This is a genomic window from Halorubrum rutilum (assembly GCF_024494565.1).
In genome coordinates this window covers 218398-330148 of the sequence record NZ_JANHDN010000005.1, presented here as the reverse complement: position 1 = coordinate 330148, position 111751 = coordinate 218398, and the positions used below count along the sequence as shown (strand labels likewise).

Here is a 111751-nt window from a genome sequence, read left to right as displayed (position 1 = left end):
TCCGAGCGCCTCGTCTCCCCCGGAAGCGAGCGGCTCGCCGTGGCCGACGCAGGCGATCTCGAACGGCGGGGCGCGGGCGGCGAGGTCGCGGACGCTGTCCAGTACCGCGTCCGTGTCGTAGCTGACGAACCACTCCGAGGGTTCGAGCGCGCCGTCGGACGCGGCGACGAGGTCGCCGAGGAGCGCGACGCCGAGGTCCTCGCTCACGTACGCGACGTGGCCCGGCGTGTGGCCGGGGGTGTGGTAGGCGGTGAACGAGCCGAGCCGCTCGCCGTCGGCGACCGCCTCGATGTCCAGGTCGGGCGGGGTGTCGAAGAGCCCGGCGAGCCGCTGGAACGCGCCCTTGTGGTTCCGCAGCGGCGGCGACCGCTCCCCCCGGAGGATCGCCGCGTCGAACGCGCCGGCGTAGACGGTCGCGTCGAGCTCCGGCGCCAGCGCCGCGAGCGTCCCGACGTGGTCGAGGTCGTAGTGCGTCAGGAGCACGCGCCCGACGTCTCCGACGCCGACGCCGGCCTCTTCGAGCCCCTCCCGGACCCGCTCCTCGTCCCACGGCGTCCCCGCGTCGACGAGCACGGGGACGTCGTCGTCGACGAGGTAGGCGCTGACGCCGCGCAGCTCGAACCGCCACACGCCGTCCGCGAGCTCGGTGGCCATGGGTGCCGGTAGCGACCGACGGGATTTGACGCTGGCGGCCGACCGGGGCCGCGGTCGCTCCGCGCCCGGCGCCCGTCCCGCCGCCGACGAAAACGCCAAGACGCCGCGCCCTCACGTCGGCGTATGCGACTCGAGGACTACTGGGGGATCGGCCCGAAGACGAGCGAGCGGCTCGTCTCGGCGCTGGGGACCTCGCGGGCGATCGAGGCGATCGAGTCGGCCGACGTCCGGGCGCTCGTCGACGCCGGACTTCACCGCGGACGCGCGACCCGGATCCTCCGTCGGGCCAACGGCGAGGCCGGGATGGACGTCCTCGCGACGGGCGACACCCGATCGGTGTACGACGACCTGCTCTCGCTGGCCGCGGGCCACGCGCTGACGGCCCACGCCGCCGACCGGATCCGGGTGTTGACGCCGCTGGCCGACCGCGAGGCCGTCGAGGAGCGACTGGACGACGTCGTCGCCGCGCGGGAGGCGTGGGAGGGGCTCGGCGAGGCCGACCGCGAGCGCGTCGTCGAGGCGTTCGACGCGTACGACGACGCGGAGGGCTCCGACCTCGCGGCCGTCGAGACGGCCCTCGCCCTGCGGGAGGCGGGACTCGACCACGGTCCGTTCGCGGCGGTCGGCGAGCTGGAGTCCGAGCGCCTCCGGGACGCCGCCGACGCCCTCGCCGACGTGCGCGGCTCGATCGACCCGACGGCGATCGACGACGGCGGCGAGATCGAGATCGCCCGCGGCGCCGACGCGGAGCTCGACCGCCTCCGCGACCGGCGCGACGCGGCCGAGGAGCTGGCGAACTCCGCGTTCGACGTGCTCGACGCGGTCCGAGACGGATCGCTCCGCGACTTCGAGGCGCTGGAGGCCGCGACCGTCGACCGCGTCGCGAGCGAGACCGGCGTCGACCCGGCGACGGTGCGGTCGGTCGCGCCGGACGACGCGCTCGACGCCGCCGACTTCGTCTCGGCGACCCTCCGCGACCTCGCGGCGGAGCTGGAGGCCGAGGTCGCGGAGCGCGAGGCGGCGGTCGCCGCCGACATCCGGGAGCGGATCGGAGGAATGCAGGCGAAGACGGACGAGGCCGGCGAGGCCGACGGGAATAACGGACGCGGAAGCGCCGTTACCCGCGCGGTCAACGCGGTCTCCGACGCCGCGTTCCTGCTCTCGCTCGCGCGGTTCGCGGCCGACCACGACCTCGTCCGCCCGACGCTCGTCGACGACGGGATCGCGGTGCGGAACGCCCGAAACCTCTTCCTCGCCGGCGAGGTCCAGCCGGTGTCGTACGCGGTCGGGACCCACTCGCTCGCGGGCGACGCGGGCGTCGCGAGCGCCGACGCGCCGCCGACCGGCGACCGCGTGAGCGTGCTCACGGGCGCGAACTCGGGCGGGAAGACGACCCTGTTGGAGACGATATGCGCGGTGGCGCTGCTCGCGTCGATGGGGCTCCCGGTGCCCGCCGAGGCGGCCGAGGTCGGCGCGTTCGACCGGATCGTCTTCCACCGCCGGCACGCCTCGTTCAACGCCGGCGTGCTGGAGTCGACCCTGAAGTCGGTGGTCCCGCCGCTCGTCGAGGACGGTCGGACGCTGATGCTCGTCGACGAGTTCGAGGCGATCACGGAGCCGGGCCGCGCCGCCGACCTGTTGAACGGGCTCGTGACGCTCACCGTCGAGCGGGGCGCGCTCGGCGTGTACGTCACCCACCTCGCGGAGGACCTGAGCCCGCTCCCCGACGCCGCCCGGATCGACGGGATCTTCGCGGAGGGACTCACGAGCGACTTGGCGCTGCGCGTCGACTACCAGCCGCGCTTCGGGACGATCGGCAAGTCGACGCCGGAGTTCATCGTGTCGCGGCTCGTCGCGAACGCGAGCGACCGCGGCGTCCGCGCCGGCTTCGAGCACCTCGCCGGCGCCGTCGGCGAGGAGGCGGTCCAGCGCACCCTCTCGGACGCGGAGTGGACGGGCGACGATGAGTGAGCGCGGCGAGGGCGGTCCCGACCGGATCCGGTCGATCGCGGTCCACCGCGAGGACGTCGCGAGCGCGCTCGAAGCCACGCTCCGGAGCGACCGCGAGGTCGTCCTCCGGGTGACGCCGCCCTTCTCGGGGCGGATGCGCGCCCGGCTCCACGCGGTCGACGCGGGCGCGTCCGACCCGCCCGGCGAGGATGCGGCCGCGAGCGGCGAGCGCGACGGCGACCCCCCGACCCCGATCCACGTCGATCCCCGCGAGCTCGTCGCCGAGGTCCCGCCGTACCCCGAGGTCGACGAGACGGCGGCGGCCCACCCGGACGCGGACCTCGAAACCCGCCGACGGCTCCACGAAGAGGCCGTCGAGTCGTGGCGCGAGCGCGTCCGCGACTCGGTCGTCGAATCCGTCGCGATCGAGGTCGACGAGGCGTCTCGCGATGTCGACGTGACCGCGCTCGGCTGACGCCGGCCGATCGTTAAAAGAACCCGCGGAGCCGCTACAGCCGGAGTCGCTCGACCGACGTGCCGGCGCCGGCGAAGTCGGCGAGGGAGTCGTCGCCGTCCGGCGAACCGTCACCGTCGGCGGTCGCCGCCGCGACGACCACCGTGTCGGCGTCGAGGTCGGCGTCCAGCCGGACCTCGTACGCGCCGTCGTCGGGGGTCGCCAGCGCGGAGCCGTCCGCGGCGTACACCGCGACCGCGTCGCCGTCGGTCTCGCCGGCGACGACGAGGTCCTCGCCCGCGTACTCGACGGCGGCGGTGAGGTCGGGGCCCGCGGGCCGGTCGCGCTCGACGTAGCGGTCTCGGACGACGGTCGGGGTCTCGACCGGCTCGCCGGCGTCGACGCCGTGCGCGAGCCGGATGTAGCCGGCCATCGACCACGCGAGGGGCGTCGCCCCCCCGGTGCCCTCGCCGAACTCCCAGCCGTAGTCGGTCGGGTGCTCGCGGTCCCACACCTGCTCCGGGAGCATCCGGCCGGAGTTGCCGAAGCCGGCCATCGTCTCCAGGAGGGCGTCCGGTTCGAGCGCGTCCTCGTCGGTGCCGCCGAAGGCGTCTGGGCCGTCGGCGCGGGCGCGCAACTCGTACTCGCCGCGCTCGCCGGTGAAGATCGGCCACAGGCGCCCGCGGCCGTCGCCGGTGCCGGCCCACGGCGCGCCCGGGTCGCCGGCGGCGATCTCGCCGTAGGCGTCGCCGACGTACCGGTACCACGCGGGGCCGTGCGGGGTGTCGACCCGGATCGAGTCGTCGACGACGGAGACGGAGTTCAGAACCGTCTCGTCGTCCGCCGGCTTCACGCCGAGCCGGACGAGCTCCAGGAAGCCGCCGTCGACGATCTCGCGCTCGTCGTAGGTCGGGCCGTCGTTGGCGATCGTCCGCGGGCGCCCGGACTCGGGGTCGCCGTCGGCGGTGACCCGGAGGTAGTACGGCGTCTGGGCGTGGCGCTCGGTCCCCGTCGCCGTCGCGCACCACTCCTCGACGCGCGCGGCCCAGTCGTCGGCGAGGCCGAGCCACGCGAGGGCGTCGGCGTGGAGCGCGTCGGGGGACTCCTCGGCGGTCGCGTCGCCGTCGCCCGACTCGATCCGGTCGGCCTCGGCGAGCGCGAGCGCGGCGCCGCAGACGAGCCCGGCGATCTCGGCCGCGATGCTCGACGGCGAGAAGCCGGCCTCCTCCTCCCAGCGCTCCTGGGCCGTCTCGGGGCCGTTCTCGGCGATGTAGCCGAGCGAGCGCCGGACCTGATCGTAGGTGTAGTCGGCGTCCGCCGGCGCCAGGCCGTGCTCGTACAGCTGCCACGCCATCACCGACGGGAACGCGATGTTGTCCATCTGCTCGCCGCCCCACCGGGTGCGGCCGTCGATGTAGGTGTTCTGCGGGAGGAAGCCGTCGTCGTCCTGCTGGGTGTTGTAGAGGTACGCGAGCGCGTTCGCGCCGCGCTCGACCTCGCCGACCTCGATCAGCGCGGTGAACACCTGGTAGAGGTCGCGCGACCAGACGAAGTTGTAGCCGTAGCCGCGGTCCTCGGCGGCGTACTCCGTCTCGCCCCACGGCACCGACGGGCTGGCGATCCCCGCGCCGTCGTGGCGCTTGTCCTCCACGGCGGCGAGCGTCATCAGCGCGAAGCGGTACTGGGTCGCGAGCTCCGGATCGCCGGTCACCGAGTCGGGGAACTCGCGGCCGGCGAGCCAGTCGCGCCACGACCCGACGTAGGCGTCGGCGACGTCGGCGAAGCCGCGCGAGATGGCGCCGCGGGCCTCGCCGAGCGCGGCCGCGGTGTCGGCGTTCTCCGCGAACCCGAGCGCGACCGTGTCCGAGACGTCGGTCCCGCTCCCGACGAGCCCGGCGAGCACGACGTTCCCGGTCGCCTCGGCGGCCCCCTCGCCGCGCTCGCCCTCGCCGAAGAGGGCGTCCGCCTCCTCGCCGCCGGCCGAGAGGACGCTGGCCCACTCGAACCGGTCGTCGGCGGCGAGCGCCAGGGCGACCTCGAAGGAGTCGCCGTCGTCGTCGACGAGCTTGCCCGCGCCCCGGTCGGCCGCGTCGTCGTTGCGCGCGAGCAGGTGGTAGCCGTCGCCGTCGCCGACCCGGTCGCCGCGGTCGTTCGTGCCGACGTTCGTGATCGTCGTGTCGACGAGGGCGTACACGTCGTACTCGCGGCCCCCCTCGAAGTCGACGTCGGCGAGGACCGCGTCGCCGTCGGTGTCGACCGCGTACTCGACGGTGAGCGTCCACTCGTGACCGTGGCCGTCGCCGGTCTCGCGGACCGTCTGCGTGTACGCGAGCGCGTCGTCGACCGTCGGTTCCGTCCGGCGCTCGACGGTCTCGGTGGCCGTCACGTGGCTCGTCTCGTCGAAGGTGCGGATCGTGTATCCCGTCTCCGGGTCGGCGACGAGGAAGTCGAACGTCCGGACGTTCATCACGTCGATCCGCGGGAACCGGGCCTCGGTGAGCGCCCCCTCCGTCAGCGTGAACCAGACCGGGACCGGGTCGTCCGCCTCGTGGTCGGCGGGCGTGCCGACGCCGAACTTCCGGCCCGTCGTCCAGTGCGGGGCCTCGTCCGGGCCGGTCGGCCGGTCGTGCGGGACCGGGAGCGCGCCGTGCCGGGCGAGCGTCACCGTGGCCTCGATCCGGAGCGCGTGGGACCAGCCGATCGGCGTCGCGCTGTCGAGGTCGCCGTCGTCGAACGCCTGCTCGGCGAACAGCCCGGCGTCGTTGACGAAGTGGCCGTCGGGCCCGCAGAGGGCGTACAGGTCGCGGGCCGCCCCGAACAGGTCGGCGCCGGCGTCGCGGTCGGCGCCGGCGTCGCGGTCGGCGCCGCCGCCGTCGCCGTCGCGCTCGCGGACGAGCCCGCCGAGCGAGGCGGCCGCCGTCGCGCCCCACAGGGTCGCGATCGACCACACCTTCGCGGCGCCCTGCTCGGCCGTGCGCCAGTCGTCGCCGGTGAACCTGACGAGCCCCTCGACGTCGGCCGTCTCGCGGCGCAGGGCCTCGATCGAGTTCCGGACGTGGCGCGCCACCCGGTCGAGGAACGCGTCGAAGTCGGCCGTCGCGACCGCCGCGCCCGAGCCGTCGGTGACCGCGCCGTCGACGCGGGCGCGCTCCTCGCGCAGGGCCGCGTACTCGACGGCGGCGCCGGCGAGCGCGAACGTGCTGGCGTCGGCGCGGTCGTCGCGGCTCTCCGCGCTCGCGCGCTGCGGGAACCGCCCGGTGTCCGGGTTCCAGCGCTCGTCGAGCCCGGCGAGCGCGTCGTCGGCCGCCGCGGCCGCCGCGACGCGCGTCTCGTCGTCGACCGGCGCGCGGGCGACCGCGGCGAACGCGCGGAGGTACGCCGCGCCGGTGTGGGTGAACCGCCCGAGGGCGTTCTCCCAGCAGTTCTGACAGCGACGGGGGAGCCCGTCGTCCTCGGTCGTCTCGCGGAGGAAGGCGACCGCGTCCGCGATCGTCGCGTCGATCCGCTCGCGCCACTCCGCGGGGAGGTCGGTCGTCCGGCGGAGCCGGGCGAGGAACGCGACCACCGAGGCGGGCTGGTCGAGCTGGTCGTTCGGGCCGGCGGTCCCGTTCGCGCCCTCGATCCGGGCGTTCGCCCAGCCGGGCGCGACCTTGCCGGAGTCGGCCCAGACGCGGTGGGGCCACGAGCCGTCCGCGTCCTGCGTGCGGCAGAAGAAGGAGGCGGTCGCGAGCAGCTCCTCGTCGGCGTCGAGGCCGAGCTCCTCGCTCGCGCTCAAAAGCGCCGACGCGGTCTCCGCCTCGTCGCGGAACCAGGTGTAGCCGTAGCCGCCGGACGTCGAGTAGAAGGGGTCGAACTCGGGGGCGGCGATCCGGGCGCCGGACTCGGCCGTCAGCAGGTCGAGTGCGCGGAGATCGCTCGCGATCACGCCCCGCCGCGGGACGTCCTCGGGGACCGTCGGCCCCCGGCCCGCGGCCGCCTCGCGGAGGTCGTCGGCGTCGGGGTAGGCGGTCGCGATCCGCGAGAGCTCCTCGATCCGGCGCTGGCGGTCGGGGCCGTCGGAGAGCGCGTCCATCGCGTCGTCGCCCGTCTCGCGCGTCTCCCGGCGGTCGACGACCGCCCGGCTCGCCAGGGTGACGCGCTCGGTCCGGCCGTCGCGCTCGAAGGGGGCGCGGACGACGACGTCGGGGGTGAGCCGCGAGTCCTCGCGCTGATCGATCTCGCCGCGGTGCGGGAAGCCGTTCTCGTCCTCGCCGAGCAGCTCCGTGATCGTGCGGAGCCGCTGGCCGTGCGCCGCCGAGAGCCCGGTCGACGCCGTGAGGAAGTCGTGCTCGGAGCGGTGGTACACCTCGACGACGCTCCCGTCGTCCGGCCCGGCCTCCTGGTGGACCAGGTTGCCGACGCGGCCCTCGACCATGTCCGGCGAGAAGGCGCAGGCGGCGACGAGCTCGGCGCCGGCCGGCGGCGCGCCGCGCAGCTCGACGTGCGTCAGGTGCGTGTCGCTCACCACGAGGTCGAACTGGTGGATCGTGTACCGCCCCGCGTCGTACTCGGTCTCGACGAGGGGGGTGTCGCCGTCGTAGTGCTGGCGCGTCGTCGCGAGGTCGTCGAACCAGCGGACGCCGCGGCCGGCCGTGATCCCCATTCGGAGCCGGTCGGCCCCGCCGACTCCCGACAGGGCGTACGAACAGTCGTGGACGGCGCCGTCGGGCCCGACGTGGACCAGACGGCCGTCGTCGCCCGTGAACGCGCCGGCGGTCGTGGGACGCTCCGCCGGATAGCGCTCGCCGCGCCGACGTTCGTGCTCCGTGAGAGCGGTTCGCAGTCGCATAGTCGCCCTGCGATTTCCGGGGTAAAAGCCTTGACGAACGAGGCGACCCCTCGGTCCGAGGGGACCGACCGAAGAGCAACACCGAAGACCCCAGGCGTCAATGGGTGCCACATGCACCACCCTGGACCCCCCCGATTCCTCTCGACCGGGGAGACGACGCAGCTCGCGCCGCGGGACCCGGACCCGTCGGCGAGCTACGAGTGGCGCGTCGCCGACGCGCCGCCGGACAGCGACGCGACCGTGGGCGAGCGGTCCGTGACCGACTTCACGCCGGACGTCCCCGGACGGTACCGGCTCGGGCTCGACGCGCCCGACGGCGACCACCTCCTGACGGTGCGCGCGTTCCCGGCGAGCTACGAGGGCGTCGACGTCGCCGGCGGCAGCGGGACCGCGATCCGCGACCGCGACGCCGACCGGGCCGCGATCGACTACGGCGCCGAGCGCGCCCGCGAGGGCGTCGGGCGGCCGCGCGTCCGGCTGGACGCGACCGTCGAGGAGGCGGCGGGCGAAGGCGGGGGCGCGGCGGGGCGAGACGAGGGCACGGCGGGCCGAGACGAGAGCGCGGCGGGCCGAGACGAGGTCGTCGTCCGGGCGACGCCGACGCCGAACCCCGAGTCGGCCCTCGACGCGTCCGAGCTGGCCGTCACCTTCGTCGTGGACGACCGCGACGTCGAGGCGGCGGTCGGGGAGGGGCGGCGGAACCCGCGAGACGCGCTCCGGACGACCGACGACGGCCGGACGCTCCGGATCCCGACCGAGGCCGTGCCGGACCGGCTGCGCGTCCACGGCGTCGCCGTCGCCCGCGAGCCGGGGCGCGAACGGCGGGTGAGCGTCGCCGACGCGGTCGCGGTCGAGCGCACCGACCGGAGCGAGCTCGCCGGGGACGACGGTCCCGAACCCGCCGAGCCGGAGCTGACGGCGCCGACGGGCCCCGACGGTCACGCCTTCGAGACCGTCCGGCTCAACCAGCCGCCGGAGTGGACGACTGACGCGACCGTCTACGAGGTGTACGTCCGGACGTTCGCCGACGCCGACGAGGGGGAGGCGTTCGCGGCGATCGAAGGGCGGATCCCGGAGATCGCCGACCTCGGCGTCGACACGCTGTGGCTCACGCCCGTGCTCGAACACGACGGGAAGCCGCACGGCTACAACATCGTCGACTTCTTCGACGTCGCCGAGGACCTCGGCGACCGCGACGACTACGAGGCGCTGGTGGAGACCGCCCACGACCACGGGATGCGGGTGCTGTTCGACTTCGTCGCCAACCACACCGCGCGCGACCACGAGTGGTTCCGAGACGCCTATCGGAATCCCGAGTCGCCGTACCGCGACCGCTACGAGTGGCAGGAGTCCGGCGAGCCGGGGACGTACTTCGACTGGGAGCTGATCGCGAACCTGAACCACGCGAACCTCGACGTGCGCCGCTTCCTCCTCGACGTGGTCGACGAGTGGGCGCCGCTCGTGGACGGGTTCCGCTGCGACATGGCGTGGGCCGTGCCCGACTCGTTCTGGCGCGAGCTCCGCGACCGGGTGAAGGCGAAGGACCGCGAGTTCCTGCTGATGGACGAGACGATCCCGTACATCCCCGGCTTCCACGAGGGGATGTTCGACGTCCACTTCGACGCGACGCTGTACTTCCAGCTCCGGCAGGTCGGGCGCGGCGCCGAGCCGGCCGCGTCGCTGCTCGACGCGATCGACCGGCGCCCGGAGATCGGCTTCCCCGACCACGCCGGCTTCCTCCAGTACATCGAGAACCACGACGAGACGCGCTACCGCGTCGAGTGCGGAGACGCCGCCGCGGCCGCCGCGGGGGCGGCGACGGTGACGCTGCCCGGCGTGCCGATGGTGTACGCCGGCCAGGAGATCGGCCAGCGCGGCCGCCGAGACGCGATCGCGTGGGACCACGCCCGCGACGAGGTCCGCGAGCGCTACGAGCGCCTGCTCGCGACCCGCGCCGACCACAGGGCGCTCGGTCCCGACGGCGACCTCGAACGGGTGGAGTACCACGTCGCCAGCGGCGACCTCGACGAGCGGCCGATCGCCGCCAGCGGGAACGTGCACCCCGACGACGTGGTGGCGTTCCGCCGGAGCGACGGCGAGGAGTCGCTGATCGTCGTCCTCAACTTCGCGCCCGAGACGGCGAGCGTCGCCGTCGACGCCGCCCACGCCGACCGCGACCTGGTCACCGGCGACCCCTGCGTCGTCGTCGACGGCGACGGGACCGAGCGGATCCGCGCCGACGAGGTCGCGGTCGTCCGGGAGACCGGCCGGTGACCCGTCCCCGCGGACGCAACGCTTGAGTCGGTGGGGGTCACAGGGGGACGCATGCGATTCGACCGCTCCGCCGGCGTGTTCTGTCACGTCACCTCGCTGCCGGGACGACACGGGATCGGCGACCTCGGCGACGGCGCCGAAGCGTTCCTCTCCTTCCTCGGCGACGCCGACGTCGACCTCTGGCAGATCTGCCCGGTCGGCCCGACGACGAGCGCCGCCGGGGAGTCGCCGTACCAGTCGCCGTCGGCGTTCGCCGGCAACCCCCTCCTGATCGACCTCGACGGGCTCGTCGCCGACGGCTGGCTCGACGAGTCCGACCTCGAACCGGTCCCCGACTTCCCGGACGACCGCGTCGACTACCCGGCGGTCAGGGAGTACAAGCTCCCGCTGTTGCGGACCGCCTTCGAGCGGTTCGACGAGACCGTAGAGGACGGCGGGGACGCCGGGGCGGAGGCGGCGGCCGAGCTCGACGCCTTCCGCGAGCGCGAGCCGTGGCTCGCCGACTACGCCCTGTTCCGGGCGCTCTCGGAGGCCCGGCCGGAGGGGACGTGGGTCGAGTGGCCCGACCCGCTCCGGACGCGCGACCCCGAGGCGCTCGCGGAGGCGCGCGACGAACGCGCGACCGAGGTCCGCTTCCGGGAGTTCGTCCAGTGGACGTTCGACCGGCAGTGGCGCGAGCTCCGGGCGGTCGCGGCCGACGAGGGGGTCTCGATCGTCGGCGACGTGCCGATCTACGTCGCGCTCGACTCGGCCGACGTGTGGGCGAACCCCGGAGCGTTCCGGCTGGACGAGGCGAACCGCCCCACCGCGGTGGCGGGCGTCCCGCCGAATCCGGGCGACGACGGCCAGCGCTGGGGGAACCCCGTCTACGACTGGGAGCGGCTCGCCGAGCGCGGCTACGACTGGTGGCTCGCCCGGTTCCGGCGCCTGTTCGACCTCGCCGACGTGGCGCGGCTCGACCACTTCCTCGGCTTCGTGAAGTACTGGGCGATCCCGGCCGACCGCGACGACCCGGCCGCCGGCGAGTGGCGCGAGGGGCCGGGGCGCGACCTGTTCGAGGCGGTGGAGCGCGAGCTGGGGCGGGCCCCGTTCATCGCCGAGGACCTCGGCTTCGAGGAGCCGAGGATGAACGAGCTGATGGCCGAGTTCGGCTTCCCGGGCATGCGCGTCCCGCAGTACGCCGACTGGTGCGAGGAGGGGAACCCCTACCAGCCGATGCACTACCCGGAGGGCGTCGTCGGCTACACGTCGACCCACGACACGGACACGTGGGTCGGCTACTACGAGGACCTCCCCGAGCGCCAGCGCGACTGCTTCCGGTACAACGTCGGCGCCGACGGCGACCGCGCGGTCGAGTGGGAGATCGTCGACGAGGTGTGGGCCTCCGAGGCGGTGATCGCGATGACGACGATGCAGGACCTGCTCGGGCTCGGCAGCGAGGCGCGGTTCAACGAGCCGGGGACCGTCGACGGCAACTGGGAGTGGCGCGTGACCCGGGACGACCTCGACGACGAGATCGCCGACCGGCTGTGGGAGCTCGCCGGGCGGCACATTCGCTAACGGGGCCGAGCGTCGACGAAGGAGAGGGCGGGCGGTTATCGCCGGCCGACGATGAAGTACAGCACGAGCCCGAGCAGCGGTGCGAGGAACGCGACGACGGCCCACAGGAACGCGGGCTGGTCGCTGCGCTGCTTCGCGTCCGAGTAGATCCAGACGATGATACCCAGCTGTACGAGCAGTACCAGTAGACCGAACAGGAGGGCGATCCCGCCGGCCAGCGCCTCCTGAAGCAGTATCGGGGACATCGGTCGAACTCACTCGCGGGCGTAATAAGTGTCTTTGGTATCGCGGTATCCCCACCTTTGGTATCGCGGTGTCCCCACCCACTCGCTCCCGCGTCGCGGCGCCGGTGCGGCGGGGAGTCTATCACGAAATATCTATATAGTAGCGATCGACGGATCGACGCGACTCGATCGGCGACGGCGATAGACGAGAAACCGGCAGCTACTATCGCCGTGACGCCGTGTGCGATGCGCTCTGCCGTCGGTTTTCGTTCTCGATATCGAAGCGAGGATTTAAATACGTTCGGTCCTTACCCGTTAGTGAGGAAACCAACCGAGAAGCGTCTCTCGGTCCCCTCGTTCCCTCCATTTGAACCAACCAATGAGCGAAAACGTTCGAACGTACACGGCGGAGCACGTCGGCGACGAGGAGGAGACCGAGTCGTCGGACGAGGAACTGCGATGTCCCGAGTGCGGCGGCCAGCTCGCGACCGACACCGAGCACGGCGAGACTGTGTGTGTCGACTGCGGGCTCGTCGTCGAGGAGGACGAGATCGACCGCGGGCCGGAGTGGCGCGCGTTCGACTCCAAGGAGAAGGACAACAAGTCGCGCGTCGGCGCCCCGACGACGAACATGATGCACGACAAGGGGCTCTCGACCAACATCGGCTGGCAGGACAAGGACGCCTACGGGAAGTCCCTGTCGAGCCGCCAGCGCGAGAAGATGCAGCGGCTGCGCACCTGGAACGAGCGGTTCCGCACCCGCGACTCCAAGGAGCGGAACCTGAAACAGGCGCTCGGCGAGATCGACCGGATGGCCTCGGCGCTCGGCCTCCCGGACAACGTCCGCGAGACCGCCTCGGTCATCTACCGCCGCGCGCTCGACGAGGACCTCCTGCCCGGCCGCTCGATCGAGGGCGTCTCGACGGCCTCGCTGTACGCGGCCGCCCGACAGGCGGGCACGCCGCGGAGCCTCGACGAGATCGCGGCCGTCTCCCGCGTCGAGAAGGACGAGATCGCCCGGACGTACCGCTACGTCGTCCGCGAGCTCAAGCTGGAGATCCAGCCCGCGGACCCCGAGAGCTACGTCCCCCGGTTCGCCTCGGACCTCGGCCTCTCCGACGAGGCCGAGCGCCGCGCCCGGTCGCTGCTCGACACCGCGAAGTCGCAGGGAATCCACTCCGGCAAGTCGCCGGTCGGCCTCGCCGCCGCGGCGGTGTACGCCGCCTCCCTGCTGGTCAACGAGAAGGTGACCCAGAGCGAGGTCAGCGACGTGGCGAACATCAGCGAGGTCACTATCCGGAACCGCTACCACGAGCTGTTGGAGGCCGAGGACGGCGTCGCGCTGAGCTGATCGGCGGCACCGCGCCGACCGCCGCGCGCCGACCGACGGACCGACGTCGTCGACGCTCCGCCGGTTCCTCGACCGACCGCGTTTCGGCTCCGGACTTTCCTGACGCACGCCGACTTTCCGAACGCACAAGCACCCGCGGGCCGAGCGACGCGTATGGAGACCACCCGTCACTTCACCGCGACGACGTACGTCGTCAACGACGGCGCGACCGCGCTCCACGCGCACGACCGGCTCGGGATCCGCCTCCCGCCCGGCGGCCACGTCGACCGCGACGAGCTCCCGCACGAGGCGGCGCTCCGCGAGGTCCGCGAGGAGACCGGCCTGGAGGCGGAGCTGGTCGCGACGCGGTCGTCGATCGAGGGGCCCAACACCCGCGGCCTCCCGGAGCCGGCCCACCTGATGCTCCACGACATCAACGTCCACGAGGACGGGTCGGTGGGTCACCAGCACGTCGATCACCTCTACTACGCCCGCGTCGGCTCCCGCGAGATCGCGCCGGGCGCCGACGACGAGGTCGACCCGGAGGCGTGGCGCTGGTACACCCCGGCCGAGCTGGCCGCGAGCGACCTGCAGCCGGACGTGATCGAGCTCGGCCGCGAGGCGATCGCGGCCGTCGAGGACGCGTAGTCGGTCGACGGCGCGACGGGCCCCTCGCCCGAAAGCGCCGGCCGGCGCGTCGACCGGTGACGGCGATCCCCGCCCGATCGGCGTCAGACGGCCGTCTCACGGTCCGGAAGGTATTTGGGTCGTTGCAGGCGACATAAAGCAAGATGGACGCAGAGCGACGATCGGAGATCGCCGAGTGGGACGCCCGCGAGTTCTCTGGCGGGTTCGCCGAGCTCGGTCGCCTCGTCGACGGCGGGTTCTCCGGCGCGGTGACCGACGGGGCGGCGTGGCTGTTCGTGTTCGAGGGCCGCGTCGTCGGGGCGGTCGACGGCGACCTCGACGACTTCGCGGAGGCCTCGGGGACGCTGTACGAGGCCCCGGAACCGGTCCTCCCGGTCCTGTTCGCGATGCAGGAGCGGGGCGGCGAGCCGCGGGCGCAGTACTACACGAACGACACCCCGCTCTCGGAGGCGGACCGGAAGCTCTCGCAGGGCGGGTTCACCGGCTACGTCGAGCTCTCCGAGAACGTGCTCTCGGGCGACTACTACGTCACGTACACGGCCGGCGAGTCGATGGCCGCCGCGTACGTCGGCAACTCCCGACGGCTCGAGACCGGCGAGAAGGCGTTCTCACTGGCCGACGACGAGGTCGGTATCTACACCGTCTACGAGGTCGACCTGAGCGTCCGGGAGATCCCGTCCGGCGGTCCGGAGGCCGACGACGACGGGGAGGCCGACGACGACGGGGAGGCCGACGACGACGGGGAGGCCGACGACGACGCGGACGCCGGCCCGCCGGCGAGCGCCGGATCGGTGAGCGCCGGATCGACAGGAGACGTGGCTGGCGACGAAGACCCCGACGGCGAGGCGATCGACGCGGACCCGGCCGCCGACCGCGGCGACGGCGGCCCGACGGGCGACGAGTCGAACGGCGGGGGAACGACCCGGGACCCGGAGGCCGTCGGACGCGGGACGGCCGAGGGCGACCGGGACCCCGACGCTCGGAGCGCCGACGAGCCGGCCGACGACGACCGCCCGTCGCCCGTCGAGATCGACGCGGCGGGCGACCGCGACGAGGGGCGCGGACCCCGGAGTTCGGACGAGGGACCGACCGAGGGCGGCGTCGGCGCGGACGCGTCGACGGCGAGCGCCGCCGACGGCGCCGCGAACGTCGCCGACGCGCGGTCGGTCGACGCTCCCGACGGACGGGACCGCGACGCGCGGACCGCCGACGCCGCCGGTCGGGACCGCGACGGCGACGGGGGAGACGGGGCCCGCCCCGACGACGACGTGTTCTCCGAGGAGGAGCAGTGGCGCGAGCAGAAGTCCATCCCCGCGCTGGACCCGTCGGAAGCGAGCGACCCGCCGGAGAACCGCGACGGCGACGCGATGACGTCCGGAGGCTCGCGGCGGTCCGGCAGCTCGGACGGGACGGCGAACCGCGGCGGCGGGCCGGCCGCGAACACCGCGAACGAGTCGTCTCCCGAGCCGCGTTCGACCGGCGAGGGCGGCGCGAACCGGTCGGCCGTGTCGCAGCGCTCGCGCGATTCCGGCGGGTCGCGCGGCGAGGGGTCGCCGCGGGAGCGGCTCCGACAGCTGGAGGGCGCGCTGGAGGAGTCCGAGCGGGAGCGCGAAGAGCTGGCCGCCGAGCTGGAGGAGTCCGAGCGGGAGCGCGAAGAGCTGGCCGCCGAGCGCGACGAGCTGGCGTCCGAGGTCGACCGCCTGGAGTCCGAGCTCTCGACGCTCCGCGAGGAGCGCGACCGGCTGCGCGACGAGCTCGCCGCGGCCCGCGACCGGCTCCCCGAGAGCGACCGCTCGATCTCGCCCGCAGAGGCGCGGAGCGGGACGAACCTCTTCGTCAGGTACGACTCCAAGGGCGGCGCGACGCTGGAGGACGCCCACGACGGGGCGGTGGACCGCGACGCCCTCCGCGAGAACCTCCGGATCGAACACCACACGAGCTTCGAGACCGAGGGGCTCGCGGTCGACGGGCGACCGTACGAGGAGTTCCTCCGCGACACGATCGAGTACGGGTTCACCCGCTGGCTCGTCGAGGACCTCCCGTTCGAGGTGAGCGGGACGGGGAACCAGGGCGTCCTCCGCGACCTCTACGACGCGATCCCCGAGGTCGACCGCGCGGAGATCGGGGGGTCGGTGTCGATCGCGATCCGCGAGAACGGCGGGGAGACGCGCGAGCAGCGCACGTTCGACCTCGTCCTGCGCGACCGGATGGGGAACCCCCTGTTCGTCGCCGACCTCAACGACAGCCGGGACCCGACCGCGGAGGGGACCCTGGAGTCGCTCGTGGGCAACGGCCGCGACATCGCCGAGTCGAACGACTCGTTCGCGGCGGCGTTCGCCGTGACGGAGAGCTTCTTCGAGCCGGGCGCGTTAGAGACCGCGAGCGACGCCGTCGGCGGCGGGCTGTTCAGTCGGTCGAAGCGCGCGAGCTTCGTGAAGCTCTCGCGCAAGCGGGGGTACCACCTCTGTCTGGTCGAGGCGCGCGACGGCGGCTTCCACATGACCGTTCCCGACCTGTAGCCCGGGGCGTTCGCGCCGGGGCACGGGCGACCGAGACGGCACGAGTGACGGAGACGAGAGACGGGGAGCGAGCGGCGCCGGGGCTACCGTCCGTAACGCGCGACGCGACTGGGGGCGGTGACTCGAGATCAAAACGCGGACTCGCGGCCGGCGGTGCGGACGAACGTGGGCGTTCAGTTCTCGAGTTCTGCGGCGTCGTCGATCCGCATGGAGCCGAGCTTGTCGACCGTCTCGTCGAGCTTCTCGTCGAGTTCGTCGACGAACTCGTGGGTCCGCTCGGTGGTGATCGCGCCCTGGCTGGACGGTTCGATGAGGTTCTCCTCTTCGAGCACGCGCAGCGAGTAGCGGACCTTGTGGTGGGGGTAGCCGGTCTCGTTCGACATCTTCACGATGCCGATCGGCTCGTTCTCGATGACCATCCGCAGGACTTGGAGGTGGCGTTCCAGCATGTCTACCTCCTTCTCTAGTCGATCTATCATGGCACATGTTAACTCGTCATGCCCCCGTTTAAAAGTTGCTGTCGGCGGGCGGGACCGGGTGGGACGATCACACGCTTCGACGTGCCAGTAGTTAACGCGTTCGATCGGTTCGGCCGGTGAGGCCCCCGGTATGGTCCGACCGAAAGCGAACCGAAGCGCCGCCGCGGGCGAGCGCGTGCGGAGGGTCGACGGTGCGGACGAACGGATTTCGACCGCACGAACGGGCATATTTCGGACTGACGCGATGCGGTGTGATACACGTCCGTGGGGTGATCGCGTCCGCGGACCGTAATCGGTTTTACCCCCCGGCCGGAACCTCCGGGCCGTATGACACTCACCATCGTCGGCTCCCAGCTGGGCGACGAAGGCAAGGGCGCGCTCGTCGACCGGTGGGGAGGGGACGCGGACGTCGTAGTCCGATATCAGGGCGGCGACAACGCCGGCCACACCGTCGTCGAGGGGGGCGCGGAGTACAAGCTCTCGCTGGTACCGAGCGGCGCCGTCCGGGGGACGGTCGGCGTCCTCGGCAACGGCTGCGTCGTCAACCCGCGCACGCTGTTCACCGAGATCGACGACCTCCGCGAGCGCGGGCTCGACCCCGACGTGCGGGTCGCCCGCCGCGCGCACGTCATCATGCCGTACCACCGCGTGCTGGACGGGATCGAGGAGGAGATCAAGGCGGACGACGACGCCGGCGACGAGGTCGGCACGACCGGCCGCGGCATCGGCCCGACGTACGAGGACAAGGCCGGGCGACGGGGGATCCGGGTCGCCGACCTGCTCGACCCCGACGTGCTCCGCGAGAAGCTGGCGTACGCCGTCCCGCAGAAGCGCGCGCTCGTCGAGGACGTGTACGGGCTTGACCTCGCCGACGACGACCGCGCCGCGGCGTTCGACGTCGACGCGCTCCACGAGGAGTTCGCCGGGATCGGCGAGCGGCTCGCCGACGAGGAGATGACCGTCAACTGCTCCGACTACCTCCACCGACGCCACGAGGCGGGCGACGAGATCCTCTTCGAGGGCGCGCAGGGCACCCACATCGACGTCGACCACGGGAACTACCCGTTCGTCACCTCCTCGAACCCGACCGCCGGCGGCGCCGCGGTCGGGTCCGGCCTCGGCGTCACGAACGTCGGCGCGGGCGAGGTCGTCGGCATCGTGAAGGCGTACCTCTCGCGGGTCGGCGAGGGGCCGATGCCGACCGAGCTCGACGGCGACGCCGACGAGGAGTCGCTCGCCGACGACATCCGCCAGAAGGGCGGCGAGTTCGGCACGGTGACGGGTCGCCCGCGCCGGATCGGCTGGCTCGACCTCCCGATGCTGCGCCACGCCGCGCGGGTCTCCGGCTTCACGGGGCTCGCGGTCAACCACGTCGACGTGCTCGCCGGGCTCGACGAGCTGAAGGTGTGCACCGCCTACGAGCTGGACGGCGAGGAGCGGGATACCGTCCCGACCACGCCGGACCGGTGGGAGCGCTGCGAGCCGGTGTACGAGACGCTCGACACCTGGGCGGAGTTCGACTCCGCCGCGGTCGCCAAGGCCGGCTACGACGCCCTCCCGGAGGCGGCCCGCGAGTACCTGGAGTTCCTCGCCGACGAGACCGACACGCCCGTCTACGCGGTCGGCGTCGGCCCCGACCGCGAGGAGACGGTCGAGCTGACGAACCCGTTCGACGAGTAGCGCGGCGGAGCGGTTCTCCCTCCGGCTCGGCCGTCGCTACGCCTGCGGGTCGATCCCGTCCAGCGCGCGCACGTCCTCGCCCGTCAGCGACAGCTCCGCGGCCGCGACGTTCGTTTCGAGGTGCTCGACGCTCGACGTGCCCGGAATGGGAAGCGTCGCGTCGGAGTGCTCCAGCAGCCAGGCGAGCGCGACCTGCCGCGGCGTCGCGCCGCGGCGCTCGGCGACCTCATCGAGCACCTCCGCGACGCCCTCGTCGTCGACGGCGTACGTCGGCCCCCACGGGATGAAGCCGATGTCGTCGCGCTCGCAGGCGCGGAGCACGTCCTCGTCGTCGCGGTTGCCGACGTCGTACCGGTTCTGGACGGTGGCGACGTCGACGATCTCCATGGCTGTCTCCAGCTGCTCGACGGTGACGTTCGAGAGACCGACGTGGGCGACCTGGCCGGCGTCTCTCATCTCCGCGAACGCGTGGACCGACGCCTCGAAGTCGGTGTCGGGGTCCGGGCGGTGGAACTGATAGAGGTCGATCGTGTCGGTGTCGAGCCGGTCGAGGCTACACAGCACCTGATTCTTCAGGAAGTCCGGGTCGCCGTGGGGGAGCCAGTCGCCCTCGCGGTTGCGGAGCAGTCCGGCCTTCGAGGCGACGACGACCTCGTCGGGGTCGCCGAGCGCCTCGCCGATCAGCCGCTCCGAGACGCCCGGCCCGTAGGAGTCGGCGGTGTCGACGAAGTCGACGCCGAGGTCGACCGCTCGCCTGATGACCCGTTTGGCCGCCTCCTCGTCGGCCGGGCGTCCAATGATGTCCTCGCCCGTTACCCGCATCGCGCCGAAGCCGAGCCGGTTGACGGTTAGGTCGCCGCCGATGTCGAACGTGTCGCTCCGCCCAGTGGTGTCTGAAGCCATGGGCGACCGATCTCGCGCCACCCGGAAACTCGTGGGGATGGCGGAAGGAGACGATCGCGGGGAGGATGATCGAAGGGAATCCTCTCAGGGAGGAAGATGTCGATCGTATATGTTCCGACGGTGGCCAACGGCCTCGACACGGATGATCCCGGCACTTCGATCCCACGCGACGACGGCCCGATAGTCGCCGGCTCGCAGCTTGTAGTACGGATACCCGGAGAGCGGTTCCAACCGGTGTTCGGTCCATTCGGTCGCCTCGTCGATCTTGTTCATCATCCGATCGGCGGACTGTGGATCGAGAGATTCGAGATGGGAGAGCGCCTGTTCCGTGTACTCGACCTCAGTCATCTAGTCCCAGTCGCTCTCGGGCCTCGTCGGCCGACACCGTCTCGTCGCGCTCCGCCTGCTCGCGGCTCTCTGCCAGGTCAGATAACGTTTCCTCGGAGAGCGTCACCGACGGGTCCACCCAGTCACGTAACGCGTCGCGAATCGCCTCAGACTTACTCGCGTATCCCCGTCGCTCCCACTCCTCGTCGATCCGGTCCAGCAGGGACTTCGGAACGCGAACGTTGATCTTCTCCATCCGGTCGTCGCCGGTGTTCGCGTCGGTGCTCATACTGTGTGGTACAATGGTATCACTCATAAGGATTCGGGAGATTCAGGGCGTAACCCCGTTGCGTCGCGATCCAACCGCTCGCCGTTCGCCCGTCTTGCGCGCGTCGCTACTCATAAACCGCCCCCGTGCGATCGTTCGGTATGGACGCCGAGCGCGAGGTACTCGACGTGTTGGCGCGGAACGCCCGCGAGGACATCGACGACATCGCGGCCCAGACGGGCCTCGACGCGGCAGCGGTAGCGGACGCGATCGACGGGCTGGAGGCGGACAACGTGGTCCACGGCTACCAGGCGGTCGTCGACTGGGACCGCGTCGATGAGGGGAAGATCCGGGCGGTCGTCGAGATCAACGTCGAGCTCGACCGCGAGACCGGCTACGAGGAGGTCGCCGACCGGATCGCGAAGTTCCCGGCCGTCGACGCCCTCCACCTCGTCTCCGGCGACTACGACTTCGCCGTCGAGGTGCTCGGCGAGACGATGCAGGACGTCTCGCGGTTCATCTCCGAGCAGGTCGCGCCCATGCCGGAGGTCACCCAGACGGTGACCCACTACATCATGGAGACGTACAAGGACGGCGGGGTCCGGTTCGAGGACGGCGACGACGACGACCGCCTCTCCGTCTCGCCATGAGGCTCTCCGACCGCGCGCGCGACCTCCCCGAGTCGGGGATCCGGAAGTTCTTCGAGCTCGCGGAGGCGCGCGACGACGTGATCTCGCTCGGCGTCGGCGAGCCCGACTACTCCGCGCCGTGGGCGGCCCGCACGGCCGCGATCGACTCGCTCGAACGCGGCAAGACCTCCTACACGGCGAACCGCGGGATGGCGGCGCTCCGCGAGCGGGTCGCGGCCCACCACGAGCGCTACGACCAGTCGTACGACCCGGCCGAGGAGGTGCTCGTCACCACGGGCGCGAGCGAGGCCGTCGACCTCGCGTTCCGCGCGCTGGTCGACCCCGGCGACACGGTCGCCGTCCACGAGCCGACGTACATCTCCTACGGGCCGGGGATCGAGCTGGCCGGCGGCGAGCGGCTCACGGTCCCCACGCGGGCCGCGGACGACTTCGCGCTCACCCGGGAGGCGCTGGAGGCGTCCGGCGCGGCCGACGCCGACCTCCTCGTCCTCTGTTACCCGAACAACCCGACGGGCGCGACGATGAGCGGCGAGCAACTCGCCGAGGTCGCCGCCTTCTGCCGCGACAACGAGATCCGGGTGGTCGCCGACGAGATATACGCCGCGCTCACCTACGGCGCCGACCACGCCTCGATCGCGACGCAGCCGGGGATGCGCGAGCGCACCGTCGTCGTCAACGGCTTCTCGAAGGCGTACGCGATGACCGGCCTTCGGCTCGGCTACGCGCTCGGCCCGACCGAGGCGATCGACGCGATGAACCGGATCCACCAGTACACGATGCTGTCGGCGCCGACGACGCCGCAGTACGCCGCGTGCGAGGCGCTCGACCGCTGCGACGACGAGGTGGCGGAGATGGTCGACGAGTACAACCGCCGCCGGCGGCTGGTCGTCTCGCGGTTCAACGAGATGGGGCTCGACACGTTCGAGCCGGGCGGCGCGTTCTACGCGTTCCCCGACTGCGGCGGCGACGACGAGGCGTTCGCCGAGGCGCTGCTGGAGGCGCAGGGCGTCGCGGTCGTCCCCGGGTCGGTCTTCGGCGCGGGCGGCGAGGGCCACCTCCGGGTGTCGTACGCGACCTCCATGCGCGAGCTGAAGGAGGCGACCGACCGCATCGCGACGTTCGTCGAGAACCGCTGAGGCGGCCGCCACGGTTACGTGGCCGGTCGCCGATAGACCGTCCGACGCGAAACGATGATCGACAGGATCTGGCACGGGTGGACGACGCCGGCGAACGCGGACGAGTACGAGCGACGCCTCCGGGAGGAGATCCTCCCGTCGTTCGCCGACGAGGGGATCGACGGCTACCGCGGCGCCCGGGTGCTCCGCCGCTCCGACGGCGAGGAGGTCGAGTTCGTCACGATCATCCGGTTCGACTCCGTGGCGTCGGTGAAGGAGTTCGCGGGCGAGGAGTACCGGAACGCGCACGTTCCCCCCGCGGCTCGCGAGGTCCTCAAGCGGTTCGACGACCGCGCGAAACACTACGAGGTGCGCGAGGAACGGGAGTTCTGAACCGCCGGTCCGCGGTCGTTGGCGCGTCGAGCGTCGCCCTCGCGAGTCCGGCCCCGGTCTCGCCCTCGCGAGCCTCCCCTTCCCGAACGCCTCCACCGCAGCGGCTACCGGACCGTCAAACTGTAAACGGGGTTCGAATTCCCGACCGTTTGACAACCTCTATCACGGACTCCGGCGAAGCGCCGGCATGGAGTTCCAGCTGACCGATGAACAAGAGCAGCTGCGCGAGGAGGTCCGGAAGTTCGCCGACGAGGAGATCCGACCGGTCGCGACCGAGCACGACGTCGAGGAGGCGTACCCTCACGAGGTCATGGAGGAGGCCGCGGAGATGGGGTTGCTCGCGCCGCACGTTCCCGTGGAGTACGGCGGCGTCGGCTACTCCTCGCTGGAGAACGCGATCCTCACGGAGGAGCTGTTCGCCGCCGACCCGGGGATCGGTCTCTGTATCTCCAGCGCCGGGTTCGGCGCCGAGGCGCTGATGGAGTTCGGCACGGAGGCGCAGAAGGAGCGCGTCCTCCCCGAGGTGACCGCCGGCGACGCGGTGATGGGCTCGGCCATCTCGGAGCCGCAGGCGGGTTCGGACGTGACCTCGGTCGCGACCCGCGCGGAGAAGCGCGAGGCGCGGAGCGCCTCGGAACGGAGCGGCAGCGCCGCGGAGAAGGACGGCGACGAGTGGGTTATCAACGGCTCGAAGATGTGGATCACGAACGGCACCGTCGCCGACTACTTCGTCGTCGTCTGCGAGACGGACCCGGAGGTCGACGACCGCTACTCCGGCTACTCGCAGATCCTCGTCGAGGGCGACCGGGACGGGCTCACCCGCGACAAGATCACCGGGAAGCTCGGCATCCGCGCGAGCGACACCGCCGAGCTCAGGTTCGACGACGTGCGGGTGCCCGAGGAGAACCTGATCGGTCAGCGCGGGATGGGCTTCCTCCAGCTGATGCAGTTCTTCGACGAGACCCGCACCGCGGTCGCCGCGCAGGGGGTCGGGATCGCCCGCGGCGCGGCCGAGCGCGCCCTGGCGTACGCCGAGGAGCGCGAGCAGTTCGGGCGCCCGATCGGCGACTTCCAGGCGATCAAACACAAGCTCGCGGAGATGCACACGAACACCGAGGCGGCCCGCTGGCTCACCTACCGGTCCGCGTGGGCGGTCGACAACGAGTCGGGAGACCTCACGGCGCTGGCGTCGATGGCCAAGGAGTTCGCGTCGCGGGTCGCCGTCGACGTCGCCGACGAGGCGGTCCAGGTCCACGGCGGTGCCGGCTTCGTCAACGACCACGACGTCGAGCGGCTCTATCGCGACGCGAAGATCACCCAGATCTACGAGGGCACCACCGAGATCCAGAAGAACATCGTCGCCCGCGAACTCCTCGACGAGGGGATCTGAGGCGGTGGCGGTCGGCGCACCCGTCTCCCGCGACCGGCATCTAAAAACGCCGGGCGGGCGTACGCTCCCGGTATGAGCGAGGCCGACGTCGACCCGGAGGAGCGGCTCAAGCGACAGCGGGACGACCTCCGACTGCTGAACCAGGTGATGCGCCACGACATCCGCAACGACCTCCAGCTCGTCGGGGCGTACGCCGAGCTGCTCGACGACCACGTCGACGAGGAGGGCAAGGAGTACCTCGACGTCATCAAGCGGAACACGAAGAGCGCGGTCTCGCTCACCACCACGGTCCGGGACCTCGCGGAGGTGATGCTCCGGGAGGACGCCGAGCCGAGCCGCGTCTCGCTCGCTCGGACCCTCTCACAACAGGTCGAGGAGGTCCGGTCGGGGTACCCGGAGGCCGTCTTCACGGTCGAGGGGTCGTTCCCCGAGGCCGAGGTCGTCGGCGACGAGATGCTGAGCTCCGTGTTCCGGAACCTCCTCCGGAACGCGGTCCAGCACAACGACGAGACGCCGCCGAAGGTCACGGTGTCCGCGACGGTCGACGAGGCCGAGGGCGTCGCCGAGGTCCGCGTCGCCGACAACGGGCCGGGGATCCCCGAGGACCAGCGCGACGAGATATTCGGGAAGGGAGAGAAGGGGCTCGACAGCCCGGGCGCCGGGATCGGGCTCTATCTGGTTCGCTCGCTCGTCGAGATCTACGACGGCGACGTGTGGGTCGAGGACAACGAGCCGAAGGGCGCCGTGTTCGTCGTCAGGCTGCAGTTGGCCGAGTAACGGGTATGTGGATCGGGTCGACCGCCCCGCCCGCGTCCGACTCACGCCTCGTCGTACTCCATCGCGACCGAGTTGATGCAGAACCGCTTGCCGGTCGGCTCGGGGCCGTCGTCGAACACGTGGCCGAGGTGGGAGTCGCAGGTCGCGCACCGGACCTCGGTGCGGCGCATCCCGTGGCTCGTGTCGAGCGTCGTCGTCACGTTCTCCTCCTCGGCGGCGTAGAAGGCGGGCCAGCCGCAGCCGGACTCGTACTTCGTCTCGGCGTCGAAGAGGACGGTCCCGCAGGCCCGACAGCGGTAGTTCCCGTCGTCGGGGTGGTGGTCGACGTACTCGCCGGAGAACTTCGCCTCCGTGCCGCTCTCGCGGAGTATCCGATACTCCTCGTCGGAGAGGCGCTCGCGCCACTCCTCGTCGGTCAGCTCGCGCGGGTCGGTCGCGTCGGCCTCGCCGGTCTCGCTCATACCCGACGTAGGCGCCCCACGGGCAAGGGGGTTGCGGCGGTCGGGGTCACGCGTCGCCACCGGCGCAACCGGTTTCACCCTCGCGCCGGATCGGATCCCATGGCGCGCGAAGTCACTCACGAGGAGCGGGGCCCGGCGGTACTCGACGAGTCCGACATGGGCGACGACGATCTGATCTACGTCTGCCGGTGCGGGCTCTCGGACACGAAGCCGCTCTGTGACGGCTCGCACAACGCGACCGCAGACGAGGATGAGGGCGTCGTGTACAAGTACGAGAACGACGATTCCGAGGGGGAACGGCGCGAGGTCGACGAGATCGTCTACGCGGACGAGTAGGGGGCGGCGTCGGTTCGCCGTCTTCGTCCCCTCAGATCACGCCCATCTCCCCGAGCCGCTCGGGGAGGTAGGTGTCGGTGACGAAGTCGAGCCCGCGGCTCGCGAGCGACTGCTGTTCGGACTTCTTCCCGATGTCGAGCTGGAGCTCGATCTGCTCCTCCCAGTAGTCCGTCTGGAAGCGCGGGTCGTCAAGCTCGGATTCGAGGGCGTTCACGTCCGAGTCCGAGAGCGGGTCGGCCGGGAGGTCGTACTCGACGATGTCCTCGGGCTGGATCCCGACGAACTGCGCCTCCGGGGTCGCGAGGTACTTCGACAGGTGCGCGGACTTGATCGAGCCGTACGCCACGGAGCCGTAGATCCGGTAGGACCACGGGTCGCCGTCGGCGAAGACGGCGATCGGAACGCCGAGCTCGTCGTGGACGCGCTTCGTGATCCGGCGGGTCGCCCGCGCGGGCTGGCCCTTCAGGTGGATGACGAGGCAGTCGTACGCCTCGTCGAACCCGTTCTCGACGAGCCGGTCGCGCATCCCGCCGGTCTCGACCGCGAGGGCGAAGTCGATGTCGTCGTCGAGGAACTCGATCATGTCGGGGTTGTTCGGGATCTGGTAGCCGCCCTCGCCGACGTCCTCCTGGCAGTGGATCTCGCGCTCGCCCCGGCGGGTCTGCTCGCGGATCTCCAGCGGGCCCATCAGGGTCGCGCCCGACTCCTCCGGGCGCATGTGGAAGTCCTCGCGGGTGACGCCGGTCACGATTTCGAGGTCCTCCACGAGGTCGTTCGACTCGTCCTGCGACTTGAACTGCGCCTCGTCGTTGTCCCACGACTCGGAGAGGTAGTACAGCTCCCGGAGGGTCGACGACCGGTCCTCGTCGAGCTGGTTCGCGAGGAACTCGATCGTGTACGCCGCCTTCAGCAGCTTGCGCGCGCCCCGCACCGAGTTGGCGCTGCGCGTCGACGTGCGGTCGCCGTACGTCCACACGCCGCTCTCCGTGTCGTACTCGATGTTGCTCTTCGTCCGCGTGGGAAGCGTCATCTCCGGGATGTCCCCCGCGGCGAACTGGTCGTAGAAGTCCGCGGCCAGGTCGATCAGCTCGTCTCGTGCGTCGCTTTCGGTCGTCATTTAGGCGTTCACCGTGAGTTTCTCCGTCTCCACGCCGCCGACGCTGACCTCGAACTCGGCGTCCTCGTCGACCGCGTACGTCAGTTCCCGCTCGTCGCCCGAGGGCACCTCGGGCTTCCACTGCACGAACCACTCGCCGTCCATGTCGACCACCGTCCCGTCCGAGGGATCGGTCGGCTCGGCCGAGACGATGTCCGTTATCTCCAGCTGTTCGTTCACGTCGGAGTGGTTCTCGACGACCAGCGTCACGGTGCCGTCCGACACCTCGCGCTCGACGCTGACGTTGTTCATGATCCGCGCCAGGGCCCCGTCGATGTCGGGCCGCGGCCGGCCCGTCACCTCCGAGACCTTGTCGGCCATCTCCGGGAGGATCCGCCCGAGCACGTCCTGCTTCTCGCGTCGCTGCTGCATCGAGCGCCGCTTGTTGAGGAACGACTTCAGCTCCCGCGCGGCCTCCCGCACCGCGAGCTCGATCTCGTCTTCGATCGCCGGGACGTTCGCGAGCGCGTCCTTCGACTCGCTCGTGAACGGGACGTTCGTGGAGGCGACGTGGATCGATATCACGGCCGGCCCGTTCGGGAGCCCGGAGCCGCCGGGCTGGTCGAGGCCGTAGTTGCGCCAGCCGATCCCCTTTATCACGTCCGTCGTCGCGCAGGCGCCGCGCTGGTACACCAGGGGGACCCGGTTCGCGAACCGGAGCAGCTCCACCGACCCCTCGGACGGGATCGACCCGCCGTAGGCGATGCCGGCCTCGACGATGAACGGGTCGCCGCCGTGGACCTCGGCGTCGCGGGTCGCGGCCGCGTAGAAGTCGGCGTCGTACTCCTTGCGGAGCCCGGCCTCGACGAGCTCGGCCGTGATCGGCGCGAGGCAGTCGGTCGGCGGCGCGAGGATGTCGGTGGTCCGCATCGCGTCGAGCAGGTCGGCCGACGCGTCGCGGTCGCCGGCGATCGACCGCACCTTCGGCGGGTCGTCGGGCACGGTTCGCGCCCGCGACCAGAACGCCTCGACGACGTTCTCGCGGGCGGTCTCGCCGAACGTCGCGTCGTGCTGCTCGGCCACGAAGTCCGCCGCGTCGGCGACGAGCCGCTCCAGGTCGTCGCGGGCGATCCGGAAGGCGTCGCCGTCGAGGTTCAGGAACCGACGCGTCAGCGCGTCGGCCATCGCCCGCACGGCGGCGTCGTCCTTCCGCGTCGAGGTCGCCTCGTCGACGAGCGCGTACGCGTCGGCGACGAGGGGCGACGCTGCGGTCTCGTCGTCCTCGGCGTCGGCACCGTCCGCGTCTCCGGCGCCCCCGACCGCGTCGCCGTCGGCGTCAACCCCGGTGACCGCCCGCCACGCGGCGTCGACCGCGTTCTCGCGGACGGTCCCGCCGAACGTCTTGCCGGTGTCGCCCTCGACGCGGTCGGCGACGTTCCCGACGATAGTCGCGAGCTCGGACCGGCTGAGGCGGTCGTTGCCCGCGACGGTCTCGGCGACGCCCTCGGCGAAGTCGGCGGTCGCCGCCTTCCCCTTGTTGGCGACCGCCTCGCGCACCGCGGCGGCGACGTCGCCGTCGTCGTGGGCGCGCGGCGGCGTCCACGAGAGCTCGCGGCCGTAGTACACGTCCCGGAAGTTGTCGATGACCGAGTCCGCCGTCTTCTTGCCGACCCGGGTGAACTCCTCCTGGAGGAAACCGGAGACGGAGTACGACTCGGTCGCCTCCAGCATCTTGATCAACGCGCCGAGCTCGACCCCGTGGGGGTGCGGGCGGATCTCCGTCGTCTCCGCCGGCAGCTCGTCGGTCGCGCGCTCGAACTTCATCGGCTCGTCGAGCCCCGGCTCGCGTAGCTCGATGCGGGCGTGGGGGTTGACGACCGCGGTGTGTTTCACGTAGTCGTGGAGCTGCTGACGAGCGCGCATGTTGGCCTCCATCTCCAGCTCGATGCGGGTGCCGTGCGGGCGGTCCCACGTCGCCTCCTCGTCCGCCTTGATCTCCGGCTCGTTCGTGTCGGTGTCGATGATGAGCTCGAAGTACTGCGCCCGCGACTGCCCCTTCGGGCGCGAGGTGATCTTCGCCGGCTGGCCGGACGTCAGCTGCGAGTATAGCACGGCCGCTGAAATCCCGATCCCCTGTTGACCGCGGTTTTGTTCACGAGTGTGAAATCTTGAACCATACAAGAGCTTCCCGAAAACTTTTGGAAGTTGTTCTTTCGTGATACCGGGCCCGTTGTCCTCGATGACGAGCCGGTAGTAGTCGCCCACCTCCTCGATCTCGACGTAGATGTCGGGGAGGACGCCGGCCTCCTCGGTCGCGTCGAGGGCGTTGTCGACCGCCTCCTTGACGGCGGTGACGAGGCCGCGGGCGCCCGAGTCGAACCCGAGCATGTGCTTGTTCTTCTCGAAGAACTCGGCGATGGAGATCTCGCGCTGGCCCTCGGCCAGCTCCTCCGCGATCCCCTCCTCGTCGCCGATCGTCGACTGGAAGGACGTCATTCGGTGTCCCTCCCTTCCACCGAGGCAGTTAAAAACGCACCGCCAGCGCGGTGAACGTAGATACCGGCGTTAGACGCTGTCTCGTGTCGGTGTAACGTCCGGCCGCTCGCTCCGCTCCGGTCGGTATCCACCGGTTCGCCGGCCGACAGCTTTCTCACCGCGTGGCCCCTCCGAACGGTCATGTCAGGCTGGACGGCGGACGAGATGCCGCGGCTCGACGGGAAGACCGTCGTCGTCACCGGGGCGAACAGCGGGCTCGGTTACGAGGGGACGCGCGCCTTCGCCGAGCGGGGCGCGACCGTCGTGATGGCGTGTCGGAGCGTCGAGCGCGGCGAGCGCGCCGCCGACGAGATCCGACGGGAGAGCGCCGCCGACCGGGCCGACCTCGACCTCGACGTCCGCGAGTGCGACCTCGCCTCCCTCGACTCGGTGCGGGCGTTCGCCGAGGGGGTCGAGGACGGCTACGACGCGGTCGACGTCCTCTGTAACAACGCCGGCGTGATGGCGATCCCGCGGAGCGAGACCGAGGACGGCTTCGAGACCCAGTTCGGCGTGAACCACCTCGGCCACTTCGCGCTCACCGGGCGCCTGTTCCCGCTGCTCGACGACGCCGACGGCGTCGGCGGCGACGCGCGCGTCGTCACGCAGTCGTCGGGCGCCCACGAGCAGGGCGAGGTGGACTTCTCGGACCTCAACTGGGAGCGCTCGTACGGGAAGTGGAAGGCGTACGGCCGGAGCAAGCTCGCGAACCTGCTGTTCGCCTACGAGCTCCAGCGCCGGATCGACGACGCCGACGCGGGCGACGGGGAGGGCGCGACCGGCGACCTCGCAGTCCGCAGCGTCGCCTGCCATCCGGGCTACGCGGCCACGAACCTCCAGCACCGCACCGCGGAGGAGAGCGGCAACCCTCTCATGAAAGTCGCGATGACGGCCGCGAACGCGGTCCTCGGGCAGGACCCCGCGACGGGCGCGCTCCCCATGCTGTACGCCGCGACCGCCGACGTCGACGGCGGCGCCTACGTCGAGCCGAGCGGCGTCATGAACATGCGCGGGACCCCGACCGTGGGCCGGTCGAACGACGCCTCCTACGACCGCGCGGACGCCCGGAGGCTCTGGGAGTACTCCGAGGAGGCGACCGGCGTGGAGTTCCCGCTGTAGCCGCGGCCGACGCGGCCGGACCGCCGCCGGACGAGTCAGTGCAGCGTCCCGTCCCGGACGTGCGCGTCGTGCGCGAACAGCGCGTACCCCACGTCGACCGCCCGGCGGCCGGTCTCGTCGGCGATCTCGCGGATCGGCCCGATCATCGTCACGTAGTCGGCGGCGTCGAACGACTCCTTCCGCCCGTCGAGGTACCCCAGCCGCTCCAGCGACGCCCACACGCGGGTGTCGACGACCGCGTGGCGGTCGCCGTCGAGCGCGGCGACGACGCACGACGCGGTCGGCGCTTTGAACCCCGAGAGCCCCGTGATCAGGCGGAGCGTCGAGAAGTCGCCGTCGACTGCGCGGGCGTTGCGGGTCACCTCCCGGCAGCGCTCGGGCGGGTTCGCCTCGACGTGGTACGCGCTCCGCGTCGACGACTCGTAGGCGATCTCGTACAGCCCCTCGCGCGTCAGGTGTCCCTGCGACCGGTACCGCTCGCCGAACTCGTCGAGCCGCTCGGGGAGGACCCCCTGCGTCTCGGCGTAGCGGTCGAGGTTCTCGGCGACGAACGCGTCGAGATCGGTGACTTCCGGATCGCCGTCGCCGGTGCCGTCGGTCTCCATGTCGGCCCTCGCGGCGCGGCGACCAAAATTCCGGCGCCGCCGCTCGCCGAGTCATATACGCGGAACGCGTTTCGAGAGCTGTCCGCCGTCGCCGGTCGCGGGTACGGCCGAGCGAGCTACAGCCGAGTGAGGTTGGTCGCGCGCGGACCCTTCTCCGCCTCCTCGATCTCGAACTCTACCTCCTGGCCTTCCTCGAGGTCGGGGCCGCCGACGTCTTCCATGTGGAAGAACACGTCCTCGTCAGCCTCGTCGGTCTCGATGAATCCGTAGCCGCCGGTGTCGTTGAAGAAGTCGACCTTGCCTGTCGCCATCGCACCCGGAACCACTCCCGACTGGGCCATAAGTGTTGCGTGCGCGCCCAGCGCGTCCGGTTCGGACGCGTTTGGCCGGTAAAAACTTTGAAACGGTTTTTCCGGGTCTACGAGAGGAGGAACCCGACGCGTCGACACCGTCCCGAAGCGTTAGGTCGCGAGCGATCTCCCCCGAACGGGACTCGCCGTGGGAAACGACGACGCCCGGGTCGACATGACGGCGGGGGCGATCGCCCCGAAGCTGTTCGACCTCGCGTAGCCGCTGGTGCTCGGCAACCTCCTCTAGGCCCTGTACAGCCTCGCGGGCAGGTTCTGGGTCGGGCGGGTGAGCACCGAGGCCGTCGCCGCCGTCTTCGTGGCGGCGCTCGTCGCGCGGTTCGGCCCGGCCGCGACCGCGGCCTACGGGATCGGCGTCAGGCTGATGTCCGTCTCGTGGTCGGTAACGGGCGCGGTCGGGCAGGCGACCGCGACCGGAGTCGGACAGAACCTCGGGGCCGAGACGCCCGACCGCGCCGTCGCCGTCACCCGCGTCGCCACGCTCGGAACGATGGCGCTGCTGGGCGTCGCCGGCGGCGCGGTCTGGCTCTTCCCGGCGGCCGCGATGCGCGTCTTCATCGACGACCCGGCGACGGTCGGCGAAGAGGTCGTCTTCCTCCGCGTCATCGCGCTGTCGTGGGCCTTCTTCGGCGGGCTCATGGTGATACAGGGCGCGTTCCGCGGCGCGGGCCACACCAAGGCGGCGCTGGCGCTCTCCCTGCTCTCGCGCTGGGCGGTCCGGATCCCCCTCGCCGCCCTGCTCGCGTTCGGCGCGGTCGGGGTCACGCTCGGCGGTGTCGCGGTCGGTCCCGTCGACGTCCCCTCGATCGGGGTCGGCTACGTCGGCCTCGACTGGGGGGTCGTCGGGCTGTGGTGGGCGTACGCGACGGCCGCCGTGGCCTCCTTCGCCGTCGGCGCGGCGTGGTTCCTGCGCGGGACGTGGACGGAGGGCGTCGTCGGGAAATCCGACGGCGCCGCGGTCGCACCGGACGCGGACGCCGTCGACGATGACGGCGGAGCGGACCCGGACGACTCGGTCGAGGCGCTCGACGACTGAGGGGAGGCGAGGGCGCCGCGGCTACCGCTGCCGCTTCGCCATCTCCAGCGACAGGAAGAAGCCGAAGTACGCCGGGATCCCGGCGAGCATGAACATGTACAGTACCCACTGCGGGGTGTTCGCGAACGCGAAGTCGTACAGGAGCGACACGACGGTCACCCAAGCGATCGCGAACACGAGGTCCTGGAGCATACCGCCCCGGTTCTCGCTGACGTGCGATCGGACGCGGTCGACGGGGCCCTCCTCGTCCGGGTCGTCGATCGGATCTGTCTCGGTCATGGGCGAGCGTGTCGGTCGGAGTACGTGGGTGTACCGATAGCGGATCGGTCGGGGACCGGGCGAACGCGAGGCGGGGACGGGCGGCGGGCCCCGAGTCGGTCCCCGTCGAGGTTCAGTCCTCGTCGAGGTAGTCGACGACGAGGACGGGGACGTGCGTCGAACGCAGCGTCCGCTCGGTGACGCTCCCGAGCAGCGCGCGCCGGACGCCCGCGCGGCCGTGGCTCCCCATCACGATGAGGTCGATCCCGTTGTCCTCGGCGTAGTCGCCGATCACCTTGTGAGGCCGCCCGCCCGAGACGTGTTCGACGACGTCGATGTCGCGTTCGGCCCCGCGGCCGGCGACGACGCCGGTCGCCTCGTCGGCCTGCTCTTTCAGCTCGCCCATCTCGTCGAACCGGCCCTGCTTGAGCCGATCGACCTGTTCGGTCCCGAGGCTGAAGTTCACGGAGTCGATGTCGACCACGTACAGCGCGTGGACCTCGGCGCCGTACTTCTCGGCGAGGTCGAGCGCGTGGTCGACGGCGGCCTCCGCGACGTCGCTTCCGTCCGTGGGAACGAGGATGCGTTCGTACATGGATTACTCCTCCGCGCCCGCGTCGTCCGCTGCGCGGCCGCCATCCGTCGCCACGTCCTCACCGCCGTCCGCGGCGACGACGTCCTCGGCCGTCTGCTGTTGCCCCATCGGTTCGGGGCTGTGACACTGCCGGACGATACGCTTCGTTTCGAGCGACGGCTCGTCGGTCGCCATCGAGACGACGACCGTGACCACGATCACGATGGGCAGCGTGACGAGCGCCGAGCCGATGGCGGGCATCCACTGCGCCAGCCCCGCGGACAGCGGCGCTTCGAGCGAGCCGATGTACGTCGGGACGATCTGGTTGATCATCGGGATCGACCAGAGCGTCAGCCCGGTCGTCATGCCGGCGAGCGCGCCCTGCCGGTTGGCGTTCTCCCACCACATGCCGAGGAAGAACATCGGGAACAGCACGGAGCCGGCGAGCGAGAACGCGTAGCCCACGAGCGCCGCGATCGAGGAGGCGGGGTTCAGCGCGGCCAGCGTCGTCAGCGCGCCCAGCGCGACGATCGAGAGGCGGCCGACGAGGATCTGCTGGCGCTGCGTCGCGTCCTCGTTGATGATGTTGGTGTAGATGTCGTGGCTGATCGCCGAGGAGCCGGCGATGAACAGCCCGGCGACGGTCGCGATGGCCGCGGCGATACCGCCCGCCGCGACGATGCCGACGAACCAGTCCGGGAGCCCGGACAGCTGCGCCGCCAGCACGACGATGACCTCGCTGGCCGCGCTCGTCATGCCGGGGTCGCCGTAGGTGGCGCCGACGTTCTGCGAGTAGAGGTCGGTGCCGAACGCCGCGAACGCCGGGGCGCTCCAGTAGAGGATACAGATGAAGAACAGCCCCCAGACCGTCGACCAGCGGGCCGTCCGCTCGCTCTCGACCGTGTAGAACCGGACGAGGACGTGCGGGAGCCCGCAGGTGCCGACGATGAGCGAGAACGTCGTGGCGACCCAGAGGTAGTAGCTCGACGTGGCGAACGGCTCCGAGAACTCGCTGCCGAGCTGACTGATCAGCGCGCCGTACTCGAGCTGCGGCAGCACCGTCGAGTAACCGTTGGTGTAGCCGACGACGAACAGCCCGACGACGAACGCGAGGATGAGGATGACGTACTGGACCGCCTGGTTCTTCGTGGCGCCCAGCATGCCGGACAGCGTCAGGTAGCCGACGGTGACGACCATCATGGCGACGACCATCACCTGGTACCCGTCGAGGCCGGGGATGAGGCCGCCGTAGTTACCGAAGATGTACAGGCCGACCAGGGCCATCCCCTTCGCCTGCCCGATGGCGTAGACGAAGCCGATGAGGAACGTCGTCACGGCCGCGATGGCGCGCGCGGTGTCGGAGTTGAAGCGGTCGCCGACGAAGTCCGGCGCCGTGTACTTCCCGAACCGGCGGAGCTGCGCGGCGAGGAAGATGAGCAGGATGAAGTAGCCGGTCGTCCAGCCGACGACGAACACGAGGCCGTAGAACCCCGCGAGTGCGATCGACGCCGCCATCCCGAGGTACGACGCCGCCGACATCCAGTTCGCCCCGATCGCCATCCCGTTCTCGACGTTCCCGATGGACCGACCGGCGACCCACATGTCGTCGGTGTCGGCGACGCGGAAGACGAACCCGATCGTGAGGAACAGCCCCAGCATCCCGATCACGAGGAGCGCCGGCCCGATCTTGAACGAGATGTCGAGGGCCTCGGGGAGGAGGTCGCTCTGTAGGAGGAGCGAACTCGCCGTCATTCGTCGGTCCCTCCGTCGGTCGCCGCGACGTCAGCGCCGCTGCCCGTCTCCGTGACGGTCGCGTGTTCGATACCGTACTTCTCGTCGAGCGCGTCCCGCTTTCGCGAGTACCAGAACGCCAGGATCAGCGCGCTGGTCGGCGCCCCGAACGCGACGAGGAAGTAGTGGAGCGGGAACTGGAGGATCGGCATCTGACTCGTCATCGGGCCCGGCGCGAGCCGCGTCAGGGTCACCGGCCCCCATACCGCGAGGACCCAGGCGGCGAACCCCGTCCAGACGATGCGGAGGTGATCGCGCATGTACGGCGTGCTCGGGTTCAGGATGTTCACTTCCGCACCCAGGTAGTCGGTGTCGCTGTGCTCCTGTGCCGCAGTCGCGGCGACGCCGCCGTCGGTGGCCGCGTCGTCAGCTGCGCGACCCCCATCGGTGGCCGCGTCGTCAGCTGCGCGACCCCCATCGGTGGCCGCGTCGTCCGCCGCGCGGCCACCGTCGGTGACTGCGCCGTCCGAACTTCGTGAGCTATCGTCTGTCATGTGTTGTGGTGTGTATTGTCGTGGTCCGTCTGTGCGATTTTATCGTGATATTTACGTCCGGTGTCGTGCGCTCCGTCTCTCGTTCGTCACTCGGAAAACGGGACGTCCTGGGCTACTCGCCCGTCGCCTTCTGCTGGATCTCCTCGACGATCTCCGGGTTCCGGAGCGTGCTCGTGTTCCCGAGCTCCTTGCCGTCGGCGATGTTCTCCAGCAGGCGGCGCATGATCTTCCCCGAGCGCGTCTTCGGCAGGTCGGGAGTGAACACGACCTGCTCCGGCCGGGCGATCGGGCCGATGGCGTCCTCGACGCCCGCGACGATCGCGTCGCGGAGCTCGTCGGTGCCCTCGTAGCCGTCCTCGGTCGTCACGTACGCGTAGACGGCCTCGCCCTTGATGTCGTGGTCGCCGCCGACGACGGCCGCCTCCGCGACGCCCTCGACGCCGACGATGGCGGACTCGATCTCCATCGTCCCCAGCCGGTGGCCGGAGACGTTGAGCACGTCGTCCACGCGACCGAGGACGGTGATGTAGCCGTCCTCGTCGATCTTCGCGCCGTCCTCCGGGAAGTACACCCAGTCCTCGGGGTCGTCGCTGTCGGTGTCGGAGTACTCCGCCCAGTACTCCTCGATGTAGCGCTCGTCGTTGTTGTACAGCGTCCGGAGCATGCCGGGCCACGGCTTCTGTACCGTGAGGTAGCCGGCCTTCCCGGGCTCTACCTCGTCGCCGAGGGTGTCGAGGATCTGGACGTCGAGGCCGGGCAGCGGCGGTCCCGCCGCCCCCGGCTTCATGTCCTTGATCCCGGGCAGCGTCGTCACCATCATCCCGCCGGTCTCGGTCTGCCACCACGTGTCGACGATGGGGCACTCCTCGTTCCCGATGTGCTGGTAGTACCACTTCCACGCCCGCGGGTTGATCGGCTCGCCGACCGTGCCGAGCAGCCGCAGCGAGGAGAGGTCGTGGCGGTCGGGGTACTCCTCGCCCCACTTCATGAACGCGCGGATGGCCGTGGGCGCCGTGTACAGCTGGGTCGCCTCGTGCTCCTCGACGATCTCCCACAGGCGGTCCTGTTCGGGGTGATCGGGCGTCCCCTCGTACATCATCGTCGTCGTCCCGAGCGCGAGCGGCCCGTAGACGATGTAGGAGTGCCCCGTGATCCAGCCGATGTCGGCCGAACAGAAGTACGTGTCGTCCGGCTTGATGTCGAGGACCGACTGCGAGGTCCACGACACCCACGAGAGGTAGCCGCCGGTCGTGTGTTTCACGCCCTTCGGCTCCCCCGTCGTCCCCGAGGTGTACATGAGGAACAGCATGTCCTCGGCGTCGCGGGTGACCGGCTCGACCGCCGCGCCCTCGTGGTCCGCGACGAGGTCGCCGTAGTCGAGCTGGTCGTCGCCGAGCTCGTGGCCGAAGTCGTCGCCGTTCGGGCCGAGCCGGTCGACGACGACGGTCGTGGTGTCGTGGTCGACGCCGGAGAGCCCCTCGTTCGCCTTGTCGAGGTGGTCGAGGGGGTCGCCGCGCCGGTAGTAGCCGTCGCAGGTGACGAGGTACTCCGAGTCCGCGGAGTTCATCCGCGTCGCGAGCGCGTCCGCCGAGAAGCCGGCGAAGACGACGCTGTGGGGCGCACCGATGCGGGCGCACGCCAGCATCGCGATCGGCAGCTCCGGGATCATCGGCATGTACATCGTCACGACGTCGTCCTCCTCGACGCCCTGCTCGCGGAGCGCGGCCGCGAACTCGTTCACCTCGCGGTGGAGCTCCGCGTACGTGTACGTGCGATCGTCTTCGTCGACCGGCTCGCCGACCCATTCGATCGCGGCCTCGTCGCCGCGCTCGTCGAGGTGGCGATCGAGGCAGTTGGCCGACGCGTTCAGTTCGCCGCCGGTGAACCACTCGTAGAAGGGCGGGTCGCTGTCGTCCAGCACCTGGTCGTAGTCGGACTCCCAGTCGAGGAGGTCGGCCGCGGCCTCCCAGCACTCCGGCCAGTTCTCGTCGAACTCCTCGTAGATCTCGGGGTCGGAGACGTTGGCCTGCGCCGAGAACGACTCGGACGGCTCGAACACCTCCTGCTCCTCCAGTCTCGCTTCCAGTTGACCGTCACCCTCTGTCATGGTACGGTCGTATCCAACCGATCTCGCCATATAAACGCTGGCGCTAAATACGAAAAATCGTGACGGATTCGCGGCGCCGCTCGCGGCCGTCTCGGGTCCGGATCGGGCGCCGCGGCACCCGCGCCGGGAGGCCCGGATCCGGCTTCAGGGCCGCTCCCGGTCGTCCCGCTCGAAGAGGCCGTCGAGGAGCGCGCGCTGGGCCTTCCGGAGGTGGTTGTGGAACGTCGGGGAGGAGACGTCCATCGCGTCGGCGACCTCCTCGGCCGTGCTCTCCCGGGGCCAGTCGAAGTAGCCGCCGTGGTACGCGGCCGACAGCGCGGCCCACTGGCGGTCGGTGAACCGCTCCGCGACCCCCTCGCGGAACGAGGACTCGGAGCGCGACGACCGGGCGACGGACTCCTTGCTCGCGAGCCGGGCGTCGTCGAAGGCCGCCCGGAGCCCGTCGGCCACCGGCCTGACGTCGGCGCCCTCGGGCAGATCGGCGACGACTCGCACGCGGCCGTCCTCCGCGGTCGCGTCGCGGACGGTCGCGCCGTGCTCCGTGAGCGTTCGCACCGCCGACCCGCCCTCGACGCGCACGGACACCGCGCAGCCGTCCTCTCTGGTCTCGATCACCCGCAGGTCGGAGACGCCGTCGGCGTCGTCGACGACGTCGGCGACGCCCTGCGGCCTCGCCCCGGCGGCGGAGAGGTACAGCCGAGAGGCCTCGTCGGTGACGCCGACGGTGGAGTCGAGCTCGATCCGACAGCCGAGGGCGTCGCTCGCGAGGGCGAGGAAGGCCCCGTCGTCTGCGGTGTGGAACTCGACCTCGGTGACGGCGTCGGAGTGGAGGAGGTCCCGCCACCGGCCGGCCGTCACCGCCCAACCGAGACACCGGCCGAGCGCGACCAGCTCCCGCCGCTCGGCCGTCGAGACGGGCGTTCCGTCGGCGGCGACGACGCAGAGCGCGCCGTGCGTCACGTCCCGGTAGCTCGCCGGGACGGCGATCCCCGGTCGCCCGTCGGCGGTCGGCTCGCCGTCCGTCAGGACCGGGTCGCCCGCCTCGATCGCGTCGAGCCACGGGCCCTCCCGCGTGACGCCGCGGTCGACGAGGACCTCCCGCTCGACGCCCGCGGCGCCGACGACCTCCGTCCGGCCGCCGTCGGTCGACCCGCGGACCACCCACGCCTCGGCCCACCGATCCGACTCGGCCAGCCGCTCCGGGACGGTCGCGAGCGGCGAACTCCGGTCCTCGCCGTCGGCGAGGGCCTCGAACCCGCCGAGCGCGGTCGGCTCTCCCCCGTCCGGGTCGCCGGTCGCCTCGGCGCTCTCGGCGGTCCCCGCCCCTCCGGCGGTCCCCGCCCCTCCGGCGGCCCCGCCGGTCCCGACGGCCCCGGCGGCGGCGAACGCCTCGGCGATCTCCCGCCCGTCGAGCGGGCCGAGGAACTCGTCCAGCGTCCCCATCGTCTCCCACCCCCCGGCCTCGCGCACGGCGTGGGGATCGACGCCGCGGTCGACGAGCAGCCGGCGCGCGAAGGCGCGGCGGAGGTCGCGGGGCGTGACGTCGGCCGGGACCGCGCCGCCGCTCCGCGCCGCCGCCCGCTCGGCGGTCCCGCTCACGATCATCTGGACGCGGCGGGGCGAGACGCCGACGAACGGCTCTCCCGCGCCGAGCCCCTCGCTCTCGGCGTACCGTCGGAGCTCGGCCGCCAGCGAGGCCGGGACGGCGGTCTCGCGGTCGATCGTCTCCCCCGTGTCGTCGGCCGGGACCGCGAGGAGACACACCTCCGAGGCGACCCCCGGGCCCCGGAGGTGCCGCGGCGCGACGCGGGGTATCTCGGCGGTCCGCAGCCCGGCCTCGCCGGCGAGTCGAACCGCGACCGCGGCGCGGTACGTCTCGGCGGCGGCCACGAGCGCGTCGTACGCGTCGGCGTCGAGCTCGGTGACCATCGGTTTCGTAAATACATAGAAACCCGAAGCAAAAGAGTTCCGCCCGTCTCCACTCAAACGGCTCTAAAGCTAATATACTCTCGACGGACCCGGAAAAACGGTGTTGAGCGGGTAATCCCGACCGCGTTCTGTTTCGGTTTTCGAATTATTTACGAAACGAGCTTCGCTCCGCCGGGGCGAGGACGACCCCCTCAGACGCCGTCGGCGATCCCCCAGGCGACGTGGTCCCACAGCCGCTCGTACGCGTAGTACGTCGCGGTCTTGACGACGTTGGCCACGAGTCCGATGTTCACGGCGGCGCCCGCGTCTCCGACGACCGCCCACGCCACGAGCACCGTGATCGCGACCATGAGCGCGCGGTAGCAGAGGGTCTTCGCGACCGCTCGCTTCCGGTCGTGAAGCGCGGAGCGGGAGACGAGCGTTCCCATACCGACGGGTCGGACGCGACGCTTAAGAAACCCATAGACGTTTCTAACTATCTTCAAAGAAACTATTTGTGGTTACTCCTCGCGAACCGACGACTCGATCTCGCCGACGACCTCGGGGTTCCGGAGCGCGCTGACGTCGCCGAACTCCTCGCCCCGGGCGATGTCCTCCAGCAGGCGGCGCATGATCTTCCCCGAGCGCGTCTTCGGGAGGTCCGGGGTGAACACGGTCCGGTCCGCGCGGGCGAGGTCGCCGACGGAGCGGGCCAGCTCGTCGCCGATCGCCGCCCTGAGGGCCTCGTCCGGCTCGACGTCGCTCCGGGTCGTCACGTAGGCGACGATGTCGCCGTCGCCGTCGCCGACGACCGCGGCCTCCGTGACGCCCTCGACGCCGACGATCGCCGACTCCAGCTCGGCGGTGTTGAACCGCCGCGCCCGCACGTTGATCACGTCGTCGACGCGACCGAGAATGGTTACGTAGCCGTCCTCGTCGACGGTCGCGCCGTCGCCGGTGCGGTAGCGCCAGCCGTCCTCGGCCTCGACCCAGTACTCGCGGCGGTAGCGCTCGTCGCCCTCGCGGAGCCCGCGCAGCATGCCGGGCCACGGCGAGTCGATCGTGAGGTACCCCGGTTCGCCCGGGTCGACCGGCTCCCCGTCCTCGTCGACGACGCGCGCGTCGATGCCGGGCAGCGGCGGGCCGACCTTCCCCGGTTTCATCGGCGTGACCCCCGGCAGCGTCGCGAGCGCGATGGCGCCCGTCTCGGTCTGCCACCACGTGTCGACGACCGGGGCCTCGCTCCCGCCGACGTGCTCGCGGTACCAGCGCCACGCCTTCGGGGTGATCGACTCCCCGACAGTGCCCAGCAGGCGGATCGACGAGAGGTCGTGGCGGTCGGGGTACTCCGCGCCCCACTTCATGAACGACCGGATCGCGGTGGGGGAGGTGTAGAAGACGCTGACCGCGTTGCGCTCGATCAGGTCCCAGACGCGGTCGCGGTCCGGGTAGTCCGGGGACCCCTCGTAGAGGACGGTCGTGGTCCCGACCGACAGCGGACCGTACACGCCGTAGGAGTGGCCGGTGATCCACCCGATGTCGGCGGCGCACCAGTAGGTGTCCTCGGGTCTGACATCGAGGACGTTCCGGGTGGTCCACGCGACGTGCGCGAGGTAGCCGCCGGTCGCGTGCTCGACGCCCTTCGGGCGCCCCGTGGTCCCGGAGGTGTACATGACGAAGAGGAGGTCGGTGGCGTCGCGCGCGACCGGGTCGACCGTCTCGCCGTCGTGCGCGTCGACGAGCGGCTCGTACCCGTGCTCGTCGTCGCCGAGCGACACGTCGAGCGCGTCCCCGAGCCGGTCGACGACGACCGTCGCCGCGAGGTCGGCGTCGGCCCGGAGCCGGGCGTTGTCCGCCTTCGACTTCTGGTTGAACGCGTCCTCCCGGCGGTAGTAGCCGTCGCAGGTGATCAGGTACGACGAGTCGGCCGCGTCGAGCCGCGTCGCCAGCGCCTCCGCCGAGAGCCCCGCGAAGACGACGTTGTGTGGCGCGCCGATCCGGGCGCACGCCAGCATCGCGATCGGCAGCTCCGGGACCATCGGGAGGTACAGCGTCACCACGTCGTCCTCCGCGACGCCGAGCTCCCGCAGCCCGGCCGCGAGCGCGTTCACCTCGCGGTGGAGGTCGCGGTACGTGTACGATCGCCGCTCGCCGCGCTTGCCGAACCACCGGATCGCGAGCTGGTTCCCGCGCTCGTCGAGGTGCCGATCGACGCAGTTGGCCGCGGCGTTGAGCCGGCCGTCCGGGAACCACTCGTAGAAGGGCGGATCGCCGTCGTCGAGCACCGTCTCGTACGGGCGCTCCCAGTCGAGGAGGTCGGCGGCCCGGCGCCAGGCCGCCGGCCCCTCGGCCGCGAACGCGTCGTACACCCCCTCATCGCTCGCGACGGCCCGCTCGCTGAACCCGGTCGGCGGCTCGACCGCGTCGTCGTCGGCGACGAGTCGGTCCCGCCGTCGGCCGTCGACTCCGGCGTCGTCCATGGTATCCGTTCGCAAGTGAAGGAATGTATACTTTGTCCGAAACCCCGGGAGATGAGAGGGGCCGACCGGGGGAGGGGGGCGCCGCCGAGTCGTCTACGTCGACTCCGCGGGCGCGAGCCCCGCCGCCTTCGACCGGGCGCGGGCCACGACCGAGGGCTTGGCCTCGAAGTCGACGGTCACCTGGTCGCTCGCGTACGACTCCTCGTCGACGTGGCCGTGGTCGTGGATCCACGAGACGAGGCTCATCGCCTCGTCGGAGACGGGAAGGACGAGCCGCTCGCGCTCCCAGTCGGGGAGCTCGGCCTCGACGCGGTCGCGCAGCTCCGCGACGCCCGCGCCCGTCTTCGCCGAGACGGCGACCGGGTCCGGCGCGACGCCCGAGAGCGCGCCGCGCTTGTCGGCGAGCTCGCCGGGCGCGAGCCGGTCGACCTTGTTGAACACCGTGACGACGGGGGCCTCGTTGCGCTCGTAGAGGGTGTCGTGGCTCGTGACGAGCTTCTCGCGCATCGCCTCGACAGGCTCGCTCGCGTCGACGACGAGCAGCACGAGGTCGGCGCGGTAGACGGAGTCGAGCGTCGACTCGAACGACTCCACGAGCCAGTGGGGCAGGTCCGCGATGAACCCGACCGTGTCGGTGAGCAGGACGTCGCGCTTCTCCATCTCGGCGCGGCGCGTGGTGGTGCCGAGCGTGGTGAACAGCATGTCCTGCGACTCGGCGGTGGTGTCGAGGTCGGGGTGGCGGTCGGCGTTCTCGTCGACGTCGATCTCGGCCGCGAGCCGGCGCATCAGCGTCGATTTCCCGGCGTTGGTGTACCCCGCGAGCGCGACCAGGTCGAAGCCGGAGTCGCGGCGCTGCTCGCGGCGCGCCTCCTCCTTCTCCGCGATCGACTCCAGCTCGTCGCGGATCTCGGAGATCTGGCGTTTGATGTCGCGCTCGACGCTCTCGTCGTACTCGCCGAGCCCCATGAACCCGGGGCGCTCGTCGCGCTTCGCGAGGCTCGCCTTCGCCTCGGCGCGCGGGAGCTCGTACCGGAGCTCGGCGAGCTCGACCTGCAGCTGCGCCTTCCGGGTGTTGGCGCGCTGGCCGAAGATCTCGAGGATGAGCGTGAACCGGTCGATCACCTCGACGCCCTCGGGGAGCTTCCCGCCGACGTTGAACGTCTGGTAGGGCCCCACGTCGTTGTCGACGATGACGGCGCCGGCGTCGGTCCGGCGGACGAGCTCGCGCAGCTCCGCGACCTTCCCCTCGCCGAACATGAACGCGGCGTCCTCGGTGCGGGTCTGCGAGAGCTCGCCGACGACCTCGTACCCCGCGGCCGCGGCGAGCTGGCGGATCTCGGCCAGGTCGGCGTCGCCGGCGTCGACGCGCTTGGCGACGACCGCCCGCCGCTCTCGGGGGACCGATTCGGCGTCCGCGTCGGCGTCCGCGCCCTCGACGCTCCCCGTCATAAGAGGAGGTCTCGGGCGGCGTACGCGGCGTGGTGTGCTGCCTGCACTGTTTCGCGCTCCCCTATGCTCTCGACGTATTTAAACTCGGGTCGGAAGCTCGGCCCGACCCGCTCGGCCGGCTCCTCGTAGAACTCGCCGTGCTCCGCGACGATCGGGCCGTCCGGCGGCTCCGGCAAGTTCCCGACCGCGGTCGCCACGAGCTCGAGCGTCGCGTCGAGCGAGGGCCCCTCGCGCGCGGCGGCGAACCCCGTCCCCTCGACCGACCGGATCCGGGTCGAGTCGATCCGGGCGCGGACCGCGGCCGCGACCATCAGGTACTCGCCGTCCTCCTCGTGGCGGCCGCTGATGTCGACGCCGACGACCTCAGGGACGGGCGCCGGCCACCTCGGTTCGCCTGGACCGCGACGCCGCACCGGTCGATATCGGTTCCATGGCCCCGCGTACGTCGCCCGCCGAGTTGAACGTTTCCGTGGCGTGCGCGCCGGTCGGGCGACTCCGGGCCGCGGACGGACGCCTCCCCGAGCTGACGGCACCGCCGCCCCCTCAGGCCGACAGCGCCGCGACCGCGTCGCCGATCCGGTCGACCGCCTCCTCGACGTCGTCCGCGTGGACGTCGAGGTGGGTCGTGAACCGCGTCGTGTGCTCGTCGAACTCGACGCAACCGACGCCGGCCGCCTTGCAGGCCTCCACGAGGTCGGCGGCCGGAATCTCGGCCTCGTCGGAGTGCGCGACGACGATGTTGGTGTCCGGCGCGGGCGCGTTCACCCCGTCGAGCGCGTCGAGCCCGGCGGCGAGCCGCTCGGCGTTCGCGTGGTCCTCGGCGAGCCGGTCGACGTTCTCCAAGGCGAGGAGGCCGGGCGCGGCGATCATCCCGGCCTGTCGCATCCCGCCGCCGAACAGCTTCCGGACGCGGCGCGCCTCCTCGATGAACCCCTCGTCGCCGGCGAGGACCGAGCCGACCGGCGCGCCGAGCCCCTTCGAGAGGCAGAAGGTGACGCTGTCGACCGGGTCGACGATCGCGCTCGCGTCGACGCCGAGCGCGACCGCGGCGTTGAACAGGCGGGCGCCGTCGAGGTGGACCGGCACGCCGGCGTCGCGGGCGACGTCGGCGGCCGCGGCGATCCCCTCGACGGGGACCGCGACCCCACCGCGGTAGTTGTGGGTGTTCTCCAGCGACAGGAGGCCGGTGCCGGGGCGGTGGAGGTCCTCGCTCACGAGCCCCTCGCGCACCTCCTCCGGGGTCGGGACGCAGCGTTCGCCGGCGTCGACCGTCCGTGTCTGCGCGCCGGAGAGCTTCGCCGCGCCGGCGAGCTCCCACCGGTAGATGTGCGACTCGCGCTCCAGGAGGAGCTCCTCGCCCGGCTCCGTGTGGACGTGGACGGCGATCTGGTTCGCCATCGTCCCGGAGGGGACGTAGAGGGCGGCCTCGGCGCCGACCGCCTCGGCGGCGCGGCGCTCCAGCTCGTTGACGGTCGGGTCGTCGCGGTACACGTCGTCGCCGACCTCGGCGGTCGCGGCCGCCTCGCGCATCTCGGCCGACGGCGCGGTGACGGTGTCGGATCGCAGGTCGATGGTGTCCTCGTCGATGTCCATCCGTTGCCGGCGGTTCGGCGGCCGGCCGGAAATAGGTCGCGCTCGGGGGCGGGCCGCTCCGAGGAGTCCGTGTTCGGTCCCTTCTTAACCGACGCGGCCGATCCATGGCGTATGGCAACGGAAGCCGCGGCCGACGACGCGACCGACGCCCCCGAGGCGTACGAGGCCCTCCTAGACCGCGTTCGCCGCTGGAACGCGGTCGGGAGCGCCGCCGGCGTGCTCGGGTGGGACCAGCAGGTGATGATGCCCGAGGGCGGCACGCCCGCCCGGTCGAAGCAGCTCTCGGCGCTCTCGTCGGTCCGACACGACATGATCACCGACGAGGAGACCGGCGAGCTGCTCGACGCGCTCGACGGCGCCGAGCTCACCGACGAACGAGAGGCGGTCCTCCGCGAGGTCCGCCGCGAGTACGAGCGCGCCGACGCCGTCCCGGTCGAGCTCGTCGAGGAGATCTCCGAGACCGGCTCGGAGGCGCTTCAGGCGTGGGAGGAGGCGAAGGCCGAGGACGACTTCGAGGCGTTCGCCCCCTACCTGGAGAAGCACGTCGAGCTCAAGCGGGAGTACGCCGAGCATATCGACCCCGACCGGGACCCCTACGCGGTCCTCTTCGAGGAGTACGAGCCCTGCCTCTCGATCGGTCGCGCCGAGTCGATCCTGGAGGAGCTCCGCGAGACGCTCGTCCCCATGATCGACGCGATCCGCGAGTCCGACGCGGACCTCGCCGTCGACACCTTCGAGGGGACCTTCCCCGAGGACGAGCAGGAGGCGCTCGCCCGCGAGGCGCTCGAACTCGTCGGCTACGACTTCGACCGCGGCCGCCTCGACGTCTCCTCGCATCCGTTCACGTCTGGGAACCAGTTCGACTGCCGGGTGACCACCCGGTTCGACGAGTCCGACCCGCTCGGCGCGATCGGCTCGACGATCCACGAGTACGGCCACGCGCAGTACGTCCTCGGGCTCCCGCGGGAGGAGTGGGGGACCCCGCTCGGCGACGACCGCGACCTCTCGGTCCACGAGTCGCAGTCGCGGCTCTGGGAGAACCACGTCGGCCGGAGCCGGGCGTTCTGGGAGCTGTTCCTCCCGCGGTTCAAAGAGCGGTTCCCGGAGACCGAGGAGGCCACGGTCGAGGACGCCTACGAGGCGGTCAACCAGGTGTACGAGGACAACCTCATCCGGGTCGAGGCGGACGAGCTCACCTACCACCTCCACATCGTCGTCCGGTTCGAGATCGAGCGCGACCTGGTCCGCGGCGACCTCGCGGTCGAGGACGTGCCCGAGGTCTGGAACGACAAGTACGAGCGGTACCTCGGGATCCGGCCCGACACCGACAGCGAGGGGTGCCTCCAGGACATCCACTGGAGCCACGGCAACTTCGGCTACTTCCCGACCTACTCGCTCGGCTCGGTCATGGCCGCGCAGCTGTTCGAAGCGGCCGAGGAAGAAATCGACGACCTCGACGCGAAGGTCGCCGACGGCGACTTCGACGACCTCCAGGCGTGGCTCGGCGAGAACGTCCACCGGCACGGCTCGCGCTACGAGACGAACGAGCTGGTGGAGCGGGCGACCGGCGAGGCGCTCTCGGCGGACGCGTTCACCGACTACGTCGAGGCGAAGTACGGCGAGCTGTACGGGCTATAGCTCAGACGCCCAGCCGGAACCCGGTCATCAGGACGATCAGCGCGAGCATGACGGCCGCCTCGAACAGCCCGACGACGAGGTTCTTCCTCTCGATCGATTCGAGCCGCGAGGCGTCGGGCTCCGGCGAGAGCGTCTCGTAGTACGCGCTGAGCTGGAGGCGGTGAGGCACCGCCAGCCCGAACGCGAACAGCCCCCAGCCGAGGCCGAGCGCGAGCCCGGACCACGCCCCGGCGAACCCGTAGCCGAGCCCGAGGCCGGGCGTCAGGAGGACGGTCCCCGAGAGCACCGTCGTGAGCGAGAAGCCGACGAGGAAGAAGACGGCCTTCGGAATGAGAGCCGCGTTCACCGCGGCCGACGCCTCCTCGTCAAGCCCGCCCAGCGTCGGCCCGATGATCGCCGGGAAGATCAGCGCGAACCCGAACCACACCGCGCCCGCGGCGACGTGCGTGTAGAAGAGCAGTTCGGTGCTCGCGAGCGCGAGGCTCGCGGCGAAAAACGCCAGCGGCACGAGGAGGCTCCCGGCCGCGAACGCCGGATTCGCGGCCTCCGCGAGGTGCCGAACCCGCTCGACGAATCCCAACTCCGCGACGCGACGACCGCCTTCGTTCGCGACTGCCATAGGAGCCGATCACGAACCGACGTGAAATGCGTTCTGGTCGACACGATCTCGGCCGCTTCTCGGCGGCCGGGGTTCGCTCGCTGTCGCGGTCTCGTCGGCGGTGGTCGCACCGCGTTCGCTCGGCCGGCTCGCTACAGTGGCCTCGCGTTCGCTCGGCCGCTCGGCTCGCGGTTTCACCGCTCCCCACGAGACCTCACGTCGTTCGGTCTCGCTTCTCGCCGGCGGAGGCCGGCTCGCTACAGTGGCCTCGCGTTCGCTCGGCCACTCACTTCTCGATGATGCTCTCCTCCACCGCCTCGCCGAAGTGCCGCGCCACGTCCTCGTAGTAGACGAGCGCCTCGTCGCCCTCCTCGAGGTCGGTGACCGCCTTCTTCCCGTCAGCGGTCGCGACCTTCACCGTCTCGGCGTTCTGGATCAGCGTCTCCACGCGGTCGACGCCCTCATCGGTCTCCACCTCGGCCTGGATCCGGAACATCGGCCGCTTCTCGATCTTCACGCGCCCGACGATCGCCTCGCGGGTGCGGCCGTCGGTGTCGACCACCTGCACCTCGTCGCCGCTGGAGAGCTCCGCGAGGTAGTTCGTGCCGCCCTCCGCGTTCCGGACGTACGCGTGGACGGCCCCGGCGTTCACCCGGAAGGGGCGCGACTCGACGTACGGCGACTCCGCGGTTTCGGCGTGCACGAAGAACAGCCCGCGCGACATCGACCCCACGAGCATCCCCTCGTCGTCGTCCATCAGCGAGCCGGTGTCGATGCAGACGCGGTCGGCCATCCCGGTGCGCTCGACCGCGGTCACCTCGGCGTGCCGGAGGTCGAGCGTCTCGCGGTCGGCGGCGTCGCGGGCGTCGACCGCGCCCCGGATCTCGTCGGGGTCGCCCGAGTCGAGGAGCACGCCGTCGGCGCCGATCTCCAGCGTCTCGAAGGCGGTCCGGGCCTCGGCGGCGGTGGTCGCGCCGGCGACGAGGTGCGTCTCCTCGCCGACCCGCGCGATCAGGTTCTCCAGCGGGATGATCGACCAGTCCTCGCCGACGACGATCGTGTACTCGGCGTCCGCGGCCGCCTCCTCGGCGAACCGCTCGTACTCGGTCCCGAGCACGCGGACGTACACGCCCTGCGCGCGGTCGTCGCGCCGGCGGACCGTCGTCAGGTCCGCCGAGCCGGAGAAGTCGTCCGGGAGGTCGATCGTCCCGTCGCCCTCGCCGCCCTTGCCGACGAAGTAGGCGTCGGCCTCGGCGTCGCTCTCGGCGTCGTCGATGACGTCCGCCTCGGAGCGGAACGCCGCGACCGAGATGTCGCCCAGCTCGCGGACGCGCCCCACGTCCGCCTCGTCGACGAGCACCCAGTCCGCGCCGGCCTCGATGGCGGCCGTGACCCGTCGCTTGCGCGCCTCCCAGTCGCCGACGCTCCCGTCGGCCTTCACCCAGACCGTGCGTGTCATTGTCGGAACCTCACGGCGGGCGGGCTTGAAAACTGCGGAAGGGTCGCGCGTTGCGGCCGACGCTGCGACGCGGTCGGACGCCGTGCCCGACGCCGCGCCTCCGGAGACGACAAAGCACTTATCGCTGAGATGGCACCTACGACCCGAAGCACCGAATGACGCCACTACGCGAGCGGCTCTCGAACGCGGCCCCCCGGGACGCCGCGACGCGCGACGCCCTCCGCGAGCGCGCCGCCCCCTGCCTCGGGGTCGACCCGCGCGCGCTCGGCGCGTTCCGCATCGCGCTGGCGCTCCTGCTCCTCGGGGACCTGCTCGTCTACCGGCTCCCGGGGCTGCGCGCGTTCTACACCGACGAGGGCGTCCTGCCGCGCTCGACGCTCGCCGAGGTGTACCCGACGCTGGAGGCCGTCTCGATCCACGCGGTGTCCGGGTCGGCGCGGGTCCAGGCGGCGCTGCTCGCGCTCGCCGCGGGCGCCGCCGTCTGCCTGCTCGTCGGCTACCGGACGCGGGCGTCGACGGCCGTCTCGCTCGTCCTCCTCGCGTCGCTGTACGCCCGGAACCCGTTCGTGATCAACGGCGGGAACACGATCCTGGTCGCGTTCCTGTTCCTGGCGCTCTTCCTCCCGCTCGACGCCCGGTGGTCGCTCGGCGGGAGCCGGCGGAGCGACCGTCGCGACCGGGACGAACTCGACGGACGGGGCGACCTTGACGAACGGGACGGCGACGAGCGGGGAACCGGAAGCGACCGGCGAGTCTGTTCGCTCGGGACGGCCGTCGCCCTCCTGACGCTCGTGTCGATCTACGCGGCGAACGCGGTCTCCAAGTACCGGAGCGACGCGTGGATGTCGGGCGTCGCGGTCCCGCGGATATATCAGGTGGAGGAGTTCGTGGTGGGACTGGGCCCGCTCATCTCAGAACGGACCGCGGTCCTCGCGGCGGTGAACTGGCTCTGGATCGCGCTCCTCGCGGCGTCCGTCCTGCTGCTCGTCCCGTCCGAGCGACTCAGGACCGGCGTCGTCCTGTCGTTCGTCGCCGCGCACCTCGGGATGGCCGCGACGATGCGTCTCGCCGTCTTCCCGTTCGTCATGATCGCGGTCCTCCTGCTGTTCCTCCCGCCGCGGGTCTGGGACGCCGTCGAGGGAGTCGCCTCGAAGGCCCGCGTCCCAGCCCGGCTCGCGGCCCCCGCGCTCCGGAGCGACGGCGGGAGCGCGGACGCGACCGCGTCGGCGCCGTCGGTCCCGTCGGGGGTTCGCCGCGGGGTCCGAGTGGCGGCCGCCGTCCTGCTCGTCGGCTTCTTCGTCGCGCTCGTGTGGTGGCAGGCCGCGGGGGTCGGGCTCGTCGACCTCCCGGCGTCGGAGTCGACGGGCGGCCTGTCGGAGGTGAGCTGGTCGTTCTTCGCGCCGAACCCGCCGGACACGTCCAGCTGGTACGTCGTCCGGGCCACCCTCGACTCCGGCGAGTCGGTCGACGCGCTCGGCGGCGGGGCGGTGGCGTTCGACCGGCCCCCGGACGCCGCTGAGACGTACCCGACGACCCTCTGGCACCAGTTCGGACACCGGACGCGGTACGCCGGCGAGACGCGGTACCGCCCGGTGGCGGCGTACGTCTGCGAGCGAGCGGACCGGAGCGTGGAGTCGGTGACCGTCTTCCACGTCGAACAGGAGGTCGGACCGACCGGGCCGGTCGGACCGCCGGAGCCGCAGAAGCGTATCACCGCCGCCTGCTGACGCGTCGTTCCCCCTCGTCGACGCGGAGCGATTCAACGCGTCCCGAGGCGTCCCTACGCCTCGATGAACCCGCCCGCCCGGAGCGCCTCGTCGACGCCGGCGTCGTCGTGGACGATCGCCGAGACGGCGCGGGCGATCCCCTCCGGGTCCTCGTGCTGGAAGATCGACCGTCCCATCGACACGCCGGACGCGTCGCCGTCCATCGCGCCGCGGACCATCTCGACGGTCTCGCGGTCGGTCCCCTTCGAGCCGCCGGCGATGACGACCGGGAGCCGGGTCGACTCAGTGACGCGGGCGAACGAGTCGCCGTCGCCGGAGTAGCCGGTCTTCACCACGTCGGCGCCGAGCTCCTCGGCGAGCCGGACCGCGTGCCCCAGCGACTCCGGGTCGGTCTCGTCGACGCCGGGGCCGCGCGCGTACGCCATCGCGAGCACGGGGAGCCCGAGACGCTCGGCGTCGGCGGTCAGCTCCGCCAGCTCCTCGATCTGGTCCGGCTCGTGGTCGGAGCCGACGTTGATGTGGAACGAGACCGCGTCGGCGCCCGCGCGCACCGCGTCCTCGGCGGTCGCCGTGACGCGCTTGTCGCTCTCGTCGGGGCCGATCGTCGTCGACCCGTTGACGTGGACGATGTAGCCCGCGCCGTTCTTGTTCGGGTGGACGCGCTCCGCGACGCCGCGCTGCGTGAGGACCGCGTCTGCCCCGCCGCGCGTGACGCCGTCGATCGTCGACTCGATGTCGACGAGGCCGTCGACGGCGCCCATCGTGATCCCGTGGTCCATCGGGACGATGAGGTACCGGTCGTTCGTGGAGATGCGGTCGAGTCGTGCCGAGAGTCCTGCTGTCATGGTGGGTTCGGTCGTTGTGTGAGAGTGTGGCAATCGCAGGTAAGTGGGTTTCGTTCGGGGTCGTATTGGCTCGAACCCCCGGTCACCGCGACTCGGGCGCGCCGACGCGGGCGGCGTGGCCGCGCTCGGCGCCCGCCTTCAGCTCCCGCGAGAGCGCCTCAAGCCGGTCCGCGACCGCCTCGGTCGACAGGTCCGCCTCGACGCCCTCGGCGACGATGTCGACGAGCGCCGAGCCGACGATGACCCCGTCGGCGCCGCCGGCGACGATGCGCTCGGCGTGCTCGCCCGAGGAGATGCCGAACCCGACCGCCTTCGGCACGTCGTACTCGGCGAGCCGGTCGAGGCTCTCCGTGGTCTGGTCGGAGACGTCGTCGCGCGCGCCGGTCGTCCCGAGCCGCGCCTGCACGTAGACGTACCCCGACACGCGACCCATGATCCGGTCGAGCCGGTCGCCGACCGTGGTCGGCGCGACGATGAAGATCAGGTCGAGGCCGAACTCGTCGCACGCCTCCCGCAGCGGGTTGGCCTCCTCGGCCGGGAGGTCGGGGACGACGAGCCCCTCGATGCCGGCCGCGGCGGCGCGCTCGACGAAGGGGCGGGGGCCGGTCTCGCTCGCGGTTTCACCGCTCGCGTCCGAGGCGCGCTGCGCCTCGCTATCCCCGTACTGATAAATGAGGTTGTAGTACGTCATGCAGACGAGCGGCGCGTCGACGTCGAGCTCCTCGGCGAACGCGAAGAACCGGTCCGGCGTCATCCCGCCGTCGAGCGAGCGCACGAGCGCCCCCTGGATCGTCGGTCCCTCGGCGATCGGCTCCGAGAAGGGCAGCCCGAGCTCGATGACGTCGGCGCCGCCGCGGTCGAGCGCGCGGACGTACTCCAGCGACGCCTCGTAGGAGGGGTCGCCGACGGCGAGGTAGGGGACGTAGGCGGGGCCGTCGGCGAACGCCTCGGCTATCGCGGCCGAGTTGCCCGTCTCCGCCATTCAGATCCCCCCCGTGAACATCGACATGTCCGGCGCCTCGTCGACGTCGCGCTTGTCCGTCTCCTCGATGGCGGCGTCGAGGTCCTTGTCGCCGCGCCCGGAGACGTTCACGACGACGCGCTCGCCGAGCTCCTCGTGGCGCTCCTCTAAGAAGCCGAAGGCGTGCGCCGTCTCCAGCGCGGGGATGATCCCCTCCGTGCGCGAGAGCCGGTGGAACCCCTCCAACGCGGCGTCGTCGTCGACGGCGACGGGGCTCACGCGCCCCTCGTCGACGAGGTACGCGAGCTCCGGGCCGACCCCGGCGTAGTCGAGCCCGGAGGAGATCGAGTGGCTCTCCATGATCTGTCCGTCGGAGTCCTGCAGGAGCTTGGTGCGCGCGCCGTGGAGCACGCCCTCCTCGCCGGTGTACAGCGAGGCGGAGTTCGGGGCGACGCCGGCCTCCTCGTCGACCTCCAGCGTCGAGCCGCCGGCCTCGACCGCGTGGAGCGCGACGTCCTCGTCGTCGACGAACGCGGCGAACGACCCCATCGTGTTCGAGCCGCCGCCCGCGCAGGCGACCACGTCGGTCGGGAGCTCGCCGGTCTTCTCGATCGCCTGCGCCCGCGCCTCCTCGGAGATGACCGCCTGGAAGTCGCGGACCATCACCGGGAACGGGTGCGGGCCGACGATCGACCCGATGACGTAGTGGGTGTTCTCGACGGTGGTCGCCCAGTCGCGCATCGTCTCCGAGATGGCCTCCTTCAGGGTGCCGCGGCCCGCCGTGACCGGGTTCACCTCGGCGCCGTTCAGCTTCATCCGGAAGACGTTGGGGCGCTGGCGGTTGATGTCGCGCTCGCCCATGTAGATCTCGCAGGGCATGTCGAGGTGGGCGGCCGCCATCGCGGTCGCGGTGCCGTGCTGCCCGGCGCCCGTCTCGGCGATGATCCGCTCCTTCCCCATGTACTTCGCCAGCAGGACCTGGCCGAGGGCGTTGTTCAGCTTGTGCGCGCCGCCGTGGAGGAGGTCCTCGCGCTTGAGGTACACCTCGCGGTCGTAGCGCTCGGAGAGCCGGTCGGCCCGCTGAAGCGGGATCGGGCGACCGCCGAAGTCCGCGAGCCGCTCGCGGAACTCGTCCATGAAGCCGTCCTCGTTGTCGAGGACGTACCGCTCGTAGGCGTCGGTCAGCTCCTCGATCGCCGGCATCAGCGCCTCCGGGACGTACTGGCCGCCGTAGCGGCCGAACTTCCCGTCCTCGCGGCCGCGCTGGCGGCCGGGGCGTCGCGACAGCTCTCCGGTCTCGATCGTCGTTGGCTCGGTTTCGCTCATGTGGGTGTCTCCGTGGTGTCTCGGTGGTCTCCGTCGTCCGCCTCCGCCCGCGTCAGCGCCCGCGTGTTCGCCTCGACGTCGCCGTCCATGATCGCGCTCCCGACGAGCAGGGCGTCGGCGCCGGCCGCCCGCATCCGGCGGACGTCGGCGGGCGAGCCGATCCCGCTCTCCGCGATCAGCGTCACCTCGTCCGGGACGTGGGGCGCCACGGACTCGAAGGTTCCGAGGTCGACGACCAGCTCCGCGAGGTCGCGGTTGTTCACGCCGATCGTCGTCGCCCCCGCGTCGAGCGCCCGCGTCAGCTCCTCGCGGTCGTGGACCTCGACGAGGACTTGGAAGCCGCGCTCGCGGGCCGCGGCGAGCAGGTCCGGGAGGTCGTCGCCGACGAACCGCGCGATCAGGAGGACGACGTCGCTCTCGACGGCGTCGAGCTGGGACTCGGCGACGACGAAGTCCTTGCGGAGGACCGGCACGTCGACGGCCTCGCGGACGCGTTCGAGCACCGCGACGCTCCCGCCGAAGTGCTCGGGCTCCGTGAGCACCGAGAGCGCCGCGGCGCCGCCGGCGACCATCCCCTCGGCGAGCGCGACGGGGTCGTCCTCGCGGGCGCCGTCGGTGGTCGGACTCGTCGGCTTGACCTCGGCGATCAGGGGAACCCGGCCGTCGGCCTCGGCGCGGTCGAACGCGGCCCGCAGGTCGCGCGGGTCGACGTCGACGCGGTCGGTTCGGCCCTCGGCCGCCCGGTCGCGCGCGGCCGACAGTATCGACCTGACCGCGGGGGCCAGCTCGGTTGTATCCTCCATTACTGTACACTAATGCACGTATCTGTTCATAAGACTTGCGGGGCCGGCCGTCCGCGGGGCGCGCCGTGGGCCGCACGGGCCCGACGCGGGATTCGCCCCCTCGTTTTAACCGTCGGGCCCGTCGTGTGACGGGTATGAATACGACGGGAACGTCGGGCGTCTTCGCCCGCGAGTTCGCGGCCCTCGACCGAGCGGTCGAAGTCGGCTTCGCCGGCGGGCGGGTCATCTCGGTGTCGTTCCCGGCGGACGTGCCGGCGGACGCGGAGCCGGACCACGAGCTGCTCGACCGGATCGGCGCGTACGTCCGCGGCGAGCGCGACGAGTTCGCCGACGTCGCCGTCGGGCTCACGGTGCCGACGGACCGGCGCGACGTCCTCGAAGCGCTCCGCACGGTCCCCTACGGCGAGGAGGTGTCGGTGAGCCGGCTCACGCGCCTGGCCGCGCTCGACGCGGACGACCCCGACGACCTCGAACTCGTGCGGAACGCGCTCGACGAGAACCCGGTCCCGCTCCTCCTCCCGGACCACCGGGTACAGGGCGGGCCGCACGCCACGCCGGGGGCGGTGCGGAACGCGCTCCGGCGGGTCGAGGGGCTGTAGCGGAGGCGGTTCGAAGCCGCGGTTCCGCCGGTCTACCCCTCCGGTGCCCGCTCTCGCCCGTGCTCCTCGATGTTCTCCCAGACGACCGTCATCAGCTCGCCGGTCTTCTCGACGAGGTCCTCGACCGCGCCGCCGGCGTCGGCGGGCGCGCAGCCGAGGTCGCGGATCGCCTTCGTCGCCGACGTGTGGTGGACGTGCACCCGGTCGTCGCCCTCGCGCTCGTAGACGATGGTGGTACAGGGGAGCATCCCGGCGAGCGTGGGGTCGATCTCGATCGCGTCGAACGCGATCTCTGGGTGACAGACGACGATGAGGGCGGTCCGCTCGACGTCGTCGTGGCCGAGCATCCCCTCGATCATCCGGTCCAACCGCGTGACGCGCACCGTCTCGAAGTCGGCGAGCTCGTGTTCGATCTGCACGAAGGGGACCGCGTCGTCGAACGGCATGTCGAGGGTCGTGTGGAGCGCCTCGTCGGCGGTCGGCGCCGGCGACCCGTGCTCGGCGTCGCTCATGCCAGCGACTCCGACCGCGGCGGCAAAACCCTCCGCTAGCCCGTCAACGACTGCCGCTACCTGTGACGGAGCGCGGCCCTTGCCGGTCGGGACGGACTTATCGGTCGGAGTCGCCTTCGCTCGGCCATGATCGAACTCTCGCGAGCGGTCTACGACGACATCGTCTACCACGCGTACGGCGGCGGCGAGGCGGAGGTCTGCGGCGTCCTCGCCGGCACCCACGGGACCGACGGCGAGCCGAGCGTCGTCACCGACACGTATCAGGCGGAGAACGTCGCCGACACGCCCCAGATCCGCTACCTCATCGACCCCGAGGAGCAGTTCGAGCTCATCGAGACGATCGAGGGCGACGGGCTCGACGTGGTCGGCTTCTACCACTCGCACCCCACGGGCCCGACCCACCCGAGCGAGACGGACGCCGCGCGGGCGACGTGGCCGGACCACTCGTACGTCATCTGCGCGCTCGACGGCTACCCGTTCGTCGGCTCGTGGCGCTGGCGGGGCGACGAGGAGGCGTTCGAACAGGAGACGGTCTCGGTGCGGAGCGAGCGGTAGGACGCGTTCGAACGCGACATCCGCGTGTGCGTCTCGGAGTCGGCGGTGTCAGGCTTCGCGGTCCCGACCGTTCGTTTATACGTGGTTGATTCCGAGTCGGCGGTGAAGACCGCCACGGTCCCAGCCGCTCGGCTGTACGCGGTCGACGTCGGATCACCGGTGAACACCTCCAAAGCCCCAGAAACGAGGGCGAGTTACGCTCGCTGCGCTCCTCGGTCGGTCGCTTTCGCTCCCTCCCTGCGGTGCTCTCGTCGCCTAACTCGCCCTCGTTTCTGCCCCTTTGAGTCCCGCCCGACTGCACCGCCCCGCAGCCTCACGCCTCCCCAGCCTCGTCGCTCCCTTCGGTCGCGACTCCCTCGCACGCGCTCCTCGCGGCCGCCGAGGGCGGCCGCTCGCAGGCGCGCGCCACCGCATCGTTTCTGGGTTAGCTCGCGTCGTTGACGCTCACGCTCCTTGAGTGTAGGTCGCGGCCGGTGCTTCGCTGAAAAGAAAATTTCGCCGAGCGTCGGGCCTCAGTCGTCCGCTTCGATCTCGGGCTCCGCCTCGTCGTCGCCGCCGACGTCGATGGCGCACGAGGCGTTGTACTCGACGTCCTGCACCGACTCGATGGCGGGGTCGTCGCCGCACACCGGGCAGTCGTCCTGCTTGGGGATCTCGACCTTGTCGAACTCCATGTCGAGCGCGTCGAAGAACAGCATCGAGCCGTCGAGCGACTCGCCCTCGCCGATGACGTGTTTCACCGTTTCGGTCGCCTGCAGGCAGCCGACCGTTCCGGGGAGCACGCCGAGAACCCCGGCGGTCGCGCAGTTCGGGACCATCCCGGCCGGCGGCGCCTCGGGGAACAGACAGCGGTAACACGGCGAGTCGTCGTCGCCGGCGAACGTCGTCACCTGCCCCTCGAACTTGAAGATGGAGCCGTGCGAGAAGGGGATCCCGGCGAGGGTGCAGGCGTCGTTGACGAGGTACCGCGTCGCGAAGTTGTCCGTGCCGTCGACGACGAAGTCGTAGCCGTCGATGAGGTCCTCGATGTTGTCCGAGGTGACCCGGAGCTCGTGTTTCCGGACGTCGATGTCGGGGTTCAGCCCCTCGACGAAGTCGGCGGCTGAGTCGACCTTCTTCCGGCCGACGTCGTCGTTCCCGTGGATGACCTGGCGCTGGAGGTTCGACAGCTCGACCTCGTCGTCGTCGGCGATTCCGAGCGTGCCGACGCCGGCGGCGGCGAGGTACTGGATGATCGGCGCGCCGAGCCCGCCCGCCCCGAGGACGAGCACCTCGGCGTCGAGCAGGGCCTTCTGGCCCTCCGGGCCGACGTCGTCCATGATGATGTGTCTGGAGTAGCGGTCGAGCTGCGTCGGATCGAGATCGAGGTCGCTCATTCGGCCGCCCTTATCGCCGCGAACGCATAAGCCGGCCGCCCACCGGCGCGTCCTGCCGGCATCTCGGAGGTGCGTCCTGTCCGCACGACCGGCGACGCGTTCGGGGACGGCCGGGGACGACACCGGCGACGGTTCCGACGACGCCGACCCGCTTCCCGTCGCCAACCCCCGCCCCGTCGCCGACGCGGGACCGTCGGTCGGAACCGGCGCGAGCGGACCGTGGCGGGACGCCGGTCGTGTTAGGCCGTGGCCGCGGTTGCCGTCGACGCGTCCCTTTTTGGACTGGGACGCGAACGTGACGTATGGCAACGATCAAGCTGCCGGCCGTCCTCGTCGGCGGGTCCGCGACCTCGGAGGTCGAGGTCAAGGGCGCCACCGTCCGCGAACTGTTCGACAACCACGCCGACGAGCACGGCCCGGAGCTCCGGGACAGCGTGCTCGAAGACGGCGAGATCAAGGAGTTCATCAACGTCTACGTCGAGGGGACGCCCGTCGACGGCGTCGACGCCGAGGTCCCGGCCGACGCGCAGGTCCGCGTCATCCCGGCCGCCTCCGGCGGACGGTAACGGTTCAGTTTCTTTCCTCGCGAAGACGGCCCGTTTATAAATAGTCCTCCCAGAGCGGGATGTCCGCGTACTTGTCGCCGCGGTCGCACAGCATGAACACGACCACGTCGTCGTCCGCGAGGTCGCCGGCCGCGTCGAGGTTCGCCACTACCGCGGCGCCCGCGCCCGCAGACGTGCCCACGACGAACTGGTCGCCGACGCGGAGGTGCTCGCGGACCGTCGCCTCGTCGTGCTGGCCGGGGTCGGCGACGGGGACCGAGTCGTCGAGGTAGCGCTCCCGGAGGGCCCGCGCCCGGTCGTAGGCGTCCGAGGTGGTGACGTACTCCGTCCGGTCGAGGACCGACTCGTCGTACGTCTCGGGGTGGTAGTGGTCGCCCGTCTTGAGGAATTTGAGACCGTCGATGGCGTGGAGCTGCTCGTCCGGCTCGAAGCCGACGACCTCGACGGCGCCGTCGCTCAGGTCGGTCAGGCCGCGGCCGGTCCCCGTGATCGTCCCGCCCGTGCCGACGCCGGCGACGAAGTGGGTCACGTCGCCGTCGGTCGCCTCGTAGATCTCGCGGGCGGTCGTCCGCTCGTGGGTGCCGGGGTTGTCGGGGTTCTCGTACTGGTTCGGGCGGAAGTACGCCTCGGGGTCGGCCGCGATGATCGCCTCGCAGCGTTCGATGACGGCGTCGTAGCCGAGGTTGGCGTCGACGAAGTGGATCTCCGCGCCCGCGTCCCGGACCGCCTCGACCTTCCCGCCGGCGGCGTTGTCCGGCATGACGATCTCGACGTCGTAGCCGCGGGCGGCCGCGAGCCGGGCCACCTCGCTGCCGGTGTTGCCGGAGGTCGGCTCGATCACGGTGACGCCGGGCTCCAGGTCGCCGCGCTCCTCGGCGCCGTCCAGCATCCCCTTCGCGATCCGGGACTTGATCGACCCGCCGCCGTGCGGGGCGTCGTAGAGGTTGAACCACTCCGCCTTCGCGTACACGTCCGCGTCGGCCTCGATGTCGAGGTCGAGCTCCACGAGGGGCGTCTCGAAGATCGTCGACTCGTCGACGACGTACTCGCTCATGGGTTCCGTAGGTCGCTCCCCGATAAGAGTCCGACGGAAACGGTCGTCTCGACGGCTATCGCGGTCGTGCGCCGCGATCGCCCGTCCGAGATACGGGAGAAGCCTGCCGCACACGAAAGGGGTTACCGGGCGAGACGCGTACCGGTCCGTATGAGTCAACCATCGTGGGACGACGTCGTCGAGATGCCCGACGAGCTCGACGACGAGACCGCCGAGTCGCTCCTGGCGGACGCGACCGAGGTACAGGACATGACCGGCGAGGTCTGCCCGTACCCCCAGGTCGAGGCGAAGAAGGCCATCGCGGGGCTCTCGCCCGGCGACGTGCTGGTCCAGAAGACGGACCACGTCCCGAGCACGGAGAACGTCCCGAAGGCGGTCGGCGACGACGCGACCGCCAAGGTGTGGAAGTCCGGCGACGGCCGCTACCGCATCTTCATGCGGAAGGAATGATCATGGTCGAGGAACTCACCCCCGAGGAAGTCAACGAGCGCGTCCAGCAGGGCGACGTCCGCGTCATCGACACGCGACCGCCCGAACAGTACGAGCAGGGGCACATCCCCGGCGCGATCAACGTGCCGCTGGGGGACCTCCCCTCCCGCGTCCCCGACATCGACTGGGACGACACCGACGTGGTCTGCGCCTGTCCGGTCGGCCAGTCGTCGAAGCAGGCCGCGATGCTGATCCAGAGCTACGAGGGCGTCGAGGACGGCGTGCTCGTCGCCAGCATGTCCGGCGGCTACGAGGAGTGGGACTTCGAGCTGGAGACCGGCGCGGCGGCTGACGCCTGAGCCGGCGGTCGAAGTTTTTGCTGGTATTCTCGTCTTTGAGAGGCTTCACGGCCGAGAGTCGTCGGCGCCGATTCGGTACTGACTATGCCGGTGCGGCGGCGCGCGCCTGCGAGCGGCCGCCCCCGGCGGCCGCGAGTCAGCGCGTGCGAGGGAGTCGGTGGTCCGGAGCAACGCGGAGGACCACCGACGAGGCTGGGGAGGCGTGAGGCTGCGGTTGCGGGGCTGTGCGGGGGAGGGACTCAAAGGGGCAGCCGGCTCCGGGAAGACGGGCGACGCCAGGACCGCAGAGAACGAGCGCAGCGAGTGATTGAGGACCGCAGCGAGCCCCTCGACCGGAGCCGGCTGGGGCTTTGGAGATGTTCTCCGCGGTGGTTTCTCAGAGGAGCGTGCATACGGCTTCAAGAGATACCACGTCCTTACAGATCGGCCCGTAGTCGTCCCGATCAGCGGCTTCGAATCCGGTCGAGAATTCCTCTTAGATCGCGCAGCCGACCTCGCGGTACATGTAGTGGGTCATCACGTAGACGCCGAGGATGATCCCCGCGCCGGCCAGGAATGAGTGAATCGACAGCAGCGCGACCCCCGAGAAGAGGTTCGCGATGTTGCAGCCGGCCGCGAGCCGCGAGCCGACGCCCATCAGGAGCCCGCCGACGGCGTAGTTGGGCACCCGGTTCAGCTTCGGCTTCCGGACCCGGAAGTCGCCGGAGGCGTACGCGGCGAGGAAGGAGCCGACGATCAGCGACGCGATCATGATCATGTCGATCGTCAGCGAGACGTCGCCGTCGCGGAACAGGATCGACCCCCAGTACTCGACGCTCGCGACGTCGAACCCGGCGCCCGCGAGCAGGTAGCCGGCCCAGCGCGCCTCGCTCCCGGTGATCGCCCAGTGGCCGTGCACGTAGAACCAGAGGCTCGCGACGAGCGCCATCGCCACGCCCGCGGTCCGCGCGTCCCACGAGTCGCGGAGCCGGACCGCGAGGGGCCGGTCGTCGTCGCGGAGCCCCCGGGCGTACGCGACGGTCCCGTCGGCGATGCCGCGCAGTCCGACCGAGACCGCCGAGAGCGTCCGGGAGGCGCCGAGCGCGGCCTGCGCGCGGGTGTCGGCCCCCACGCCGGTCCCGCCGGAGGGGTCGTCCGGGAGGGCGCTTCTCCCCTTCACGAACGCGTACGCGAGGGTGCCGACCGCGACCGCCAGCGCGCCCGTGATCGCCGGCGAGAACGGGAGCGAGAGGTACAGCGTCTGCCCCTCGAACGGGTTCAGGGTCTGGAAGTAGTACGTCTCCGCGACCGGGAACGCGAACGCGAAGAGGACGTAGCCGACGAACATGAACAGGAGGACGAGCCAGAACTGGAGGTACCCCTGCCCGGCGCGGTAGAGGGTGCCCGAGGCGCAGCCGCCGGCGAGCGTCATCCCGAGCCCGAAGACGAAGCCGCCGAACAGCGAGCCGAGCCCCCACGCGGGCGTCCAGAAACCGCGGAAGTAGCCGAACGTAGCCTGGACGCTCCAGAAGACGGTCATCACCGCGATGCCGGCGAGCAGTCCCTTCAACACGCGGGTGTCCTTGAACGCGACGAAGTCGCGGAACGCGCTGACGAAGCAGAACCGCGCCTTCTGTAACAGCACGCCGAACGAGAGCCCGACCGCGACCGAGATCCCGACGTAAGCGACGGGCGAGAGCATCATTACCGGAGCGGAGTGCGCCCGCACCTAAAACGTCGCTGAAGACGGTAACGGTGCGCACCGGTCGGAGGAACGAGCAACACTTGCTCCTATGTGACACACGGGGCAACGAAGCGCGCGTCCGAGAGCCCTTTACGCGCGAGCCGCGTCGTGGGCGTATGAGCGACGACTGCGGCTGCGGAGCGAACGACGCGGCGTCGAGCGCCTCGGCCGACGGGGGCCCCGGCGCGTCGGGCGGCGCGGGACCGCGCCCCGCGAAGGGGAGCGAGCTGGCCAACGACGACCGGCGGAACCCCTTCGCCGACGGGATCGACCGGCGGCGCCTCCTGCAGGCCTCGGGGGCCGTCGGCGCGACGACGGCGCTGGCCGGCTGCTCGGGGGGAAGCGACGGCGGGGGCGGCGACGAGCCCGCGCCGACGATGTTCGTCTTCAACAACGGGGACCGGACGCTGAGCGTCATCGACACGGAGAGCGACGAGCTGCTCACGACCGCGTTCCTCGGCACGACCGCCTCCTTCCCGGCCAACCAGTACGCCACGGGCATCGACGACGAGCACGACGTGCTCTGGCTGAACGTCTCGGGCGGCGTCCGGGCGTTCGACCAGCGCACGCTGGAGGAGCTCGCCTTCGTCGAGACGGGGTACGGCCCGAACTACCCGAACGTGACGCCCGACGGCGAGCACCTCCTGATCGCCTCGGGCGGGACGACCGGGATGGCGCCCGAGGGCGACGAGAACCACGCCATCTTCCGCGTCGACGCGGACCGCGACAGCGACGCCTTCGGCGAGGTGACCGCCGAGATCGAGACCGGCTACGTCGGTCCCTGCGACATGACGCTCGGCCCGGACGGCGACTACGCCTTCGTCGTCGACGTCGCCGACGAGGCGATCCGCGTGCTGAGCGTCGACCCCTTCGAGACGGTGACCCGGGTCGACGCCGGCGAGCCGGTCACCGAGGGCAACGTCCTCCCGTTCATGTGCACCGCCTCCTTCGACGGGGAGCTCCTCCTCGTCGAGAACGGCGAGGGGACGCTCGGCGGCGACCCCGAGGTGCCCCGCGAGGGCTCCGAGAGCGTCTGGGACATCTCCGATCCGGAGAGCCCGGAGGAGATCGCGAAGGTCACCCGCGACGACGGGCTCCCGGGCGCGCCGATCACGAGCGAGGTCGCCCCCGACAACACGGCCGCGTACCTCTTCATCCCCGGCGAGGGCGTCGGCGTGATCGACCTGGAGGCGAACGAGTACGCGACCACCCTCGACGTCGGCGGCAGCAGCATCGCCGGCGCCTGGGGGCCGAACCGCGAGAAGCTGTACGTCCCCGTGCAGGACGCGAACCAGGTCGCCGTGATCGACCACGCGAGCCGCGAGGTCGTCGCGACGGTCGAGGCCGGCGAGGCGCCCACCGGCGCGGTCGCCGGCACCGTTCGCCCGGAGGAGGACGCGGTGTCGCGGGTGCAGGCGTCGCTCGCCTCGCTCGGGATCACGTTCGGCGAGATGGAGGCCTCGTGGTGCATGGACGACCACTGCTACTGCGGATGACCCCCGATAGCGCGTCCGACGACGGGGACGTCGACGACGACCCCGACGACGGGAGCGCCGACGACGCCCGCGACGAGCGGGAGCCGGACCCGGCGTCGACCCGTCGCGGGCTCCTCCGGGCCGCGGCGGGCGCGACGGTCGCCGGCGCGGCGAGCACGGCCGGCTGCCTCGGCGTCTCGACCCCGGCCGACGTCGCCGCGCGGTACGAGGTGAGCGGGAACGTCGCCCACTTCGTCGGGCCGAGCTGGCTCGCCGACAACCGCGGGGACGTCGTCGTCCTCGACGCGCGGAACGCCGAGCGCTTCCGCGAGGAGCGGATCTACGGCGCCAGGCGCGTCCCGTTCGACGCGATCACGGGCCGGGAGTCGAGCGGCGCCGGCCTGGTTCCGGACGTCGAGGCGATCGCGGCCGCGTTCGGCGAGGTCGGCGTGTCGCCCGACGACGACGTCCTCGTCTACGGCGCGAGCGTCGGGTCCCGGGTGACCCGGACCGCGTTCGCGCTCGCGGCGCTGGGCCACGGCGGCTCGATCCGCGCCCTCAACGGCGGCCTCTCGGGCTGGAACGGTCGGCTCGGGACCGGTTCCCGAGACCGGGTCACGCCGACCGAGTACGATCCCGACCCCGCGGAGTCGGCGTGGGTCACCCGCGACTGGCTCGCCGATCGCCTCGGGACGTTCAACGGCGAGGGCCCCGGCCTCGTCGACGTTCGCGCCCCGGAGGCGTACCTCGGCGCGCCCGCCGCCGACGCCCTGAACCCCGACAACGACCGCCACGGGCACCTCCCGGGCGCGATCGGCGTCCACTGGGTCGGCAACGTCTCCGGCCGGCGGATGACCGACCCGGGCGAGCTCGTGGGGCTGTACGAGAACCGGGCCGAGCTGGACCGGTCCGGCACCGTCGTCGTCTACGGCGACGACAACGTCGACCCCACGTCGACGTGGCTGACGCTCCGGGCGATCGGCTTCGAGGACGTGCGCGTGTACGACGGCGGCTTCGGCGAGTGGGCGAACGTCGAGGGCGACCGCGGCCGCTACCCCGTCGAGACCGCGACGAGCGTCGTGATCGAGACGGAGGGGAGCGTCGGCGGCGACGACAGCAGCGGCGACTTCTCCTGTACGGGATGACGGGCGACGGGGCGGCCGACCGCGGCGACGCGGGCGACTCCGACCGCCCGCCCGACCGCGTCGTCGCGGTCCCCTGCGAGGGCGACGACGTCCTCGCGCTGTTCGCGCTCGCCGACGGCGAGCCGCTGGGCGAGGTCCCGGTCGGCAGCCACCCGGTCCACGCGACGACCGCCGCGGGGCGGACCTTCGTCGCGACGATGGGCGAGCGGGCGGTCACCGCGGTCGACCCGGACGGCGCCGTCTCGCGGGTCGAGACCGGCGTGCTCGGCCCCACGCATTTCGCGACCGCGAACGGCGAGCTGTTCGTCTCCTGTACCGCCGGCGACGCGCTCGCCGTCGTCGACCCCGAGTCACGGACGCTCGTCACCCGGATCGGGGTCGGCGCCGAGCCACACGAGGTCGCCGTCGCCCCGGACGGCGGTCGGCTCTACGCCGGCAGCCGGCGGGAGGGCGTCGTCGACGTCGTGGACCCCGTCGCCCGCGAGCGGCTCGGCGCCGTCGGCGTCGGGCCCGACGCCCGGGTGCAGGGCGTCGCGGTCGGCCCCGACGGCGACCGCGGCTACGCCGTCGACCAGGCGGGCGCTCGGATCGTCGCGTTCGATACGGACGGGGGTCTCGTCCGGCGCGACGGCGCGGGCGCCCCGACCGACGAGCCGGTCCTCGGGGAGGCCGCGGTCGGCGCGGACCCGTACGACCTCGTCGTCACGGCCGACCGGGTCTTCGTGCCCGGTCGCGATGACGGCGTCGTCCACGAGTTCGACCGCGACCTCGGGGTCGTCGCGGTCCACGAGGGGTTCGACCGCCCCGTCGACCTGTTCCGGATCGGCGGGGAGTGGTGGGTGCTCGACGCCGCCGCGCCCGGGCTCCGGTCGCTGTTGGGTGCCGTCGTCGAGACGCCGGCGCCGGGCCTCGTCGCCACCCGCGTCGGCGACCGGCTGGTCGTCTCGCACTACGACGACGACCGGGTCTCGCTCGTCGACGTCGAGGCGGGGCCGGTCTGGACCGCGGAGACTGGGGCGTACCCCTTCGGCTCCGTCGTCGTTTGACCGCGGACTCGCTCTCGCCGCGGGCTCGCTCCCGCTGCGGACCCGCTCCCGCCGCGGGCGACGCTCGACCCCCACCGGTGCGCCACTCGTCACAGACGGCGGGGAATCCTGCCGATGCCCGCGGAGCGATGTCCCGTCCCGTCGTCCCCGCGGTATGAAGGTCGCGTACGTCTTCGCGACGGCCGGACAGACCATCGACTACGTGCTCGGGGACATGATCCTCCCGCAGCTGGAGGCGGGGGCCCACGGCGCCGACGTGGTCGGGATGTTCTTTTTCCACGACAACACGTACGCGCTCCGCGAGGGTGATCCCCTGGGCCAGCGGCTCGCCGACGTGGCGGCCGAGCGGGACATCCTCCTCATGCTGTGCGACCAGTGCGCCACCCGCCGGGGGCTCGCCGAGTTCGACCGCACCGACGAGCACGGCCGGGACCGCTACGAGCCGACGAACACCGTGGAGGGGGCGACCGTCGGCTGCTTCCCCGACCTCTACGCGGCGCTCGGCGAGGTCGGCGTCGACCACGTGATCACGCTGTAGGCGCGGGGTCGCGGCCAGAAAGGCTACTCCCTAAATCTCGAAGTCGGGCGTGTCGAACGCGCCCTCGTCGGCCTCGACGTCGTACCCCTCGATGGCGGTGAGCGCGACGTCGAGCGTCGTCTCGACGTCCCACCGCCCCGTGTTGATCGCGAGGTCGTAGATCGACCGGTCGGAGAGGTCGATCCCGTAGTACGACTTGTAGCGCTTCTCCTCTATCACCTCGCGGACCTGCATCTCCGAGGTCATCTCCTCGCGGTCGAGCGTCCGGTCGGCGCGCACCTCGTCCGGCGCGTCGAGCCAGATCCGGACGTCGGCGCGGTTCCCGGCGATCCACCCGGCGAGGCGCGACTCCAGGACGAACGCCTTGTTGGCGGTCCCCCACTTCTCGGCGATCCGGCGGAGCCGCCGGTCGAGCGCGCGGTCGATCTCCTCCGACTCGCCGGTCTTCGCGATCAGCTGCGAGAGGCTCATGTCGCGCTCGGCCGCGATCTCGCGGAACAGCTCCCCCCCGGAGACGTAGCCGCAGTCGAGCGCCTCCGCGAGCCCCTCGACCAGCGTCGTCGCCCCGCACCCCGGCGGCCCCGAGACGGTGACGAACAGGTTGCGGTCTATCTCCCGCTCCGTCGCCGGCGAGGTTCCACTCATACGTGCGGCGCCACGGACGGACCGCGGATAAACGAGGCGGTTCGGTACGGTCGCCGACGCGGGCGAGCGCGCGACCACCGACGCAACCGATATCCCTTCGCGCGCCCACGTACGCGGTAGTGACGGAACTCACGGACCGCGGCGCGGAGCGCCCGTCCGCGCGGGCGCTCCTCCGCGAGGCGCTCGCCGGACGCGACGCCCCCGCCGTCGAGTTCGATCCGGAGACGGTGCCGCTCCCGGACGCCGACGTGCTGGACCGCCTCTCGCCGCCGGTCCGCCGCTGGTGGGTCTCGGAGTTCGGCGCGTACGTCGGCGAGAACGGCGGCTTCTTCACGCCGCCGCAGCGCGAGGCCATTCCCCACGTCGACGAGGGGAGAAACTGCCTCGTCGCCGCGCCGACCGGCAGCGGGAAGACGCTCGCCTCCTTCACCGCCGTGCTCGACGACCTCTTCGCCCGCGAGCGGGCGGGAGGGCTGGAGAACTCGGTGTACTGTCTCTACGTCTCGCCGCTGAAGTCGCTCGCGAACGACATCAAGCGCAACCTGGAGGCCCCGATCGAGGGGATCGCGGCGGAGCTGTCGAAGGCCGGCGAACCGGGCGACGACGCCGACCCCGACGTCCGCCAGGCGATCCGGCACGGCGACACGAGCGAGGCGGACCGGCGGGCGATGCTGGAGGAGACGCCGCACGTGCTCAACACCACGCCGGAGACGCTGGCGATCCTGCTCAACTCCCCGAAGTTCAAGGAGAAGCTCCGGACGGTCGAGTACGTGATCGTCGACGAGATCCACTCGCTGGCCGCGAACAAGCGCGGCACGCACCTCGCCGTCTCGCTGGAGCGGCTGACGGAGCTGGCCGACGGCTCGCCGACTCGGATCGGCTGCTCGGCGACGGTCGAGCCGCTCGACGAGGTCGCCGAGTTCCTCGTCGGCCGCGAGCGCGTCGCGGGCGAGGTCGGCGACGAGTCCGGGCTCGAACCGCGCCCGTACGAGCTGGTGGACGCGCGGTTCGTCCGGGAGTTCGACCTCGAACTGCGGACGCCGGCGGCCGACCTGATCCACACCCCCAGGTCGGTCGTCACCGACCGGTTCTACGAGTCGCTCCGCGAGCTGATCGAGTCCCACGAGAACACGCTGGTGTTCACGAACTCCCGGTCGGGCGCGGAGCGAACCCTGCAGGAGCTCCGCGAGCGCTTCGGCTACGACGAGTCGGACTCGGGCTGTCACCACGGGAGCCTCGGCGAGGGGCAGCGCACCCGGATCGAGGAGGGGCTGAAGGCGGGCGAGCTGGACGTGGTGACCACGTCGACGAGCCTAGAGCTCGGCATCGACATGCCCCACCTCGACCTGGTGGTCCAGGTCGGGTCGCCGAAGTCGGTCGCGGCGCTGCTCCAGCGCGTCGGCCGCGCGGGCCACAGCCCCGGCGAGACGGTCGAGGGGCGATTGTTCGCGCTCGACCGCGACGAGCTGGTCGAGTGCGCGGCGATGCTCGCCCGCGCCGAGGACGGGTTCGTCGACCGCGTCTTCCTCCCCGAGGGCGCCTACGACGTGGCCGCCCAGCACGTCTACGGGATGGCGATAAACCGGATCCGCCCCGACCGCGAGGTCCGGGAGACGCTCCGGCGCGCGCACCCGTACCGCGGCTTCGGCGAGGACGAGTACGAGCGCCTCATGCGGTACCTCACGGCGGACTACGATGGGCTCGAAGACAGGAACGTCTACCCGAAGGTGTGGCGCGACGAGAACGACCCGCCGGGCGGGGAACACCACCACGAGGGGCACCCGGTCGGCGAGCTTCTCGTCGGGAAGCGCGGCCGGCTGGCGCGGGTCATCTACATGACGAACGTCGGCACCATCCCGGACTCGTTCAGCTGTCAGGTGCTCACGCGCGACGGGGAGCCGGTCGGGACGCTCGACGAGAGCTACCTCGACACCCTGGAGTCCGGCGACGTCTTCACCCTCGGCGGCGAGCGGTTCGCCTTCCGGTACCGCCGCGGCTCGAAGGTGTACGTCGACCGGACGAGCGAGCGCCCGACCGTCCCCTCGTGGTACTCCGAGCGGCTGCCCCTGTCGTACGACCTCGCGCGGGAGGTGCTGGCGTTCCAGGGCGAGCTGCTCGACCGGCTCGAAGCGGGCGGGCCGCCGGCGGTCCGCGCGCGGCTCCGGGAGTTCCCCCTCGACGAGAACGCGGTCCGAGCGATCGCGCGGACCTACGACGAGCAGGTCGCGTACGCGGGCGAGGAGAGCGTTCCCACTCCCTCGCGGCTCGTCGTGGAGGAGGAGCTCGACCGCGCCGAGTACAAGCGCCGGTTCTACGTCCACTCGAACTACGGCCGGCGGTTCAACGACGGCCTCTCGCGGCTCGTCGCCGCCGCGGTCGCGGACCGCACGGACGCGAACGTCGCCGTCGCGGTCGCGGACCGCGGCTTCTCGCTCGCGCTCCCGCTGAACCGCAAGGTCGACGTCGCCGCGATCCTCCGCGGCCTCGACCCCGAGACGGTCCGGGAGGACCTCCGCGAGGCGGTGCGGGGGACGGACCTCCACCAGCGCTACTTCCGGATCGACGCGGCGCGCTCGCTGCTCATCTTGAAACGGTACAAGGGGTACGAGAAGACCGCGGCCGAACAGCAGGTGTCGGCCGAGATGCTGCTCTCGTTCGCGGACGAGCTCGACGAGTTCGCCGTCGCCGAGGAGACGTACCGAGAGCTGCTGGAGGACCGGCTCGACGTCGCGGGGATCCGGGAGGTGCTCGGCGCGGTCGCGGACGGCGACGTCGACGTCGTGCGCCACGCCGTCGACTCGCCGACGCCGCTCTCGTTCGGGCTCGCGACGCTCGTCGACTCCGACACGGTGCTCGCCGACGACGAGTCGGCGGTGCTGCAGGAATTCCACGCCCGCGTCATGGAGTCGATCGAGGAGGGTGAGGAGAGCGACGACGGCGACGGGTCGTGAGCGAGCGATCGCGACTGCGGCCCCCTCACGGCCGCGAAACCGCGGAGGGGATCACGTCCGGAAGCCCGTCGAGGATCAGCGTCGTGTAGTGGAGGAAGACCGCGAGCGCCGCGAGGGAGAGCAACAGGAGAAACAGGAGGATCAGGCGCTCGTCGCGCCCGACGGCGGCGCGGGCGTCGGCGGCGAACCGCGAGAGGGGACCGGTCGTCGACACTGTCGGTTCTACGCGCCCGGTGGTTTAAAAGGGGTCGAACGGGACGGCGGGTCGCTTCCGGCCGTCGCCGGTCAGTCGCTCTCGACCGGCGGCGTCCCGGAGCGAGACAGCGGCTCGCCGTCGACCGGCTCGTCGGGGTTGGCGTCGATCGCGGCCTCGCTGAGCCCGAGCTGGGCGTCGACGTCGGCGTCCTCGCGCACGTGGACCGTGCCGCGGTGGATCGCGATCGCGTCGGCGAGGTGGAGCCGGACGGCGTCGAGCAGCACGTCGGCCTCCAGCGGCTGCCCGCGGCGCTTGATCTCCGAGACCTCGGCGCCGGCGGGCACGTCGAAGGCGCGCTGGGCGATCACGGGCCCCTGGTCGAGGTCGGTCGTCACGTAGTGGGCGGTGACGCCCGCGATGCGGACGCCGGCGTCCTTCGCCTGCCGGTACGCCTCCGCGCCGGGGAACGCCGGCAGCAGCGAGGGGTGGACGTTGATGATCCGGCCCTCGTACCGGAAGACGACCTCCGGCGAGAGGATCCGCATGTAGCGGGCCAGCGCGATCAGGTCCACGTCGTACTCGGCCAGGAGGTCGAGCAGGCGCTCCTCGTCGGTGTTCCCGCTCCCGTCGCCCACGTCGTAGAAGGGCTTGTCGTAGCGCTCCGCGAGCGACCGCAGGTCGCCGCGGTTGCCGATGACGACCGGGATCTCGGCCTCCTCGCCGTCGTCGGCGAGGTCGCCGTTGGCCTCGGCCTCCAGCAGCGCCTCGGGGGCGTGCGTCTCCTTCGTGACGAGGAGCGCGATCCGGCGGGCGTCGCGGTCGCTCGGGAACCGGACCTGGATGTCGACGTCGAGCTCGCGGCCGAGCTCGGCGAGCGCGCGCCGGAGCTCGCCGCGCGAGGTGTCCATCTCGGAGGCGTCCACGCGGGTCGTCATCCGGAAGACGCCCTCGCGGACCGCCTGGTCGAGGTCCTCGATGTTGATTCCCCGCTCGAACAGCAGGGAGGTGACCCGCGCGATGAGTCCGGTCTTGTCTCCTCCGACGACCGTGATCTCGGTCAGTTCGCGGGTCATGCGACGATCACCTCCGCGGGTTCGAACGGCTGCATACGCCGGGATCAGATCGCGGAGGGGTTTGCCCCTTTCGTTCTGGACCGAGCCGCGTCTCGCACGATCGACCGATATGTATCCACGAATATGGATAGAAGGGCCGTTCCAAAACGGTTTTTACACACGACTCCGCAGTACCGGCCATGACGGCATACACCGCGACGGTGACGGTCCGGCTGAAGCGGGGCGTCCTCGATCCCGAGGCCGAGACGACCCAGCGGGCGCTCGAACGCCTCGGGTTCGAGCTGTCGGACCTGCGGTCGGCCGACCGGTTCGAGGTGGACCTGGAGGCCGCCGACGCCGACGAAGCCGCTGACCGCGCCGACGAGATGGCCGAGCGGCTCCTCGCGAATCCGACCATCCACGACTACGACGTCGCGGTCGCCGAGCGATGACGGTCTCGGTGGTTCAGTTCGGCGGTTCGAACTGCGACCGCGACGCGGTCCGCGCGCTCGACCACCTCGGGGTCGACGCGGAGCGGGTCTGGCACGAGGACGGGCTCCCGGACGACACGGAGGGGATCGTCCTCCCCGGCGGCTTCTCGTACGGCGACTACCTGCGCGCCGGGGCGATGGCCGCCCGCGCCCCGATCATGGCCGAGGTCCGGGCCGCGGCCGAGGCGGGCGTCCCCGTGATCGGCGTCTGCAACGGCGCGCAGATCGGCGCCGAGTCCGGGCTGACGCCCGGCGCGTTCACCACCAACGCCTCCGCGCGGTTCCAGTGCGAGCCGGTCCGCCTGCGCGTCGAGCGCGCGGACACGCCCTGGACCGCCGCCTACGACGAGGGCGACGTGATCGAGGTCCCCATCGCGCACGGCGAGGGGCGCTTCGAGATCGGCGAGGACGCGCACGCCGACCTCGTCGCCGACGACCGCGTGCTGTTCCGCTACTGCGACGCCGACGGGAACGTCACCGACGCGGCCAACCCGAACGGCTCCACCGACAACGTCGCCGGCGTCCTCGGGGAGCGCGAGACGGTCGCCGTCCTCATGCCCCACCCCGAGCGCGCCACGCTCCCGGACCTCGGTCGGAGCACGGACGGCGCGGGGATCCTCCGCGCGTTCGCCTGACCGGGCCCGCGCCGACCGCTCGCCGCTACCGTTCCCGCACCGGAGCAGAGCGTTCGGCGCCCGCGGGGTCGCCCCCCTCGTCGACCGTCTCGTCGGCGAGTTCGCGGTCCAGCGCCCGTTCGAGCTCGGCCTCGGTGAGTTCGCCCTCCGCGTACCGTCGCTGGAGCCGGGCGATCGGATCGAGTTCCGCCTCCTCGTCGACGCCGTCGTCTCCGCCCGCGCCCGCGATCGCTCGGACTCCGACGTAGCCGAGCGCGAGGACGGCCGCGAACGCGAGGAACGCGAGCGAGAAGAGGACGAACGGGAAGAGCCCCGACCCGCCCATCATCCCGCCACCGCCCATCATCCCGCCGCCCGTCATCCCACCGCTGCCCGTCATCCCGCCGGCACCGGTCGTGCTCGCGGCCGGAAACCCGACGACGAGCGCGAGGAGTCCGACGCCGCCGAGCGCGACGAGGCCGATACCGGCGGCGACGAGCGCGGATCGATCGAGGTCGGTCATGTGTGACGGGTTCAGTTCCATCCGTATACGTCACACGACCGATCTCGCGTCCGGGGATTCCCGTCGACTTTTGAGCTCCGGCGCCGAACCGAGTCACATGCAGGCACGCCACATCGACCACGTGAACCTCAGGATCCCCGAGGACGGCGCCGACGACGCGCGGGGGTTCTACGGCGAGCGGCTCGGCTTCGGGATCGAGGACGCGCTGTACGCGGCCGGCGAGAAGCCGTTCTTCGACGTGCGGCTGTCGGCGACCGGGGTGATCCACTGCTGGCCGACCGACGAGTTCGAGCCGCCGACGGCGACGAACTACGACCACGTCGCCGTCGTCGTCGAGGAGCCGATCGAGGAGGTCGAGGCCGAGCTGGCCGAGGCCGGCGTCGAGGTCGAGAAGACGCTCGACTCGCCGCTCGGCGCGACCGGAGAGGCCGGGGCGGTGTACGTCAGGGACCCGTTCGGGTATCGGGTGGAGCTGAAGGCGCGAGTGTGAGTCCCTTCCGGTCCGGCAGTCAAGAATAGCTCTCGAATTACGAGGCAAATGTACCAAACAGCTATTAGCCAACAGTGCCAACATGCCTCTATGTCGAGCGGTACGATCGATATCGACGAGTTCGAGGACGCCGACGGCGACGGGTTCGAGACGCCGACCGACACCGAACGGATCGTCTCGTTCCTCAGCGAGAACGACGACCGCGCGTGGAAGGCGGCGACGGTCGCCGAACGGCTCGGATTGGACACGGACGCGGTCAGTGCGATCCTCTCGCGACTGAAAGACCGCGGCCTCGTCCGTCACAAGAGTCCGTACTGGGCGATCACCGACGACGAGGATCGACTCCGATCCGCGTATCGACTTCACCAACTCCACGAGGCCGCAGATGAGGAGTACGGTGAAGAACACCTCGAAGAACTGCGGACCGAAGAGATGGAGGAAATACAGTGACGGCCTTCGAGGAGCTGAAACACGGTGACATCGTCTGGGGAGACGATCCGCTTTCGGACAAGGGCCGACCGATGCTCGTTCTCGGAACGCCTCGGTTCCCCGAGCACGGCGTGCAGCTCATTACCGTTCTGATCTCCACGAAGAGTCGATCAAGCTTCGAGACGGCGACTACGAGAGCGACGCTCTCGGGAAGCGGAGTCACGTCCTCCCGTGGTCGCTCGTAACTCTCAACGACGCCGCCGCGGTGGAGTTTCACATGACTTCCCTCGTCGATAGACGGATCGAAGACGTCGCGACGCGGTCGATCGGCTACATCGCTTCCTGACCGAACCGGTTCGCCCGACCGAGCAACCCTCGCCCCGTTGCGGTCGTTTAAGACCCCCGAGCGACAGGGTCAGGTATGAGCGAACAGCAGCCGAGACCCGACGAGGGGGAGTCCCCCCGTCGACGCGGAGGCGACGCGGACCGGTTCGCGGGCGAGAAGGACGAGGACCTGCGGAGCAGGGACGTGACCGAGGGCGCCGAGCGCGCCCCGCACCGCTCGATGTTCCGGGCGATGGGGTTCGACGACGAGGACCTCTCGTCGCCGATCGTCGGCGTGCCGAACCCCGCCGCCGACATCACGCCGTGTAACGTCCACCTCGACGACGTCGCCGACGCGGCGATAGACGGGATCGACGCGGCGGGCGGGATGCCGATCGAGTTCGGGACGATCACCATCTCCGACGCCATCTCGATGGGGACCGAGGGGATGAAGGCGAGCCTGATCTCCCGCGAGGTCATCGCCGACTCGGTCGAGCTCGTCTCGTTCGGCGAGCGCATGGACGCGCTGGTGACCGTCGCGGGCTGCGACAAGAACCTCCCCGGGATGCTGATGGCGTCGATCCGCACCGACCTGCCGAGCGTGTTCCTCTACGGCGGCTCGATCATGCCCGGCGAACACGAGGGGCGCGACGTCACCATCGTCCAGGTGTTCGAGGGCGTCGGCGCCTACGCCGAGGGCGACATGAGCGGCGAGGAGCTCGACGAGCTGGAGCGCCACGCCTGTCCCGGCGCGGGCTCGTGCGGCGGGATGTTCACCGCCAACACGATGGCGTCCATCTCCGAGGCGCTCGGGATGGCGCCGCTCGGCTCGGCCTCCGCGCCCGCCGAGGATAAAGAGCGCTACGAGGTCGCGGAACGGGCGGGCGAGCTCGTGCTGGACTGCATCGAGAACGACCGCCGTCCCTCCGACATCCTCTCGCGGGAGTCGTTCGAGAACGCGATCGCCCTCCAGACCGCCATCGGGGGCTCGACGAACGGCGTGCTCCACCTGCTCGCCTTGGCCGCCGAGGCCGACGTCGACCTGGCGATCGAGGACTTCGACGAGATCTCGCGGCGCACGCCGAAGATCGCCGACCTCCAGCCCGGCGGGACCCGCGTGATGAACGACCTCCACGAGGTCGGCGGCGTCCCGGTCGTCCTCCGCCGCCTGCTGGAGGCCGACCTGCTCCACGGCGACGCGATGACCGTCACGGGTCGCACCCTCGCCGAGGAGCTCAACGAGCTGGAGGCGCGCGGCGCGCTCCCGGACGACTCGGAGATCGAGGCCGACTTCCTCTACACGGTCGACGACCCGAAGGAGGAGGAGGGCGCCATCAAGATCCTCGACGGCAACCTCGCGCCCGACGGCTCGGTGCTGAAGGTGACCGGCGACGACGAGTTCTACCACGAGGGGCCGGCCCGCGTGTTCGAGAACGAGGAGGACGCGATGGAGTACGTCCAGTCGGGCGCGGTCGACTCGGGCGACGTGATCGTGATCCGGAACGAGGGGCCGACCGGCGGGCCGGGGATGCGCGAGATGCTCGGCGTCACCGCCGCCGTCGTCGGCGCGGGCCACGAGGACGACGTGGCGCTGCTCACCGACGGCCGCTTCTCCGGCGGCACCCGCGGCCCGATGATCGGCCACGTCGCCCCGGAAGCGGCCGACGGCGGCCCGATCGGCCTCATCGAGGACGGCGACCACGTCACCGTCGACATCCCCGAGCGCGACCTCTCGGTCGACCTCTCCGACGAGGAGTTCGCGGAGCGCCGCGAGGCGTGGGAGGCGCCCGCGCCGCAGTACGAGGGCGGGATCCTCGCGAAGTACGCGCGCGACTTCGCCTCCGCGGCCGACGGCGCCGTGACGAACCCGCGGCTGACGGGCGACAGATAGGCGAAGCCGCGACCGCGCCGCCCCCGTTCAGGACCGCGGCTTACGGCCCTCGATCGTCGCGGCGACGACGTACTCGCTCGGGTCGCGGTCGTCGTCCCAGTCGCGGATGAACGACTCGCTCCCCGCCTTCGGCTCGACCGCGACGTCGACGAACCCCGCGTCGCCGAGGAACGATTCGATCTCTTCGATCGACGACGCGCCGGCGACGCAGCCGGTCACGGAGTCCGGGTCGAGCCGCACGTCGTCCGGGAACGGCGCGGTGCGGACCACGTCGGAGACCGCGAGCCGACCGCCCGGTCGGAGGACGCGGAACGCCTCCCGGAACACCTGCGGCTTCTCCGGCGAGAGGTTGATCACGCAGTTCGAGAGGATCACGTCGACCGACGCGTCCCCGACCGGCAGGTGCTCGATCTCTCCCAGTCGGAACTCGACGGCCTCGGCGTCGTTTCGCTCGACGTTTTCGCGGGCCCGCTCGACCATCTCCGGAGTCATGTCGACGCCGATGACGCGTCCTTCCGGCCCGACTTCCCGAGCCGCGAGGAAGCAGTCGAACCCGCCGCCAGAGCCGAGATCGAGGACCGTCTCCCCGGGTTCGAGGGCCGCGATCGCGGTCGGATTCCCGCAACCGAGCCCGAGGTCGGCCCCGTCCTCCACGGCTTCGATCTGCTCCGTCGCGTAGCCGATCCGATCGGAACCGACGTCCGAGGCATCGCCGTCGTCACAGCACGTCGACGCCCGCGTCGCGATGCCGGCGTATCGCTCTCGGACGACGGAGCGTCGCTCGGCGGCGTCGACGTCGGTCACGTCCGCATCCGCGTCTGCGTCGGCGGTCGCCCCGTCACCCGCCGAATCGGCTCGGTCGCTCACGGCCGCTCACCCCCTTCGCCCCGGTCGGTCGGGCGCGTCTCGTCGAGCACGTCGAGCAGCCGAGCGGCGCGTTCAGTCGCGTCGTAGTACCGCCAGCGTCCCTCTTTTCGGCGCGTCACGAGCCCGGCGTCGCGGAGCCGCGAGAGGGCCTGACTGACCGCTCCCTGACTCACGTCGAGCGCGGGCTCGATCTCGCAGCCGCAGGTGCCGCCCTCGGTCGCCGCGACGAGCCGGAGCGCCTCGTACCGCGTCTCGTTGCCGAGCGCCGCGAGCGCGTCGACGTCGAGTTCGACCTCACGGCCCGAGAGCGGGTGTTCGACCCCCGAACAGCACCCGTCGTCCGCGGCGGCGGTCCCGTCAGATCGGACTTCCGACGACTGTTGGCGAGCCATATCTGTGTATGCTAATATAAGAAGCCGCTAATATATTTGCTTCGGCGAGAGGGGCCCGACCGATCGGGGAGCGGAGCGGCGACCCCGGCGGAACGACGGCGGTGAGAACGGAGGATGGAGGCGAGAACGGAAGATGGAGGCGAGAACGGAGGATAGAGGCGAAAGCGGGAAACGAAGGAGGGAAACCAGAGACGGGCACGGGGGCGCGATTGGAGGTGGATCACGGCGGCCGGTCCGGGACGACCGACGCGAGGGCGACGGGAGGACCGGTCCCGCTTACTCGCGCTTCCCGCCGTCGGTGTGGGCGGTCCGGACCGACTCGGCGCGCCAGACGTTGCTGCGGCGACCGGCGCGCGACAGCTCCATCTTTACTACCGACCCGACGGGCAGGTCGGCGACCGCGTCGCGCGCGTCGTCGTCGGCGTAGTCGACGACGTGGTACGTCTCGTTGCGGGGATGTGCACGAAGCGTGGTGCATTCGTGATCGTTCTGCTCGGAAATCACGGTGAAGGTGTCGTGGTTCGACATCTTAACTCGTTATTCTTGGACATCCTACTTCAATACTCCGTATAGCCTCTACGGTCGTCGATCAGGTCGTAAAACGGATATAAGGTGTATAACGTGGGCGTCCGGTGCGGTCGATGGAACTGATCGAGGGCGGTCGGCCGCGTCGGTTCGACCGACCGCGGACCAGCACGCATATTTCCGCCCGCCGCCGACACCGGGGCATGGAATCCAGCCGGGAGGACGCGGAGCCGGTCGGCGTGGCGCTGTTCGTCGACGGCCCAAACGTGTTGCGCGAGGAGTTCGACGTCGACCTCGACGACGTGCGCCGGGCCGCCGAGGCCGAGGGGCCGCTGGTGACGACGCGGCTCTACCTCGACGAGCACGCGACGCCGGGGCTCATCCAGGCTGCGGAGGCGCGCGGGTTCGAGGTCGTGATCACGAGCGGCGACGTCGACGTGCGGCTCGCGGTCGACGCCGCCCGGTTCGCCGCCGAGGACCGGATGTCGGTCCTCGCGATCGCCTCCCGGGACACCGACTTCAAGCCCGTCGTCGAGGCGGCGAACGGCTACGGGATCCGGACCCTCGCGATCGCGCCCGGCGAGTTCGGGCGGTCCGACGCCCTCCGAAACGCGGCGAACGGGTCGGTCACCCTCGACGAGGGCGACGCGGCCGAAGGCGGGGCGGGCGGCGAGCCCGACGCCGAGAGCGCGGAAGTCGACGCGGCGGAGGATGCGGTCGACGCGGAGGCCGAACCGGACGCCGTCGTCGACTCCGACCCGGAGTGAGCGCCGCGTCGGCGCGACGCCGCGTCATCGGTTCCGCCCGCGGCGTCACTCCCGCGGTCCGTCGCGCCCGCGACCGATCCGCCCGATCAGCCCGATCAGCACCGCGCCGAAGCCGCCCGCGAGCGCCGCGGCGCCGCCGACGCCGACGGCGGTCGGCAGGAGGCCGAGCCGGGCGATCCCGGCGTCGACGCCGACGCGGAACCAGCCGAGGTCCGGCGCCGAGACGAGCGCCTTGGCCGAGATCCACTCCTCGCGAACGACCGGGGCGATCCCGGCGCTCTGGTCGTACTCGCCGTTGGCGTCGCCGTAGGTGACGTACCCGTCGCGGGGCGCGGGACAGGCCGCGATGTCGTCGCAGTCGCCGTCGAGCAGCGCGGGGTCGGCGCGGTCGGTCCAGTCCTCGCCCGCGCTGACCGGGAACGCGATCCGGTGGAGGATCGGCCTGGTCCCCGCGTCCGGGGGTTCGAACACCACCACGTCGCCCCTGTCGCCGAGCCGCGTCGGCGCGCCCGGCTCGGCGTGCCCGACGAGCCCGCCCCAGGGGAACCGATCCGTCGCGGTGACGACGACGAGGTCGCCGCGCTCGACGGCCGGCTCCATGCTCCCGCTCTCGACGGCGACGAACGGGGGCCACGCCCCGGCGACCGCCGCGACGACGAGCGCGACGAGCAGGACCGCGGCGGCGGGCGCGAGGAGTCCGGCGGCCTTCCGGTTCACGTGAGGGGAGGAGAGGGGGAGCGGCTTGAGGCTGTCGGCGGCCCGCCTCCCGCGCCGGAACCGTCCCGATGGCAAGACCTTAGGCGCGTCCCGGCGACCGTACCGCCATGACCGATCGGCTTTCGCCCCTCCACGAGACCCACGAGGCGCGCGGCGCGACGTTCACTGACTTCGGCGGCTGGCAGATGCCGGTCGAGTTCGACTCGATCCGCGAGGAGCACGCCGCGGTCAGGGAGTCGGTCGGCGTCTTCGACGTCTCGCACATGGGCGAGGTCGAGGTCTCCGGGCCGGACGCGACGGCGCTGATGAACCGCCTGACGACCAACGACGTGACGGCGCTCGACCCGGGCGACTCGCAGTACGCGGCGATCACGGACGACGGGGGGATCATGCTCGACGACACCGTCGTCTACCGGCTCCCGGACGGGATCAAGGCGGGCGAGGGCGCCGACGCGCTCGCCGAGATGGACCGCGACCTCGACGCGGGCGAGGGCGACCCCGCGTACCTCTTCGTCCCGAACGCGGGTCACGACGAGCAGATGATCGACCGGTGGACCGACCACCGCGACGAGAACGGGCTCGACGCGACCGTCGCGAACGCCACGGACGACTGGGCCATGCTCGCCGTGCAGGGGCCGGACGCGGCCGACGCGGTCGGCGACGCGACCCCCGGCGACCGCGCCGTCGGCCTCTCGAAGTTCGAGGCGACCGTCGCCGCGGTCGCGGACGCCGATAGCTGGGTCGCGCGCACCGGCTACACCGGCGAGGACGGGTTCGAGGTCATGTGTCCGACCGACGCGGCCGAGGACGTCTGGGAGGCCTTTGCCGGAGCGGAGGGCGACGGGGACGCGAGCGCCCCGGCCGCCCGGCCCTGCGGGCTCGGCGCGCGCGACACGCTCCGCACGGAGATGGGGTACCTCCTCTCCGGGCAGGACTTCGACCCCGACGACGAGCCCCGTACCCCCTACGAGGCGCGGATCGGCTTCGTCGTGAAGCTCGACGCGGAGTTCGTCGGCCGAGACGCCCTCGAGGCGCAGAAGGAGGAGGGCATCGACGAGCGGTTCGTCGGCGTCCGCCTGCTGGAGCGGGGCGTGCCGCGACACGGCTACGCCGTGACCGACGGCGACCTCACGCGGGTCGGTCACCTCACCTCCGGGACGATGAGCCCGACGCTCGACGAGCCGATCGGTCTCGGCTACCTCCGCGAGAGCTACGCCGACCCCGGCGCCGAGGTGAGCGTGGTCGTGCGCGGCGACGAGAAGCGCGCCGAGGTCGTGATCCCGCCCTTCCTCGACCGCTGAAGGGGCCGGGCCGGTATCAGCCGTCCCCGGCGTCGAGCGCCCGCTTCTCCTTCGCGACGACCTCCACGCCCGAGATCCGGGTGTCGGGGTAGCCGCCGTCGGCGTCCTTCTCGGCGGCCTTCACCATGTCCCAGACGACGTTGAGCCCGGTGGTGACGCCCTCCAGCGCCTCCATCTCGCAACCCGTCTTCCCGGTCGTCTCCACCCCGACCGTCAGCTCGATTCGGTCGTCGCCGACGGAAAAGTCGGTGTCGACGTTCGTGATCGGGATCTGGTGGCACATCGGGATCGTCTCCCACGTGTGTTTGACGGCCTGTACGGCGCCGACCCGGGCGGTCGCGAGCACGTCGCCCTTCCCGACCTCGTCGGCCTCGACGGCCGCGACCGTCGAGGGCGTCAGCCGGATCTCGCCGCGCGCGACCGCGCGCCGGCTCGTGTCCGGCTTCGCGCCGACGTCGACCATCCGGACCTCGCCGGACGCGTCGGTGTGGGTCAGCTCGTCCGCCGGCTCCGCCGCCTCCCGTTCGTCACTCATCACGCATCGCCTCGGGAAGCCGGTCGGGTAAGTCCGTCGCCGCGAGGCCGTTCCCGAACGCCTCGGCCGCGGCGTCGCCGGCCAGCCCGTTGACGTGGGCGCCGACCGCGGCCGCCCGGAACGGGTCGGTCACGGCCGCGAGCGCGCCGACCGCGCCCGCGAGCACGTCGCCGGTCCCGCCGACGGTCATCCCCGGGTTGCCCGTGCGGTTCAGCCGGACCGCGTCGCCGTCGCTGACCACGTCGACCGCGCCCTTCACGAGCAGCGTGTGGCCGAGGTCGGCGGCGAACGAGCGCACGAGCGCCGCGCGCTCGTCCGGGTCGCTCGCGGTCTCGCCGCCCATCCCGACGAGCTCCCCCTGGTGGGGCGTGCAGACCAGCTCGGCGTCCGTGTCGGCCTCGGGGACCGCCCGGAGCGCGTCGGCGTCGACGACGGCCCGACCGTCGTACGCGGCGAGGAGCTCGCGGGCGAACGCCCGGGCCCCGTCGTCGTCGCCCAGCCCAGGTCCGAGCACGACCACGTCGTTGGCGGCGGCGAGCTCCCGAACGCGGTCGACGTGGGCCGGGCCGAGCCGGTCGCCGGGGAGCCCGCGGACGATCAGGTCGGCGGAGTACCCCTGTACCTCCCGCGCGACCGTCTCCGGGCAGGCGACGCGCACGAGGTCGGCGCCGGCCCGGAGCGCGGCCCGCGCGGCCAGCGACGGCGCGCCCGTGTAGGGGCCGCCGCCGACGACGAGCACCTCGCCGTTCTCGCCCTTGTGGGAGTCCGGGTCCCGCCCGAGCGCGAGCAGGTCGCCGGGGCCGACGAACCGCTCCGCGGCCGCCGGGATCCCGATGTCGGCGACCGTCACGGCGGCGTCGAGCGCGCCGAGCCCCGGCTTCTCGTCGTGGAAGGTGACGACGCGGTCGGCGTCGACGAACGGGTCCGACTCGGCTCCCGTCGGCTCGCCGGTGTCGGCGTCGATCCCCGAGGGGACGTCGACGGCGACGACCGTCGCGTCGCTCCCGTTCGCCAGCCGCGCCGCCGTGCGCTCGGGCTCGCGGAGCGCGCCCGTCGCGCCCGTGCCGAGCATCGCGTCGACGACCACGTCGGGGTCGCCGAGCGACAGGTCGGCCGAGTCGGTGACGGTCTCGGCCGGGATCTCGGCCGCGCCGAGGGCCGCCCAGTTCTCCCGGGCGATGTCGGTCCGGATCGACTCGGGGCGGCCGAGCAGGTGAACCGTCGCGTCGTACGCGGCGAGGAACCGGGCGGCGACGAACGCGTCGCCGCCGTTGTTCCCGCGCCCGCACAGCAGCGCGACCTCGGCGCCGGGGTCGGCGACCGCGCGCACCTCGCGGGCGACCGCGTTGCCCGACGACTCCATCAGCTGTTTCCGCGGCACGCCGAGGGCCGCGGCGTTGGCGTCGACCGCGGCCATGCGCTCCGTCGATATCATGCGTCGGGATCCGCGCCGCGTCGGATTAAGCGTGGGGTCGCCGTCGCGGCGGCCCGCGCCGCTGGCGGGGGCGGGGCGCAGCCGGAGCGCGGCCGGGACGGACCGCGCTCTCCGCGTTCGGAATGAAAATGTTGAAGCTATCCGATGGAGAATTCGAGAGACAGAACCCGTGCGACCCGCTGGACACCCCGACGCGTCGCCGCGGTCCGGCCGGCGCTCGCCCTCCCCGAACGCCGCGCCCGGCGAGCCGACGCGCCAGAACGCCGCCGCCGCGCCTCCGGAGAGGGGTCTCCGGCGGACGCGCGACCGACGGACCCTCGCATGAACATCGGATTCTTCACCGACAGCTACTTCCCCGGCGTCGACGGCGTCACCTACACGATCCGCGCGTGGCGCGACCGCCTGGAGGACCGGGGCCACGAGGTGTACGTCGTCTACCCCGCGAGCAGCCACGACCCGGACGAGCGGGAGCTCCCCGTGCCGTCGCTGCCGAACCCCTTCTACCGCCAGTACCGCGTCCCGCTCTACCGCCGGCTCTCCACGCTCCCCGACCTCGACGTGGTCCACTGTCACGGGCCGGCGTCGACCGGGCTGATGGGGCGCCGGTACGCGAGAAAGCGCGGCGTGAAGTCCGTCTACACCCACCACACGCCGGTCGAGGACTACTTCGTCCAGGGGCTCAAGCTGGAGTCGCTCTCCGAGGTCGCCGGGCGCCTGTACGTCGCCTACGAGAACCGGTTCCTCCGCTCGTTCGACTGCGTCACCGCGTCGACGTCGCGGATCCGGCGCGACGTGGCCCCGCGCAAGCTCCCGGTCGGCATCGAGACGGACACCTTCCGCCCCGTCGATGGCTCGCGGTTCGAGCGCGACGGGCCGACGGTCGGCTACAGCGGCCGGATGACCCGCAACAAGAACGTCGACGAGATCCTCCGGCTGGCCGAGCGGACGCCCGACCTGTCGTTCGAACTCGTCGGCGAGGGACCGGTGCGGGACGCGCTCGAACGCGACGCCCCGGACAACGTCCGGTTCCGCGACTTCCTCCCGCGCGAGGACCTCCCCGCGTTCTACTCCGCGCTCGACGTCTTCGTCACCGCCTCGACCTGCGACACCCTCGGGCTCTCGACGCTGGAGGCGAACGCCTGCGGGACGCCGGTCGCCGCGGCCGACGTCTCCCCGTTCGACGAGACCATCGGCGAGGCCAACGGCGCCCGGTTCGCGTACGGCGACCTCGACGACATGGAGCGGGCGGTGCGGGACTGCCTCGACGGCGACCGCCGGACCCGGGAGGCGGTCGAGGAGTTCTCCGTGACGCGCACGATAGACGAGCTGGAGTCGATCTACGGGGTGTCCTCGTAGATGGGGGCGGACAACGTCGACGTCTTCCAGCGGCTGGTGTTCAGCGTCCCGCCGCTGAAGCTGCAGGTCCCGGCGCTGATCGGGCTCAGCGTCGTCTACAGCCTCGTCTCGTACGCCGCCCTGTCGATGTCGATCTTCGTCGTGCCGGCCCCCGAGAGCGTCCTGCCGGTCGCCGCCCTCCTCTTCCTCCTCCCGTTCCTGTTCGCCGGCGAGCTGTTCCACCGCCTGCTCCCCAGCTACCCGCGGTCGTGGAGCTTCTTCCTCGCGCTGGCCAACCAGTTCGTGTTCTTCGTCTACGCGCTGGTGCTCTCCGGCGCCAACGACGTCGGGAACGCGTGGAGCATCGTCTGGCTCCTCTTCATCACCATCTACCTGATCAACATCCTCGCGCTCGTCGTGTCGACGGGGATCGACCGCTACAAGCGGATCCTCCTCGTGTCGCTCGCGGAGCCGGCGGCGCTGATCGCGGCGTTCTACGCGTTCGGGGGCGCGGACCTCGGCTTCTCGACGTACCGACACGTGTTCGCGTTCGCGTCGCTGCTGATCGCGGCCGGGTTCCTCGTGTCGGTGCTCGCCCTGGTCGACTACCTCATCCGGAGCAACACGGACGTCTCGGCGTTCGCGCTCACGTCCGGCATCCTCCGGAACGACCGGGAGTCGCTCGACCTCGGCGTCGAGGCCGAGCCCGCCGTCGAGACGCTGGCGATCGACAACGGGGACCGGCTGACCCTCGCCGCGCCGTGGGTCCACCCCGGCCCGCTCGGGGGGTTCGGCGGCGGCCAGCTCAGCGGGAACGTCATCGACGCGCTGAACGGCGGCGACGGGCACGGCTTCTTCCTGCACGTCCCGTGCACGCACAAGGAGGACCTCTCGAACCCGAGCGACGCCGAGAAGATACTCGACGCGGTCGGCGACCCCGAGGGGGCCGACCGGGCCTCGCGGCTCGTCCACGAGGACTACGGCGAGATCGAGTTCTACGGTCGGCGGATCGGCGACAAGGAGGTCGTCTTCCTCCACAGCGAGGGGATCGACGACTACGACACCGGCGTCTTCACCCGGGACGTCGACGGCTCCGAGCTGCTCCTGGTCGACCTCCACAAGCACGACATCCAGGACGGGCCGACGAAGGAGGTCCAGTACGGGTCGAGCGAGGCCGACCGCCTGAAGCGTCGCTTCGACGACTTCCGCGAGCGGCTCGCCGAGGAGCCGCTCCACGAGTACGCCGCCGGGTTCGAGGTGGTGCGCGACGACCGGGACATGATCGCGATCGCCGAGTCCGTCGACGGCCAGGACGTGCTCACGATGGGGATCGACACCAACGGCGTCACCCCCGACATCCGCGAGCTCGCGGCCGGCTACCGCGGGGAGTTCGACGAGGTGCTCGTGTTCTCGACCGACACGCACGCCTCGGTCCACGAGCTCGCGAACAAGACCCGGTCGAACGTCGAGGCGCTCGACGCCGCGGTCCAACGCGCGATCGACGACGTCTCCCCCGCGACGATCGGGCTCGAAAGCGAGAAGACCGAGCCGCTCAAGCTCCTGAAGAACGACTACAACGGGCTCGTGTTCAGCGTCAACATCCTCATCCGGCTGACGGTGATCGCGCTGCTGGCGCTGTACGTGCTGCTCGTGCTGTGGCTGTTCTTCTGAGGCGAGTCGACCGGCCGGCGATCGTCCGGGGGGCGGTCGTCCGCCGTTCGATCGAGTGCCCGGCCGTCGACGGCGCGGACGGAACCGGGATCGGGGACGGAGCCGGGATCGCGGACGCCGACGGACCCGACGACGGCCGCGATGGGTTTAGGGCGCTACCGACACACGTCGACGTATGAGCCGGCCGACGGCCGAGGCGCTCGACGACGCGGCGATCGAGTCGTTCCTCGAAACGCAGTCCGTGGGGACGCTCTCGCTGGCGAAGGGAGACGAGTCCTACGCGGTCCCGGTGGCGTTCACGTACGACCCGGCGGACCGCGACGTGTACTTCCGGCTCGGATACGCCCCGGAAAGCCGCAAGCGGGAGTTCATCGACGCGACGGAGCGCGCGACGTTCGTCGTCGCCGACGAGACCGAGGCGGGCTGGACGAGCGTCCTCGCGCGCGGCAGGCCGGAACACCGCAGCACCGTCGACGACCTCGACACGCACCGCCCGAGCGACCGCTCGGTCAGTCAGGCCGAGCGCGACGCCGAGATCCCGTTTTACCACGTGTTCGACGCGCCCGAAGAGGCGGTGTTCGCGCTCGTTCGGCTCGCGGTCGACGAACTGACCGGCGTCGTGGAGGCCGACGGACGCTGACGGCGGACCGTCGAGAGGGAGTCCGACACCGTCGCGGCCGTTCGTCCGCCCGGGACTGCGCCCCCTCACCGCACCGCGTCGATCCCGAGCGCCGAGACCGAGAGCCCCCCGATCAGCATCGGGAGCCAGTAGACGGCGCCGCGGAACACGAGCACGGCGGCGGTGACGGTCGACGCGGCGACGCCCGTGGTGGGAACGAGCAGCGCGACGAACGCCGCCTCGATCCCCCCCAGTCCGCCCGGCAGCGGGGTGGCGCCAGCGACGTACGCGAGCGGGACCGCGAACAGCGCGACCTCCGGCGCGATCGGGCTCCCGACGGCGGCGAACGCGACCGCGAGCGCCGTCGCCTGGAGCGTCCAGCCCGCCAGCGAGAGGGCGACCGCGGCCGCGAGGCGGCGGGGGCTCGTGCCGACGCGCTCGATGTCCGAGAAGAAGTTCTCTAGGCGCGTCGCGAGCGCCGCCTCGACCGCGGCCGCGTCGAACCGCTTCAGCCGACCGAGGAGGCCGCCGACGGCCGCGGGGAGCCGATCGACGATGGCCCGGTGGTAGCGCCAGCCGAGGGCGATCGCGGCCGCGATCGCCGCGATCAGCGCGACGGCGACGCCGACGGCGACCCCGAGGCGCTCGCCGACGGCCGCGGTGGCGGCGTAGGCGCCGACCCCGAGGAACACCAGCGAGATCGAGGGGACGACGTTGAGCACGTCGACGCTGGCGATGCCGACGAGCCCCGTCTCGTAGCGCGAGCCCGACACCTTCGCGATGAGCGCCGCGGCGACCGGCTCGCCGCCGGCCTGGCCGAAGGGAGTGACGTTGTTCGCGAAGACGGCGCCGGCGTACACGAGGAACGACGTCGCGACCGGGAGGTCGACCTCGACGGCGCCGAGGACCGTCCTGAGCATCAGGCTCCACGCGAGCAGCCAGCAGAGCGCGATCCCGAACGTCGCCGCCACCAGCCCGCGGTCGGCCGCGAGCAGCGTGTCGACCACTCGGTCCGCGCCGACGACGACGAACAGCACCGCGAGGATCGCGACCGCCGCGACTCCGCCGATCACCAGCCCGCGGCGACGCGTCCCGTCCATACCGCCACTGCGTCGCTGGCGAACTTGAAACGTCTGATCGCGGCCGTCGGCGCCCGGTCCCGGTCGTCCCGGCCGCGTCCGGCGGTCCGCTCCGCCGGCCGCCGACCGCGCACCAACAGGAATACAACGGTCGGTCGGGTACGGTAGCGCAACCTATGGAAGACCAGCGGTTCCTCGAGTCCGAGTGGGATTACTGTCTGGTCCTCGACGCGTGTCGCTACGACGTGTTCGAGGACGTGTACGACGAGTACCTCGACGGCGACGTGGAGAAGCGCCGGAGCGTCGGCTCGTCGACCCCGGAGTGGGCCTACCGGACGTTCACCGGCGACCACGACATCGCCTACTTCTCCGGCAACCCCTTCATCAACGACCTCGGGATCCCGCTGAACGAGCTGAAGTGGGGCGCGAGCTGCGACTACGAGTGGACCGCCTCCGACCACATCAGCGACATCCACGACGTCTGGAAGACCGGGTGGGACGACGACCTCGGCACGGTCCCGCCCGAGGGGCTCGCGGAAGCGTACCGGAACAACCTCGACGCCGTCGAGCGCGCCGACCGAACGGTGCTCCACTACATGCAGCCGCACGCCCCGTACCTCTCGCGCGGGAAGGGGCAGAAGCTCAAGCAGATCCAGAAGGGGATCAAGCGGCAGGAGGAGGAGGAAGGCGGAGCGGGCGACGCGGCCGAGACCGACGGGGACGGCGGCCTCCTCTCCTCGCTCAGCGACACGGTCCGGCCGAAGATCGAGAGCCGGCTCGACGACAGCGAGTTCGCGCAGAAGGCGGGGCTCTGGCTGGAGCTCGACCCCGCGGACCTCGTGAAAGACGGCACCCGCGTCACGGCGCTCCGCCTCTACGAGGAGAACCTGCGGATCGCGCTCGAATCGGTCGCGGAGCTCGTCGAGGAGCTGGACGGCACCGTCGTCGTCACCGCCGACCACGGGGAGGCGTTCGGCGAGGAGGGCGTCTGGGAACACCACATCGAGACGCACATCCCGCCGCTGATGGAGGTCCCGTGGCTGGAAGTCGAGTGAGCGCCGACGCGGCCCGCGACGCCGCCGTCGCCGCCGACGCCGCGACGCGATGAAGGTCAGCCACTACTTCGAGTTCGAGGACCGCGTCACGGGCGGCATCAAGGAGTCGGTCGTCCACCAGCGCAAGATGCTCGACCGCGAGGGGATCGCGTACACGACCGAGCCGACCCTCGACGCTGACGCGTTCCACTGCAACCTGATGGGACCGCGCTCGGTGTGGTACGCGAAGCGCGCCCGCGACCGCGGCGTGCCGGTCGTCGCGCACACCCACGTCACGGCCGAGGACTTCGGCGACAGCTTCCGGTTCACGAACGCGCTCGCGAGGCCGCTCAGGCCCTACCTCAGCCGCGCGTACGGGCTCGCCGACGCCCTGGTCTGCCCCTCCGAGTACAACCGCGGCGTGATCGAGGGGTACACCGACCGGCCGACGACCGTCATCTCGAACGGCGTCGACCGCGAGAAGCTGGCGGGCTTCGAGTCGCTGGAGGACGAGTACCGCGAGCGCTACGACCTCGACCCGCCCACCGTCTTCCTCGTCGGCCACGTGATCAAGCGGAAGGGGTTAGAGACGTTCGTCGAGGTCGCTCGCGCGCTCCCCGACGTCGACTTCGCGTGGTTCGGCCCGCTCGACCTCTCCCTGAAGGGCCGCGAGACGACCCGGCTCATCGAGGGGTCGCCCGACAACTGCACGTTCACCGGGTTCGTCGACGACGTTCGAGGGGCGTTCGCCGCCGGCGACGTGTTCCTGTTCCCGACCCACGAGGAGAACGAGGGGATCGCGCTGCTGGAGGCGATGACGGCCGGGAAGGCGGTCGTCGTCCGCGACATCGAGACGTTCTCGTGGCTCGACGACGGCGAGGACTGCCTCAAGGTCGACCCCGCCGACGGCGACTCGGGGGGCGACGCCGGGTCGGAGGTCGCGGCCTTCGCCGACGCGGTCCGGCGGCTGGAGGACCCCGCGCTCCGCGAGCGGCTCGGGTCGAACGCGGCCGCGCGCAGCGAGGCGTTCTCGCTCGACGCGATCGCGGCGGAGTACCGGTCGCTGTACGAGCGGCTGATCTGACCCCCGTTCGGGGGGCCGAGCCCCTCTCGACGCCACCGGTCGGGGTCTCGCCGAAACCGCAGTTGGTATGACCCTGAGCGTACTCCCTGCAGGTAACATGACACGCGTGAGCGTCATCGGCTGCGGAAACATGGGGGGTGCCCTGCTGCGCGGCCTCGCGAGAACCGGCTCGTATCACCTGACGGCGATCGACCTCGATCCCGACGCGCTCGCCGCCGTGGAGGACGTCGTCGACGAGACGACCGACGACGTCGACGCGGCGAAGTCGGCCGACGTCGTCGTGCTCGCGGTGAAGCCGGACGTGGCCGAGCACGTCCTCGACGACCTCGACCTCGGCGCCGACCAGCGGCTCGTGACGCTGGCCGCGGGGCTCCCCCGGGAGTTCGTCGCGGAGCGGACCGCGGCGGGCGTGGTCCGGATCATGCCGAACCTCGCGGCCGAGACGGGCGACATGGCCGCGGCGGCGACGGAAGAGGGCCTCACCGACGAGGTCCGCGCGATGCTCGACGACGCCGGCGAGTTCGTCGAGGTCGACGAGTCGCTGATGGACGTCTCGACCGCGGTCAACGGCAGCGGCCCCGCCTTCGCGTTCTACCTCATCGACGCGGTGAAGCGGGCCGGGATCGACGGCGGGCTCGACCCCGAGCAGGCCGAGACGCTCGCCGCGCAGACGTTCAAGGGCGCGGCCGAGACGGTGCTCCGCGACGACCGGAGCGTCGACGAGCTCATCGACGCGGTCTGCTCGCCCAACGGGACGACGATCGAGGGGATGGAGGTCCTGTGGGACAGCGACGCCGACGAGGCGGTGATCGACGCCGTCGCGGCGGCCGAGGAGCGCTCGCGGGAGCTCGCCGAGGCGTTCGATGACGAGTGAGGGCGTCGCGGTCGGGGCGGTTGACGCCGAGGCCGTCGAGCGCACGCGGACCGCGGCCGCCGAGGCCGACCGCGTGGTGGTGAAGGCCGGCACCAACTCCCTGACCGACGAGGAGTCCCGGCTCGACCGCGTGAAGCTCGACAAGCTCGTCGCCGACGTGATGGACCTCCGGCGGCGCGGCAAGGAGGTCGTCCTCGTCTCCTCGGGGGCCGTCGGCGCCGGGATCGGCCGGCTCGGCAACGGCGGCGGGAGCGCCGCGGTCGACGTCGACGAGGGGCGCGACGAGATCGAGGAGAGCCAGGCGTTGTCGACGGTCGGGCAGAGCCTCCTGATGCGCCACTACACGCAGAGCTTCGACCGGTACGACCAGCCGGTCGCGCAGATCCTCGTGACCGGCGCCGACCTCGACACGCCCGAGCGGTTCGACAACTTCACGAACACCGTCGAGACCCTCTTAGAGTGGGGCGTCGTCCCCGTGATCAACGAGAACGACGCGGTCGCGACCGACGAGCTGCGGATCGGCGACAACGACATGCTGTCGGCCTCGGTCGCCATCGCGCTCGGCGTCGACCTGCTCGTCACGCTCACCGACGTCGACGGGGTCTACACCGGGAATCCGAAGCGCGACGCGGACGCGGCGCTCATCGAGGCCGTCGGCGCGAACTACGACGCCGTCCGGGAGCTCATCGGCGAGAGCACGACCTCCGAGTTCGGCGGGATCCAGACGAAGGTGGAGGGCGCCCGCGACGTGGCGGAGCACGGCGCGCCGGCGGTCATCGCCGGGTCGGCGACGCGGGACGTGCTGGAGCGGATCGCAGCCGGTAAACCGACGGGCACGCTATTCGTGCCGACAGCGGGTGAGACCAATGAGTGAGACGACCGAGGTCGAGCGGGACACGGACGAACTGATCGAGGCGTCGGGGCGGGCCGCCCTGCGGCTCGCCAACGCCGACGAGGCGACCCGGAACGACGCGCTCCGGTCGATCGCCGACGCGCTCCGCGCGAACGAGTCGGCGATCCTCGACGCGAACGCGCGGGACGTCGAGGCGGCCGAAGAGATGCTGGCGCGCGGCGAGTACACGCAGGCGCTCGTCGACCGCCTGAAGCTCGACGCCGCGAAGCTCGAGGACATCGCCGAGATGGTCGAGTCCGTCGCCGAGCAGGCGGACCCCCTCGGCCGGACGCTCGCGGCCCGCGAGCTCGACGAGGACCTGGAGCTGTACCGCGTGTCGGTGCCCATCGGCGTGGTCGCGACCGTCTTCGAGTCGCGGCCGGACGCGCTCGTCCAGATCGCGGCGCTCGCGCTGAAGTCGGGCAACGCCGTCATCCTCAAGGGCGGCAGCGAGGCGAGCGAGTCGAACCGCGTCCTCCACCGCGTGATCCGCGAGGCGACCGCGGACCTGCCGGACGGCTGGGCGGGACTCGTCGAGGCCCACGAGGAGGTCGACCGCCTCCTCGAACGCGACGACGCGGTCGACCTGGTGATGCCGCGGGGCTCCTCGGAGTTCGTCTCGTACATCCAGGAGAACACGCAGATCCCCGTGCTCGGCCACACGGAGGGCGTCTGTCACGTCTACGTCGACGACGACGCCGACCTGGAGATGGCCGCCGACGTCGCCTTCGACGCGAAGGTCCAATACCCGGCCGTCTGCAACGCGGTCGAGACGCTGCTCGTGCACGAGTCCGTCGCGGCCGACCTCCTCCCCGACCTCGTCGAGCGCTACGAGGAGGCGGGCGTCGAGCTCCGCGGCGACGCCGCGACCCGCGAGATCGTCGACGTCGGCGCCGCGACCGACGACGACTGGGACGCGGAGTACGGCGACCTCGAACTGTCCATCAAGCTCGTCGGCGACGCCTACGAGGCGGTCGACCACGTCAACGCGCACGGCTCGAAACACACCGAGTCGATCGTCACGGAGGACCGGTCGACCGCCGACGCGTTCATGACCGGGATCGACGCCGCGAGCGTCTTCCACAACGCCTCGACCCGCTTCGCCGACGGCTACCGCTACGGGCTCGGCGCCGAGGTCGGCATCTCGACCGGGAAGGTCCACGCGCGCGGCCCGGTCGGCCTGGAGGGGCTCACCACGTACAAGTACTACCTGGAGGGCGACGGCCACCTCGTCGCGAGCTACAGCGGCGAGGACGCGCTCCCGTTCGCCCACCGCGAGCTCGACGCGGAGTGGGAGCTCGGCGGGGAGTGAGGGCGTCGCAGTCCGTCTCTTTCGGTACGCGACCCGACCCGCCGGGCCGGTTCCGCCCCCGAGACGCTACCCCTGCATCAGGTTCATGACCTCGTCGGCGACCTCGGACTCGACGGCGACGACGTAGCGCTTCCCCGGCGTCAGCGTCGTGTCCGGACGGGCGACCCGGTGACCGTCGGCGTCGGAGACGACGAGTGTCCCCTCTGGAAAGCGGACCTCGGTGAGCGACTTCCCCGCCGCCGGCGCCCCCTCGGCGACGCGTATCTGCATGATGTCGAGGTCGCCCGTCACGTCCGCGAGCGTCTGGACGTCGTCGCCCACCACCTCGTTCGCCGCCACGCGGGCGCCGGCGCGCTCGGGGAACAGCACCGCGTCGACGAACCGCGTGTACGACTCCCCGGCGGCGCGGTCGATCCGGGCCACCGTTCGGATCGACGAGGACAGCTCCTTGGCGGCCAGACAGACGGCGAGGTTCAGTCCCGTCTCGCCGGTGAGCGCCGCGATCACGTCGGCGCGCTCGACGCCGGCCTGCTCGACGATGTCCGGGTTCGTCGCGTCGCCGCGGACGACGGTCGCGACCCACTCGTCGGCGATCTCGGAGACGATCCGCTCGTCCCGCTCGATTATCGTCACCTCGTGGCCGCGGTCCGCGAGGATCTCAGCCGTCTGAAAGCCGACGCGTCCGCCGCCCGCGATCACGACGTCGAGTGAGCTCGTCATGGGTCAGTCTTCGGCCTCCGGGGTGATTTCGGTGTCGGCCGCCGCGGAGCCGGCGTCCGGCTCCGCGCGGAACCGGTTGAGCGCGAGGTACGCGGCGCCGCCGAGCAGGATCCACGCCGCGCTGAGCGCGAGCGCAAGCGGGTCCGTCCGGAGCAGGTACTCGACGAGCACCCCGGTCAGGACCAGGTTGAGCGCGATCCCGATCAGCGGCGGCGCCGGGTAAAACGGCATCTCGTAGGGGCGGTGCATGTTCGGGCGCTCGCGGCGGAGCCTGATCGCCGCGACGTTGACGATGACGAACGACAGCAGGAAGAAGAGGCTCGACATGTTGCCGGCGCTCTGGGTCGGCAGCGCGACCGAGCCGAGCATGACCACCGCGCTGGCGAGGATCGCCACGAACGGCGTCCCGTAGCGGTGGTGGATCTGCCCGAACGAGGGGAGCAGCTGGCCCTCGCGGCCCATCGAGAAGGCGACGCGCGAGGAGGCGATCACGACCGCGTTCAGCGCGGTCAGCGTCGAGAACACCGCGCCGAAGACGACGAGCGCGCCCCCGTTCCGGATGATCGGCAGTCCCGTGGGCATAAAGGAGGTCGCGGCCGCGGCGATTCCCGCCTCTCCCGCCTCGGCCAGCCCGCTCGCGCCGAGCGTCCCGATCGCGACGGCGACGACGGCCAGGTAGACCACGACGGTCACCGCGAGGCTCACGAAGATCGCCTTCGGGATGTTCTCGCGGGGGTTCTCCACCTCCTCCGTGACGGTCGTGATGAGGTCGTACCCCTCGAAGGCGATGAACGTGAGGCCCATCGCCGGCAGGACCGCGCCCGCGCCGCTCCCCTCCGGGAACAGGGGCTGGAACTCCGCGCCCGAGAACATGGGCGACGCCAGCCCGAAGGCGACGAACACCAGCAGGATGGACACCTTGATGATCGTGAACACCGTCTCGGCGCTCCCGCTGGCGGCGGTCGAGACCGCGTTGAGCGCCACCAGCCCGAGCACCGCGACGAACGCGAGCAGGAAGCCGACCGGGAGCGCCGCGTCGACGACGGGCAGGGCGACCGCGCCGACCTCCCCCGGCGGCGGGACGATCTCGTAGACGTGGAGGAGTTCGAGGAAGTTCGGGGCGAACCCGAGCGCGTACAGTGCCCCCGCGATCATGTACGCGAACCAGAGCATCCAGCCCATGATGAACGACGAGAGGTCGTCGAAGATCTCCCGGACGAAGGCGTACCCGCCGCCGCTCTTGGGGATCGAGCTCGCGAGCTCGGCGTACGACAGCCCCGTGAACGCGGTGACGACCCCGTTCAGCGCGAAGACGACGATGGCGGCCGGGCCGGCGATCTCGGCCGCCAGCCCGGTCAGCACGAAGATGCCGGCGCCGATCATCGCCCCCATGCCGATCATCGTCGCGTCGAGCAGCCCGAGCTCGGCCTCGGGGGACCGAGTCTGACTCCCGCTCATCGGTCGGACCGATCGTTTCCTGTGTCGTCCATCGTGCAGTTGAAGCGGCGATTATGCAAACACTTCATTTGTCGGGTGGATTCTGCTGTGTCAGTAAATGTGATCCACTCTCATAACGTTTTATCCGGATGGCGGACGAGGCCCGAAACCGATGGTGCGGACGCATCGGAGCCCGAGACCGATCGATACCGACGCCGACCGCGAGTCGCCGCGATGACCCGGCCGAAGCGGTTCGTCATCGCGGGCGGCGGGCGCGTCGGGCTGCAGGCGGCCGAGAACCTCACGGACCGGGGCCACGACGTGGTGTTGATCGAGGTCGACGGGGAGCGCGTCGAGGCGCTGTCGGACGCGTACCTGGGGCCGGTCATCCACGGCGACGCCACGCGCGCGTCGATCCTGAGGCAGGCGGACCTCGCCGGCGCCGACGCGATCGCCGCGCTCACCGACGAGACGGAGACGAACATGGAGATCTGCATGACGGCGCATCACCTCTCGCCGTCGATCCGGACGCTCGCCCGGTCGGAGGCCCGGAGCGAGGAGGGGCGCGACGAGGTCGTCGACGCCACGCTCATCCCGACATCGCTCGGCGGCGACCACGCGGCCGACATGCTCACCGGCGAGGGGATCCGGACGCTCGTGTTCCCCACCGCGGAGCTCGACATCATCGAGGTCACCGTCACCGAGTCGGCCCCGGTGGCGGGGCGCCGGCTCGAAGAGGTCGCCCTGCCGACCGGGAGCCTCCTCATTTCGACCGCCGACCGCGAGGCGCTCGCCGGTCCGGGGACGATGTTAGAGCCCTCGGAGCGGTACATCCTCGCCGTCGAGTCGGACGTCGTCGACGAGGTCGTGAAGCTCTTCCGCGGGTGAGCGGGGCCGGCGGACGCCTACGCGCCCGCGGCGAGGACCCGGGATCGCGCCCTCGCGACCGTCCGTCCGCGCGCCGTCGAATTCATATAGCGATATGTGATTTACGCGTTCGACGTCGGACGGACTTCCGTCGTTTGCAGACCCACGCGATTCGGCGACGGTGTCAGTATCCCCCCGAAATCCGAGCGCACTCCGGAATCGTTACCCCGGACGCCCCCGCAGCGACTGCCATGGCCGACTCCGACTGGGGCGACTGGCTGCCGCGCGCGGTGGCCGACGCCGACCCCGACACGGTGGCGCTGTGGTACCTGGGCTGTAACGGCTTCGCGATCAAGGGGAGCGAGGGCACCGTCCTCTGGATCGACCCGTACGTGGGGACGGGCGACCCGCCCCGCACGGTCCGGATGATCCCCGTCCCGTTCGATCCCGCCGACGTCGACGAGGCGGACGCGGTGCTCGCGACCCACGAACACACGGACCACGTCCACGGGCCCTCGCAGGCGCCGATCCTCGCGAACACCGACGCCGACTTCGTCGCGCCCGACGACTCGCTCGCGGTCGCGCGCGAGGAGGAGCGCTGGACCGACGAGTGGGACGTCGACGAGGCGGCCTTCCTGGAGGTGACCGAGGGCGACGAGCTGCGGATCGGCGAGTTCACGGTCCACGTCGTCGAAACGCATGACCCGGACGCCACGCACCCGGTCGGGTACGTGATCGAACACGACGCCGGCACCGTGTTCCACGCCGGCGACAGCAAGCCCGCGGCGTCGTTCCCGGGGCTCGCAGACGAGTTCGACGTCGACCTCGGAATCCTCGCGTTCGGCTCCGTCGGCAATGTCCCCGACAAGGAGACGGGCGAGCCGGTCCGCACGAAGTGGTACAGCGACGAGAACGAGGCCGCGGAGGCCGCGAACGACCTCGAACTGGACCGGCTCGTCCCGACGCACTGGGACATGTGGAAGGGGCTGACGGCGGACCCGACCGCGCTCCACGAGCACGTGCGGAGCTTCGAGCACCCGAACCGGCTGGAGATCGTCGAGATCGGCGACCGGATCGACCTGTAGGCGGTCCAGTCTCGCCGGGTGAGGCCGCGAGTCCCGGGCCGCGGCGGTTATCAGCGCCGAAACGCGGCCCGTGGAATTTAAGCCCCTGCTCCGGGAGGGTCTCCGTATGAGCGAACGGACGGCAGAAGCGACGACGACCGTCGACGAGGACGGTATTCGCGTCGAGAAATCCTTCACCGACGACGCGTTCCCCGTGCCCGCGGTCACCTACGAGCTCTCCTCGACCCGCGACGACCCGGTGCGGGTGCGGATCGTCGACCGCATCCCGGAGTCGTTCCCGATGGACCGCATCGGGTTCCACCCGGAGTACGAGAGCGAGAACTGGACGGCGTACAAGGACCACCGCGTCGAGTTCGAGCGCGTGCTCGACCCGGGCGACGCCGTCGAGACGGTGTTCGGGATCCGCGACGACGACCCGGACCTCGACGGGTTCCTCGGCACGCCCGTCATCGAGCACGTCCCGGTCGGCGAGGAGATCGAAGACGTCCTCGGCGCCGGCGACACGGACGCCGTCAGGGAGGTGCTCTCCGGCGATCGCGCTACCCTTCCGGGGATGGAAGACCAGGTCGCCGACGCGGGAACCGACGAGGCGCCGCCCGCAGAGACGGCGGAAGCGGACGCCGGAGATACGCCGACCGCCGAGGGCGACGACGTGGCCGTCGGAGGCGACGAGACCGACGCCCCCGAGCCGCGCACCGTCTCCGCGGTCGGCACCCCGGCGGTCACGGTCCGCGATAGCGAGTCGTCGGCGTCGACCGAGGCCCCGGACGACGCCGACGACCCGGCGGTGACGGGCGATTCGGAACCGGCGTCCGAACCCGACGAGGGTGTCGACGCCGACGTCGAGGACGAGGCCGACGGGGAGACCGAAGGCGACGAGGAGTTCGGGGTCGACGAGGGAACCGCGGCCGACGAGCCCGGAGACAGCCGGAGCGACGCGCCCGCGGCCGGCTCCGGGCCGGGAGCGGCCCCCGAGGACGGCGTCGCGGCCGCGCTGGCCGCCGAGATCCGCGCCGGCGAGGTCGCGGAGGAGGACCTCGACACCCTGAGCGAGGAGCTCGACGTCGGGGTCCCGCGGAGCGTCGACGTCCGGATCGCTCGCCTCCAGTCGAGCGTCGCCGACATCGAGGCGTACGCCGACGCGCTCGCGGAGTTCATCGACGGAGAGGGGACGGCGCGCGAGATCCTCGACGAGCTCGACCGGAAGGTGGAGCGCGTCGAGTCCGAGATGGACGCCCTCGACGAGCGGGTCGACGCGGCCGACGCCGACCGCGAGGACCTGCGCGAGGCGGTCTCGGAGGTCGACGACTCCGTCGACGCGGTCTCGACGGAGGTCGACGCCGTCACGGAGCGCGTCGACGGCGTCAGCGACCGGGTTGACGGGGTCGAAACGACCGTTTCGAGCGTCGAGGACGCCGTCGACGACGTGGAGGCGACGGTCGGGGACGTGACCGACGACGTCTCGCGGATAGACGAGCGGACCGCCGCGCTCGACGAGGCGCTCGACGACGTCGACGACGACGTCGAGACGCTGTACGAGGAGGTCGACGACGCCGCCGCCGCGGCCGAGGCGACGGCGGACCGCGTCGAGGACGTGGAGTCGCGACTGGGCCGGTTCGACGAGGAGTTCGACGACCTCTGGGACGACCTCGCGGAGGTCGACACCCGGTTGACGGAGGTCGAGGACCGGCTCGGGGAGGACCTCGACGACGTGGAGGCCGAGCTCGACGAGATCAACGACCACCTGGAGGAGCTGGAGGCGTTCCGGGAGCGGCTCAACGAGGCGTTCGGGCCGTAGAAGGCGTCTCGACGGGACCTCTCTTCGTTGCGAGCGCGTCGGACGGGAGCCTCGGTCTCCCGACGGAAAGCGCAACCCGTTTCACCCGCGGCGACCCACCTCGGACAATGAGCGAACCGGTACCGGTCGCCGTCCCGCGGAAGGGCCGGCCCCTCGAAGCGGTCCTCGAACGGATCGCGACCGTCGGCCGCGACGACCGGCTGGAGCGGCTCGCGGACGGCGTGAGCAACACGCTCCGCTACGAGAAGGCGATCACGAAGGACCGCGTCGAGGCCGAGGCGGGCCCCTACGAGCGGCTCGCCGAGTACTCCGACCCGAACGCGCCGACGGAGCCGGAGTTCACGCTGCTGCGCGACGACCGGGACGGGAAGCCGCGCCGGATCGTCTTCGACGCCGCCACGGTCGACCTCGGCGACGTCAGCCTGAAGCTCGTCGGCCGCGAGGAGCCGTTCCGCGCCCTCCGCACCCACGAGTTCGCGCTCGGCTTCGACTCGGCGGACCTCGTCTTGGAGGAGGTCGTCGGGATCAGACCGGAGGGACTCGGCGAGATCGCCGACGTCAACGACCGGATCGACCCCGTCGACACCGACGTTCGGGTCGTCAACGGGCTCGGAGACACCGTCTATCACACGCTGATGGCTCGCCCCGATCGGCTCCGACCCGGAACCGACCTCGACCGCGCGTTCCTCGCCGACTACGAGGGGTCGTTGTGTATCTCGCCTCGGTACGAGCGGCTGGTCACGGCGGTGCTGGGCACGGACGCGCTCGACGGGATCGACTTCGTCTATCCGAAGCCGGACGAGGAGGAGGAGGCGGGCATCGCGCGAACCGGCGTCGGCGTCTACCTCACCGTCACCGGGTCGACGGCCCGCGACCACGGGCTCGTCGTCGGGGAGCACCTCTTCCCGAGCGAGACCGTCCTGATGCGGAACGCGGCCGAGGGCGACCCGCGGGTCGAGCGCGCGATAGCCGCCCTCGACGCCGAAGACGCGACCTCCGAGATCCGGATCTGATCCCGGCAGTTTCTATAGCGGTATTCGATACATCTGTTGCGGGCGATCCACGACACCGCGAGCGGTCGGTTCCGTCGTGGGAAACCATCCGTTCCGAGTGAGGCGCCGAGGAAGTCGGGAGCGACGAACGACCAGCATACCGGGCTGGCGATGCCCTGCCCCACCTCGCGACGTCGCGTTGGATCGAGGCTGGGAGACGGATAACGAGGCGAGACGGATGATGAGGCGAGATGGATAACGAGGGAGAAAGATGACGACTCGACTGATCGGAGAACCCGAGTGGGATCGCACGGGGTTTTTCTGACCGCCGAAATACGACCGATTTCGAAAATTAATATCCCTATATCTAATACTACAAGCCAAATTCTTGGAACCAGAATTTCATATACATGGTCTAGAACGGCGAATTTGGGGGACTAGAACCCAGTATAAATGACCTTATCCGGATATCTGGGATAGATTGAAGTCGGCGGCCCGAGAAGCGGAACGCGAACGATGAGCGACGACCGCCGCTCGGTGAAGACGTACGTTCCCGCCGAGCAGAAGGATCGGTGGCGAGAGCACGCGGACGAGCTCGACATGTCACAGAGCGAGTTCGTCAGGACGATGGTACAGGCCGGTCGTCGGGGATTCTCGACGGTCGACTCGAAGACGGCCGCCGAACCCGGTCCGTCCGGGTCTAACCCCCAGGGTGAGAGCCTCGAAACCAGGGTGGAAGCCGCGCTCGCCGACGGGCCGCTCTCGTGGGACGAGCTCGTCGAGCGAGTGGTCGGGGACTTCGAGGATCAGTTGGAGGAGGCGCTCGACGCGCTGCAGGACCGGAACCGCGTCAAGTACAACGGGCGAAAGGGCGGGTACACCCTCAGCGATGAGTAGCGCCCGCGCGCCGGAGGAGGTCTCGGACCCGGTGGGATACTTCGTCGACGACCTCACGTACCACGGCAAGACGGAGCGCACCCGAGAGTCCTACGAGCGCGTCCTCCGCCGGTTCGAGGCGTTCCTCGGCCCGGAGACGACGCCCGCGTCGGCGACGCACCGCGACTGCATGTCGTTCGTCCACTCGCTGCGCGGCGACGTGGCGGACAGCACGGTGGCGACGTACGCCGCCTACCTCCACCGGTTCTACGGCTACATGACGGAGGTCGGCGTCTTCGAGGGGAACCCCATGACGCTCGTGATGGAGGAGATGGACGAGACGGTCGACAAGGACCCCGCTCGGCGCGACATCTCCGTGCCGGCGATGCGCGAGTTCGTCGCCGGTGTCCGCCACCCGCTCCATCGGGCCCTCGTGGTGACGCTGCTCAAGACCGGGATGCGGGTCGGCGAGTGTTGCAACCTCGACCTCCGTGACCTCGCCGTCGACGACCCCGAGCTCCGGGACGCGTACGATCTCGGGACGCGAGCGGTGCTCTCGGATCGCCCGAACTCGCTGTACGTGACCCCCGACGCGTCCGTCGGCGAGGAGCTGAACGGCGAGGTGCGGACGGCGTCGAACAAGCGCAAGCGCGGGACAGTGATCCCCGTCGACGACGAGCTCGCCCGGACGCTGAAGCGGTGGCTGGCGATCCGGCCGGACAGCCCCTCGTCGGCGGATCCGCTGTTCGCCGGTACGGCCGAGGGGTGGGGGGAGCGACTCGACCCGCAGGCGGTACGACACGTCGTCGAGCGGTACGCCCGCGAGGCGGGCTGGTATCGGACCGGCGGCGGCGCCGCGGAGAACGTCACGCCCCACTACTTCCGGCACTTCTTCACGACGCACCTGCGCGACCGGACCGGCGACCGCGGCGTGGTCAAGTACCTTCGCGGCGACGTCGCCGATGACGTGATCGACACCTACACGCACAACTGGGGCGACCAGGTCCGGGAGACGTACGAGGCGAACGTCTACCGACTGTTGGAGTGAGTTGCGGGCCGCAGTGGTATTCCGTCGGTCTATCATCGACAGATTTCCGTCGTGATTTTCATAGATAAACCATATTATGTTATATCGAATTTGAGGTCGAGACCCGCCGAAGGATATCGGCGAAATCGCGCCGCGCAACGGCCGAGATCGGCCGGAAGAACGGGAAACGACTGGAAGCCCGTCTCGGCCGGATTCGAGCCGAACGCCGGTACTCGATTCGACGGGACGCCTTCCGGCCGTCGGTACGGTTTTTTGACTCGCCCGCGTACCGGGCCTCGCATGTCCGATACGGCCCTCCGGGACGAGCCGAACGGCGGTTCGTCCGACACCGTGGATATCGACTTAGACTGGCTCACGCTCGAAGACGGCGAATCGATCCTGTGGGCGAGCACGCCGCACAGGTACAGCGTCGTCCCCGCGTTCATCGTCGGGATTCCGCTCTCGCTCGTGCTCATCGGTCTCCCGGTCCTCGCGGCGGCGTACCTCCAGTACCGGAACACGAACTACGTCGTGACGAACCGGGGCCTCTACAGCAAGCGGGGCATCCTCTCTCGTGACGTCCAACAGATCGGGTTCGACAAGGTGCAGAACACCTCCTACTCCCAGTCCGCGCTCGGGTCGTCGTTCGGGTACGGCTCGGTCGACGTCAGCACGGCCGGCGGCTCGGGCGTCGAACTGCAGTTCAGGAGCATCCCGGACCCGGCGTCCGTCCAGGAACTGATCGCGAGGGAGGTCGACCGCCGACAGGGAAGCGAGCGGGACTCGACCGCCGAGGACGACGTGCTGAACGAGATCCTCCGGGAGCTCACCGCGATTCGACGAGCGGTGACCGACGGCTCCGAGAGGTCGAGAGGCGAGAGCGCGCGGGACGGAGACGGAGGGGCCGAACGCGCCCCGCCGACCGGCGACGGCGCGTCGGTCGAGCGACCGTCGACGGACACGCGACCGTCGACGGACGAGCCATGAGCGACGACTGGTGGTACCGACGCGACGACGAACGCGTCGTCTGGCGAGGCCGACCGCGGCTCTCGGCGGCGCTCCCCGAGACCGTCGTCGGGGGCGCGGTGGTCGCGCTCGCGGTCGCGGGCGCGGCGACCGTCGATCCGCGGCTCGTCGCGGGGGCCGTTCTCGGGGTCGGGATCGCCGCGTGGGCGGCGCTCAGAGTGCGACGGACCCGATATCTGCTCACGGACCGGGCCCTGTGGGCCAGACGCGGCGTGCTCGGGCTGACCGTCAGGCGGGTCGGCCTCGAAAAGGTGCAGAACACCGCGTACACCCAGTCGATCACCGGGTCGGCGTTCGGGTACGGGACGGTCGCGATCGAGGTCGCCGGCGGTCCCGACCTGGCGTTCCGGCGGGTCAGCGACCCCCGAGAGGTCCAGACCGCCGTCGCCGAGCGCGGCGGCGAGACGGACGACGCGGTCCCCGGATCGATCGAGCAGTGGCGGTCGGTGCTGCGGCTCGTCCGCGAGATTCGGAGCGCAGTCGAATAGGAGTCCGGCGAACGAGGCCGTCTGGCGGGCGACCGTCCCCCGAGACGGCGGACCGGCGGCGGGTTCGATTCGCGTCCGGCGGGAGTGACCTTCCCTGAACACGTTCGGGGTGTCGGCCAAGGCGGTACGAGTCGTACCCCGATGAGAGCCCATGTTCGACGACCTCGACACGGACCGGCGCCCGCTCGTCCTGATCTGGGAGGTGACGCAGGCGTGCGGCCTCGCCTGCCGTCACTGTCGGGCCGACGCGAGGCCGGAGCGCCACCCCGACGAGCTGACGACGGCGGAGGGGAAGCGGCTCCTCGACGACGCCGCGGCGTTCGGCGACGGCCAGTTGGTCGTCCTCTCCGGCGGCGACCCGCTCGCCCGGGACGACCTCGTCGAGCTGGTGGTGTACGGGGACGAGCTCGGACACCGGATGACGATCACGCCGAGCGGGACGGGGTCGCTGACCCCGGACCGCGTCGAGGCCCTCGCCGACGCGGGGATCCGGCGAATGGCGCTCAGCCTCGACGGGGCGACCCGCGAGAGCCACGACCGGTTCCGCGGCGAGGAGAGCTTCGCGGACACGCTGACCGCGGCGCGGGCGGCCCGCGAGGCGGGGCTCCCGCTACAGGTCAACACTACCGTCTGCGCGGAGACCGTCGACGAGCTGCCGGCGATCCGCGACCGGGTGCGCGAGCTCGGGGCGGTGCTCTGGAGCGTCTTCTTCCTCGTCCCCGTCGGTCGTGGGCAGATCCTCGACCCGGTCTCGCCGCGACGCGCTGAGAGCGTAATGGAGTGGCTCCACGACGTCGCCGAGGCGGAGCAGTTCGGCGTCAAGACCACCGAAGCGCCGTTCTACCGGCGAGTCGGGCTCCAGCGCGACGGCGACGAGACCGGCAGTCGCCGACGGGGCGGCATCGCGGCCGGGCGGGGCTTCGCCTTCGTCAGCCACACCGGCGAGACGTACCCGTCCGGGTTCCTCCCGGAGTCCGCGGGCAACGTTCGGGACCGATCCGTCGTCGATATCTACCGGAACGCGGAGCTGTTCGAGTCGCTCCGGGACCCGGACGGGTTCGCCGGGAAGTGCGGCGCCTGCGAGTTCCGGCACGTCTGCGGCGGCAGTCGCTCGCGCGCGTTCGCGGCGACGGGAGACCCCCTCGAAAGCGATCCCCTCTGTCCGTACGTGCCGGAGGGGTACGAGGGGGAGCTCCCGGAGACGCTGGCGGACGGTGAGTCGGGCGTTCGAGACGCCGCCGACTGAGGGTGCGGCCCGGTCGGACGCGTTCGGAACTCCGTTACAGCGGAAGCACTCCGTCGTCGCCGTCGTCGGTCCCGTCTGTGGTGTTATCGTCCGTGGAGCCCTCGTCGATGACGCCGTCGAGGCCGACGCCGACCGGGTTCGGGTTCGCGACGGTCAGGTCCGTCTCGACCTCGGTCGTCTCGTTCGTGACGTCGCCGAAGCTGTTGTCCACGGCCGCGACGCTCGGCACACCGAGTATCCCGAGCGCGAACGCGCCGCCGACGGCGGCTCCCGCGATCAGGAGCGCGACGAGCGCGGCTCTGCGCTTCGAGCCCGTGAGCGCCGCGAGCGCGTCTCCGGAGTCCATACCCCGGCGAATCCGGTCGGCGCGTAAAATCGTACCGCTTCGGGGAGTCGGCCTATAGCACGTCGCCGATCCGCACGGGCTCGCCGTCCAGCTCGGGCTCCTCGGCGACGATCCGGAGGACCTCGTGGTCGGTGACGTCGCGGAACCCCTTTCCGGTCGCCTCCTCGATCAGGTCCTTCTCCAGCTCGAACTCGGTCCCCTCGTAGACGACGTCGACGCCGTCGTCGGTGAACGTCAGGTCGGTGCTCATGGAGCCTCGTAGGCGGCGATCGGATAAAAGGGGCGTGACACGGTCGGGACGGCGATCCGGGCGGAACGGCCTACTCGTCGTCGTCGCCGTCGCCTTTCATCTCCGAGAGCCGACCGACCAGGTCGTCGGTCGAGGCGCCGCCCTCGATGGAGACGTCGCCGTCGTGGTCGTGCTCGTGGACGTTCACGGCGCCGTCGTCGTCGGTGTCCACGTCCTGGTCCTTCTGCTCGCTCTCGTCGTACGATCCGAATCCCATACCCGAGCCTCCGGCCCCGAACTGAAAAGGGTAGTGACCTGGTCCCGGGAGCGCGGCGACCCGACCCCGGGCCGCGTCGGCGTCCGACGGGCGTCTGACGCCCCACACGGTTTATAATCGCGGAGGGAGTGCTCCCGGTGTGTCGCTGCGAGGAGACGGTCCGATAGAGGAGCTCGCGGTCCCGGACGGGACGACCGTCGAGGAGCACGACCTCGTCGTCGACGGCGACGTGCTCGTCGGCGGCCAGTCGACGGTGGAGTTCGGGCTCCGCGGGCGCAACGTCGCCATCGGGGAACGCGTGCGCGTCGGGAACGACATCGAGGCCGAGGGCGACTGCCGGCTCGACACGTGGTGTACCGTCGACGGCAACGTGCTCGTCGGCGAGGACGCCTACCTCGGCGAGCGCGTGACCGTCACCGGCCGGCTGATGGTCTCCGGCGACCTCGACATCGGCGACGACGTGTCGATCGAGGAGGGGTTCGAGGCGAACGGCTGGATCGTCATCCGGAACCCCGTCCCCACCATCGTCTTCTACTTCATCGTCCTCTCGCAGCTCCTGCGCGTCGGCGAGACCGACGCGGCCGACGAGCTCGCGGAGGCGCTCGCCGACGGCGACGACGTGCGCGACCCCCTGTTGGTCCCGCGCGGCGCCGAGATCTCCGACGACGCGTGGCGCGTCTCGACGCCCGCGACGGTCGGCGACGACTGCCGGCTCCACGGGAACCTCCGCGCCGAGTCGGTCCGCGTCGGCGAGCGCAACGAGGTGTTCGGCTCGCTCCGCGCCCGCGGGGAGATCGCGGTCGGCGCGGAGACGGTCATCCACGGCGACGTCACCACCCGCGGCGGGACGGTCACGATCGAGGCGGGCGCGCGGGTGCTCGGCGACGTCTCCGCCGGCGACCTCGTCGTCCACGACGGCGCCGAGATCGACGGCTCGCTCCGCGCTCGCGGCGAGATGAAGCTGGTGCAGGAGGCGCGAGACGAGCCGGACGAGGGCGGCGAGGCGGCCGACGAGGAGACGGCCGATGACGGTGAAACTGACGACGGCGAGACGGACGACCAGGAGGCCGGAAGCGCCCAGGGCGACGACGAGAGCGTTGAAGCCAGCGAGAGCGCCGAAGCCGAAGAGGGCGCCGAAGACGACGCAGAATCGACGGAAGGCGAATCGGAGACCGGCGAAGTACCGTCAGAGGGCCAGCCGATCGCAGACGCGGAAGCCGTCGCCGGCGGGGAGACCGAGAGCGACGACGAGCCGGAGGGTGACGACGGATCGGCGACCGACGACGACTCGGCGACCGACGAGTCGACTTCCGACGGGAGCGCTCCGGAGTCCGAGGCGGTCGAGACCTCGGCCGACCCCGACCCGGGAGCGACGTAGCCGACGCGGTGTCGTCGGTCGCGGTCCTACTCCGACTCGGCGGTCGGGCCGACGAACACGTCCTCGTGGAGCCGCTCGCAGACGGCGTCGGCGAGCGTCCGGAGGTTCTCGGTGTCCTCGCGGTTATACGAGACGAGGGTGTCGAGCGCGTCGTCGTCGCCGCGCTCGTACTCGCGCCAGAGCCGGACGGCGTCGCGGCCCGACAGGTCCGGGCGGTCGCGGTCGATCCCGATCTCCTCCTCGATGGGTTTCAGCCCCCCGGAGAGCCCGATCCGCTTGCAGGGGTACATCAGGTCGAGGTGGGGCGTGTCGACGTCGATCCCGAAGGAGGTCTCCAGGAAGGGGACGTCGAACCGCGCGCCGTTGAACGTCGCGAGCAGGCTCGCGTCCGCGAACCGCTCGCGCAGGCGGTCGGCGGTGAGGTCGTCGCCGGCGACGAGCGTCGTCGTCTCGCCGTCTCGGTGGAAGCTCACCGTCGTCACCCGATTGCGGTGCTCGTCCAGGCCGGTCGTCTCGATGTCGAAGAAGCAGGTCTCCTCGCGGAAGTTCTCGTAGAGCCGCCAGCGCTCCCCGCTCGGGAACGCGCGGTCGAAGTAGGCCGCGTCGCCGTCGTCGAGGCGCGTCAGCGCCTCGGCGATGAACGACTCGATCCGGTCGGCGGTGGTCGAGCCGACGCCGGCGACGTCGACGGCGGGGTCGAACTCCTCCCACGTGGTGACGCCCTCGCGCCACAGCCGGCGCTCGGTCGTCTCGCCGACCCCCTCGACCGGGATGAAGCTGTTCTCGATGCGCATACCCGACCGCGGCGGCGCGCGGGCAAAAACCCGACGGGAGGCGGCGACGCGATTTATGCCGCCGCGGACCGAACCCGGGGACACGCATGTGCGGCCGCTACACCCTCTTCACCCCCGCCGCCGACCTCGAGACCCGGTTCGGCGCCGACTTCGGCGAGTTCGAGCCCAGCTACAACTGCGCGCCCGGACAGGAGCTCCCGGTGATCGCCGACGAGTCGCCCGACCGCGCGACCCGGATGGAGTGGGGGCTCACCCCCTCGTGGGCGGACGAACCGTTCGACCTCATCAACGCCCGCGCCGAGACGGTCCGCGAGAAGCGGAGCTTCGCCGACGCCTTCGAGCGCCGGCGGTGTCTCGTTCCCGCCGACGGCTTCTACGAGTGGGTCGAGGGCGGCGGGCCGAGCGGAGCCGACGGGCGGAGCGGGGCCGGCGGACGGGGCGATGGCGGGGGATCCGGGAAGACCCCCTATCGCGTCGCCTTCGAGGACGACCGCCCGTTCGCGATGGCGGGGCTCTACGAGCGGTGGGAGCCGCCGGAGCCCGAGACGACGCAGACGGGGCTCGGCGCGTTCGGCGGGGGATCGGCCGAGGGGGGCGAGGACGAGGCCGATGGGCCCGTGGAGACGTTCGCGGTACTGACGACCGAGCCGAACGAGCTCGTCGCCGACCTCCATCACCGAATGGCGGTGATCCTGGACCCGGACGAGGAGGGGACGTGGCTCCGCGGCGACCCCGACGAGGCCGCAGCGCTGCTGGACCCCTACCCGGCCGACGAGCTGACCGCGCATCCGGTGTCGACGCGGGTGAACTCCCCCGGCGTCGACGCGCCGGAGCTGATCGAGCCGGTCGGCGCGGAGTGAGGGCGCGCGGTCGCCGCGGGGCTCCGGCTCGACTCAGGGCGCGACGAGGTCGACGACCGTCTCGTCGTCGACGACGACGTTGTACGCGCCCTCGTCGTCGTTCCAGAGCACCAGGCCGTTCTCGACGAAGACGACCGCGCCGTAGTCGGCCCGCCGGAGGTCCTCGTTGAGCGCGGTCTCTCGCGTGCAGACGAGGTAGTGGTCGACCGTCTGCGAGCCGTCGCCGACGCGGTAGAGGGCGTTGTCGCCCGCGCTGAGGTCGTGGCTGAGCTTCACCGCGAGCAGGTTCACGCGGTCGGTGACGTGCGCCTCCGAGTCCGCCATCCGCGCGCAGCGGTCGTCGCTCGCCCGGACGTCGACGCGCCGTTTCCCGTCCGGGCGGAGGATCGCGTACGCGAACTGCACGTCGACGTTGACGAACTCGCCCGGCTCGTCGGTCGCGCCGCGCTCGGCCGCCTCGTCGAGGCGCCGCTGGAAGGGGGGGACGTCGAGGTCGTCTGCGACGTCGAACGACCAGCCGCCGTCCCAGGGCGTCGCGTCCGGCCAGAGCCGGAGCGTGGGCGCGTACGTCTCGACGTCGCTCGTCGGGGTCACGACCGCGCGCTCGACCTCGCGGAGCCCCATCGCGGTGTCGCGGTCGGCGGGCGCGAAGGCGACGACGCTCCCGTCGTCGGCGAGGCGGTCGAGCGCGGCCTCGACGACCGCGACCGGGTCCGCGAGCTCCGAGAGGACGTTCCCGAAGACGACGAGGTCGAAGGGGTCGTCGGACGCGGACTCGGCTTCGTTGCCGCCGGTCCCGAGGAACGACTCCGCGGTCGCCCCGTGGACCGTCGTCCGGAAGTTGCGGCCGGTCTCGTCGAGCAGCCGGTCGAGCACGTCGGCCGCGGCGCTCGGCTCGACGGCGTGGTAGTCGACGACCGCGTCGTCGGGGAGGTAGTCGTGGAGGCCGAGCGCGGGGCCGCCGACGCCGGCGCCCACGTCGAGGACGCGGAGCGTCCGGTCGAGCAGCCCGTTCTCGACGAGGTCGTCGAGGACGTACCCGACCGTCGCGTAGTAGGCGGGGAGGTGGTAGACGCCGTAGCCGAGCGCCGCGGTTCGGTCGTACTCGACGTCGTTCCCGCGGAGGTAGTCGCTCTTCAGCCGCCGGACCGCCTCGCGCAGCTCCGCGCCCGACTCGCCGCGGTGCCAGTTCGCGCCGAACTCCTCGACGAGGAGGTCTTCGAGCGCGAACGCGTACTCCTCGGGGAACGCCGTCGGCGCCCAGCCGGGATCGGGGATCGGCCCCTCGGGGACCGGTTCGAAGCTCCCGTCGTCGCGCTCGCGCAGCCGGAGGTCGAACGCCTCCTCGCGGAGCGTCTCGCGGACGACCGCCGGGTGCGGCGTCCCCTCGACGTACTCCGCGATCTCTTCGGGGTCGATCGGCCTGACGTTGCGCAGGTAGTTGGCGTTGTTCCGGACCGCCTCTCTGTCTATCATGGGATCACTGTGGGCGTCGGTCGGTCGCTCGTGGTCGTCGTCGGGCTCACTCGTGTCGCTCCCGGCCCTCGCGGTCGCCGCGGGCCGCCTCGTACAGGTCGGCGAACTCGTCCGGATCGGCGTCGGCGATCGCGCGGGCCGCGTCGGCGACGTCGTCCGCGCCGTCGAAGGCGCGCTGGATCTCGGCGTACACCTCGGGCGCGCCCTCGGTGACCGTGTCCGCGACCTCGTCCAGCGCGGCCGAGACCGGGGTGTGGAACTCCTCGCGCACGTCGTCGCCCGCGAGCCGCCACGCGAGGACGGCCGCGTGCGCGCCGGCCTGGACCGTTTCCATGGCCCGGTCGTGCTCGGCCGGCGTCGTCTCGAACACCTCGTTGCCGCCGGCCTCGATCGCCCCCGTGACGCCCGCGACGACCGGTCCGCCCTCGTCGACGACGCAGGCGACGTTGCCGGGGACGCGCGGCGGCGCGAACAGGGGGTGGTAGCTCGCGCGCTGGAGCCCCGGCGCGTGCTCGCGCATCGCCGCGACCGCGTCGGTCATCTCGCCGGAGACGTCGAGGATCGCCCGCTCCGCGCGGGACGCGTACGCCTCGACCGCCGCGGGGACCGCCGACATCGGCACCGCGAGACACACCGCGTCGTGGGTCGTGTCGCCGTCGGCCGGGACCGTCGTCGCCCCGCGCGACGCGGCGGCGTCGTCGGCCACGTCCGGGTCGCGGTCGGCGAACGCGACCGCGGCGTCCACCGGCGATTCGTCGGCCGACACGGTGTCGGCGACCCACCGGCCGATCTCGCCCGCGCCCACGACGAGGAGGTCCATCGGTTGCCGGAACGGAGGGGGCGCATGGCTTAAAAAGGCTCGAATCGGGCGGCCGTCCACCTCGATCGGCGGCGACCGCTACTCCGACGTCGACCGCTCGGCGCCGCCGCGGAGCCCGAGGAGGCCGTCGCCCGGCGCGATCGCCCGGACGGCCGGGAACAGCGCCAGCGCGATCGCGAGCTCTAACCCGCCGACCGCGAGGAACGCCGGCGCGTAGCCGAACGCCTCGGTGGCGCTCCCGCCGACGAGGAAGCCGGCGAGGAAGCCGAGCGAGCCGAACACGTTGAACAGTCCCATCGCCGCGCCGCGGGCCTCGGGCTCGACGAGGTCGGTGACGAGCGCCATCGTCGCCGGCGCCATCAGCGCGCCGCAGACTCCGACGAGGACCATCAGCCCGGCCGCGAGCGGGTATATCGGCGCGACGCCGACGCCGACCGTGACGACCCCGTACGCGACCGAGCCGACCACGACGGGGAGGAAGCGCCCGACCCGGTCCGACAGCGACCCGAACGGCGACTGGAGCAGCGCGAACGGGACGAAGAAGAGCGCGAGCGTCGCCCCCGCGCCGGCGGCCGAGAGCCCGAACGTCGCCGAGTCCTGGAAGTAGTACACCCCGACTAAGGCGAAGAAGCCGGCCGTGAGCCGGTCGACGAAGCCGAACGCCAGCGGGACGAGGAGTCCGCGCGTCGTCCGCGCCCGCGAGAGCACGTCCCGGAAGCCGGCGTCGCCTCCCGTCCCCGCAGGGCCGGCTCCGTTCGGGAGCCCGCGCCCCGCGGCCCGGTCGTCGACGGTCGCCGCGAGCAGGCCCGCGCCCGCGAGCACCGCGGCGCCGGCGTACACCGGGTAGAACGGGTCGAGGTCGGCGAGCGCGCCGCCGACCACGGAGCCGACCGCCGCGCCCAGCCCGATGGCCGTGCCGGCGGCGCCCATGTTGCGCCCGTTCCCGCCGCCGAGGTCCATCAGAGACGTGATCGCGAGCGAGAACGCCCCGATCGTGAGCGCGCCGCCGACCGCCCGGACGGCGAGCGCCGCCCGGAAGCCGAGGCCGAGCTCCGGCACCGCCGCGAGCGCGACGTAGGAGGCGGCGCCGCCGAGCGCGCCGGCGACGATGAGCGGGACCCGTCGACCGAGCGCGTCGCTGGCGGCGCCCCAGGCGACCGCGAAGGAGACGAACGCGCCGAACTCCGCGACGAGGAACCACATGCCGGCGTCGATGCCGGCCGGCGCGCCGAGCGCGACCACGAGGTCCGGGACGCCGGGGTAGAGGAGGACCTGCGAGATCAGCACCGCGAGCACGACGGCGCCGAGCAGCCGCCGCTCCCCGCGGTCGTCGTCGCTCATCGGCTTATAAAACGGGTCGGACGGGCAAAAGGTCGGCGCTCGGGGAGACCAGCGAGGAGGCGAGGGGCGGCTACAGCGCCTCGTCGATCGCCGCCGCGATCGTCTCCGCCCGGTAGTCGGCCACCGCCTCGCCGTCCACGAAGATGGTCGGCGTCCCGGAGACGCCCATCGACGTTCCCTCCGACCGGTCCTCCGCCGACGCCTCTCCGTACGCCGCGAACCGCGCGTCCGACATCGCCGCGCAGGAGTCGGCGCCCGCGGCCTCCGCGGCGGCGCCGATCGCCTCGCCGCTGTAGCTCCCCTGCGACTCGTAGGCCGCGGTGGCGAACTCGAAGAACGCCTCTGAGCCGTTTCGATCGCCGACGCCGCGGGCCGCGCTGGCGACGGGGACCGCCCACGTCTCGTTGACGGGGATCGGGAAGTCCCAGTGCTCGTAGCGCACCTCGCCGGGTTCGATGTACTCCTCGCGGATCGCCGGGAAGTGATCGAGTTTGTAGCTCGCGCAGTGACCGCAGGTGAAGTCCTCGAACGCCCGAACGACCACGTCCGACTCGGGGTCGCCGAGGGTCGGTCGGTAGTCGAGGTTCGGGTCCGACGGCTCCGCTAGGTCGCAGTCGAACTCCCCGGTGTCCAGTTCGACGCCGCCGAGGTCGAGGGTCGTGCCGCCGCTGCCGCCGAGACACCCCGCCGCGCCGACGACGCCGACCGACGCCGCGCCCGCGAGCAGGGACCGCCGCGTGCGTTCCATGGCCGTCGCTCGGGCCGGCGAGCACTTAACCGCTCCGTGAAGGGGCCGTGGCGGGTCACCCCGGCGGCGTTCCGTCCGCCAACGCGGTCCGCGGCGTCCGAACGTTTTTGCCGGCGCCTCGCGACCCTGTGGTATGAGCGACTGGGACCTCGACTTACGCGACGCCGAAGAGCAGATGGACGAGGCGATCGCGGCCGCCGGCGACGTCGTCCTCGGCGTCCTCGACGGGACGACCGACCCGAAGGAGTGGGTCCGCAGCGTCGACTACGGCAACACGCTCGTCCTCTCGATCGAGGGCGACCTCAACGAGCTGGCCGCGGGCTTCGCCCGCGAGGTGAAGGACATGGGCGGCGAGCTGATGCATTTCCGCGGGTTCCTCGTCGTCACCCCGCCCGGCGTGAGCATCGACACCGACCGGCTGAGCGAGTGAGTCGCGCCCGCCGCCGTCCCTCCGCGACCGCTCCCCGCCGCGTTGTCGGCGGTTGACAGGAGCAAAAGAGGTATGCCA

Annotated in this window: 108 protein-coding genes and 3 pseudogenes (1 of these 111 cut by a window edge); 57 read left to right on the top strand and 54 right to left on the bottom strand. The window is 71.4% G+C overall.

Annotated features, from left to right (window positions below; translation table 11 throughout):
* Positions 1 to 654 carry the 5' portion of an MBL fold metallo-hydrolase gene (locus NO900_RS12735; RefSeq protein ID WP_256409595.1) on the bottom strand. The gene continues 21 nt to the left of window position 1, outside the view, so only the first 654 of its 675 coding nucleotides appear in the window; its start codon is at positions 652 to 654; its stop codon lies off the left edge, out of view.
* Positions 655 to 777: 123 nt separating this feature from the next.
* Between NO900_RS12735 and NO900_RS12730 the strand changes: the two genes are divergently transcribed.
* On the top strand, positions 778 to 2625 hold the full coding sequence (locus NO900_RS12730) for a MutS-related protein (protein ID WP_256409594.1): 1848 nt from the start codon (positions 778 to 780) through the stop codon (positions 2623 to 2625).
* Entirely contained in the window at positions 2618 to 3079 is a 462-nt protein-coding gene (locus NO900_RS12725; protein ID WP_256409593.1) for a DUF8009 family protein, read from the top strand. Before NO900_RS12730 ends, NO900_RS12725 begins: the two co-directional genes overlap by 8 nt.
* 34 nt (positions 3080 to 3113) lie before the next feature.
* Here NO900_RS12725 and NO900_RS12720 read toward each other — a convergent pair whose 3' ends face one another.
* Positions 3114 to 7886: a DUF7997 domain-containing protein gene (locus NO900_RS12720; RefSeq protein ID WP_256409592.1), complete on the bottom strand. Its 4773-nt coding sequence runs from the start codon at positions 7884 to 7886 to the stop codon at positions 3114 to 3116.
* Between the two features lie 111 nt (positions 7887 to 7997).
* Here NO900_RS12720 and malA point away from each other — a divergent pair, with 111 nt between their 5' ends.
* Together malA and malQ are read left to right on the top strand one after the other, a co-directional pair.
* Positions 7998 to 10160, top strand: a complete 2163-nt coding sequence (gene malA / locus NO900_RS12715) for an alpha-amylase MalA (protein ID WP_256409591.1) — start codon at positions 7998 to 8000, stop codon at positions 10158 to 10160.
* Between the two features lie 51 nt (positions 10161 to 10211).
* Positions 10212 to 11720 carry a 4-alpha-glucanotransferase gene (gene malQ / locus NO900_RS12710; RefSeq protein WP_256409590.1) on the top strand — a complete coding sequence of 503 codons (1509 nt, stop codon included), beginning with the start codon at positions 10212 to 10214 and terminating at the stop codon, positions 11718 to 11720.
* A gap of 35 nt (positions 11721 to 11755) precedes the next feature.
* Here the strand turns inward: malQ and NO900_RS12705 are convergent, their stop codons facing one another.
* Positions 11756 to 11965, bottom strand: coding sequence for a PLDc N-terminal domain-containing protein (locus NO900_RS12705; protein WP_092565868.1), 210 nt, complete (start codon positions 11963 to 11965; stop codon positions 11756 to 11758).
* A 358-nt stretch (positions 11966 to 12323) separates the two neighbouring features.
* Between NO900_RS12705 and NO900_RS12700 the strand changes: the two genes are divergently transcribed.
* The 3 genes from NO900_RS12700 (at position 12324) to NO900_RS12690 (ending at position 16441) form a co-directional block, all read left to right on the top strand.
* Complete coding sequence (locus tag NO900_RS12700; protein WP_256409589.1) at positions 12324 to 13295, top strand: transcription initiation factor IIB; 972 nt, start codon at positions 12324 to 12326, stop codon at positions 13293 to 13295.
* Between the two features lie 153 nt (positions 13296 to 13448).
* Entirely contained in the window at positions 13449 to 13922 is a 474-nt protein-coding gene (locus NO900_RS12695) for an NUDIX hydrolase (RefSeq protein WP_256409588.1), read from the top strand.
* Between the two features lie 143 nt (positions 13923 to 14065).
* Positions 14066 to 16441 carry a DUF7527 domain-containing protein gene (locus tag NO900_RS12690; protein ID WP_256409587.1) on the top strand — a complete coding sequence of 792 codons (2376 nt, stop codon included), beginning with the start codon at positions 14066 to 14068 and terminating at the stop codon, positions 16439 to 16441.
* 173 nt (positions 16442 to 16614) lie between these two features.
* On the opposite strand, the gene NO900_RS12685 is transcribed toward NO900_RS12690, so the two are convergent.
* The gene (locus NO900_RS12685) at positions 16615 to 16920 is read right to left on the bottom strand and encodes a hypothetical protein (protein WP_004045854.1); all 306 of its coding nucleotides are present in this window, start codon (positions 16918 to 16920) and stop codon (positions 16615 to 16617) included.
* Between the two features lie 327 nt (positions 16921 to 17247).
* Here NO900_RS12685 and NO900_RS12680 point away from each other — a divergent pair, with 327 nt between their 5' ends.
* Positions 17248 to 18600: an adenylosuccinate synthase gene (locus tag NO900_RS12680; RefSeq protein WP_256409586.1), complete on the top strand. Its 1353-nt coding sequence runs from the start codon at positions 17248 to 17250 to the stop codon at positions 18598 to 18600.
* A gap of 36 nt (positions 18601 to 18636) precedes the next feature.
* On the opposite strand, the gene NO900_RS12675 is transcribed toward NO900_RS12680, so the two are convergent.
* The 3 genes from NO900_RS12675 to NO900_RS12665 form a co-directional block, all read right to left on the bottom strand.
* A complete protein-coding gene (locus tag NO900_RS12675) occupies positions 18637 to 19503 on the bottom strand; it encodes an aldo/keto reductase (protein ID WP_256409585.1) in 867 nt (288 codons plus the stop codon).
* A gap of 84 nt (positions 19504 to 19587) precedes the next feature.
* Positions 19588 to 19851, bottom strand: coding sequence for a type II toxin-antitoxin system RelE family toxin (locus NO900_RS12670; RefSeq protein WP_256409584.1), 264 nt, complete (start codon positions 19849 to 19851; stop codon positions 19588 to 19590).
* Positions 19844 to 20119, bottom strand: coding sequence for a ribbon-helix-helix domain-containing protein (locus tag NO900_RS12665; protein ID WP_256409583.1), 276 nt, complete (start codon positions 20117 to 20119; stop codon positions 19844 to 19846). Before NO900_RS12665 ends, NO900_RS12670 begins: the two co-directional genes overlap by 8 nt.
* 140 nt (positions 20120 to 20259) lie before the next feature.
* On the opposite strand from NO900_RS12665, the gene NO900_RS12660 reads away from it, so the two are divergent.
* The 5 genes from NO900_RS12660 to NO900_RS12640 all read left to right on the top strand — a co-directional run bounded on the left by NO900_RS12660 (position 20260) and on the right by NO900_RS12640 (position 24423).
* Positions 20260 to 20748, top strand: a complete 489-nt coding sequence (locus NO900_RS12660) for an Lrp/AsnC family transcriptional regulator (protein ID WP_256409582.1) — start codon at positions 20260 to 20262, stop codon at positions 20746 to 20748.
* On the top strand, positions 20745 to 21884 hold the full coding sequence (locus tag NO900_RS12655) for a pyridoxal phosphate-dependent aminotransferase (RefSeq protein WP_256409581.1): 1140 nt from the start codon (positions 20745 to 20747) through the stop codon (positions 21882 to 21884). The genes NO900_RS12660 and NO900_RS12655 overlap by 4 nt, the downstream gene beginning before the upstream one ends.
* 54 nt (positions 21885 to 21938) lie before the next feature.
* Entirely contained in the window at positions 21939 to 22256 is a 318-nt protein-coding gene (locus NO900_RS12650) for an antibiotic biosynthesis monooxygenase family protein (protein WP_256409580.1), read from the top strand.
* A gap of 187 nt (positions 22257 to 22443) precedes the next feature.
* Positions 22444 to 23646 carry an acyl-CoA dehydrogenase family protein gene (locus tag NO900_RS12645; RefSeq protein ID WP_256409579.1) on the top strand — a complete coding sequence of 401 codons (1203 nt, stop codon included), beginning with the start codon at positions 22444 to 22446 and terminating at the stop codon, positions 23644 to 23646.
* A 72-nt stretch (positions 23647 to 23718) separates the two neighbouring features.
* Positions 23719 to 24423: a sensor histidine kinase gene (locus NO900_RS12640; protein ID WP_256409578.1), complete on the top strand. Its 705-nt coding sequence runs from the start codon at positions 23719 to 23721 to the stop codon at positions 24421 to 24423.
* Between the two features lie 41 nt (positions 24424 to 24464).
* Here the strand turns inward: NO900_RS12640 and msrB are convergent, their stop codons facing one another.
* Positions 24465 to 24884, bottom strand: coding sequence for a peptide-methionine (R)-S-oxide reductase MsrB (msrB, locus tag NO900_RS12635; protein ID WP_256409577.1), 420 nt, complete (start codon positions 24882 to 24884; stop codon positions 24465 to 24467).
* A 99-nt stretch (positions 24885 to 24983) separates the two neighbouring features.
* Here msrB and NO900_RS12630 point away from each other — a divergent pair, with 99 nt between their 5' ends.
* Positions 24984 to 25220 carry a CDGSH iron-sulfur domain-containing protein gene (locus NO900_RS12630; protein WP_256409576.1) on the top strand — a complete coding sequence of 79 codons (237 nt, stop codon included), beginning with the start codon at positions 24984 to 24986 and terminating at the stop codon, positions 25218 to 25220.
* Between the two features lie 31 nt (positions 25221 to 25251).
* Here NO900_RS12630 and NO900_RS12625 read toward each other — a convergent pair whose 3' ends face one another.
* A complete protein-coding gene (locus NO900_RS12625; protein WP_256409575.1) occupies positions 25252 to 26337 on the bottom strand; it encodes a DNA topoisomerase IV subunit A in 1086 nt (361 codons plus the stop codon).
* Positions 26338 to 28812, bottom strand: a complete 2475-nt coding sequence (locus tag NO900_RS12620; RefSeq protein ID WP_256409574.1) for a DNA topoisomerase VI subunit B — start codon at positions 28810 to 28812, stop codon at positions 26338 to 26340.
* 180 nt (positions 28813 to 28992) lie between these two features.
* On the opposite strand from NO900_RS12620, the gene NO900_RS12615 reads away from it, so the two are divergent.
* Entirely contained in the window at positions 28993 to 29970 is a 978-nt protein-coding gene (locus NO900_RS12615) for an oxidoreductase (RefSeq protein WP_256409573.1), read from the top strand.
* Between the two features lie 35 nt (positions 29971 to 30005).
* Here NO900_RS12615 and NO900_RS12610 read toward each other — a convergent pair whose 3' ends face one another.
* Positions 30006 to 30575, bottom strand: a complete 570-nt coding sequence (locus tag NO900_RS12610; protein ID WP_256409572.1) for a hypothetical protein — start codon at positions 30573 to 30575, stop codon at positions 30006 to 30008.
* Positions 30576 to 30691: 116 nt separating this feature from the next.
* On the bottom strand, positions 30692 to 30886 hold the full coding sequence (locus NO900_RS12605; protein WP_256409571.1) for a cold-shock protein: 195 nt from the start codon (positions 30884 to 30886) through the stop codon (positions 30692 to 30694).
* Positions 30887 to 31211: 325 nt separating this feature from the next.
* Between NO900_RS12605 and NO900_RS12600 the strand changes: the two genes are divergently transcribed.
* The gene (locus tag NO900_RS12600) at positions 31212 to 31979 is read left to right on the top strand and encodes an MATE family efflux transporter (protein WP_321169229.1); all 768 of its coding nucleotides are present in this window, start codon (positions 31212 to 31214) and stop codon (positions 31977 to 31979) included.
* Between the two features lie 21 nt (positions 31980 to 32000).
* Here the strand turns inward: NO900_RS12600 and NO900_RS12595 are convergent, their stop codons facing one another.
* The 11 genes from NO900_RS12595 to NO900_RS12545 form a co-directional block, all read right to left on the bottom strand.
* A complete protein-coding gene (locus tag NO900_RS12595; RefSeq protein ID WP_256409570.1) occupies positions 32001 to 32258 on the bottom strand; it encodes a DUF8119 family protein in 258 nt (85 codons plus the stop codon).
* Between the two features lie 112 nt (positions 32259 to 32370).
* A complete protein-coding gene (locus tag NO900_RS12590; RefSeq protein ID WP_256409569.1) occupies positions 32371 to 32832 on the bottom strand; it encodes a universal stress protein in 462 nt (153 codons plus the stop codon).
* A 3-nt stretch (positions 32833 to 32835) separates the two neighbouring features.
* Positions 32836 to 34563: a VC_2705 family sodium/solute symporter gene (locus NO900_RS12585; RefSeq protein ID WP_256409568.1), complete on the bottom strand. Its 1728-nt coding sequence runs from the start codon at positions 34561 to 34563 to the stop codon at positions 32836 to 32838.
* The gene (locus tag NO900_RS12580; RefSeq protein ID WP_256409567.1) at positions 34560 to 35096 is read right to left on the bottom strand and encodes a DUF4212 domain-containing protein; all 537 of its coding nucleotides are present in this window, start codon (positions 35094 to 35096) and stop codon (positions 34560 to 34562) included. Before NO900_RS12580 ends, NO900_RS12585 begins: the two co-directional genes overlap by 4 nt.
* Before the next feature lie 112 nt (positions 35097 to 35208).
* Positions 35209 to 37203 carry an acetate--CoA ligase gene (gene acs, locus NO900_RS12575; protein ID WP_256409566.1) on the bottom strand — a complete coding sequence of 665 codons (1995 nt, stop codon included), beginning with the start codon at positions 37201 to 37203 and terminating at the stop codon, positions 35209 to 35211.
* Positions 37204 to 37347: 144 nt separating this feature from the next.
* Entirely contained in the window at positions 37348 to 39132 is a 1785-nt protein-coding gene (locus NO900_RS12570; RefSeq protein WP_256409565.1) for a bacterio-opsin activator domain-containing protein, read from the bottom strand.
* A gap of 191 nt (positions 39133 to 39323) precedes the next feature.
* Positions 39324 to 39560, bottom strand: a complete 237-nt coding sequence (locus NO900_RS12565) for a DUF2061 domain-containing protein (protein ID WP_256409564.1) — start codon at positions 39558 to 39560, stop codon at positions 39324 to 39326.
* Positions 39561 to 39632: 72 nt separating this feature from the next.
* The gene (acs, locus tag NO900_RS12560) at positions 39633 to 41591 is read right to left on the bottom strand and encodes an acetate--CoA ligase (protein WP_256409563.1); all 1959 of its coding nucleotides are present in this window, start codon (positions 41589 to 41591) and stop codon (positions 39633 to 39635) included.
* 93 nt (positions 41592 to 41684) lie between these two features.
* On the bottom strand, positions 41685 to 43040 hold the full coding sequence (hflX, locus tag NO900_RS12555; protein ID WP_256409562.1) for a GTPase HflX: 1356 nt from the start codon (positions 43038 to 43040) through the stop codon (positions 41685 to 41687).
* Positions 43037 to 43387 carry a DUF2209 family protein gene (locus NO900_RS12550; protein ID WP_256409641.1) on the bottom strand — a complete coding sequence of 117 codons (351 nt, stop codon included), beginning with the start codon at positions 43385 to 43387 and terminating at the stop codon, positions 43037 to 43039. The genes hflX and NO900_RS12550 overlap by 4 nt, the downstream gene beginning before the upstream one ends.
* Positions 43388 to 43583: 196 nt before the next feature.
* Complete coding sequence (locus NO900_RS12545; RefSeq protein WP_256409561.1) at positions 43584 to 44633, bottom strand: threonine aldolase family protein; 1050 nt, start codon at positions 44631 to 44633, stop codon at positions 43584 to 43586.
* A gap of 111 nt (positions 44634 to 44744) precedes the next feature.
* Between NO900_RS12545 and NO900_RS12540 the strand changes: the two genes are divergently transcribed.
* Positions 44745 to 46271 carry a carboxypeptidase M32 gene (locus tag NO900_RS12540; protein WP_256409560.1) on the top strand — a complete coding sequence of 509 codons (1527 nt, stop codon included), beginning with the start codon at positions 44745 to 44747 and terminating at the stop codon, positions 46269 to 46271.
* Position 46272: 1 nt separating this feature from the next.
* Here NO900_RS12540 and NO900_RS12535 read toward each other — a convergent pair whose 3' ends face one another.
* Complete coding sequence (locus NO900_RS12535; RefSeq protein ID WP_256409559.1) at positions 46273 to 46890, bottom strand: hypothetical protein; 618 nt, start codon at positions 46888 to 46890, stop codon at positions 46273 to 46275.
* 265 nt (positions 46891 to 47155) lie between these two features.
* Complete coding sequence (locus tag NO900_RS12530; protein ID WP_256409558.1) at positions 47156 to 48328, bottom strand: 3-dehydroquinate synthase II; 1173 nt, start codon at positions 48326 to 48328, stop codon at positions 47156 to 47158.
* 155 nt (positions 48329 to 48483) lie between these two features.
* Between NO900_RS12530 and NO900_RS12525 the strand changes: the two genes are divergently transcribed.
* Positions 48484 to 50055 carry an HTTM domain-containing protein gene (locus tag NO900_RS12525; protein ID WP_256409557.1) on the top strand — a complete coding sequence of 524 codons (1572 nt, stop codon included), beginning with the start codon at positions 48484 to 48486 and terminating at the stop codon, positions 50053 to 50055.
* Between the two features lie 53 nt (positions 50056 to 50108).
* Here the strand turns inward: NO900_RS12525 and NO900_RS12520 are convergent, their stop codons facing one another.
* The 4 genes from NO900_RS12520 to trpC all read right to left on the bottom strand — a co-directional run bounded on the left by NO900_RS12520 (position 50109) and on the right by trpC (position 53990).
* Positions 50109 to 50900: a 2-amino-3,7-dideoxy-D-threo-hept-6-ulosonate synthase gene (locus tag NO900_RS12520; RefSeq protein WP_256409556.1), complete on the bottom strand. Its 792-nt coding sequence runs from the start codon at positions 50898 to 50900 to the stop codon at positions 50109 to 50111.
* A gap of 82 nt (positions 50901 to 50982) precedes the next feature.
* A complete protein-coding gene (trpA, locus tag NO900_RS12515; protein WP_256409555.1) occupies positions 50983 to 51882 on the bottom strand; it encodes a tryptophan synthase subunit alpha in 900 nt (299 codons plus the stop codon).
* Positions 51883 to 53187: a tryptophan synthase subunit beta gene (gene trpB / locus NO900_RS12510; RefSeq protein ID WP_256409554.1), complete on the bottom strand. Its 1305-nt coding sequence runs from the start codon at positions 53185 to 53187 to the stop codon at positions 51883 to 51885.
* Positions 53184 to 53990 (bottom strand): indole-3-glycerol phosphate synthase, encoded by an 807-nt coding sequence (trpC, locus tag NO900_RS12505; RefSeq protein WP_256409553.1) that lies wholly within the window; start codon positions 53988 to 53990, stop codon positions 53184 to 53186. The genes trpB and trpC overlap by 4 nt, the downstream gene beginning before the upstream one ends.
* A gap of 134 nt (positions 53991 to 54124) precedes the next feature.
* On the opposite strand from trpC, the gene NO900_RS12500 reads away from it, so the two are divergent.
* On the top strand, positions 54125 to 54589 hold the full coding sequence (locus NO900_RS12500) for an MGMT family protein (RefSeq protein ID WP_256409552.1): 465 nt from the start codon (positions 54125 to 54127) through the stop codon (positions 54587 to 54589).
* Positions 54590 to 54621: 32 nt separating this feature from the next.
* Here NO900_RS12500 and NO900_RS12495 read toward each other — a convergent pair whose 3' ends face one another.
* Positions 54622 to 55101 carry a DUF302 domain-containing protein gene (locus NO900_RS12495; protein WP_256409551.1) on the bottom strand — a complete coding sequence of 160 codons (480 nt, stop codon included), beginning with the start codon at positions 55099 to 55101 and terminating at the stop codon, positions 54622 to 54624.
* A 126-nt stretch (positions 55102 to 55227) separates the two neighbouring features.
* Here NO900_RS12495 and NO900_RS12490 point away from each other — a divergent pair, with 126 nt between their 5' ends.
* On the top strand, positions 55228 to 55656 hold the full coding sequence (locus NO900_RS12490; protein ID WP_256409550.1) for a desampylase: 429 nt from the start codon (positions 55228 to 55230) through the stop codon (positions 55654 to 55656).
* A 512-nt stretch (positions 55657 to 56168) separates the two neighbouring features.
* On the opposite strand, the gene ubaA is transcribed toward NO900_RS12490, so the two are convergent.
* Complete coding sequence (gene ubaA / locus NO900_RS12485; RefSeq protein WP_256409549.1) at positions 56169 to 57032, bottom strand: SAMP-activating enzyme E1; 864 nt, start codon at positions 57030 to 57032, stop codon at positions 56169 to 56171.
* A gap of 302 nt (positions 57033 to 57334) precedes the next feature.
* On the opposite strand from ubaA, the gene NO900_RS12480 reads away from it, so the two are divergent.
* Entirely contained in the window at positions 57335 to 57598 is a 264-nt protein-coding gene (locus NO900_RS12480; RefSeq protein WP_256409548.1) for a MoaD/ThiS family protein, read from the top strand.
* 34 nt (positions 57599 to 57632) lie between these two features.
* Here NO900_RS12480 and NO900_RS12475 read toward each other — a convergent pair whose 3' ends face one another.
* Positions 57633 to 58652, bottom strand: a complete 1020-nt coding sequence (locus NO900_RS12475) for a PLP-dependent cysteine synthase family protein (RefSeq protein WP_256409547.1) — start codon at positions 58650 to 58652, stop codon at positions 57633 to 57635.
* A 150-nt stretch (positions 58653 to 58802) separates the two neighbouring features.
* Between NO900_RS12475 and NO900_RS12470 the strand changes: the two genes are divergently transcribed.
* Both NO900_RS12470 and NO900_RS12465 read left to right on the top strand, forming a co-directional pair.
* Positions 58803 to 59102, top strand: coding sequence for a sulfurtransferase TusA family protein (locus NO900_RS12470; protein WP_092565923.1), 300 nt, complete (start codon positions 58803 to 58805; stop codon positions 59100 to 59102).
* 2 nt (positions 59103 to 59104) lie between these two features.
* Positions 59105 to 59440 carry a rhodanese-like domain-containing protein gene (locus NO900_RS12465; RefSeq protein ID WP_256409546.1) on the top strand — a complete coding sequence of 112 codons (336 nt, stop codon included), beginning with the start codon at positions 59105 to 59107 and terminating at the stop codon, positions 59438 to 59440.
* A 475-nt stretch (positions 59441 to 59915) separates the two neighbouring features.
* Here NO900_RS12465 and NO900_RS12460 read toward each other — a convergent pair whose 3' ends face one another.
* Positions 59916 to 61124, bottom strand: a complete 1209-nt coding sequence (locus NO900_RS12460) for a YeeE/YedE family protein (RefSeq protein WP_256409545.1) — start codon at positions 61122 to 61124, stop codon at positions 59916 to 59918.
* A 155-nt stretch (positions 61125 to 61279) separates the two neighbouring features.
* On the opposite strand from NO900_RS12460, the gene NO900_RS12455 reads away from it, so the two are divergent.
* The 4 genes from NO900_RS12455 (at position 61280) to NO900_RS12440 (ending at position 65367) form a co-directional block, all read left to right on the top strand.
* Positions 61280 to 62659 carry a beta-propeller fold lactonase family protein gene (locus tag NO900_RS12455; RefSeq protein WP_256409544.1) on the top strand — a complete coding sequence of 460 codons (1380 nt, stop codon included), beginning with the start codon at positions 61280 to 61282 and terminating at the stop codon, positions 62657 to 62659.
* Positions 62656 to 63783: a sulfurtransferase gene (locus NO900_RS12450; RefSeq protein ID WP_256409543.1), complete on the top strand. Its 1128-nt coding sequence runs from the start codon at positions 62656 to 62658 to the stop codon at positions 63781 to 63783. Before NO900_RS12455 ends, NO900_RS12450 begins: the two co-directional genes overlap by 4 nt.
* On the top strand, positions 63780 to 64829 hold the full coding sequence (locus NO900_RS12445; RefSeq protein WP_256409542.1) for a YncE family protein: 1050 nt from the start codon (positions 63780 to 63782) through the stop codon (positions 64827 to 64829). Before NO900_RS12450 ends, NO900_RS12445 begins: the two co-directional genes overlap by 4 nt.
* 154 nt (positions 64830 to 64983) lie before the next feature.
* Positions 64984 to 65367: a SaoD/DsrE family protein gene (locus NO900_RS12440; RefSeq protein WP_256409541.1), complete on the top strand. Its 384-nt coding sequence runs from the start codon at positions 64984 to 64986 to the stop codon at positions 65365 to 65367.
* Positions 65368 to 65397: 30 nt separating this feature from the next.
* On the opposite strand, the gene cmk is transcribed toward NO900_RS12440, so the two are convergent.
* Entirely contained in the window at positions 65398 to 66012 is a 615-nt protein-coding gene (gene cmk / locus NO900_RS12435) for a (d)CMP kinase (protein WP_256409540.1), read from the bottom strand.
* Positions 66013 to 66131: 119 nt separating this feature from the next.
* Here cmk and NO900_RS12430 point away from each other — a divergent pair, with 119 nt between their 5' ends.
* Positions 66132 to 68963 carry an ATP-dependent helicase gene (locus tag NO900_RS12430; RefSeq protein WP_256409539.1) on the top strand — a complete coding sequence of 944 codons (2832 nt, stop codon included), beginning with the start codon at positions 66132 to 66134 and terminating at the stop codon, positions 68961 to 68963.
* Positions 68964 to 68988: 25 nt separating this feature from the next.
* Here NO900_RS12430 and NO900_RS12425 read toward each other — a convergent pair whose 3' ends face one another.
* A complete protein-coding gene (locus NO900_RS12425; protein ID WP_256409538.1) occupies positions 68989 to 69177 on the bottom strand; it encodes a hypothetical protein in 189 nt (62 codons plus the stop codon).
* 71 nt (positions 69178 to 69248) lie between these two features.
* Positions 69249 to 70232 (bottom strand): formyltetrahydrofolate deformylase, encoded by a 984-nt coding sequence (locus tag NO900_RS12420; RefSeq protein ID WP_256409537.1) that lies wholly within the window; start codon positions 70230 to 70232, stop codon positions 69249 to 69251.
* Positions 70233 to 70411: 179 nt separating this feature from the next.
* Here NO900_RS12420 and purS point away from each other — a divergent pair, with 179 nt between their 5' ends.
* Together purS and purQ are read left to right on the top strand one after the other, a co-directional pair.
* Positions 70412 to 70663, top strand: a complete 252-nt coding sequence (gene purS, locus NO900_RS12415) for a phosphoribosylformylglycinamidine synthase subunit PurS (RefSeq protein WP_256409536.1) — start codon at positions 70412 to 70414, stop codon at positions 70661 to 70663.
* Positions 70660 to 71337 carry a phosphoribosylformylglycinamidine synthase I gene (gene purQ / locus NO900_RS12410; protein ID WP_256409535.1) on the top strand — a complete coding sequence of 226 codons (678 nt, stop codon included), beginning with the start codon at positions 70660 to 70662 and terminating at the stop codon, positions 71335 to 71337. The genes purS and purQ overlap by 4 nt, the downstream gene beginning before the upstream one ends.
* Before the next feature lie 25 nt (positions 71338 to 71362).
* On the opposite strand, the gene NO900_RS12405 is transcribed toward purQ, so the two are convergent.
* Complete coding sequence (locus tag NO900_RS12405) at positions 71363 to 71860, bottom strand: SHOCT domain-containing protein (protein ID WP_256409534.1); 498 nt, start codon at positions 71858 to 71860, stop codon at positions 71363 to 71365.
* Between the two features lie 76 nt (positions 71861 to 71936).
* On the opposite strand from NO900_RS12405, the gene NO900_RS12400 reads away from it, so the two are divergent.
* The 4 genes and pseudogenes from NO900_RS12400 to ilvD all read left to right on the top strand — a co-directional run bounded on the left by NO900_RS12400 (position 71937) and on the right by ilvD (position 74973).
* The gene (locus NO900_RS12400) at positions 71937 to 72329 is read left to right on the top strand and encodes a VOC family protein (RefSeq protein ID WP_256409533.1); all 393 of its coding nucleotides are present in this window, start codon (positions 71937 to 71939) and stop codon (positions 72327 to 72329) included.
* A 90-nt stretch (positions 72330 to 72419) separates the two neighbouring features.
* Complete coding sequence (locus tag NO900_RS12395) at positions 72420 to 72779, top strand: MarR family transcriptional regulator (RefSeq protein WP_256409532.1); 360 nt, start codon at positions 72420 to 72422, stop codon at positions 72777 to 72779.
* Positions 72776 to 73104: pseudogene (locus tag NO900_RS12390) on the top strand (PemK-like protein). The gene NO900_RS12395 and the pseudogene NO900_RS12390 overlap by 4 nt, the downstream one beginning before the upstream one ends.
* 75 nt (positions 73105 to 73179) lie before the next feature.
* Positions 73180 to 74973, top strand: a complete 1794-nt coding sequence (ilvD, locus tag NO900_RS12385) for a dihydroxy-acid dehydratase (protein ID WP_256409530.1) — start codon at positions 73180 to 73182, stop codon at positions 74971 to 74973.
* A 27-nt stretch (positions 74974 to 75000) separates the two neighbouring features.
* On the opposite strand, the gene arsM is transcribed toward ilvD, so the two are convergent.
* From arsM to NO900_RS12370, 3 genes are all read right to left on the bottom strand, one after another.
* Positions 75001 to 75840: an arsenite methyltransferase gene (gene arsM / locus NO900_RS12380; RefSeq protein ID WP_379791789.1), complete on the bottom strand. Its 840-nt coding sequence runs from the start codon at positions 75838 to 75840 to the stop codon at positions 75001 to 75003.
* A complete protein-coding gene (locus NO900_RS12375) occupies positions 75837 to 76232 on the bottom strand; it encodes an ArsR/SmtB family transcription factor (RefSeq protein WP_256409529.1) in 396 nt (131 codons plus the stop codon). The genes arsM and NO900_RS12375 overlap by 4 nt, the downstream gene beginning before the upstream one ends.
* A gap of 276 nt (positions 76233 to 76508) precedes the next feature.
* Positions 76509 to 76760 (bottom strand): DUF7999 family protein, encoded by a 252-nt coding sequence (locus NO900_RS12370; protein ID WP_256409528.1) that lies wholly within the window; start codon positions 76758 to 76760, stop codon positions 76509 to 76511.
* 200 nt (positions 76761 to 76960) lie between these two features.
* On the opposite strand from NO900_RS12370, the gene NO900_RS12365 reads away from it, so the two are divergent.
* A complete protein-coding gene (locus NO900_RS12365) occupies positions 76961 to 77524 on the top strand; it encodes an NYN domain-containing protein (protein WP_256409527.1) in 564 nt (187 codons plus the stop codon).
* Between the two features lie 45 nt (positions 77525 to 77569).
* Here NO900_RS12365 and NO900_RS12360 read toward each other — a convergent pair whose 3' ends face one another.
* Positions 77570 to 78241 (bottom strand): S26 family signal peptidase, encoded by a 672-nt coding sequence (locus NO900_RS12360; protein WP_256409526.1) that lies wholly within the window; start codon positions 78239 to 78241, stop codon positions 77570 to 77572.
* A 107-nt stretch (positions 78242 to 78348) separates the two neighbouring features.
* Between NO900_RS12360 and gcvT the strand changes: the two genes are divergently transcribed.
* Complete coding sequence (gene gcvT / locus NO900_RS12355) at positions 78349 to 79542, top strand: glycine cleavage system aminomethyltransferase GcvT (protein ID WP_256409525.1); 1194 nt, start codon at positions 78349 to 78351, stop codon at positions 79540 to 79542.
* A 16-nt stretch (positions 79543 to 79558) separates the two neighbouring features.
* Here the strand turns inward: gcvT and moaC are convergent, their stop codons facing one another.
* Positions 79559 to 80077 carry a cyclic pyranopterin monophosphate synthase MoaC gene (gene moaC, locus NO900_RS12350; protein ID WP_256409524.1) on the bottom strand — a complete coding sequence of 173 codons (519 nt, stop codon included), beginning with the start codon at positions 80075 to 80077 and terminating at the stop codon, positions 79559 to 79561.
* Positions 80070 to 81512: an NAD(P)H-hydrate dehydratase gene (locus NO900_RS12345; protein WP_256409523.1), complete on the bottom strand. Its 1443-nt coding sequence runs from the start codon at positions 81510 to 81512 to the stop codon at positions 80070 to 80072. The genes moaC and NO900_RS12345 overlap by 8 nt, the downstream gene beginning before the upstream one ends.
* A 321-nt stretch (positions 81513 to 81833) precedes the next feature.
* Between NO900_RS12345 and NO900_RS12340 the strand changes: the two genes are divergently transcribed.
* The 4 genes from NO900_RS12340 to NO900_RS12325 are packed head-to-tail and all read left to right on the top strand — an operon-like array spanning position 81834 to position 85158.
* On the top strand, positions 81834 to 82868 hold the full coding sequence (locus tag NO900_RS12340; RefSeq protein ID WP_256409522.1) for a glycosyltransferase: 1035 nt from the start codon (positions 81834 to 81836) through the stop codon (positions 82866 to 82868).
* Positions 82869 to 84518, top strand: coding sequence for a DUF2070 family protein (locus tag NO900_RS12335; protein WP_256409521.1), 1650 nt, complete (start codon positions 82869 to 82871; stop codon positions 84516 to 84518). It abuts the gene before it with no gap.
* Entirely contained in the window at positions 84503 to 84697 is a 195-nt protein-coding gene (locus NO900_RS12330) for a hypothetical protein (protein WP_256409520.1), read from the top strand. Before NO900_RS12335 ends, NO900_RS12330 begins: the two co-directional genes overlap by 16 nt.
* The gene (locus NO900_RS12325; protein WP_256409519.1) at positions 84694 to 85158 is read left to right on the top strand and encodes a pyridoxamine 5'-phosphate oxidase family protein; all 465 of its coding nucleotides are present in this window, start codon (positions 84694 to 84696) and stop codon (positions 85156 to 85158) included. Before NO900_RS12330 ends, NO900_RS12325 begins: the two co-directional genes overlap by 4 nt.
* Before the next feature lie 65 nt (positions 85159 to 85223).
* Here NO900_RS12325 and NO900_RS12320 read toward each other — a convergent pair whose 3' ends face one another.
* Positions 85224 to 86237, bottom strand: a complete 1014-nt coding sequence (locus tag NO900_RS12320) for a lysylphosphatidylglycerol synthase transmembrane domain-containing protein (protein WP_256409517.1) — start codon at positions 86235 to 86237, stop codon at positions 85224 to 85226.
* A 155-nt stretch (positions 86238 to 86392) separates the two neighbouring features.
* On the opposite strand from NO900_RS12320, the gene NO900_RS12315 reads away from it, so the two are divergent.
* The 5 genes from NO900_RS12315 to NO900_RS12295 all read left to right on the top strand — a co-directional run bounded on the left by NO900_RS12315 (position 86393) and on the right by NO900_RS12295 (position 91412).
* Positions 86393 to 87271: a hypothetical protein gene (locus tag NO900_RS12315; RefSeq protein ID WP_256409516.1), complete on the top strand. Its 879-nt coding sequence runs from the start codon at positions 86393 to 86395 to the stop codon at positions 87269 to 87271.
* 49 nt (positions 87272 to 87320) lie between these two features.
* Complete coding sequence (locus NO900_RS12310) at positions 87321 to 88334, top strand: glycosyltransferase family 4 protein (RefSeq protein WP_256409515.1); 1014 nt, start codon at positions 87321 to 87323, stop codon at positions 88332 to 88334.
* Positions 88335 to 88431: 97 nt separating this feature from the next.
* Positions 88432 to 89208, top strand: a complete 777-nt coding sequence (gene proC, locus NO900_RS12305; protein WP_303654777.1) for a pyrroline-5-carboxylate reductase — start codon at positions 88432 to 88434, stop codon at positions 89206 to 89208.
* The gene (proB, locus tag NO900_RS12300) at positions 89198 to 90082 is read left to right on the top strand and encodes a glutamate 5-kinase (protein WP_256409514.1); all 885 of its coding nucleotides are present in this window, start codon (positions 89198 to 89200) and stop codon (positions 90080 to 90082) included. The genes proC and proB overlap by 11 nt, the downstream gene beginning before the upstream one ends.
* The gene (locus NO900_RS12295) at positions 90075 to 91412 is read left to right on the top strand and encodes a glutamate-5-semialdehyde dehydrogenase (RefSeq protein WP_256409513.1); all 1338 of its coding nucleotides are present in this window, start codon (positions 90075 to 90077) and stop codon (positions 91410 to 91412) included. Before proB ends, NO900_RS12295 begins: the two co-directional genes overlap by 8 nt.
* Positions 91413 to 91478: 66 nt before the next feature.
* Here the strand turns inward: NO900_RS12295 and NO900_RS12290 are convergent, their stop codons facing one another.
* Entirely contained in the window at positions 91479 to 92132 is a 654-nt protein-coding gene (locus NO900_RS12290) for a potassium channel family protein (RefSeq protein WP_256409512.1), read from the bottom strand.
* A gap of 3 nt (positions 92133 to 92135) precedes the next feature.
* Positions 92136 to 93590, bottom strand: coding sequence for an APC family permease (locus NO900_RS12285; RefSeq protein ID WP_256409511.1), 1455 nt, complete (start codon positions 93588 to 93590; stop codon positions 92136 to 92138).
* 213 nt (positions 93591 to 93803) lie between these two features.
* Here NO900_RS12285 and NO900_RS12280 point away from each other — a divergent pair, with 213 nt between their 5' ends.
* The 9 genes from NO900_RS12280 to NO900_RS12240 all read left to right on the top strand — a co-directional run bounded on the left by NO900_RS12280 (position 93804) and on the right by NO900_RS12240 (position 102974).
* Entirely contained in the window at positions 93804 to 94457 is a 654-nt protein-coding gene (locus tag NO900_RS12280) for a potassium channel family protein (protein ID WP_256409510.1), read from the top strand.
* A gap of 230 nt (positions 94458 to 94687) precedes the next feature.
* Positions 94688 to 95521, top strand: coding sequence for an MBL fold metallo-hydrolase (locus NO900_RS12275; RefSeq protein ID WP_256409509.1), 834 nt, complete (start codon positions 94688 to 94690; stop codon positions 95519 to 95521).
* A 106-nt stretch (positions 95522 to 95627) separates the two neighbouring features.
* On the top strand, positions 95628 to 97319 hold the full coding sequence (locus NO900_RS12270; RefSeq protein ID WP_256409508.1) for a hypothetical protein: 1692 nt from the start codon (positions 95628 to 95630) through the stop codon (positions 97317 to 97319).
* A 107-nt stretch (positions 97320 to 97426) separates the two neighbouring features.
* Complete coding sequence (locus tag NO900_RS12265; protein ID WP_256409507.1) at positions 97427 to 98332, top strand: phosphoribosyltransferase HisG-related protein; 906 nt, start codon at positions 97427 to 97429, stop codon at positions 98330 to 98332.
* A 495-nt stretch (positions 98333 to 98827) separates the two neighbouring features.
* Positions 98828 to 99208, top strand: coding sequence for a DUF5805 domain-containing protein (locus NO900_RS12260; protein ID WP_256409506.1), 381 nt, complete (start codon positions 98828 to 98830; stop codon positions 99206 to 99208).
* Positions 99201 to 100235, top strand: coding sequence for a tyrosine-type recombinase/integrase (locus NO900_RS12255; RefSeq protein ID WP_256409505.1), 1035 nt, complete (start codon positions 99201 to 99203; stop codon positions 100233 to 100235). Before NO900_RS12260 ends, NO900_RS12255 begins: the two co-directional genes overlap by 8 nt.
* 279 nt (positions 100236 to 100514) lie before the next feature.
* Complete coding sequence (locus tag NO900_RS12250; protein WP_256409504.1) at positions 100515 to 101201, top strand: PH domain-containing protein; 687 nt, start codon at positions 100515 to 100517, stop codon at positions 101199 to 101201.
* Complete coding sequence (locus tag NO900_RS12245; RefSeq protein ID WP_256409503.1) at positions 101198 to 101728, top strand: PH domain-containing protein; 531 nt, start codon at positions 101198 to 101200, stop codon at positions 101726 to 101728. Before NO900_RS12250 ends, NO900_RS12245 begins: the two co-directional genes overlap by 4 nt.
* Before the next feature lie 151 nt (positions 101729 to 101879).
* Entirely contained in the window at positions 101880 to 102974 is a 1095-nt protein-coding gene (locus NO900_RS12240) for a radical SAM protein (RefSeq protein WP_256409502.1), read from the top strand.
* 46 nt (positions 102975 to 103020) lie between these two features.
* On the opposite strand, the pseudogene NO900_RS12235 reads toward NO900_RS12240, so the two are convergent.
* The 3 genes and pseudogenes from NO900_RS12235 to NO900_RS12225 all read right to left on the bottom strand — a co-directional run.
* Positions 103021 to 103320 (bottom strand): annotated as a pseudogene (locus tag NO900_RS12235) (LEA/WHy family protein); the annotation flags it as partial.
* A 52-nt stretch (positions 103321 to 103372) separates the two neighbouring features.
* Positions 103373 to 103570: a DUF5800 family protein gene (locus NO900_RS12230; RefSeq protein ID WP_256409501.1), complete on the bottom strand. Its 198-nt coding sequence runs from the start codon at positions 103568 to 103570 to the stop codon at positions 103373 to 103375.
* Positions 103571 to 103640: 70 nt separating this feature from the next.
* Positions 103641 to 103826, bottom strand: a complete 186-nt coding sequence (locus NO900_RS12225; RefSeq protein ID WP_256409500.1) for a DUF5786 family protein — start codon at positions 103824 to 103826, stop codon at positions 103641 to 103643.
* 139 nt (positions 103827 to 103965) lie between these two features.
* Here NO900_RS12225 and NO900_RS12220 point away from each other — a divergent pair, with 139 nt between their 5' ends.
* Positions 103966 to 105204, top strand: a complete 1239-nt coding sequence (locus NO900_RS12220; RefSeq protein WP_256409499.1) for a polymer-forming cytoskeletal protein — start codon at positions 103966 to 103968, stop codon at positions 105202 to 105204.
* A gap of 26 nt (positions 105205 to 105230) precedes the next feature.
* On the opposite strand, the gene NO900_RS12215 is transcribed toward NO900_RS12220, so the two are convergent.
* A complete protein-coding gene (locus tag NO900_RS12215; protein WP_256409498.1) occupies positions 105231 to 105998 on the bottom strand; it encodes a ribonuclease H-like domain-containing protein in 768 nt (255 codons plus the stop codon).
* An 86-nt stretch (positions 105999 to 106084) separates the two neighbouring features.
* Between NO900_RS12215 and NO900_RS12210 the strand changes: the two genes are divergently transcribed.
* Positions 106085 to 106858, top strand: coding sequence for an SOS response-associated peptidase (locus NO900_RS12210; protein ID WP_256409497.1), 774 nt, complete (start codon positions 106085 to 106087; stop codon positions 106856 to 106858).
* Positions 106859 to 106891: 33 nt separating this feature from the next.
* On the opposite strand, the gene NO900_RS12205 is transcribed toward NO900_RS12210, so the two are convergent.
* The 4 genes from NO900_RS12205 to NO900_RS12190 form a co-directional block, all read right to left on the bottom strand.
* Positions 106892 to 108334, bottom strand: a complete 1443-nt coding sequence (locus tag NO900_RS12205; RefSeq protein WP_256409496.1) for a small ribosomal subunit Rsm22 family protein — start codon at positions 108332 to 108334, stop codon at positions 106892 to 106894.
* 46 nt (positions 108335 to 108380) lie between these two features.
* The gene (locus NO900_RS12200; protein ID WP_256409495.1) at positions 108381 to 109154 is read right to left on the bottom strand and encodes a prephenate dehydrogenase; all 774 of its coding nucleotides are present in this window, start codon (positions 109152 to 109154) and stop codon (positions 108381 to 108383) included.
* A 78-nt stretch (positions 109155 to 109232) separates the two neighbouring features.
* A complete protein-coding gene (locus NO900_RS12195) occupies positions 109233 to 110495 on the bottom strand; it encodes an MFS transporter (protein WP_256409494.1) in 1263 nt (420 codons plus the stop codon).
* A 70-nt stretch (positions 110496 to 110565) separates the two neighbouring features.
* Positions 110566 to 111243: a thioredoxin domain-containing protein gene (locus NO900_RS12190; RefSeq protein WP_256409493.1), complete on the bottom strand. Its 678-nt coding sequence runs from the start codon at positions 111241 to 111243 to the stop codon at positions 110566 to 110568.
* Between the two features lie 133 nt (positions 111244 to 111376).
* On the opposite strand from NO900_RS12190, the pseudogene NO900_RS12185 reads away from it, so the two are divergent.
* Positions 111377 to 111670 (top strand): annotated as a pseudogene (locus tag NO900_RS12185) (DUF5779 family protein); the annotation flags it as partial.
* Positions 111671 to 111751: the final 81 nt, after the last annotated feature.

Coding starts and splice junctions, on each gene's coding strand:
- msrB (WP_256409577.1), bottom strand. CDS start 24,884: ATGAGCGAGACCGGCGAGGCCGACGCGACCGACCCGCGCGAGCTGACC.
- NO900_RS12460 (WP_256409545.1), bottom strand. CDS start 61,124: ATGATGCTCTCGCCCGTCGCTTACGTCGGGATCTCGGTCGCGGTCGGG.
- NO900_RS12230 (WP_256409501.1), bottom strand. CDS start 103,570: ATGAGCACCGACCTGACGTTCACCGACGACGGCGTCGACGTCGTCTAC.
- NO900_RS12660 (WP_256409582.1), top strand. CDS start 20,260: ATGGACGCCGAGCGCGAGGTACTCGACGTGTTGGCGCGGAACGCCCGC.
- malA (WP_256409591.1), top strand. CDS start 7,998: ATGCACCACCCTGGACCCCCCCGATTCCTCTCGACCGGGGAGACGACG.
- NO900_RS12345 (WP_256409523.1), bottom strand. CDS start 81,512: ATGATATCGACGGAGCGCATGGCCGCGGTCGACGCCAACGCCGCGGCC.
- NO900_RS12605 (WP_256409571.1), bottom strand. CDS start 30,886: ATGGCGACAGGCAAGGTCGACTTCTTCAACGACACCGGCGGCTACGGA.
- trpB (WP_256409554.1), bottom strand. CDS start 53,187: ATGAGCGAAACCGAGCCAACGACGATCGAGACCGGAGAGCTGTCGCGA.
- NO900_RS12490 (WP_256409550.1), top strand. CDS start 55,228: ATGATCGAACTCTCGCGAGCGGTCTACGACGACATCGTCTACCACGCG.
- NO900_RS12320 (WP_256409517.1), bottom strand. CDS start 86,237: ATGGACGGGACGCGTCGCCGCGGGCTGGTGATCGGCGGAGTCGCGGCG.
- NO900_RS12700 (WP_256409589.1), top strand. CDS start 12,324: ATGAGCGAAAACGTTCGAACGTACACGGCGGAGCACGTCGGCGACGAG.
- ilvD (WP_256409530.1), top strand. CDS start 73,180: ATGAGCGAACAGCAGCCGAGACCCGACGAGGGGGAGTCCCCCCGTCGA.
- purQ (WP_256409535.1), top strand. CDS start 70,660: ATGACGGTCTCGGTGGTTCAGTTCGGCGGTTCGAACTGCGACCGCGAC.
- NO900_RS12260 (WP_256409506.1), top strand. CDS start 98,828: ATGAGCGACGACCGCCGCTCGGTGAAGACGTACGTTCCCGCCGAGCAG.
- NO900_RS12545 (WP_256409561.1), bottom strand. CDS start 44,633: ATGGACATCGACGAGGACACCATCGACCTGCGATCCGACACCGTCACC.
- NO900_RS12640 (WP_256409578.1), top strand. CDS start 23,719: ATGAGCGAGGCCGACGTCGACCCGGAGGAGCGGCTCAAGCGACAGCGG.
- NO900_RS12705 (WP_092565868.1), bottom strand. CDS start 11,965: ATGTCCCCGATACTGCTTCAGGAGGCGCTGGCCGGCGGGATCGCCCTC.
- NO900_RS12275 (WP_256409509.1), top strand. CDS start 94,688: ATGGCCGACTCCGACTGGGGCGACTGGCTGCCGCGCGCGGTGGCCGAC.
- NO900_RS12650 (WP_256409580.1), top strand. CDS start 21,939: ATGATCGACAGGATCTGGCACGGGTGGACGACGCCGGCGAACGCGGAC.
- purS (WP_256409536.1), top strand. CDS start 70,412: ATGACGGCATACACCGCGACGGTGACGGTCCGGCTGAAGCGGGGCGTC.
- NO900_RS12445 (WP_256409542.1), top strand. CDS start 63,780: ATGACGGGCGACGGGGCGGCCGACCGCGGCGACGCGGGCGACTCCGAC.
- NO900_RS12530 (WP_256409558.1), bottom strand. CDS start 48,328: ATGACACGCACGGTCTGGGTGAAGGCCGACGGGAGCGTCGGCGACTGG.
- NO900_RS12590 (WP_256409569.1), bottom strand. CDS start 32,832: ATGTACGAACGCATCCTCGTTCCCACGGACGGAAGCGACGTCGCGGAG.
- NO900_RS12440 (WP_256409541.1), top strand. CDS start 64,984: ATGAAGGTCGCGTACGTCTTCGCGACGGCCGGACAGACCATCGACTAC.
- NO900_RS12695 (WP_256409588.1), top strand. CDS start 13,449: ATGGAGACCACCCGTCACTTCACCGCGACGACGTACGTCGTCAACGAC.
- NO900_RS12370 (WP_256409528.1), bottom strand. CDS start 76,760: ATGTCGAACCACGACACCTTCACCGTGATTTCCGAGCAGAACGATCAC.
- NO900_RS12620 (WP_256409574.1), bottom strand. CDS start 28,812: ATGACGTCCTTCCAGTCGACGATCGGCGACGAGGAGGGGATCGCGGAG.
- NO900_RS12295 (WP_256409513.1), top strand. CDS start 90,075: ATGAGTGAGACGACCGAGGTCGAGCGGGACACGGACGAACTGATCGAG.
- proB (WP_256409514.1), top strand. CDS start 89,198: ATGACGAGTGAGGGCGTCGCGGTCGGGGCGGTTGACGCCGAGGCCGTC.
- trpA (WP_256409555.1), bottom strand. CDS start 51,882: ATGGCGGAGACGGGCAACTCGGCCGCGATAGCCGAGGCGTTCGCCGAC.
- NO900_RS12265 (WP_256409507.1), top strand. CDS start 97,427: ATGAGCGAACCGGTACCGGTCGCCGTCCCGCGGAAGGGCCGGCCCCTC.
- NO900_RS12720 (WP_256409592.1), bottom strand. CDS start 7,886: ATGCGACTGCGAACCGCTCTCACGGAGCACGAACGTCGGCGCGGCGAG.
- gcvT (WP_256409525.1), top strand. CDS start 78,349: ATGACCGATCGGCTTTCGCCCCTCCACGAGACCCACGAGGCGCGCGGC.
- NO900_RS12580 (WP_256409567.1), bottom strand. CDS start 35,096: ATGACAGACGATAGCTCACGAAGTTCGGACGGCGCAGTCACCGACGGT.
- moaC (WP_256409524.1), bottom strand. CDS start 80,077: ATGAGTGACGAACGGGAGGCGGCGGAGCCGGCGGACGAGCTGACCCAC.
- NO900_RS12190 (WP_256409493.1), bottom strand. CDS start 111,243: ATGGAACGCACGCGGCGGTCCCTGCTCGCGGGCGCGGCGTCGGTCGGC.
- proC (WP_303654777.1), top strand. CDS start 88,432: ATGACACGCGTGAGCGTCATCGGCTGCGGAAACATGGGGGGTGCCCTG.
- NO900_RS12500 (WP_256409552.1), top strand. CDS start 54,125: ATGAATACGACGGGAACGTCGGGCGTCTTCGCCCGCGAGTTCGCGGCC.
- NO900_RS12675 (WP_256409585.1), bottom strand. CDS start 19,503: ATGGCTTCAGACACCACTGGGCGGAGCGACACGTTCGACATCGGCGGC.
- NO900_RS12630 (WP_256409576.1), top strand. CDS start 24,984: ATGGCGCGCGAAGTCACTCACGAGGAGCGGGGCCCGGCGGTACTCGAC.
- NO900_RS12645 (WP_256409579.1), top strand. CDS start 22,444: ATGGAGTTCCAGCTGACCGATGAACAAGAGCAGCTGCGCGAGGAGGTC.
- NO900_RS12195 (WP_256409494.1), bottom strand. CDS start 110,495: ATGAGCGACGACGACCGCGGGGAGCGGCGGCTGCTCGGCGCCGTCGTG.
- NO900_RS12625 (WP_256409575.1), bottom strand. CDS start 26,337: ATGACGACCGAAAGCGACGCACGAGACGAGCTGATCGACCTGGCCGCG.
- NO900_RS12480 (WP_256409548.1), top strand. CDS start 57,335: ATGGCAACGATCAAGCTGCCGGCCGTCCTCGTCGGCGGGTCCGCGACC.
- hflX (WP_256409562.1), bottom strand. CDS start 43,040: ATGACGGGGAGCGTCGAGGGCGCGGACGCCGACGCGGACGCCGAATCG.
- NO900_RS12725 (WP_256409593.1), top strand. CDS start 2,618: ATGAGTGAGCGCGGCGAGGGCGGTCCCGACCGGATCCGGTCGATCGCG.
- NO900_RS12290 (WP_256409512.1), bottom strand. CDS start 92,132: ATGACGAGCTCACTCGACGTCGTGATCGCGGGCGGCGGACGCGTCGGC.
- NO900_RS12325 (WP_256409519.1), top strand. CDS start 84,694: ATGAGCCGGCCGACGGCCGAGGCGCTCGACGACGCGGCGATCGAGTCG.
- NO900_RS12315 (WP_256409516.1), top strand. CDS start 86,393: ATGGAAGACCAGCGGTTCCTCGAGTCCGAGTGGGATTACTGTCTGGTC.
- NO900_RS12595 (WP_256409570.1), bottom strand. CDS start 32,258: ATGACCGAGACAGATCCGATCGACGACCCGGACGAGGAGGGCCCCGTC.
- NO900_RS12340 (WP_256409522.1), top strand. CDS start 81,834: ATGAACATCGGATTCTTCACCGACAGCTACTTCCCCGGCGTCGACGGC.
- acs (WP_256409566.1), bottom strand. CDS start 37,203: ATGACAGAGGGTGACGGTCAACTGGAAGCGAGACTGGAGGAGCAGGAG.
- NO900_RS12655 (WP_256409581.1), top strand. CDS start 20,745: ATGAGGCTCTCCGACCGCGCGCGCGACCTCCCCGAGTCGGGGATCCGG.
- NO900_RS12540 (WP_256409560.1), top strand. CDS start 44,745: ATGGCAACGGAAGCCGCGGCCGACGACGCGACCGACGCCCCCGAGGCG.
- NO900_RS12615 (WP_256409573.1), top strand. CDS start 28,993: ATGTCAGGCTGGACGGCGGACGAGATGCCGCGGCTCGACGGGAAGACC.
- trpC (WP_256409553.1), bottom strand. CDS start 53,990: ATGGAGGATACAACCGAGCTGGCCCCCGCGGTCAGGTCGATACTGTCG.
- NO900_RS12200 (WP_256409495.1), bottom strand. CDS start 109,154: ATGGACCTCCTCGTCGTGGGCGCGGGCGAGATCGGCCGGTGGGTCGCC.
- NO900_RS12395 (WP_256409532.1), top strand. CDS start 72,420: ATGTCGAGCGGTACGATCGATATCGACGAGTTCGAGGACGCCGACGGC.
- NO900_RS12215 (WP_256409498.1), bottom strand. CDS start 105,998: ATGCGCATCGAGAACAGCTTCATCCCGGTCGAGGGGGTCGGCGAGACG.
- NO900_RS12270 (WP_256409508.1), top strand. CDS start 95,628: ATGAGCGAACGGACGGCAGAAGCGACGACGACCGTCGACGAGGACGGT.
- NO900_RS12520 (WP_256409556.1), bottom strand. CDS start 50,900: ATGACAGCAGGACTCTCGGCACGACTCGACCGCATCTCCACGAACGAC.
- acs (WP_256409563.1), bottom strand. CDS start 41,591: ATGGACGACGCCGGAGTCGACGGCCGACGGCGGGACCGACTCGTCGCC.
- NO900_RS12280 (WP_256409510.1), top strand. CDS start 93,804: ATGACCCGGCCGAAGCGGTTCGTCATCGCGGGCGGCGGGCGCGTCGGG.
- NO900_RS12240 (WP_256409502.1), top strand. CDS start 101,880: ATGTTCGACGACCTCGACACGGACCGGCGCCCGCTCGTCCTGATCTGG.
- NO900_RS12610 (WP_256409572.1), bottom strand. CDS start 30,575: ATGGAGACCGACGGCACCGGCGACGGCGATCCGGAAGTCACCGATCTC.
- NO900_RS12470 (WP_092565923.1), top strand. CDS start 58,803: ATGAGTCAACCATCGTGGGACGACGTCGTCGAGATGCCCGACGAGCTC.
- NO900_RS12285 (WP_256409511.1), bottom strand. CDS start 93,590: ATGAGCGGGAGTCAGACTCGGTCCCCCGAGGCCGAGCTCGGGCTGCTC.
- NO900_RS12310 (WP_256409515.1), top strand. CDS start 87,321: ATGAAGGTCAGCCACTACTTCGAGTTCGAGGACCGCGTCACGGGCGGC.
- ubaA (WP_256409549.1), bottom strand. CDS start 57,032: ATGAGCGACCTCGATCTCGATCCGACGCAGCTCGACCGCTACTCCAGA.
- NO900_RS12535 (WP_256409559.1), bottom strand. CDS start 46,890: ATGGCAGTCGCGAACGAAGGCGGTCGTCGCGTCGCGGAGTTGGGATTC.
- NO900_RS12730 (WP_256409594.1), top strand. CDS start 778: ATGCGACTCGAGGACTACTGGGGGATCGGCCCGAAGACGAGCGAGCGG.
- NO900_RS12465 (WP_256409546.1), top strand. CDS start 59,105: ATGGTCGAGGAACTCACCCCCGAGGAAGTCAACGAGCGCGTCCAGCAG.
- NO900_RS12525 (WP_256409557.1), top strand. CDS start 48,484: ATGACGCCACTACGCGAGCGGCTCTCGAACGCGGCCCCCCGGGACGCC.
- NO900_RS12495 (WP_256409551.1), bottom strand. CDS start 55,101: ATGAGCGACGCCGAGCACGGGTCGCCGGCGCCGACCGCCGACGAGGCG.
- NO900_RS12205 (WP_256409496.1), bottom strand. CDS start 108,334: ATGATAGACAGAGAGGCGGTCCGGAACAACGCCAACTACCTGCGCAAC.
- cmk (WP_256409540.1), bottom strand. CDS start 66,012: ATGAGTGGAACCTCGCCGGCGACGGAGCGGGAGATAGACCGCAACCTG.
- NO900_RS12670 (WP_256409584.1), bottom strand. CDS start 19,851: ATGACTGAGGTCGAGTACACGGAACAGGCGCTCTCCCATCTCGAATCT.
- NO900_RS12405 (WP_256409534.1), bottom strand. CDS start 71,860: ATGGAACTGAACCCGTCACACATGACCGACCTCGATCGATCCGCGCTC.
- NO900_RS12685 (WP_004045854.1), bottom strand. CDS start 16,920: ATGATAGATCGACTAGAGAAGGAGGTAGACATGCTGGAACGCCACCTC.
- NO900_RS12585 (WP_256409568.1), bottom strand. CDS start 34,563: ATGACGGCGAGTTCGCTCCTCCTACAGAGCGACCTCCTCCCCGAGGCC.
- NO900_RS12250 (WP_256409504.1), top strand. CDS start 100,515: ATGTCCGATACGGCCCTCCGGGACGAGCCGAACGGCGGTTCGTCCGAC.
- NO900_RS12210 (WP_256409497.1), top strand. CDS start 106,085: ATGTGCGGCCGCTACACCCTCTTCACCCCCGCCGCCGACCTCGAGACC.
- NO900_RS12680 (WP_256409586.1), top strand. CDS start 17,248: ATGACACTCACCATCGTCGGCTCCCAGCTGGGCGACGAAGGCAAGGGC.
- NO900_RS12565 (WP_256409564.1), bottom strand. CDS start 39,560: ATGGGAACGCTCGTCTCCCGCTCCGCGCTTCACGACCGGAAGCGAGCG.
- NO900_RS12420 (WP_256409537.1), bottom strand. CDS start 70,232: ATGACCCGCGAACTGACCGAGATCACGGTCGTCGGAGGAGACAAGACC.
- NO900_RS12255 (WP_256409505.1), top strand. CDS start 99,201: ATGAGTAGCGCCCGCGCGCCGGAGGAGGTCTCGGACCCGGTGGGATAC.
- NO900_RS12665 (WP_256409583.1), bottom strand. CDS start 20,119: ATGAGCACCGACGCGAACACCGGCGACGACCGGATGGAGAAGATCAAC.
- NO900_RS12375 (WP_256409529.1), bottom strand. CDS start 76,232: ATGGCTCGCCAACAGTCGTCGGAAGTCCGATCTGACGGGACCGCCGCC.
- NO900_RS12475 (WP_256409547.1), bottom strand. CDS start 58,652: ATGAGCGAGTACGTCGTCGACGAGTCGACGATCTTCGAGACGCCCCTC.
- NO900_RS12400 (WP_256409533.1), top strand. CDS start 71,937: ATGCAGGCACGCCACATCGACCACGTGAACCTCAGGATCCCCGAGGAC.
- NO900_RS12225 (WP_256409500.1), bottom strand. CDS start 103,826: ATGGGATTCGGATCGTACGACGAGAGCGAGCAGAAGGACCAGGACGTG.
- NO900_RS12450 (WP_256409543.1), top strand. CDS start 62,656: ATGACCCCCGATAGCGCGTCCGACGACGGGGACGTCGACGACGACCCC.
- NO900_RS12570 (WP_256409565.1), bottom strand. CDS start 39,132: ATGGTCACCGAGCTCGACGCCGACGCGTACGACGCGCTCGTGGCCGCC.
- NO900_RS12690 (WP_256409587.1), top strand. CDS start 14,066: ATGGACGCAGAGCGACGATCGGAGATCGCCGAGTGGGACGCCCGCGAG.
- NO900_RS12335 (WP_256409521.1), top strand. CDS start 82,869: ATGGGGGCGGACAACGTCGACGTCTTCCAGCGGCTGGTGTTCAGCGTC.
- malQ (WP_256409590.1), top strand. CDS start 10,212: ATGCGATTCGACCGCTCCGCCGGCGTGTTCTGTCACGTCACCTCGCTG.
- NO900_RS12365 (WP_256409527.1), top strand. CDS start 76,961: ATGGAATCCAGCCGGGAGGACGCGGAGCCGGTCGGCGTGGCGCTGTTC.
- NO900_RS12245 (WP_256409503.1), top strand. CDS start 101,198: ATGAGCGACGACTGGTGGTACCGACGCGACGACGAACGCGTCGTCTGG.
- NO900_RS12455 (WP_256409544.1), top strand. CDS start 61,280: ATGAGCGACGACTGCGGCTGCGGAGCGAACGACGCGGCGTCGAGCGCC.